The sequence below is a fragment of the Streptomyces avicenniae genome, assembly GCF_000719135.1.
Taxonomy (GTDB): domain Bacteria; phylum Actinomycetota; class Actinomycetes; order Streptomycetales; family Streptomycetaceae; genus Streptomyces; species Streptomyces avicenniae.
The window spans coordinates 170,614-263,317 of the sequence record NZ_JOEK01000014.1 but is presented as its reverse complement, the minus strand read 5'-3'; the positions used below and the strand labels follow the sequence as shown (position 1 = coordinate 263,317).

Annotated in this window: 91 protein-coding genes; 67 read left to right on the top strand and 24 right to left on the bottom strand. The window is 74.0% G+C overall.

Annotated features, from left to right (window positions below; translation table 11 throughout):
- The first annotated feature begins 61 nt into the window (after positions 1 to 61).
- Positions 62 to 1,399 carry a family 16 glycosylhydrolase gene (locus IF27_RS24155; RefSeq protein WP_052851846.1) on the top strand — a complete coding sequence of 446 codons (1,338 nt, stop codon included), beginning with the start codon at positions 62 to 64 and terminating at the stop codon, positions 1,397 to 1,399.
- Positions 1,400 to 1,501: 102 nt separating this feature from the next.
- Here the strand turns inward: IF27_RS24155 and IF27_RS24150 are convergent, their stop codons facing one another.
- Positions 1,502 to 2,578 carry a LacI family DNA-binding transcriptional regulator gene (locus IF27_RS24150; protein WP_223291192.1) on the bottom strand — a complete coding sequence of 359 codons (1,077 nt, stop codon included), beginning with the start codon at positions 2,576 to 2,578 and terminating at the stop codon, positions 1,502 to 1,504.
- 50 nt (positions 2,579 to 2,628) lie between these two features.
- On the opposite strand from IF27_RS24150, the gene IF27_RS24145 reads away from it, so the two are divergent.
- The 5 genes from IF27_RS24145 (at position 2,629) to IF27_RS24125 (ending at position 7,075) form a co-directional block, all read left to right on the top strand.
- Positions 2,629 to 3,849: an NAD(P)/FAD-dependent oxidoreductase gene (locus tag IF27_RS24145; RefSeq protein ID WP_052851845.1), complete on the top strand. Its 1,221-nt coding sequence runs from the start codon at positions 2,629 to 2,631 to the stop codon at positions 3,847 to 3,849.
- Positions 3,850 to 3,922: 73 nt separating this feature from the next.
- Positions 3,923 to 4,288, top strand: coding sequence for an Rv2175c family DNA-binding protein (locus IF27_RS24140; RefSeq protein WP_052851844.1), 366 nt, complete (start codon positions 3,923 to 3,925; stop codon positions 4,286 to 4,288).
- Positions 4,289 to 4,415: 127 nt separating this feature from the next.
- Entirely contained in the window at positions 4,416 to 5,048 is a 633-nt protein-coding gene (gene thiE, locus IF27_RS24135) for a thiamine phosphate synthase (RefSeq protein WP_052851843.1), read from the top strand.
- A gap of 99 nt (positions 5,049 to 5,147) precedes the next feature.
- The gene (gene metF / locus IF27_RS24130; RefSeq protein ID WP_052851842.1) at positions 5,148 to 6,074 is read left to right on the top strand and encodes a methylenetetrahydrofolate reductase [NAD(P)H]; all 927 of its coding nucleotides are present in this window, start codon (positions 5,148 to 5,150) and stop codon (positions 6,072 to 6,074) included.
- 23 nt (positions 6,075 to 6,097) lie between these two features.
- On the top strand, positions 6,098 to 7,075 hold the full coding sequence (locus tag IF27_RS24125; protein WP_052851841.1) for a hypothetical protein: 978 nt from the start codon (positions 6,098 to 6,100) through the stop codon (positions 7,073 to 7,075).
- A 39-nt stretch (positions 7,076 to 7,114) separates the two neighbouring features.
- Here the strand turns inward: IF27_RS24125 and IF27_RS24120 are convergent, their stop codons facing one another.
- Both IF27_RS24120 and IF27_RS24115 read right to left on the bottom strand, forming a co-directional pair.
- Entirely contained in the window at positions 7,115 to 8,569 is a 1,455-nt protein-coding gene (locus tag IF27_RS24120; RefSeq protein WP_052851840.1) for a phytoene desaturase family protein, read from the bottom strand.
- A gap of 195 nt (positions 8,570 to 8,764) precedes the next feature.
- Entirely contained in the window at positions 8,765 to 9,379 is a 615-nt protein-coding gene (locus IF27_RS24115; protein WP_052851839.1) for a TetR/AcrR family transcriptional regulator, read from the bottom strand.
- A gap of 128 nt (positions 9,380 to 9,507) precedes the next feature.
- Between IF27_RS24115 and IF27_RS24110 the strand changes: the two genes are divergently transcribed.
- From IF27_RS24110 to IF27_RS24100, 3 genes are all read left to right on the top strand, one after another.
- A complete protein-coding gene (locus IF27_RS24110) occupies positions 9,508 to 10,044 on the top strand; it encodes an SAV_6107 family HEPN domain-containing protein (RefSeq protein ID WP_052851838.1) in 537 nt (178 codons plus the stop codon).
- Positions 10,045 to 10,111: 67 nt separating this feature from the next.
- The gene (locus tag IF27_RS24105; RefSeq protein WP_052851837.1) at positions 10,112 to 10,963 is read left to right on the top strand and encodes a methyltransferase; all 852 of its coding nucleotides are present in this window, start codon (positions 10,112 to 10,114) and stop codon (positions 10,961 to 10,963) included.
- 167 nt (positions 10,964 to 11,130) lie between these two features.
- Positions 11,131 to 11,529 (top strand): DUF3040 domain-containing protein, encoded by a 399-nt coding sequence (locus IF27_RS24100; RefSeq protein WP_052851836.1) that lies wholly within the window; start codon positions 11,131 to 11,133, stop codon positions 11,527 to 11,529.
- 134 nt (positions 11,530 to 11,663) lie between these two features.
- Here IF27_RS24100 and IF27_RS24095 read toward each other — a convergent pair whose 3' ends face one another.
- The 4 genes from IF27_RS24095 to IF27_RS24080 form a co-directional block, all read right to left on the bottom strand.
- A complete protein-coding gene (locus IF27_RS24095) occupies positions 11,664 to 14,048 on the bottom strand; it encodes a transglutaminase TgpA family protein (protein WP_110946205.1) in 2,385 nt (794 codons plus the stop codon).
- A gap of 40 nt (positions 14,049 to 14,088) precedes the next feature.
- Positions 14,089 to 15,390 (bottom strand): DUF58 domain-containing protein, encoded by a 1,302-nt coding sequence (locus IF27_RS24090; protein WP_052851834.1) that lies wholly within the window; start codon positions 15,388 to 15,390, stop codon positions 14,089 to 14,091.
- Positions 15,390 to 16,385, bottom strand: coding sequence for an AAA family ATPase (locus IF27_RS24085; RefSeq protein ID WP_052851833.1), 996 nt, complete (start codon positions 16,383 to 16,385; stop codon positions 15,390 to 15,392). Before IF27_RS24085 ends, IF27_RS24090 begins: the two co-directional genes overlap by 1 nt.
- 136 nt (positions 16,386 to 16,521) lie before the next feature.
- Positions 16,522 to 17,037, bottom strand: coding sequence for a beta-class carbonic anhydrase (locus IF27_RS24080; protein ID WP_052851832.1), 516 nt, complete (start codon positions 17,035 to 17,037; stop codon positions 16,522 to 16,524).
- Between the two features lie 276 nt (positions 17,038 to 17,313).
- On the opposite strand from IF27_RS24080, the gene rsmH reads away from it, so the two are divergent.
- The 16 genes from rsmH (at position 17,314) to IF27_RS24000 (ending at position 35,427) form a co-directional block, all read left to right on the top strand.
- A complete protein-coding gene (gene rsmH / locus IF27_RS24075) occupies positions 17,314 to 18,288 on the top strand; it encodes a 16S rRNA (cytosine(1402)-N(4))-methyltransferase RsmH (protein WP_052851831.1) in 975 nt (324 codons plus the stop codon).
- A 1-nt stretch (position 18,289) separates the two neighbouring features.
- Positions 18,290 to 18,907 (top strand): cell division protein FtsL, encoded by a 618-nt coding sequence (gene ftsL / locus IF27_RS24070; RefSeq protein ID WP_052851830.1) that lies wholly within the window; start codon positions 18,290 to 18,292, stop codon positions 18,905 to 18,907.
- Positions 18,904 to 20,775, top strand: a complete 1,872-nt coding sequence (locus tag IF27_RS24065; RefSeq protein WP_052851829.1) for a peptidoglycan D,D-transpeptidase FtsI family protein — start codon at positions 18,904 to 18,906, stop codon at positions 20,773 to 20,775. The genes ftsL and IF27_RS24065 overlap by 4 nt, the downstream gene beginning before the upstream one ends.
- A gap of 74 nt (positions 20,776 to 20,849) precedes the next feature.
- Positions 20,850 to 22,559: a UDP-N-acetylmuramoyl-L-alanyl-D-glutamate--2,6-diaminopimelate ligase gene (locus tag IF27_RS24060; protein WP_052851828.1), complete on the top strand. Its 1,710-nt coding sequence runs from the start codon at positions 20,850 to 20,852 to the stop codon at positions 22,557 to 22,559.
- Positions 22,556 to 24,016 (top strand): UDP-N-acetylmuramoyl-tripeptide--D-alanyl-D-alanine ligase, encoded by a 1,461-nt coding sequence (locus tag IF27_RS24055; protein ID WP_052851827.1) that lies wholly within the window; start codon positions 22,556 to 22,558, stop codon positions 24,014 to 24,016. The genes IF27_RS24060 and IF27_RS24055 overlap by 4 nt, the downstream gene beginning before the upstream one ends.
- Positions 24,013 to 25,077: a phospho-N-acetylmuramoyl-pentapeptide-transferase gene (gene mraY, locus IF27_RS24050; RefSeq protein WP_052851826.1), complete on the top strand. Its 1,065-nt coding sequence runs from the start codon at positions 24,013 to 24,015 to the stop codon at positions 25,075 to 25,077. Before IF27_RS24055 ends, mraY begins: the two co-directional genes overlap by 4 nt.
- Positions 25,074 to 26,513, top strand: coding sequence for a UDP-N-acetylmuramoyl-L-alanine--D-glutamate ligase (gene murD, locus IF27_RS24045; protein WP_223291189.1), 1,440 nt, complete (start codon positions 25,074 to 25,076; stop codon positions 26,511 to 26,513). Before mraY ends, murD begins: the two co-directional genes overlap by 4 nt.
- A gap of 48 nt (positions 26,514 to 26,561) precedes the next feature.
- Positions 26,562 to 27,905, top strand: coding sequence for a putative lipid II flippase FtsW (ftsW, locus tag IF27_RS24040; protein ID WP_052851824.1), 1,344 nt, complete (start codon positions 26,562 to 26,564; stop codon positions 27,903 to 27,905).
- A 7-nt stretch (positions 27,906 to 27,912) separates the two neighbouring features.
- Positions 27,913 to 29,004 carry an undecaprenyldiphospho-muramoylpentapeptide beta-N-acetylglucosaminyltransferase gene (gene murG, locus IF27_RS24035; protein ID WP_052851823.1) on the top strand — a complete coding sequence of 364 codons (1,092 nt, stop codon included), beginning with the start codon at positions 27,913 to 27,915 and terminating at the stop codon, positions 29,002 to 29,004.
- Positions 29,005 to 29,085: 81 nt separating this feature from the next.
- A complete protein-coding gene (locus IF27_RS24030; protein WP_052851822.1) occupies positions 29,086 to 29,886 on the top strand; it encodes a cell division protein FtsQ/DivIB in 801 nt (266 codons plus the stop codon).
- Positions 29,887 to 30,166: 280 nt separating this feature from the next.
- Positions 30,167 to 31,396 carry a cell division protein FtsZ gene (gene ftsZ, locus IF27_RS24025; RefSeq protein ID WP_052851821.1) on the top strand — a complete coding sequence of 410 codons (1,230 nt, stop codon included), beginning with the start codon at positions 30,167 to 30,169 and terminating at the stop codon, positions 31,394 to 31,396.
- A gap of 73 nt (positions 31,397 to 31,469) precedes the next feature.
- Positions 31,470 to 32,204, top strand: coding sequence for a peptidoglycan editing factor PgeF (gene pgeF / locus IF27_RS24020; RefSeq protein WP_052851820.1), 735 nt, complete (start codon positions 31,470 to 31,472; stop codon positions 32,202 to 32,204).
- Positions 32,201 to 32,959, top strand: coding sequence for a YggS family pyridoxal phosphate-dependent enzyme (locus IF27_RS24015; RefSeq protein WP_052851819.1), 759 nt, complete (start codon positions 32,201 to 32,203; stop codon positions 32,957 to 32,959). Before pgeF ends, IF27_RS24015 begins: the two co-directional genes overlap by 4 nt.
- Before the next feature lie 123 nt (positions 32,960 to 33,082).
- Complete coding sequence (locus tag IF27_RS24010) at positions 33,083 to 33,706, top strand: cell division protein SepF (RefSeq protein WP_052851818.1); 624 nt, start codon at positions 33,083 to 33,085, stop codon at positions 33,704 to 33,706.
- A 71-nt stretch (positions 33,707 to 33,777) separates the two neighbouring features.
- The gene (locus IF27_RS24005) at positions 33,778 to 34,062 is read left to right on the top strand and encodes a YggT family protein (protein WP_052851817.1); all 285 of its coding nucleotides are present in this window, start codon (positions 33,778 to 33,780) and stop codon (positions 34,060 to 34,062) included.
- A gap of 48 nt (positions 34,063 to 34,110) precedes the next feature.
- Complete coding sequence (locus tag IF27_RS24000; protein ID WP_052851816.1) at positions 34,111 to 35,427, top strand: DivIVA domain-containing protein; 1,317 nt, start codon at positions 34,111 to 34,113, stop codon at positions 35,425 to 35,427.
- An 81-nt stretch (positions 35,428 to 35,508) separates the two neighbouring features.
- Here IF27_RS24000 and ileS read toward each other — a convergent pair whose 3' ends face one another.
- Positions 35,509 to 38,649 (bottom strand): isoleucine--tRNA ligase, encoded by a 3,141-nt coding sequence (gene ileS, locus IF27_RS23995; protein WP_052851815.1) that lies wholly within the window; start codon positions 38,647 to 38,649, stop codon positions 35,509 to 35,511.
- 498 nt (positions 38,650 to 39,147) lie between these two features.
- Between ileS and IF27_RS23990 the strand changes: the two genes are divergently transcribed.
- From IF27_RS23990 to IF27_RS23970, 5 genes are all read left to right on the top strand, one after another.
- The gene (locus IF27_RS23990) at positions 39,148 to 39,603 is read left to right on the top strand and encodes a TraR/DksA family transcriptional regulator (RefSeq protein ID WP_052851814.1); all 456 of its coding nucleotides are present in this window, start codon (positions 39,148 to 39,150) and stop codon (positions 39,601 to 39,603) included.
- Positions 39,604 to 39,645: 42 nt separating this feature from the next.
- The gene (gene lspA / locus IF27_RS23985; protein WP_052851813.1) at positions 39,646 to 40,287 is read left to right on the top strand and encodes a signal peptidase II; all 642 of its coding nucleotides are present in this window, start codon (positions 39,646 to 39,648) and stop codon (positions 40,285 to 40,287) included.
- A gap of 25 nt (positions 40,288 to 40,312) precedes the next feature.
- The gene (locus IF27_RS23980; protein WP_052851812.1) at positions 40,313 to 41,263 is read left to right on the top strand and encodes an RluA family pseudouridine synthase; all 951 of its coding nucleotides are present in this window, start codon (positions 40,313 to 40,315) and stop codon (positions 41,261 to 41,263) included.
- A 2-nt stretch (positions 41,264 to 41,265) separates the two neighbouring features.
- Positions 41,266 to 42,858 carry a Na+/H+ antiporter gene (locus IF27_RS23975; protein WP_052851811.1) on the top strand — a complete coding sequence of 531 codons (1,593 nt, stop codon included), beginning with the start codon at positions 41,266 to 41,268 and terminating at the stop codon, positions 42,856 to 42,858.
- 83 nt (positions 42,859 to 42,941) lie between these two features.
- A complete protein-coding gene (locus tag IF27_RS23970) occupies positions 42,942 to 43,526 on the top strand; it encodes a GNAT family N-acetyltransferase (protein ID WP_052851810.1) in 585 nt (194 codons plus the stop codon).
- Positions 43,527 to 43,544: 18 nt separating this feature from the next.
- On the opposite strand, the gene IF27_RS23965 is transcribed toward IF27_RS23970, so the two are convergent.
- Positions 43,545 to 44,675 (bottom strand): mechanosensitive ion channel family protein, encoded by a 1,131-nt coding sequence (locus IF27_RS23965; protein ID WP_110946196.1) that lies wholly within the window; start codon positions 44,673 to 44,675, stop codon positions 43,545 to 43,547.
- 111 nt (positions 44,676 to 44,786) lie between these two features.
- Here IF27_RS23965 and IF27_RS23960 point away from each other — a divergent pair, with 111 nt between their 5' ends.
- Positions 44,787 to 45,362: a dienelactone hydrolase family protein gene (locus tag IF27_RS23960; protein WP_052851809.1), complete on the top strand. Its 576-nt coding sequence runs from the start codon at positions 44,787 to 44,789 to the stop codon at positions 45,360 to 45,362.
- A 22-nt stretch (positions 45,363 to 45,384) separates the two neighbouring features.
- Here IF27_RS23960 and IF27_RS23955 read toward each other — a convergent pair whose 3' ends face one another.
- Together IF27_RS23955 and IF27_RS23950 are read right to left on the bottom strand one after the other, a co-directional pair.
- The gene (locus tag IF27_RS23955; protein WP_052851808.1) at positions 45,385 to 46,038 is read right to left on the bottom strand and encodes a response regulator; all 654 of its coding nucleotides are present in this window, start codon (positions 46,036 to 46,038) and stop codon (positions 45,385 to 45,387) included.
- Complete coding sequence (locus IF27_RS23950) at positions 46,035 to 47,168, bottom strand: sensor histidine kinase (protein ID WP_052851807.1); 1,134 nt, start codon at positions 47,166 to 47,168, stop codon at positions 46,035 to 46,037. Before IF27_RS23950 ends, IF27_RS23955 begins: the two co-directional genes overlap by 4 nt.
- A gap of 130 nt (positions 47,169 to 47,298) precedes the next feature.
- Here IF27_RS23950 and IF27_RS23945 point away from each other — a divergent pair, with 130 nt between their 5' ends.
- Positions 47,299 to 48,207 (top strand): ABC transporter ATP-binding protein, encoded by a 909-nt coding sequence (locus IF27_RS23945; protein ID WP_052851877.1) that lies wholly within the window; start codon positions 47,299 to 47,301, stop codon positions 48,205 to 48,207.
- Positions 48,204 to 49,049 carry an ABC transporter permease gene (locus tag IF27_RS23940; RefSeq protein ID WP_110946195.1) on the top strand — a complete coding sequence of 282 codons (846 nt, stop codon included), beginning with the start codon at positions 48,204 to 48,206 and terminating at the stop codon, positions 49,047 to 49,049. The genes IF27_RS23945 and IF27_RS23940 overlap by 4 nt, the downstream gene beginning before the upstream one ends.
- A 45-nt stretch (positions 49,050 to 49,094) precedes the next feature.
- On the opposite strand, the gene IF27_RS23935 is transcribed toward IF27_RS23940, so the two are convergent.
- Positions 49,095 to 49,937, bottom strand: a complete 843-nt coding sequence (locus IF27_RS23935) for a thioredoxin domain-containing protein (RefSeq protein WP_052851806.1) — start codon at positions 49,935 to 49,937, stop codon at positions 49,095 to 49,097.
- Positions 49,938 to 50,002: 65 nt separating this feature from the next.
- Positions 50,003 to 50,686 carry a hypothetical protein gene (locus tag IF27_RS23930; RefSeq protein WP_052851805.1) on the bottom strand — a complete coding sequence of 228 codons (684 nt, stop codon included), beginning with the start codon at positions 50,684 to 50,686 and terminating at the stop codon, positions 50,003 to 50,005.
- Between the two features lie 221 nt (positions 50,687 to 50,907).
- Here IF27_RS23930 and dnaE point away from each other — a divergent pair, with 221 nt between their 5' ends.
- Positions 50,908 to 54,447 (top strand): DNA polymerase III subunit alpha, encoded by a 3,540-nt coding sequence (gene dnaE, locus IF27_RS23925; protein WP_052851804.1) that lies wholly within the window; start codon positions 50,908 to 50,910, stop codon positions 54,445 to 54,447.
- Positions 54,448 to 54,929: 482 nt separating this feature from the next.
- On the opposite strand, the gene IF27_RS31865 is transcribed toward dnaE, so the two are convergent.
- Entirely contained in the window at positions 54,930 to 55,055 is a 126-nt protein-coding gene (locus IF27_RS31865; RefSeq protein WP_263053853.1) for a hypothetical protein, read from the bottom strand.
- A gap of 208 nt (positions 55,056 to 55,263) precedes the next feature.
- Between IF27_RS31865 and IF27_RS23915 the strand changes: the two genes are divergently transcribed.
- The 5 genes from IF27_RS23915 (at position 55,264) to IF27_RS23895 (ending at position 60,191) form a co-directional block, all read left to right on the top strand.
- On the top strand, positions 55,264 to 56,499 hold the full coding sequence (locus tag IF27_RS23915) for an NYN domain-containing protein (RefSeq protein WP_052851802.1): 1,236 nt from the start codon (positions 55,264 to 55,266) through the stop codon (positions 56,497 to 56,499).
- Positions 56,500 to 56,674: 175 nt separating this feature from the next.
- On the top strand, positions 56,675 to 57,634 hold the full coding sequence (locus IF27_RS23910) for an ABC transporter ATP-binding protein (protein WP_110946194.1): 960 nt from the start codon (positions 56,675 to 56,677) through the stop codon (positions 57,632 to 57,634).
- Positions 57,631 to 58,476, top strand: coding sequence for an ABC transporter permease (locus IF27_RS23905; protein WP_052851800.1), 846 nt, complete (start codon positions 57,631 to 57,633; stop codon positions 58,474 to 58,476). Before IF27_RS23910 ends, IF27_RS23905 begins: the two co-directional genes overlap by 4 nt.
- Before the next feature lie 88 nt (positions 58,477 to 58,564).
- Positions 58,565 to 59,284, top strand: coding sequence for an ABC transporter permease (locus IF27_RS23900; protein WP_223291188.1), 720 nt, complete (start codon positions 58,565 to 58,567; stop codon positions 59,282 to 59,284).
- Between the two features lie 55 nt (positions 59,285 to 59,339).
- Positions 59,340 to 60,191 (top strand): Cof-type HAD-IIB family hydrolase, encoded by an 852-nt coding sequence (locus IF27_RS23895; RefSeq protein ID WP_052851874.1) that lies wholly within the window; start codon positions 59,340 to 59,342, stop codon positions 60,189 to 60,191.
- A gap of 15 nt (positions 60,192 to 60,206) precedes the next feature.
- Here IF27_RS23895 and ybaK read toward each other — a convergent pair whose 3' ends face one another.
- Positions 60,207 to 60,704, bottom strand: coding sequence for a Cys-tRNA(Pro) deacylase (gene ybaK, locus IF27_RS23890; RefSeq protein ID WP_052851799.1), 498 nt, complete (start codon positions 60,702 to 60,704; stop codon positions 60,207 to 60,209).
- Entirely contained in the window at positions 60,704 to 61,450 is a 747-nt protein-coding gene (locus tag IF27_RS23885; protein WP_052851798.1) for an LON peptidase substrate-binding domain-containing protein, read from the bottom strand. The genes ybaK and IF27_RS23885 overlap by 1 nt, the downstream gene beginning before the upstream one ends.
- A 136-nt stretch (positions 61,451 to 61,586) precedes the next feature.
- Here IF27_RS23885 and hisD point away from each other — a divergent pair, with 136 nt between their 5' ends.
- The 8 genes from hisD to hisF are packed head-to-tail and all read left to right on the top strand — an operon-like array spanning position 61,587 to position 67,360.
- Positions 61,587 to 62,954 carry a histidinol dehydrogenase gene (hisD, locus tag IF27_RS23880; protein ID WP_052851797.1) on the top strand — a complete coding sequence of 456 codons (1,368 nt, stop codon included), beginning with the start codon at positions 61,587 to 61,589 and terminating at the stop codon, positions 62,952 to 62,954.
- 11 nt (positions 62,955 to 62,965) lie between these two features.
- Entirely contained in the window at positions 62,966 to 64,084 is a 1,119-nt protein-coding gene (locus tag IF27_RS23875) for a histidinol-phosphate transaminase (protein WP_052851873.1), read from the top strand.
- Positions 64,081 to 64,671 carry an imidazoleglycerol-phosphate dehydratase HisB gene (gene hisB, locus IF27_RS23870; protein WP_052851796.1) on the top strand — a complete coding sequence of 197 codons (591 nt, stop codon included), beginning with the start codon at positions 64,081 to 64,083 and terminating at the stop codon, positions 64,669 to 64,671. Before IF27_RS23875 ends, hisB begins: the two co-directional genes overlap by 4 nt.
- A complete protein-coding gene (locus IF27_RS31235; protein ID WP_052851795.1) occupies positions 64,668 to 64,826 on the top strand; it encodes a hypothetical protein in 159 nt (52 codons plus the stop codon). The genes hisB and IF27_RS31235 overlap by 4 nt, the downstream gene beginning before the upstream one ends.
- A gap of 5 nt (positions 64,827 to 64,831) precedes the next feature.
- Entirely contained in the window at positions 64,832 to 65,479 is a 648-nt protein-coding gene (gene hisH / locus IF27_RS23860) for an imidazole glycerol phosphate synthase subunit HisH (protein ID WP_052851794.1), read from the top strand.
- Positions 65,479 to 66,204, top strand: a complete 726-nt coding sequence (priA, locus tag IF27_RS23855) for a bifunctional 1-(5-phosphoribosyl)-5-((5-phosphoribosylamino)methylideneamino)imidazole-4-carboxamide isomerase/phosphoribosylanthranilate isomerase PriA (RefSeq protein WP_052851793.1) — start codon at positions 65,479 to 65,481, stop codon at positions 66,202 to 66,204. Before hisH ends, priA begins: the two co-directional genes overlap by 1 nt.
- Positions 66,204 to 66,593 carry a Rid family hydrolase gene (locus IF27_RS23850; RefSeq protein WP_052851792.1) on the top strand — a complete coding sequence of 130 codons (390 nt, stop codon included), beginning with the start codon at positions 66,204 to 66,206 and terminating at the stop codon, positions 66,591 to 66,593. The genes priA and IF27_RS23850 overlap by 1 nt, the downstream gene beginning before the upstream one ends.
- Complete coding sequence (gene hisF / locus IF27_RS23845; RefSeq protein WP_052851791.1) at positions 66,590 to 67,360, top strand: imidazole glycerol phosphate synthase subunit HisF; 771 nt, start codon at positions 66,590 to 66,592, stop codon at positions 67,358 to 67,360. Before IF27_RS23850 ends, hisF begins: the two co-directional genes overlap by 4 nt.
- 55 nt (positions 67,361 to 67,415) lie before the next feature.
- Here the strand turns inward: hisF and IF27_RS23840 are convergent, their stop codons facing one another.
- The 3 genes from IF27_RS23840 to IF27_RS23830 are packed head-to-tail and all read right to left on the bottom strand — an operon-like array spanning position 67,416 to position 70,922.
- Positions 67,416 to 68,168, bottom strand: coding sequence for a succinate dehydrogenase/fumarate reductase iron-sulfur subunit (locus IF27_RS23840; protein ID WP_052851790.1), 753 nt, complete (start codon positions 68,166 to 68,168; stop codon positions 67,416 to 67,418).
- A complete protein-coding gene (locus tag IF27_RS23835; protein ID WP_052851789.1) occupies positions 68,165 to 70,114 on the bottom strand; it encodes a fumarate reductase/succinate dehydrogenase flavoprotein subunit in 1,950 nt (649 codons plus the stop codon). Before IF27_RS23835 ends, IF27_RS23840 begins: the two co-directional genes overlap by 4 nt.
- 58 nt (positions 70,115 to 70,172) lie before the next feature.
- A complete protein-coding gene (locus IF27_RS23830) occupies positions 70,173 to 70,922 on the bottom strand; it encodes a succinate dehydrogenase (RefSeq protein WP_110946193.1) in 750 nt (249 codons plus the stop codon).
- A gap of 94 nt (positions 70,923 to 71,016) precedes the next feature.
- On the opposite strand from IF27_RS23830, the gene IF27_RS23825 reads away from it, so the two are divergent.
- Positions 71,017 to 71,916 carry a LysR family transcriptional regulator gene (locus IF27_RS23825; RefSeq protein WP_052851787.1) on the top strand — a complete coding sequence of 300 codons (900 nt, stop codon included), beginning with the start codon at positions 71,017 to 71,019 and terminating at the stop codon, positions 71,914 to 71,916.
- Between the two features lie 37 nt (positions 71,917 to 71,953).
- Here IF27_RS23825 and IF27_RS23820 read toward each other — a convergent pair whose 3' ends face one another.
- On the bottom strand, positions 71,954 to 72,508 hold the full coding sequence (locus tag IF27_RS23820) for a TetR/AcrR family transcriptional regulator (protein WP_052851786.1): 555 nt from the start codon (positions 72,506 to 72,508) through the stop codon (positions 71,954 to 71,956).
- 101 nt (positions 72,509 to 72,609) lie between these two features.
- Between IF27_RS23820 and IF27_RS23815 the strand changes: the two genes are divergently transcribed.
- Positions 72,610 to 74,043: an aldehyde dehydrogenase gene (locus IF27_RS23815; protein WP_052851785.1), complete on the top strand. Its 1,434-nt coding sequence runs from the start codon at positions 72,610 to 72,612 to the stop codon at positions 74,041 to 74,043.
- A 62-nt stretch (positions 74,044 to 74,105) separates the two neighbouring features.
- On the opposite strand, the gene IF27_RS23810 is transcribed toward IF27_RS23815, so the two are convergent.
- Positions 74,106 to 74,714 carry an NADPH-dependent FMN reductase gene (locus IF27_RS23810; RefSeq protein ID WP_052851784.1) on the bottom strand — a complete coding sequence of 203 codons (609 nt, stop codon included), beginning with the start codon at positions 74,712 to 74,714 and terminating at the stop codon, positions 74,106 to 74,108.
- A 153-nt stretch (positions 74,715 to 74,867) separates the two neighbouring features.
- Between IF27_RS23810 and IF27_RS23805 the strand changes: the two genes are divergently transcribed.
- The gene (locus IF27_RS23805; protein ID WP_052851872.1) at positions 74,868 to 75,725 is read left to right on the top strand and encodes a helix-turn-helix domain-containing protein; all 858 of its coding nucleotides are present in this window, start codon (positions 74,868 to 74,870) and stop codon (positions 75,723 to 75,725) included.
- Here the strand turns inward: IF27_RS23805 and IF27_RS23800 are convergent.
- Positions 75,715 to 77,106, bottom strand: coding sequence for a hypothetical protein (locus tag IF27_RS23800; protein WP_190233084.1), 1,392 nt, complete (start codon positions 77,104 to 77,106; stop codon positions 75,715 to 75,717). The genes IF27_RS23805 and IF27_RS23800 overlap by 11 nt on opposite strands.
- A gap of 229 nt (positions 77,107 to 77,335) precedes the next feature.
- Here IF27_RS23800 and IF27_RS23795 point away from each other — a divergent pair, with 229 nt between their 5' ends.
- Positions 77,336 to 78,298, top strand: coding sequence for a DUF389 domain-containing protein (locus IF27_RS23795; protein WP_052851782.1), 963 nt, complete (start codon positions 77,336 to 77,338; stop codon positions 78,296 to 78,298).
- A gap of 25 nt (positions 78,299 to 78,323) precedes the next feature.
- Here the strand turns inward: IF27_RS23795 and IF27_RS23790 are convergent, their stop codons facing one another.
- On the bottom strand, positions 78,324 to 78,929 hold the full coding sequence (locus IF27_RS23790; RefSeq protein WP_052851871.1) for an NADAR family protein: 606 nt from the start codon (positions 78,927 to 78,929) through the stop codon (positions 78,324 to 78,326).
- Positions 78,930 to 79,167: 238 nt separating this feature from the next.
- Between IF27_RS23790 and IF27_RS31230 the strand changes: the two genes are divergently transcribed.
- Both IF27_RS31230 and IF27_RS23785 read left to right on the top strand, forming a co-directional pair.
- On the top strand, positions 79,168 to 79,311 hold the full coding sequence (locus IF27_RS31230; RefSeq protein WP_190233083.1) for a hypothetical protein: 144 nt from the start codon (positions 79,168 to 79,170) through the stop codon (positions 79,309 to 79,311).
- 107 nt (positions 79,312 to 79,418) lie between these two features.
- Complete coding sequence (locus IF27_RS23785; RefSeq protein ID WP_052851781.1) at positions 79,419 to 80,030, top strand: TetR/AcrR family transcriptional regulator; 612 nt, start codon at positions 79,419 to 79,421, stop codon at positions 80,028 to 80,030.
- A 95-nt stretch (positions 80,031 to 80,125) separates the two neighbouring features.
- On the opposite strand, the gene IF27_RS23780 is transcribed toward IF27_RS23785, so the two are convergent.
- On the bottom strand, positions 80,126 to 80,761 hold the full coding sequence (locus tag IF27_RS23780; RefSeq protein WP_052851780.1) for a TIGR03085 family metal-binding protein: 636 nt from the start codon (positions 80,759 to 80,761) through the stop codon (positions 80,126 to 80,128).
- Between the two features lie 176 nt (positions 80,762 to 80,937).
- Between IF27_RS23780 and IF27_RS23775 the strand changes: the two genes are divergently transcribed.
- The 14 genes from IF27_RS23775 (at position 80,938) to IF27_RS23710 (ending at position 92,442) form a co-directional block, all read left to right on the top strand.
- The gene (locus IF27_RS23775) at positions 80,938 to 81,108 is read left to right on the top strand and encodes a hydrophobic protein (protein ID WP_052851779.1); all 171 of its coding nucleotides are present in this window, start codon (positions 80,938 to 80,940) and stop codon (positions 81,106 to 81,108) included.
- 25 nt (positions 81,109 to 81,133) lie between these two features.
- A complete protein-coding gene (hisI, locus tag IF27_RS23770; RefSeq protein ID WP_052851778.1) occupies positions 81,134 to 81,523 on the top strand; it encodes a phosphoribosyl-AMP cyclohydrolase in 390 nt (129 codons plus the stop codon).
- Between the two features lie 6 nt (positions 81,524 to 81,529).
- Entirely contained in the window at positions 81,530 to 83,041 is a 1,512-nt protein-coding gene (locus tag IF27_RS23765) for an anthranilate synthase component I (RefSeq protein ID WP_052851777.1), read from the top strand.
- Positions 83,038 to 83,673, top strand: coding sequence for a TIGR02234 family membrane protein (locus IF27_RS23760; RefSeq protein WP_052851776.1), 636 nt, complete (start codon positions 83,038 to 83,040; stop codon positions 83,671 to 83,673). The genes IF27_RS23765 and IF27_RS23760 overlap by 4 nt, the downstream gene beginning before the upstream one ends.
- Positions 83,674 to 83,771: 98 nt before the next feature.
- Entirely contained in the window at positions 83,772 to 84,053 is a 282-nt protein-coding gene (locus IF27_RS23755) for an HGxxPAAW family protein (protein ID WP_052851775.1), read from the top strand.
- 120 nt (positions 84,054 to 84,173) lie between these two features.
- Positions 84,174 to 84,608: a DUF2752 domain-containing protein gene (locus IF27_RS23750; RefSeq protein ID WP_052851870.1), complete on the top strand. Its 435-nt coding sequence runs from the start codon at positions 84,174 to 84,176 to the stop codon at positions 84,606 to 84,608.
- Between the two features lie 130 nt (positions 84,609 to 84,738).
- Positions 84,739 to 85,545, top strand: a complete 807-nt coding sequence (trpC, locus tag IF27_RS23745) for an indole-3-glycerol phosphate synthase TrpC (protein WP_110946191.1) — start codon at positions 84,739 to 84,741, stop codon at positions 85,543 to 85,545.
- A gap of 8 nt (positions 85,546 to 85,553) precedes the next feature.
- Positions 85,554 to 85,733, top strand: coding sequence for a tryptophan biosynthesis modulator TrpM (gene trpM / locus IF27_RS23740; RefSeq protein ID WP_052851773.1), 180 nt, complete (start codon positions 85,554 to 85,556; stop codon positions 85,731 to 85,733).
- A gap of 115 nt (positions 85,734 to 85,848) precedes the next feature.
- Positions 85,849 to 87,087 (top strand): tryptophan synthase subunit beta, encoded by a 1,239-nt coding sequence (gene trpB, locus IF27_RS23735; RefSeq protein ID WP_052851772.1) that lies wholly within the window; start codon positions 85,849 to 85,851, stop codon positions 87,085 to 87,087.
- Positions 87,084 to 87,905, top strand: coding sequence for a tryptophan synthase subunit alpha (trpA, locus tag IF27_RS23730; protein WP_052851771.1), 822 nt, complete (start codon positions 87,084 to 87,086; stop codon positions 87,903 to 87,905). The genes trpB and trpA overlap by 4 nt, the downstream gene beginning before the upstream one ends.
- A 69-nt stretch (positions 87,906 to 87,974) precedes the next feature.
- Entirely contained in the window at positions 87,975 to 89,201 is a 1,227-nt protein-coding gene (locus IF27_RS23725) for a DUF1266 domain-containing protein (RefSeq protein WP_052851770.1), read from the top strand.
- 58 nt (positions 89,202 to 89,259) lie between these two features.
- Positions 89,260 to 90,006, top strand: coding sequence for a DsbA family protein (locus IF27_RS23720; protein WP_052851769.1), 747 nt, complete (start codon positions 89,260 to 89,262; stop codon positions 90,004 to 90,006).
- Between the two features lie 689 nt (positions 90,007 to 90,695).
- Positions 90,696 to 91,706, top strand: a complete 1,011-nt coding sequence (gene lgt / locus IF27_RS23715; protein WP_052851768.1) for a prolipoprotein diacylglyceryl transferase — start codon at positions 90,696 to 90,698, stop codon at positions 91,704 to 91,706.
- A 31-nt stretch (positions 91,707 to 91,737) separates the two neighbouring features.
- Positions 91,738 to 92,442 (top strand): VIT1/CCC1 transporter family protein, encoded by a 705-nt coding sequence (locus IF27_RS23710; protein ID WP_052851767.1) that lies wholly within the window; start codon positions 91,738 to 91,740, stop codon positions 92,440 to 92,442.
- Positions 92,443 to 92,704: the final 262 nt, after the last annotated feature.

Here is a 92,704-nt window from a genome sequence, read left to right as displayed (position 1 = left end):
CCCCACAGCCGCCCTACCCCCACCACCCCCACATCCCCCACGGGAAAGGAACAGCACCACCATGCACCTCACCGAGTCGCGCCCCAGACGGCGCAGAGGCCGGGTCACCGGCGCGCTCACGGCCGCCTTCGCGTCGGTCGTCAGCCTCGTCGCCCTCGCAGGGCCCTCCTCGGCAGCCGCCGACGAGGTCCTGCTGTCGTACAACAAGCCGGGACAGGCCTCCACGTCGCAGAGCGACGGGAACTGTTGGGAGTGCACCCCGGCCCGCGCGTTCGACAACGACCCCGCCAGCCGCTGGGCCACCTCGTCCGAGACCGGCTGGGTCGATCCCGGCTGGATCTCCGTGGACCTCGGCGCGACCGCCGAGATCAGCCGCGTCGTCCTCCAGTGGGACCCGGCGAACGCCCGCTCGTACCAGATCCAGGTCTCCGACGACAACGTCAACTGGACCTCGATCTACGAGACCACCACCGGCGCCGGCTTCAAGGAGACGCTGGACGTCAGCGGCACCGGCCGCTACGTGCGCATGTACGGCACGGAGCGCTCGGGCCCCTACGGCTACTCGCTGTGGGAGTTCCAGGTGTGGGGCACCGGCGGCGCGCCGGAGACCCCGCCGCCGTCGCCGCCCGACCCGGCCGACCCGCCGACCCTCGTGTGGAGCGACGAGTTCGAGGGCCCGGCGGGCAGCATCCCCGACCAGACCAAGTGGACCTCCGACCCGGGCAACGGGCGCAACAACGAGCTCCAGATGTACACGGACAACGAGAACACGCTCCTGGACGGCAACGGGAACCTCGTCATCGAGTCCCGCCGCCAGGAGACGCCCGGCTCGTCCTGCCCGGCCGACCCGCTGAGCGGCAGCACCACCTGCCAGTACACCTCGGGCCGGATGAACACCTACGGCAAGTTCGACTTCACCTACGGCCGTGTCGAGGCCCGTATCCAGACCGCCACCACACGCGGCATGTGGCCCGCGTTCTGGATGCTCGGCTCGGACTTCTACAGCGAGGGCCGCCCGTGGCCCTACACCGGTGAGATCGACATCATGGAGCACATAGGCTCCGAGCCCAACACCGTCCACTCCACCCTGCACGCCCCGGCGTACAACGGTGGCGGCGGCTACGGCTCGTCGTTCGAACTGTCCACCCCGGCGGGCGCGGCGTTCCACACCTACGCCGTCGAGTGGGACAGCCAGGGCATGGTCTTCACCGTGGACGACCAGGTGATCCACACCGTGGACCGTGAGGAACTGGAGCGGACGGTCGGCCCCTGGGTCTTCGACCACGACTTCTTCATCATCCTCAACACCGCGGTCGGCGGCGACTGGCCCGGTCCGCCGGACGGCTCCACCGTCTTCCCGCAGCGCATGGTGGTGGACTACGTCCGCGTGTACCAGTGATCCGCCCCGTTCCCGTCCGGCTCGGCTCCCCCTGAGCCGACGGGAACGGTGAACCACCGGCCGACCCCGGCCCGGCGGCGCGTGACCCGGCCCCACGCCGCGTCACGCGCTGCCGCGCACCACCAGGGTCGGCCTGAAGAGGACCGGGGACAACGGGTGTCCGGCCGCCCCGCCGTCCCCGCCCCGCGCGATCTGCCGCAGCAGGAGCCGGGCCATCTCGGCGGCCATCTCCTCCACGGGCTGCCGCACCGTCGTCAGCGGCGGGTCCGACGCCAGCGCCGAACTGCTGTCGTCGAAGCCCACCACCGCGACGTCCTCCGGCACCCGCCTACCCAGCCGGTGCAGCATCGTCACCGCGCCGAGCGCCATCAGGTCGGACGCGACGAACACCCCGTCGAGATCCGGCCGCCGCTCCAGCAGCGCCCTGACGCCCTCGGCGCCGCTCGCCTGCGTGAAGTCCCCCTCCGCCACGGCCACCTCGCGCACCCCGTGCGCGTCCAGCGCCGCGCGGAAACCCGCCAGCCGCTCCTGCGCCACCGGCATGTCCTGCGGCCCCGCGACCGTCCCGAGCCGCCGCCTGCCGATCGCCACCAGCCGGTCGGCCGCCAGCCGCGCCCCGGCCACCTGGTCGGAGTCCACCGAGGTCAGCCCCGCCGCCGTCGGCGCCGGGGGACGCCCGGCCAGCACGGCGGGCAGCGTCGTCCCCGACAGCATCCCCGGCAGCGGGTCGGCCGCGTGCGACGAGATCAGCACGACGCCGTCCACGTGCCCCTGCTGGAGATAGCCGAGCAACTGCGCGCGCGACGGCTCGTCGTCCGTCAGCATCAGCACGACCTGCACGCCGCGCGGGCGCAGCACGTCGAGCAGCCCGCCCGCGACGCGGCCGAAGTAGGGGTCGGTGAAGATCCGCCCGACGAACGGGCCCGACACGTCCCGCTTCTCCTGCTCGGACACGACGAGCGCCACCGAGTCCGTGCGCCGCGTCACCAGCGAACGCGCCGCCCGGTTGGGGACGTACCGCGTCCGCGTGATCGCCTCCTCGACGAGCTTGCGCAGCCGGGGATCGACGGTCGCCTCGCCGTTGATCACCCGCGACACGGTCGCCCGCGACACCCCCGCCTCGCGCGCCACGTGCTCCAGCGTGACGGGCCTGGACTGGGCGCGCTGATCCGTGGTCACACCGCCCTTTATACCCTTGCCGTTGGAACGCCGGTCGCGGCCCTCGTAGGCTGGCGCGCGTGACGAAGCGAACCGCCGTGATCGCCGGCGCGGGACTGGCCGGGGTGCAGACCGCCGTCGAACTGCGCGGACAGGGCTGGGACGGCCGCGTCGTCCTCGTCGGCGCGGAACCCCACGCCCCCTACGACCGCCCGCCGCTGTCCAAGTCCGTCCTCCTCGGCACGGCGGAGGGGTCCACGCTCGACGTGGACCTCGCCGCCCTCGGCGTCGAGACGCACCTCGGCCGCACCGCCACGGGCCTGTCCCCCGACGAGCACCGGCTCGACACCGACGCGGGGACGCTGGAGTACGACGAACTGGTCCTCGCCACCGGTGCCGACGCCGTCACGCTCCCCGGCGCCGCGGGCGTCCCCGGCGTCCACGTGCTGCGCACCCTCGACGACGCCCGCAGGCTGCGGCCCGTGCTGGAGGCCAAGGGCAGCGTCGTCGCGGTCGGCGCGGGCTGGATCGGCGCCGAGGCCGCCACGGCGGCGGCCAGGGCGGGCAGCCCGGTCACCGTCGTCGAGGCGGCCCACCACGTGCTCGCGGGCGCCCTGCCGCCCGAGGTCACCGAGCCCATGCGCGCCTGGTACGCCGAGGCGGGCGTCACGCTCCTCACCGGCCGCGCGGTCACCGGCGTCAGGGACGGCGAGGTGGAGCTGGCGGACGGCACCGTCCTCGGCGCCGACGCCGTGCTCGTCGGCGTCGGCTCACGCCCGGCCACCGGCTGGCTGCGCGGCTCGGGCATCCCGCTCGCCGACGACGGCTCGGTCGCCGCCGACGCCTCGCTGCGCGCCGGTGTGCCCGGCGTCCACGCGGTCGGCGACTGCGCCTCCTTCCCCTCGGCCCGCTACGGGCGGCGCCTGCTCATCCACCACTGGGACAACGCCCTGACCGGCGCCCGCACCGCCGTCGCCGACATCCTCGGCACGGCGCCGGCCGTCCACGACCCGGTGCCGTACTTCTGGTCGGAGCAGTTCGACCGCTACGTGCAGTACGCCGGACGGCACGCCGCGTCCGACACGCCGGTGCGGCGCGGCGACCAGGCGGCGGGCGACCGTGCCTGGTCCGTCCTGTGGCTGCGCCCCGACGGCACGCCGACGGCCGTCCTGGCCGTGGACCGGCCCCGCGACCTCGCCCAGGGCCGCCGCCTGATCACCCGCGGCACCCGCCTGGACCCGGCCCTCGCCGCCGACCCCGGCCGGGCGCTGAACGCCTGCGCCGCGGCGTGACGCGCGGCACCTCCGTCCCCCGCCGGGGGGCTCCCCGCTGACGTCTGTCGGTGGGAGATGGCACGCTGGGGGTGTGACCGAGATTGATGCCAAGACCGATGCTCTCGTCCCCGAGTGGCTCACCCTCCCCGACATCGCCGAACAGCTCGGCGTGGAGGTGACCCGCGTGCGCCAGCTGGTCAAGGAGGGCCAGCTGATCGCCGTGCGCCGGGGCGAGAACCGTGTCCTCCAGGTGCCCGCCACCTTCCTCGACGGCGACCGGATCGCCAGGGGACTGTCCGGCACCCTCACGCTGCTCCGTGACGACGGCTTCTCGGACGAGGAGATGCTGGAGTGGCTGTTCACGCCGGACGACACCCTGCCGGGCACGCCCGCGCAGGCGCTGCGGGAGAACCGCGGGACGGAGGTGAAGCGCCGGGCCCAGGCGCTCGCCGTGTGACCCGCCCGTAGGCGGGGCCCGACACCTGCACCCGCCCGACAACCCGCCCGCCGACGGGGCGGCGACCACCGCCCCGTCGGCGGCTCCCCGACGCCCAGCGCACCCGCACCCCAGAGGGAATCCCCGCATGCTCGCCGACGCCCGGCTCTACCTGTGCACCGACGCCAGAAAGCGGCAGGGCGACCTGCCGGAGTTCCTTGACGCCGTGCTCGGCGGCGGCGTGGACGTCGTGCAGCTGCGCGACAAGGGCATGGAGGCGGCCGAGGAACTGGAGCACCTCGCGGTCCTCGCCGACGCGTGCCGCCGCCACGGGAAGCTGCTCGCGGTCAACGACCGTGCCGACGTCGCGCACGCGGCGGGCGCCGACGTCCTCCACCTCGGCCAGGGCGACCTGCCCGTGCCCGCCGCCCGCGCCCTCCTCGGCGACCGCGTCCTCATAGGCCGCTCCACGCACACCCCCGCCCAGGTGGACGCCGCGCTGGCCGCCCCCGGCACCGACTACTTCTGCGTAGGCCCCTGCTGGCCCACCCCGACGAAGCCCGGCCGCCCCGCCGCCGGGCTGTCCCTCGTCCGCCACGCGGCGTCGCGGGCGCCCGCGCTGCCCTGGTTCGCCATCGGCGGCATCGACGCCGACACCCTGGACGAGGTCCTGGACGCCGGTGCGCGCCGCGTCGTCGTCGTCCGCGCGCTCACCGAGGCCGACGACCCCGGCGCCGCCGCCTCCGACCTGGCCGCACGGCTGCGCGCGCACCCGCTGTGACCCGGTCCGTCCCGGTGTGCGCCACGCCCCCGGCCGTCCCCTGTCCGGTCGCCGGACAGCGGCGGACGCGGCGCGGGCGCCCTGGGTAGCCTGGCAGGCATGGCCCTAGGAATGCCCAGCACGTCCGCGGACCGTGCGAGGACCGTGCGCGACCTGCTCGCCGCGGGGACCCGCTCGTACTCCTTCGAGTTCACCCCGCCGCGTACCGAGCAGGGCGAACGGACGCTCTGGAACGCGATCCGCCGCGTCGAGGCGGTCGCCCCCACGTTCGTCTCCGTGACCTACGGCGCCGGGGGCTCCTCCCGCGAGCGCACGGTCCGCGCCACCGAGCGCATCGCCACCGAGACCACCCTGACGCCGGTCGCCCACCTCACCGCCGTCAACCACTCGATCGGCGAACTGCGCAACATCGTGGGCCAGTACGCGGCGGGCGGCATCCGCAACATGCTGGCGCTGCGCGGCGATCCGCCGGGCGACCCGATGGGGGAGTGGACCGCGCACCCCGAGGGCGTCCGGTACGCGGCCGAACTCGTGCGGCTCATCAAGGAGTCGGGCGACTTCTGCGTGGGCGTCGCCGCCTTCCCCGAGATGCACCCCCGCTCCACGGACTGGGACACGGACGTCCGGCACTTCGTGGACAAGTGCCGCGCGGGCGCCGACTTCGCGCTCACCCAGATGTTCTTCGACCCGGAGGACTACCTCAGACTGCGCGACCGGGTGGCCGCGGCGGGCTGCGCGACCCCGATCATCCCGGAGATCATGCCGATCGCCAACGTGCGGCAGATCGAGCGGTTCAAGCAGCTCAGCAACGCGACGTTCCCCCCTGAGTTGGAAAGACGCATCCTCGCCGTCAAAGACGATCCGTTGGCTGTACGCTCGGTCGGGATCGAATTCGCCACGGAGTTGTGCGCGCGGCTGATGGACGAGGACATCCCAGGACTGCACTTCGTCACGCTCAACACGACGCTCCACTCCACGGCGACGCTGGACGTCTACAAGAACCTCGGGCTGCACCGGCGGACCTGAGGCCCTGCTGAGAAAGGGCGTACATGGGCTGGCCGGTCCTCTACATCGCGTTCGGAGTGGTGGCGCTCTGGCTGCTCGGCGAGGTCCTTCTCCAGTACAAGGCGCGGCTGCGGTGGCGGCTGCTCGCCTTCTGCGGCTTCCTGCTCGTCGTCCTCGGCGGTGTGTTCCGCTCCGTCCCCGTGATCGCCCTGGGCACCATCGCCTTCGCCGTGGGGCAGACGTTCGTCACCCTCTCCTTCCGGCGGGGCTTCTCGACCGGCTGGGCGCTCGGCGGCAGGCCGGGCACCAGCAGGCGGCGGCGCGCCGTGCGTCCCATGGAACCGGTCCCCGACGCGGACGGCGGTGACACGCCCCCGCCGGACGCCACCCCCGTGGACGGCGTCCCGCAGGTGGCGCACGCCTATGCCGACGCGCCGGACGACGGCTACGGCGACGCGGACAGCACCCAGCTCCAGGCCCGTGTCCCCGCCGACGACGAGGAGGGGCACGCCGCCCCCGGCCCGTCGGGCGAGGAGATATACGCGGGCGCCGCCGACACGCCGTACGGCGACCCGTACCTGGGCGGCTACGCCCCCGCCACCCCCGACTACGACGCGCCCAGCACCGTCTACGACGTCCACGACACCGGCGAGAACTACGCCGCGTACCAGGACCCGTACCTCGACCCCGCCACCGCCTACCAGGACCAGTCCGGCGCCCACCAGCAGGCCCCCGACCCCTACGCCGCGCAGTACGGCGGGGACTACGCGGCCCAGGGCGGCTGGACGGAGGACGGTGGGCCGTCCTCGGGGCAGTGGCAGACCGCCGGGCAGTACTACCAGGAGACCCCGCCGGGCGGCGTGTGGGTGCCGCAGCAGCGCGACAGCGCGCAGCAGGGCGCCGACGAGACGGAGTACGGCTACCCGGCCGCGCAGCAGGACGCGTCGTACCCCACGGGGAACGGGTACGACTCCTCGGGGCAGGGCTACTACTACTCGGACAACGACCAGCACCGTTCCTGACCGCAGGGTGCGGCGCTCAGGCGGCGTTCAGGCCGCACCTCACGCCGAGCCCTGCCAGTCCGGGCCCTCCACGATGAGCCCCGCCGCCATCGCGCCGGACATCCCCGCGTGTGCCAGCCCGCCCCCCGGGTGGGCCAGGCCGCCCACCCGGTACGCGCCGGGCAGCCGCCCGGTGTTCGGCGCGGCGAGGAACGCGCCGTCCGCGCCCGCCAGCGCGGGGACGGGGACGAGACCGCCGGGCACGCCGGTGTCCCGCTCGACGTCGGCGGGGGTGTGGGCGTGCTGCCACAGCAGCCGCGCGCGCAGCCCGAGACCTGCCGTGTCGGCGGCGTCGAGGAGCGCCCGCGCGTAGGCGTCGGCCGTCCCCGGCGCCGTCCAGTCCACCCGGCCCGGGCCCGTCCCCTGCAACGGCGCGGGCGCGGAGAGCGTGACCGCCTCGTGCGCGTCGTCCGGCCGTGACGCGGGGTCGTCGGGACGCAGCACGCGTACGGTCGTCGCGCCCAGGGCCGTACGGTCGCCGCCGCCCGTGGGGGCGGTGTGCAGCAGCGTCCGGTGGGGCGTCCCCGGGGGGCGGGCGCCGCGCAGCGCGGCGAAGAGCGTGAACCGGCCCGTGCCCTCCCCGGGGAGCGCGCCGAGGCCCGGGGCGCCCCACACCACCGTGTCGGCCTCCACCACGCCGCCGTCCGCCAGCTCGACGCCGCCCGCCCGTCCGTCCCTGGTCAGGACGCGCGTGGCCGCGACACCGAAGCGGAACTCCACCCGCCGCTCCTCGCAGCGCGCGCGCACCGCGTCGGCCAGCGCCCGCATGCCGCCCGCCGCGTACCACAGGCCGAACGTCTGCTCCAGGTAGGCGAGCACGGCGGCGCTCGCGGGCGCCCGCGCCGGGTCGCAGCCGTACTCCCGCACCGTGCCCGTCAGGACGGCGGCGAGCCGCGGGTCGCGCAGCTCGGCGTCCGCCAGGTCGGCCAGCGTCGCGGAGGCCCTGCGGCGCAGCAGGCCGCGCGGCTTGGCGGGGTACGGGTCCTGGCCGAGGACGGCGGTCGGCTCCCCGGCGATGCGGGGCTCCTCCACGAGCGGGCGGCGCGTCGTCTCCCAGGTGCTCCGCGCGCGGCCGAGGAGGTCGGCCCAGCGTTCGCCCGCCCCCGCGCCGAGCGCGTCGTCCAGCGCCTGCACGGCGCCGCCGCGCGGCGCCGGGAGCCGCGCCACCGTGCCGTCGGCGAACCGGTGCTCGGTCAGCGGGTCGATCCGCGTCAGCGCGACGGACTCGGCCAGCTCCTTCCTCCCGGTCTTCACGAACAGGTCCCGCCAGACGGCGGGCAGGTGCAGGAGTCCAGGACCGGTGTCGAACGCGAATCCGTCGCGCTCCCACCGCCCCACCGCGCCGCCGTGCGTCCTGCCGCGCTCCACCACCGTCACCCGGTGGCCTGCGACGGCCAGCCTGGCGGCGGAGGCCATGGCGCCCATACCTGCGCCGACCACCACGATCCGTGCCATGGCCAGGACATTACCCGTCGCCCCGCGGACTGTTGAGCCCGCCAGGCGCGGGTAGGGAGAGGGGGGCGGCACGGGGGACGGGGAAGCACACGTCCGCAAAGCCGCGCCGCGCGGCCGGGGGAGGCCCGTGGCCGTACCGCCGACACGGGGCGGCGGTACGCGCCGCGGCGCTGCCCGGCCCGCGGGCCCGGCCCGTCAGGCGGGGGCCACGACGAGCCGTCCGCGCAGGGGCGCCGCCAGCGCCTCGTGCACCTCGTCCAGCGAGCGGCCCGGGTGGAACGTCCGCCAGTCCAGCCCGCCCGTCACCACGAGCCCCAGCAGGGAGCCCGCCGTCAGCTCCACGTCCAGCGACTCCCGCAGCTCGCCCGCCTTGACGCCCTCCTGGAGCACGTCCGCCACGACGTCCACCACCTCGCGTCTGGCCGCGGCCAGCGTCGGGTACCACGGCCGGTTCGTCCGCCACAGCTCGGCGACGAGGAGGCGGGTGAAGTCGGTGCGGCCCGCGATCGACGCGAGACCGGCGCGCGCCATGGCGGCCAGCGCGTCCATCGCGCCGCCGCCCCGCGACCTGGCGGCGTCCGCCGCCTCGCGCAGCGCGGCCGTGAGCGGCCCGAGGCCGCTGCGCAGCAGCTGGTCGAACAGCTCGCTCTTCCCGCCGAAGTTGTAGTAGACGGTGCCCTTGGCGACTCCGGCCCGCTCGGCGATCTGCTCCACCGTCGTCGCGGTGAAGCCCTGCTCGGCGATGAGCGCGACCGCCGCGTCGTAGAGCCGCTGCCTGGTGGCCCCGCGCGGGTTGCTGGTGCGTGTCATGGGCCGATTCTCCTCCTCCCCGATCCCCCGTTTGCACCTGCTCAGAGCTTCCTCGGACGGATTGTCAGACCCATAGGTCACCATGTCGGCAGATGGACCGTTGAGTGACGACTGACTGGAGGCTCGTCATGACCGGACTGCCGATCGACGTCCACGCCCTGCCGCGGAAGGCACCCGTGCCCGCCGCGGCACACGACCTGCTCACCCAGGCCGAGCGACGCCTCGACGAGGCGGCCGTCCTGACCGACCCGGGCGAGGCGTACGTCGCCGCCCATCTCGCCGCGCTGCGCGCCGCCGCGGCCCTCATCGCCGTCCGGGGCCGCCCGGGGTCCACCGAGCGCGCCCGCCGCCGCATCCGCAGCGTGTGGGAGGTGCTGCCGGAGATAGCGCCCGAGCTGGCGGAGTGGAGCGTCCTGTTCGCCGGGAGCGCCGACCGCAGGGCCCGCATAGACGCCGGTGTGCGGGGCGTCGCCGGACGCCAGGACGCGGACGAGCTGCGCCGCGCGGCGGGCTTCTTCGTCCGTCTCGTGGACGAGGCGCTCTTCCCCGGCGCGCGGGCGCGCACCGTGCGGCTGCCGCTCGCGCGGGAGGCAGGGGACGGGGGAGATCGGGAGGCCAGGGGTGGGGGAGAAGGGGACGGCGGCGCCCGTCCGGGGGCCCAGTAGGCTGGGGCAGCCCACCGCATGGCGCGGCCGACGCAGCGCCGCGCCGCAAGCCAAGGAGCCGTCCGCAATGCCGCCAGAGCCGCCTGTCCGTGACACCCGGGGGCCGGCGGCGTCCGGCTCCCGCACCGCGCTGCGCACCGACGTGGTCAGGGACGCGCTGCGGCAGGTGCTCGCGGACCTGTCGGAGCGTACCGGCCGCCCGGTGCTCGACGTGCTGGACACCGGTGGCGGCAGCGGCAGTTTCGCCGTTCCGCTGGCCGCACTCGGCCACCGCGTGACGGTCGTCGATCCCAGCCCGGACGCGCTGTTCGCGCTCGGCAGACGGGCCGCGGAGAAGGGCGTCGCCGACCGCGTGCGCGGCGTCCAGGGCGACACCCAGGACCTCCACGACGTCCTGGGCGATGTGACGTTCGACATGGTCCTGTGCCACGGCGTGCTGGAGTACCTGGACGATCCCGCCGCCGGGCTGCGCGCGGTGGCGCGCGCCCTGCGCCCCGACGGCGGCGTCCTCAGCCTCCTCGCGGCCGGTCTCGGCGGCGCCGTCCTCTCCCGCGCGCTGGCGGGCCGGTTCACCGAGGCGCGCCGCGCCCTGGAGGACCCGGCCGGACGCTGGGGCGACGCCGACCCCGTGCCGCACCGCTTCACCCCCGACCGGCTGACCGCCCTCGCGGACGGCGCCGGGCTCGCCGTCCTGGGCACGCAGGGCGTGCGGGTGTTCGCCGATCTCGTGCCCGGCGCCCTGGTGGACACCGGGCCTGACGCGCTGGCGCAGCTCGCGCGCCTGGAGGCCGAGGCGGCGGCGCTCCCCGCGTTCCAGGCGATCGCCGGTCAGCTCCACCTCCTCGCCGTCCGCGGCGGCCCACAAGGAGAACTCAGGGCCCCACTCCTCGTATCATCGAAGACGAGCCACCCGGCATGACCAGGCGACGGCGGGGGAAGGAGATGTCCACCGCCCCGCAGGGTCCGGGAGGCAAGCTGTTGTGGGCGAAACTGGCGTACAGGGGTGGGTTTCACAGGGAGACATCCCTGCCTATCCTTGAAGGGTCGGATCGGGTCGCCACCGCGACCGACGAGTAGGAGGACTCCGTGCCGCTCTCGGACCACGAGCAGCGCATGCTCGAACAGATGGAGCGCGCGCTGTACGCCGAAGATCCCAAATTCGCGACAACGCTTGAGGGCAACGAGCTGCGCACGTTCACCCGCCGGCGCGTCTACCAGGCGATCGCCGGGTTCGTCGTGGGGATCGGCCTCCTCATGGGAGGCATGGTCGCGCAGCAGGTGTGGCTCAGCGTGGTCGGCTTCCTGATCATGCTCGGCTGTGCCGTCGTCGCCGTCACCGGCTGGCGCAGGACGCCCCAGGCCGCCACCGCCTCGCAGGGCGGCGGCGCGGGACGCGGCCAGTCGGCCAGGCAGAAGCAGCGCCGGTCGATGATGAACCGGATCGAGGACCGCTGGCAGCGCCGTCGCGACGAGCGCGAGGGCTGAGTTCCGCCCGCCTGTCCGACCGCAGGGCCGCCCCCGCCCAGGGGCGGCCCTGCGGCGTTCCCCGACGATGCCCGCCGCCCTCTCCCCGCACCGTCCGGCGTGGGGGAGAGGGCGGCGGTACGCGCCCGCGCCGCTCAGGCGCCGTGGCCGCGAGGCCGCCGGGGCAGCAGCCGCCGCAGCGCCGTACGCAGCCGGTGAGCGAGCGCGACACGCCGTGCGGACCACCGGTGAATCACCCGAATGGAGGAATGTGGGGCGAGCGTCGCCCGGAGTCGCCGCCACCGCCCCGCGTCGGCCCGTAGTCCGCGCCGCGCCGTCCGCACGTCCTCCGCGAGCCGCCCCGCCCGCCCACGGTCCGCCGCGGGTGCGTACAGCTCGCGCTCCACGGCGTCGGCCACGCGGTGGACGGCCGCGGCCGGTTCCCCGGTCAGCGACGCCACCCGCACGATCCGCGCCGCCGCCGCCCGCGGCGTCTCCGAGGGCGCGGGCGTGATCCCGAAGTCCCATGCGCTGTCCGTGAGTTCCTGCCAGGCGCCCAGCGGGCCCGCGTCGGGGCCGAGACGCCGCCCGCGCACCCGGCGCCGCCACAGCAGCGGACTCACCAGCGCGGCGGCCAGCAGCAGCCCGCCGCCCGTCCACAGCAGCGGCCAGCCGGAGAAGCCCGCCGCGTCCCGCGCGCTCTCCGGCGTCCTCGGCTGCTCGGTCGGGCAGTCGGGCAGCGACGAGCCCGGCGCGCACCCCTGCGGCACGTCGGCCGAGGCGGACGGCACGGCCTCGGGGCTCTCCCGCTCCTCGGGCTCCCGCTCCTCGCGCCCGGCCGGATCACGCTCCGCCTCGGGACGCGTGTACGCGGGGCTGTTGCCCTGGCCGGGCGTCGGCTCGAAGCGGACCCAGCCGACACCGTCGAAGTACAGCTCGGGCCAGGCGTGCGCGTTGTGCACGCTCACCTCGTACGTGTCGTCGGCCAGCCGCGTGCCCGGCGTGAAGCCCACCGCCACCTGCGCCGGGATGCCGAGGGTGCGCGCCATCGTCGCCATGGTGAAGGCGAAGTGGACGCAGAAGCCCTCCCGCTCGCGCAGGAACGCGACGATCGCCTCCGTGCCGCTGCCCGACGTCACCGAGGTGTCGTACCGGAAGCCGCCGTCCTGCGTGAACCAGTCCTGGAGGGCGACGGCGCGCTCCAGGTCGTCGCCCGCACCCGCGGTCACCTCGGCGGCCTGCGCCGCGACCTCCTCCGGCAGACCGTCCGGCAGGCGCGTGTAGTACTCGCGCAGGTCCTCGGGCGCGGGCGGGGCCTGCGCCAGCTGCGCCGCGGTCGGCTCCACCAGCAGGTGCTCCACCGAGTACCCGAGCCCCCGCGTGGACAGGTCGGCGCCGCCCGCCGTGAGCGTCTGCGACCCCCGGTCGAAGCTCCAGTCGCCCTCCGCCTCGATCGACTGCGCCGGATACGGGACGGGCAGCGACGTCTGGAAGTACGACTCGGCCGCCTGTATCTCGGTGGCCACCCGGGTCACCGGGACCTCGGGCCCGAGCCCGGGCACGTCCCACGGCGGGTCGGGCGCGGACGGCTCCGTCCACTCGGACGACGTCCACCGCTCCCCGTCGAACTCGTCCAGCGCCACCATCCGCAGGTACATCTCGGACGCCTCGGGGCTCGTCGTCCGGTAGTACAGCACCGGGCTGTCCTGCGGCTGGTTCAGCTGCTGCTCCAGGGCCACCACCGGGTCGAGCGAGGTGGACGCCCGGTTCCCGCTCCGCTCCGAGCCCCGGCCCGACTCACCCGTCAGGTCCAGCAGCCCCGAGCCGAGCGACGGCAGCAGCGCGGGCACCGCGACCGCCACCCCCAGCGTCAGCACGCCGATCCGCCGCCCGGCCCGCAGTCGCGGCGCCCGGCCGGGCCGCGCCGCGGACGGGTCCTGCCCCGGGGCGCCGAAGACCCGCCCCCACCGCTCCGCGCGGTCCCTGCCGTCCGCCAGCAGCAGCACGAGGTAACCCGCCGCCGCCGCGAGGAAGTAAGGCCAGCCCGCGTCGTCGCCGCCCACCCCGGCCGCCACCGAGTACAGCGCGAGCAGCGGCAGTCCCGCCGCCGCCGCGCCGCGCACGGTCACCGCGAGAACGTCCACCATCAGCCCGATGAGCAGGACGCCCGCGAAGACCATCAGCCTGATGCCGTCGGTCTCGGGCGCCGGGGCCGTGTAGCGCCCGATGTCCTCGGCCCCCGCCGTCAGCAGACGCCCCAGCTCGCCGAGCGCCCCCGGGCTCGGCACGAAGCCGCCCGGCGCGAAGTCGGGCGCCGACACCAGGGTGAGCACGATCAGGGAGACGGCCAGCTGCGCCGCGAACGTCACCGGCCCCGGCGCGCCCACGGCGCGGCTGATCATCCCGGTGGCCGTCTGCGCCGCCAGCAGCAGCGCCGCCTGCGCGAACCAGTCCGAGCCGTCGATCAGCGGCAGCAGCGCGACAGCCGCCGCCATCGTCGCCACCCAGGCGGCGCACGCCGTCCGCACCCTGCTGTCCATCAGTGCCATCCCCCCGCGTGTCCCCGCGCGTCCGCCCCGGTCATCCGTACCGTCCCGCCGCGTCGCCCGACTGCTCCGACGCCGCCTGCTGCCAGGCGTGCCCCAGCGGCACACCGGCCCCGAGCAGCTGCGCCGCCCAGCCCGCCGCCCGCACGGCGGCCAGCTGCCGCGCCTCTGCCGCCGCGTCCCGCTGACCGCCCACCACGAAGGCGAGCGCCGCCCCCTGCCGGGGCCGCAGACGCCCGAGCGCGGCGCTGCGCGCGTCGTCCAGCGCCCCCGTGAAGGCGACGACGAGCCCGCTGTCCGACGGCCGCAGCACCTGCTCCGCCGCCTCCAGGGACTCGCCCGCCGACGGCTCCACCCCGGCGAGCACGTCCATCATCACGCCCACCCGCTCCAGCACGTCGCCCGGCTCCGCGCCGGGACGGGGCACGACCAGCCCCGTGTCGGTGAGTAGCCGCACCTCGTACCCCTGGTCCGCCAGGTGCCGCACCATCGACGCCGCACCCGACACCGCCCGCTCGAACGCCGATTCGGGCCCTGCGCCCAGGTACGCCGACCGGCGCGTGTCCAGCAGCACGGTGCACTGCGTCCGCCGCGGCTGTTCCTCGCGCCGCACCATGAGCGCGCCGCGGTGCGCGGTCGAACGCCAGTGGACCCGCCGCAGGTCGTCCCCGTGCCGGTAGTCGCGCGGGATGATGTCGTCCTCGCCGACCGCGGCGAGACCGCGCCGCGCGCCGTCCCCCGCGCCGTTCGCGTTCCCGCCGAGACGGGCGGGCGGCAGCGGCTCGACGTACGGCAGCACCGTCATCGTGTCCGACGTGCTGAAGGAGCGGCTCAGCTCCGCCATGCCGAACGGGTCGGTGAGCCGCAGCTCCAGCGGGCCGAGCGGATAGCGGCCCCGCATGTCGGACCGCACCCGGTACGTCACCTCGCGGCGCCCGCCCGGCTCGATCCTGTCCAGCACGAACCGCGGCCGGGGCCCCAGCATGTACGGCACGCGGTCCTGGAGCAGCAGCAGGCCGCTCGGGAGCCGCCCCACGTTCTCCACGCGCAGGTGCACCCGCGCGTCGCCACCCGCCGGGACGCGCTCCGGCGTCAGACGCCGCGTCGCCGTGACGCGGCTGCGCGTGCCGTGCAGCACCAGGACGCACAGCAGCGGCAGCACGGCCAGCAGTACGCCCACGCGCAGCAGGTCGGGCTGCCCCAGCGCGTACGAGCACAGCGTCGCGGCGCCACCGGCGGCCACGAACGACCGGCCACGTGTCGTCAGCCCGCCGAACGCGGCGCGCAGCGACTCCCGTTCGTCCACGCCCGTACCGGCTGCCACGGGCGCGGCCATCAGTAGCCCCGCGCCTGCGGCTGGGCCGCGTAGGCGTCAGGCACGGGCGTGCGGCGCAGGATGTCGTACACGAGGTCGCCCGTGCTCTGCCGGTTCAGCTGCGCCTGGGCGGTCGGCAGCAGCCGGTGCGCCAGGACGGGGACGGCGAGCTGCTGCACGTCGTCCGGCAGCACGAAGCCCCGCCCCGCCAGCGCCGCCGCGGCCCGCGCCGCCCGCAGCAGGTGCAGCGTCGCGCGCGGCGACGCGCCGAGCCGCAGCTCGGGGTGGGTGCGGGTCGCCGCGGCGAGGTCCACCACGTAGCGGCGCACGGCCTCGGAGACGTGCACGTCCCGCACCAGGGAGATCAGCCGCGTCACGTCCTGCGCGTGGGCGGCGGGCTTCAGGGCGTCGAGCGGCGACGTCCCGCCGTGCGAGGCCAGCATCCGCATCTCGGCGTCGGGCCCCGGGTAGCCGACGGACACGCGCGCCATGAAGCGGTCGCGCTGCGCCTCCGGCAGCGGGTAGGTGCCCTCCATCTCCACGGGGTTCTGCGTGGCGATGACCATGAACGGCTCCGGCAGCTCGTACGTGTGCCCGTCCGCCGTGACCTGCCGCTCCTCCATGGCCTCCAGGAGCGCCGACTGCGTCTTCGGCGAGGCGCGGTTGATCTCGTCGCCGATGACGATCTGCGCGAAGACCGCCCCCGGCTTGAACTCGAACTCCTTGCGGTTCTGGTCGTAGATGCTGACGCCGGTGATGTCCGACGGCAGCAGGTCGGGCGTGAACTGGATGCGCTGCATCGAGCAGTCGATCGACCGCGCCAGCGCCTTCGCCAGCATCGTCTTGCCGACGCCGGGCACGTCCTCCAGCAGGAGGTGTCCGCCCGCGAGCAGAACCGTCAGCGAGAGCCGGACGACCTCCGGCTTGCCCTCGATCACACTCTCCACCGCGCGGCGTACCCGCTCCGCGGTGGCGCTCAGATCGCTGAGCCTGTCCTGCTCCTCATAGGTCGTCAAGCGGCCCTCCTCGGCCCATGAACCATGCCCCGAGCCCGGCTCGGCGCATCCGTACGGGCCACCCCGGCCGCCCCGCGCCGCATCGGCACCGGCCGGTCGCCGCCCCCCAGCATTGTTCACACAACGGCGACCGACGTCACCGCGCGGTGTCCTCCGCGCCGTCGATCTCGCGGAGCAGACCCGTCGTCACGTCGAACACGAAGCCGCGTACGTCCTCAGTGTGGAGGAGGAAGGGGGAGGTGCGCACCCGGGCCAGGGACTGGCGTACGTCCTGGTCCACGTCGCTGAACGAGTCCACCGGCCACGCCGGACGCTGCCCGACCTCGTGCTCCAGTTCGTACCTGAAGTCCTCCGTGAGCGTTTCCAGGCCGCACTGCGTGTGGTGGATCAGCACGACCGAACGGGTGCCGAGGCGACGCTGGCTGATCGTCAGGGAGCGGATCACGTCGTCCGTGATGACGCCGCCCGCGTTGCGGATCGTGTGGCAGTCGCCCAGGTCGAGACCCAGGGCCGCGTGCAGGTCGAGCCGGGCGTCCATGCACGCGACGATCGCCGTTCTGCGGGCGGGGCGAGGGCTGGGGAGCGGCGCGGTGAAGCGTTCCGCGTAGCCGCGGTTGGCCTCGACCAGCTCGTCTGTGACCGTATGAGACATATCCGTGAAGGTAGTACGCGAGCCCGCACCCCGTCTCCTCCAGAGAGGTGATGAGGGTCACAGGCGCGTCCCGAAACGCCCCACACGATCAACCGCAGTGATTGACCGCGGAAACAGGTGGGCTAGTGTGACGCGCACCGGGGAGACGTGCGTCCGTCGCCTGTCCCACCCCCTCCCGAGGGGCCCCGCGGAGTCCGCCGTACGGCGCCGCGGAACCGCGCCGGGCCGTGGGCGTCCCCGCCGTCACCCGATCTCCCCTCCCCGTTCGGAAGGCGCATGACGACCAGCAACGACCGGCCCCCGGAAGCCAGGCACCGCCCCGTCATGCTCCACCGCTGCCTGGACCTGCTGGCCCCCGCGCTGCGCCGCCCCGACGCCGTCGTCGTGGACTGCACCCTCGGGCTCGGCGGCCACAGCGAGGCGTTGCTCGACACCTTCCCCGACGTCCGCCTCGTCGCCCTCGACCGCGACACCGAGGCGCTGCGGCTCGCCGGGCAGCGGCTCGCGCCGTACGGCGACCGGGCGACACTCGTGCACGCCGTGTACGACCAGCTGCCCTCCGCTCTCGCCCGACTGGGCGTCACCCGGGTGGCGGGCGTGCTGTTCGACCTCGGCGTCTCCTCCATGCAGCTGGACGAGGCCGACCGCGGCTTCGCCTACTCCCAGGACGCGCCGCTCGACATGCGCATGGACCAGACGACGGGGCCGAGCGCCGCCGACGTCCTCAACACCTACCCGCCGGGCGAGCTGGTCCGCATCCTGCGCGCCTACGGCGAGGAGAAGTTCGCCCGCAAGATCGTCGAAGCCGTCGTCAGGGAACGGGCCCGCGAACCCCTCACGGGCAGCGCGCGGCTCGTCACCCTCATCCGCGACGCCCTGCCGCAGGCCGCCAAACGCACCGGCGGCAACCCCGCCAAACGCACGTTCCAGGCCCTGCGCATCGAGGTCAACGGCGAGCTGTCCGTGCTGGAGCGGGCGCTGCCCGCCGCGATCGGCGCCCTCGCCGTCGGCGGCCGGATCGCCGTCCTGTCCTATCACTCCCTGGAGGACCGGCTCGTGAAGCGCACCCTGGCCGAGGGCGCGACCGGCACCGCGCCGCCCGGCCTGCCCGTCGTCCCCGAGCAGTACCAGCCGCGCCTGCGGCTGCTGACCCGCGGCGCCGAGCAGCCGTCCGCCGAGGAGCTGGCGGACAACAGCCGCGCCGCCCCGGCCCGCCTGCGGGCGGCGGAGCGCGTCCGGGAGGCGGTCTGACATGCCGCGCCAGCGCGCCGAAGGCCAGGGCCAGACCCGGCTGCTCCGGCTGGCCGGTCTCGTCCCACGCGGCTCCTCGTCGGCCGCCCGCACGCCCTTCGTCCTCCTCGTCGTCCTGCTCCTCGGCTCCGGCATGCTCGGCCTGCTGCTGCTCAACGCGTCGCTGAACGAAGGCTCGTTCGCGCTGAGCGAGCTGCGCCGCGAGACGCGTGACCTGACGGACGAACAGCAGGAGCTCCAAGCAGAGGTGGACGGCTATTCCGCGCCCGACGCCCTCGCAGAACGCGCACGCGAGCTGGGCATGGTGCCCGCCGGCCCGCCCGCCTTCCTGGCGGAGGACGGCACGCTCCTCGGCGAGACCGACCCGGAACCGGCGCCGAGCCCCACCCCGACGGCCCCCGCCGAGGACGACGAGGCGGCGGCGGACGAGGACGCGCCGGACGCCGCCGACGCGCCGACGGGCGACCCCGCCGCCGACCCGCCCCCGCCGGGCGCCGACACCGTCACCGGCCGGTCGGCCCCCGGCGCGGCGCCCCCGCCCGCACCCGACGCCGCGGCCTCACCCTCCGCGTCCACCGCCCCCGCGCCATCCGACGACGGAGAAGGGCCGACCCCATGACCGCGCCCCGCCCCCCGCGCCCCCGCGCGCCGCGCAAGAACGACCCGGGGCTGCGGCTCGGCAACCACCGGCCACGCCTGCGGCTCGTCGGCCTCGGACTGACGCTGATCATGGTCGCCTTCTCCGTGCGCCTCTTCCAGGTGCAGGCCATCGGCGCCTCGTCGTACGCGCAGCAGGCCGCCGTCAACCGCTACGTCGAGGAGACCATCACCGCGCGCCGCGGCGACATCACCGACCGGAACGGCACCGCGCTCGCCACCACCGTGGACGCGTACGACATCACCGCCGACCCGCTGCTGTTCTCCGAGGAGGAGACCGGCGTCCCCGACGCGCCCGAGCAGGCCGCCGCGCTCCTCGCGCCCATCCTGGAGCGCGACCAGCAGGAGCTGACCGACCTGCTGAGCCAGGACGACACCCGCTACGCCCTCCTGGCCCGCCAGCGGACCCCGCAGGTCTGGAACCAGATCAGGGACCTGCGCGCCAACCTCGCCGAGCAGGCCGACAAGGGCACCGGCGTCCAGGTCCTCTCCGGCGTCTTCGCCGTCGAGCACGCCAAGCGCGTCTACCCCAACGACCTGCTCGCCGCCCCCGTCCTCGGCTTCGTCAACAGCGAGGGGGTCGGCAGCGGCGGCCTGGAGGCGCAGCTGGACGGTCAGCTGGCCGGCGAGGACGGCAGCGAGTTCTACGCGCGCTCCGGCGGACGCCGCGTGCCCACCGCGGGCGAGCGCGAGGAACCGGCGGTCCCCGGCATCGACGTCGAGCTCACCCTCGACCGCGACATCCAGTGGGCCGCCCAGCAGGCCATCACGGAACAGGTCGAGGCCAGCGAGGCGGACGGCGGCTACGTCGTCGTCCAGGACACCGTCACCGGCGAACTGCTCGCCCTGGCAGGGGCCCCTGGCTTCGACCCGAACGACATCGCGAACGCCGACCCGGCCAACCTCGGCAACGCCGCGCTGGAGGACGCCTTCGAACTCGGCTCCACCAGCAAGGTCATCACCATGGCGGCGGTCCTTGAGGAGGAGGCCGCCACGCCCGACACCCATGTGACGGTCCCCAACCGGCTGCCACGCGCCGACCGCCAGTTCGGCGACCACGTGGAGCACGAGACGCTGTACCTCACCCTCGCCGGTGTCCTCGCCCACTCCAGCAACATCGGCACCATCCTCGCCGCCGAACAGCTGGGCGACACCCAGCCGGAGGCCAATCGGGTGCTCCACGACTACCTGAGCGCCTTCGGCTTCGGCCGTCCCACCGGCCTCGGCTTCCCCGGCGAGACCTCCGGCATCCTGGCCCCGCCCGAGGACTGGAACGCCTCGCAGCAGTACACGATCCCCTTCGGCCAGGGCCTGTCGGTGAACGCCGTCCAGGCCGCCTCGGTCTACTCCACGGTCGCCAACGGCGGCGAACGCGTCGCCCCCACGCTCGTCCGCGCCACGACCGGCCCCGACGGACGCCGCGAGCCCGCCCCGTCACCCGAACGGACCCGCGTCATCGGCGAAGACACGGCGCATCAGCTCACGGAGATGCTGGAGACCGTCGTGGCCAGCCCCGACGGCACGGGACACGCCGCCCAGATCCCCGGCTACCGCGTCGCGGGGAAGACCGGCACCGCGAACCGCGTGGACCCGGAAACGGGCGTCTACCGGGGCTACACGTCGTCCTTCGCGGGCTTCGCCCCGGCCGACGATCCGCGCGTCACCGTCTACTGCGTCGTCCAGAATCCGACCGAGGGCGCCTACACGGGCAGCGAGGTCTGCGGGCCGATCTTCAACGAGGTCATGCAGTTCTCGCTGGCCGCGCTGCGGGTGCCCCCGACCGGCGACCCGTTCGCGGGCCTGCCCACCACGTTCGATCCTGACGAATGACCGAGCGGACGACCCGGCGAGGCCGCCAGGGGACGCGACCCGACGCAGCGACAGACGAGCGGAGCACCAGGCACGTGAGAACCATCACCGACGGGTCGGCCCCGTTCAGCTCGTTTCGCCCCACGCCCACCACGGCGGGTACGCTCACCGCCGTGCCCCACGCTGATCGAACTCCGCCGGCGCTCCGCCCGCGGCACGTGCGGCCCGTGCCCCTCGCGGAACTGGCCGCCCTCCTGGGCACGGACGCCCCCCAGGACGCCGACGCCGACCGCACGGTCACCGGCATCACGCACGACTCCCGCGCCGTCGTCCCCGGCGACCTGTACGCCGCGCTCCCCGGCGCCCGCTTCCACGGCGCCGACTTCGCCCACCAGGCCGCGAGCCTCGGTGCGGCGGCCGTCCTCGCGGACCCGAGCGGGGCGGAGCGCGCCGCCGCGTCCGGCCTGCCCGTCCTCACCGTCGCCGAGCCGCGCGCCCACCTCGGCGCCCTCGCCGCCGAGATCTACGGCCACCCCGGGCGCGACCTGCTCCAGATCGGCATCACCGGCACCTCGGGCAAGACCACCACCAGCTACCTCGTCGAGGGCGCGCTCCAGCGCGCCGCCGCCGAGGCCGCCCGCGCCGACGAGACGCCGGAGGCCGCCCCCACCGGCCTCATCGGCACCGTCGAGACCCGCATCGGCGACGAGCGCGTCAAGTCGGTCCGCACCACCCCCGAGGCCACCGACCTCCAGGCCCTGTTCGCCGTCATGCGCGAACGCGGCGCCCGCGCCGTCGCCATGGAGGTCTCCAGCCACGCCCTGGTCATGGGCCGCGTGGACGGCTGCGTCTTCGACGTCGGCGTCTTCCTCAACCTCTCGCCCGAACACCTGGACTACCACCGCGACATGGAGGACTACTTCCTCGCGAAGGCCCAGCTGTTCACGCCCGCACGCTCCCGCCGCGGCGTCGTCAACCTGGACGACCCCTACGGCCGCCGCCTCGCCGCCGAGGCGGCGTCCCCGGAGTTCCCCGTCACCACCTTCTCGGCCGAGGGCCACCCGGACGCCGACTGGCGCGCCGAGGACGTCACCGCGGGCCCGCTCGGCTCGACCTTCACCGTGGTCGCCCCCGACGGCGCCAGGATCAAGGCCGCCGCGCCGCTGCCCGGCGCCTTCAACGTCGCCAACGCCCTCGCCGCCGTCGCCGCCTGCGCCGCCGCCGGGATCGACCCGGCGGTCGCCGCCGAGGGCATCGCCGCCGTCCCCGGCGTCCCCGGCCGCCTCGAACGCGTGGACGCGGGCCAGCCGTACCTCGCCGTCGTGGACTACGCGCACAAGCCCGACGCCGTGGAGTCCGTCCTCCAGGCCCTGCGCAAGGTCACCGAGGGCAGCCTCCACGCCGTCCTCGGCTGCGGTGGCGACCGCGACCCGCACAAACGCCCCGGCATGGGCGCGGCACTCGCCCGCCTGGCCGACACCGCCGTCCTGACCTCGGACAACCCCCGCTCCGAGGACCCCCTCGCGATCCTGGCCGCCATGCTGGCGGGCGCCGCCGAGGTCCCCGCGCACGAACGCGGGACCGTCCTCGTCGAGGAGGACCGCGCGGCGGCCATCGCCGCCGCCGTGGCACGCGCCGAGCCGGGCGACACCGTCCTGGTCGCGGGCAAGGGCCACGAGCAGGGTCAGGACATCGCCGGAGTCATCCGGCCCTTCGACGACCGAGTGGAGCTGCGCGCCGCCATCGGGCGCCGCAGCTCGCATGCACCCCAAGATCCCGACGCCAGGCGAGGCCCGCTGAAGTGATCCCCCTTCCCGTAGCTGAGCTCATCAAGGTCGTGCGGGGAGAGCCGCACGACATACCGGAGCCGCCACCCCGCATCACCGGGCCCGTCGTCATCGACTCCCGGCTCGTCGAGCCAGGCTCCCTCTTCGCCGCCCTCCCGGGCGAGCGCGTGGACGGCCACGACTACGCGGAGCGCGCGATCGCCGCGGGCGCCGCCGTCGTCCTGGCCACGCGCCCGGTCGGCGTGCCCGCCGTCGTCGTGGACGACGTCGTCGCGGCGCTCAGCGCGCTGGCGCGGCACGTCGTGGCGACCCTCGCGCCCACCGTCGTCGCCCTCACCGGCTCCGCGGGCAAGACCAGCACCAAGGACCTCATCGCCCAACTGCTGCGCACCGAGGGCCCCACGGTCTGGACGCCCGGCTCGTTCAACAACGAGATCGGGCTGCCGCTCACCGCGCTGCGCACCGAGGAGTCCACCCGCCATCTCGTGCTGGAGATGGGCGCGCGCGGCGTCGGCCACATCCGTGACCTCACGCGGCTCACCCCGCCGCGCATCGGCGCCGTGCTGAACGTCGGGACCGCCCACATCGGCGAGTTCGGCGACAAGGAGACCATCGCGCGCGCCAAGGGCGAACTGGTCGAGGCCCTGCCGCCGGCCGCCGAGGGCGGCGTCGCCGTGCTCAACGCCGACGACCCGCTCGTGCGCGCCATGGCCGCGCGCACCGCGGCGCGCGTCGTCCTGTTCGGCCAGGCCGACGACGCGGCGGTCCGCGCCGAGGACGTACGGCTGACGGACGCGGGCACACCGGCGTTCCGCCTGCGCACCCCCACCGGGTACGCCGACGTCACGATGCGGCTGTACGGTGAGCACCACGTGTCGAACGCGCTTGCCGCGGCGGCTGTTGCGCATGAGGTAGGCATGTCCGCGGAGGCGATCGCCGAAACACTCTCCGCCGCGGGCCCGCTCTCCCGCTGGCGCATGGAGGTCACCGAGCGTCCCGACGGCGTGACGATCGTCAACGACGCGTACAACGCCAACCCCGACTCGATGCGGGCCGCGCTGCGCACGCTCGCGGCGATGGGCGGGGCCGTGAAGGACAGGGGGGGCCGTACCTGGGCGGTGCTCGGCCCGATGGCCGAGCTGGGCGACGACGCGTTCGCCGAACACGACGCGGTCGGACGGCTCGCCGTCCGGCTCAACGTCAGCAAGCTCGTGTCCGTGGGCGGCCGGGAGGCCGCCTGGCTGGACATGGGCGCCAAGAACGAGGGTTCGTGGGGTGAGGAGTCGGTGCACGTGTCCGACGCTCGGGCAGCGGTGGAGCTGCTGCGCGGTGAGCTGAGGCCGGGAGATGTCGTGCTGGTGAAGGCGTCCAGGGCCGCCGCGCTCGAACGCGTCGCCCAGGGCCTGCTGGACGACGCGGGGACGAACGGCGGTGCCGCAGGCACCGGTTCCGAGGGCGAGGTCGCCGCCCGATGAGGCAGATCCTCTTCTCCGGCGCGATCGGCCTCTTCCTGACCCTGGCCGGCACGCCGCTGCTGATCAAGCTGCTCGCCCGTAAGGGGTACGGCCAGTACATCCGGGACGACGGCCCGCGCGACCACCACAGCAAGCGCGGCACCCCGACGATGGGCGGCATCGCCTTCATCCTGGCCACGCTCATCGCCTACGCCGTCACCAAGCTGGCCACCGGCGAACCGCCGTCGATCTCCGGCCTCCTGGTGCTCTTCCTGATGGCGGGCATGGGCCTCGTCGGCTTCCTCGACGACTACATCAAGATCGTCCGCCGCCGCAGCCTCGGCCTGCGCGCCGGGGCGAAGATGCTCGGCCAGTTCACCGTCGGCGTCGCCTTCGCGATCCTCTCGCTGAACTTCGCGGACTCCCGCGGCCTCACCCCGGCCTCGACCCACCTGTCGTTCACCCAGGACTTCTCCTGGTCGATCGGCCCGGTGCTGTTCGTCGTCTGGGCGCTGTTCATGGTCCTGGCGATGTCGAACGGCGTGAACCTGACGGACGGTCTGGACGGCCTCGCCACCGGCGCGTCCGTCATGGTCTTCGGCGCCTACGTCTTCATCGGCGTCTGGCAGTACGGCCAGACCTGCTCCGAGTTCCTCACCGCGGGCGCCGCCTGTTACGAGGTACGCGACCCGCTCGACGCCGCCGTGGTCGCCGCCGCCCTGATGGGCGCCCTCTTCGGCTTCCTGTGGTGGAACACGTCACCGGCCAAGATCTTCATGGGCGACACCGGCTCCCTCGCCCTCGGCGGCGCGCTGGCCGGTCTCGCGATCGTCTCCCGCACGCAGCTGCTGGTGGCCATCCTGGGCGGCCTGTTCGTCCTCATCACCATGTCGGTCGTCATCCAGGTCAGCTCCTTCCGCACGACCGGCCGCCGCGTCTTCAAGATGGCGCCGCTCCAGCACCACTTCGAGCTGAAGGGCTGGAGCGAGGTCCTGGTCGTCGTCCGCTTCTGGATCATCCAGGGCATGTGCGTCATCGTGGGCATCGGCATCTTCTACGGCACATGGGTGGCGGACTGGTGAGCGAGTTCTCCGGACAGCGGATCACCGTGGCCGGGCTCGGCGTGAGCGGCGTCAGCGCCGCCCGCGCCCTGGCCGGGCTCGGCGCCCTCGTCACCGTCGTGGACGGCGGCACGGGCCCCCGGCAGCGCGCACGCGCCGCCGAACTGGCCGCCGAGGGCATCGAGACGCGGCCCGGGGACGGCGACACCCTGCCGAAGGCGACCGACCTGGTCGTCACCTCGCCCGGCTGGCGGCCGGACAGCGCGCTGTTCGCCGCCGCCGCGGCGGCCGGGGTCGAGGTCGTCGGCGACGTCGAGATCGCCTGGCGGCTGCGCGGCCCGGGCGCCGCGCCCTGGCTGGCCGTCACCGGCACCAACGGCAAGACCACGACCGTGCGCATGCTCGCCGCCATCCTCGGCGCCGCTGGCCTGCGCACGGCCGCCGTCGGCAACATCGGCACGCCCCTCCTGGACGTCGTCCGCGCCGACCCGCCGTACGACGTGCTGGCCGTCGAGCTGTCCAGCTACCAGCTGCACTGGGCCCCCTCCGTACGCGCCCACTCCGCGGCCGTCCTCAACCTCGCGCCCGACCACCTCGACTGGCACGGCTCCATGGCCGCGTACGCCGCCGACAAGGGCCGCGTCTACGAGGGCAACGCGGTCGCCTGCGTCTACAACGCGGCCGACCCCGCCACCGAGGCCCTGGTGCGCGAGGCCGACGTCGCCGAGGGCGCCCGCGCCATCGGCTTCACCCTCGGCACGCCCGACGTCTCGCAGTTCGGCGTCGTGGACGGCATCCTCGTGGACCGCGCCTTCCTCGACGACCGGCGCGAGCGCGCCCAGGAACTCGCCACGGTCGCCGACATCGACCCGGGATCACCCCTGCCCGCCGCGCCCCACAACGTCGCGAACGCCCTGGCCGCCGCCGCGCTGGCACGCGCGTACGGCGTCCCGCCCCGCGCCGTCCGCGACGGCCTGCGCGCCTTCCGTCCCGACCCCCACCGCATCGAGCACGTCGCGGACATCGACGGCGTCTCCTGGGTGGACGACTCCAAGGCGACCAACACGCACGCCGCCGAGGCGTCCCTGGCCGCCTACCCGTCGGCCGTGTGGATCGCGGGCGGGCTCGCCAAGGGCGCCACCTTCGACGACCTCGCCCGCGGCGCCGCCGCGCGCCTGCGGGGCGTCGTCCTCATCGGGGCCGACCGGCGGCTCCTCGCCGACGCGCTGGCGCGACACGCCCCGGATGTGCCGGTCGTGGACCTCGACCGGACCGACACTGGGGCGATGACGGCGGCGGTCCACGAGGCGGCACGACTCGCCCGGCCGGGGGACACCGTCCTGCTGGCCCCGGCGTGCGCCTCGATGGACATGTTCGCCAACTACAACGAGCGCGGCGACGCCTTCGCCGCAGCCGTCAGGGCCCTGGCCACCGGCCGGGGCGGGCACGAGGAGTAGCCCCCGGTGGCCGCGGACCGCCGGGGACGGGGCCGAGGAGGGGTCGAGATGACGCGAGCGCCACGACCGGAGACCGAACCGGTACGGCGCGGACGCGCCACCCCACGTCCCCTCCCGCCCCCGCGCCCCGCCTCACGCACCCTCCGCCGCCCGGGGCCGCCCCGCACCCCCAAGGCCCTCGACCGCCTGCGGCGGGCCTGGGACCGGCCCCTGACGGCGTACTACGTCGTCCTGGGCACCGGCCTGCTGATCACGTTCCTCGGCCTCGTCATGGTCTTCTCCGCCTCCCAGATCCAGGCGCTGCGCTACGACCTGCCCGCCACCCACTACTTCCAGAAGCAGCTCTTCGCCGCCGCGCTCGGCACCGTGCTGCTGCTGATCGCCTCCCGCGTCCCCGTACGCCTGCTGCGCGCGCTCACCTACCCGTTCCTCGCCTGCACGGTCGTCCTCCTGGTGCTCGTGCAGGTGCCGGGAATCGGGGTGCGGGTCAACGGCAGCACCAACTGGATCGCCGTCGGCGGCTCGTTCCAGATCCAGCCCAGCGAGTTCGCCAAGCTGGCGCTGCTCCTGTGGGGCGGCGACCTGCTGGCGCGCAAGGGCGACCGGCACCTCCTCACCCAGTGGCGGCACCTGCTGGTGCCGCTCATCCCCGGCGCGCTGCTGGTGTGCGGCCTGGTGATGGTCGGCGGCGACATGGGCACCGTGATGATCATCGTCGCCGTCGTCTTCGCGCTCCTGTGGCTCGCGGGCGCCCCCACCCGCCTGTTCACGGGCGTCCTCGGCACGGTCGCCGTCCTCGGCGCCCTGTTCATCGTCACCAGCGCCCACCGCATGGAGCGGCTGGCCTGCCTCGGCGCCACCGACCCGGGCCCGAACGACGACTGCTGGCAGGCCGTGCACGGCATCTACGCCCTCGCGTCCGGCGGCTGGTTCGGCTCAGGACTCGGCGCGAGCGTGGAGAAATGGGGCGAACTGCCCGAGCCGCACACCGACTTCATCTTCGCCATCACCGGCGAGGAACTCGGTCTCATGGGGACGCTGTCGGTCCTCGGTCTCTTCGCGGCTCTAGGCTATGCGGGTATCCGCGTGGCAGGACGCACGGACGATCCGTTCGTCAGGTATGCCGCGGGAGGGGTCACGGCCTGGCTCATGACCCAGACCGTGATCAACATCGGCGCGGTGCTGGGCCTGTTGCCCATCGCCGGGGTGCCGCTCCCGCTGTTCTCCTACGGAGGTTCCGCCCTGCTGCCCACCATGTTCGCCATCGGGCTGCTGATCGCCTTCGCGCGCAGCGACCCGGCGGCCAGGGCGGCGATGGCCGCGCGGGGACCCCGGCTCAGACGGAAGACGACGGGACGGCGCCGCAACCGGGCGCCGTCCGGAGAGCGGTGAAATACCGGTGCATGTTGTTCTCGCCGGCGGAGGGACCGCCGGCCACATCGAGCCTGCGCTCGCCCTCGCGGACGCCCTGCGCAGGCACGACCCGACCGTGGGCATCACCGCCCTCGGCACGGAACGCGGCCTTGAGACCCGGCTCGTGCCGGAGCGCGGTTACGAGCTGGGGCTCATCCCCGCCGTCCCGCTGCCCCGCAAGCCGACCCCCGAGCTGTTCACCGTGCCAGGACGCCTGCGCGGCACGGTGAAGGCCGCCGAGGAGATCATCGAGCGCACCAAGGCCGACTGCGTGGTCGGCTTCGGCGGCTACGTCGCGCTGCCCGGCTACTTCGCCGCACGCCGCCAGCGGGTGCCCATCGTCGTGCACGAGGCGAACGCGCGCCCTGGCCTGGCCAACAAGATCGGCGCCCGCTACACCCGCTTCGTCGCCGTCTCCACCCCCGACAGCAAGCTGCGGCACGCCCGCTACCTCGGCATCCCGCTGCGCCGGTCCATCGCGACGCTCGACCGCGCCGCGATGCGCGACCAGGCCCGCGCGTACTTCGGCCTCGACCACAACCTGCCCACGCTGCTGGTCTCCGGCGGCTCCCAGGGCGCCAGGCGGCTGAACGAGGTCATCGCCTCCGCCGTGCCGTTCCTCCAGCGCTCCGGCGTGCAGGTGCTCCACGCGGTCGGGCCGAAGAACGAACTGCCGCAGGTGGACACGATGCCGGGGATGCCCCCGTACATCCCGCTATCGTATGTGGACCGCATGGACCTCGCGTACGCCGCGTCCGACATGATGCTCTGCCGCGCGGGCGCGATGACCGTCGCCGAACTGTCCGCCGTCGGGCTGCCCGCCGCCTACGTCCCGCTGCCGATCGGCAACGGGGAACAGCGGCTCAACGCCCAGCCGCTCGTCCGGGCGGGCGGCGGTCTCCTCATCGACGACGCCGAGCTGACACCGGACTGGGTGCGCGGCAACGTGCTCCCCGTCCTCACCGACCCGGCGCGGCTGTACGCGATGTCCAGGGCGGCGTCCGAGTTCGGCCGCCCGGACGCCGACGACCTCCTCGTCGGCATGGTGCACGAGGCGATCGCCGCACGCCGCGCCTGACCCCGGCGCGGACGCGGCCCGCCGGCCGCACCGACACAGACAGACAGCACGGACCAGGGCACGGACGGGAGCTGAGGGAGCGTGGCCGGTACGACGACCGCCCGGCGCGGCGGAAGACCGCGCCCCGGCCCGCCCCCGCCCGCCGGGCGGCTGGCGCGTCTCCTGCGGCCCAGGGGCCGCCGCGTCCTCGTCCTGGCCCTCGTCCTGGCCGCCGCGCTCGGCGGCTTCGGCACCTGGGCGCTGTACGGCTCGGACTGGCTGCGCGTCGAGGACGTCGCCATCGAGCGCGGCGAGGGCCCCGAGGAGCTGACGGAACGCCAGATCCTGGAGGCGGCGGCCGTCCCGCTCGGCTCCCCGCTGGCCTCGCTCGACACCGGCACGATCCGCGACCGGCTGCTCTCCCGGCTCCCGCGCCTGAAGTCGGCCGACGTCGAGCGCTCCTGGCCCGACGGCGTCTCGCTGAGCGTCACCGAGCGCGAGGCGGAGCTGCTCCAGGTCACCGGGGACGGCTTCACCGAGGTGGACGGGGAGGGGGTCGCGTTCGCCGAGATCCCCGAGGCGCTGCCCGGCGTGCCGCTCCTCGAACTCGACCTCTCCGACAGCCCGTCGATCCGCCGCTTCGACGAGGAGCGGGTCCGCGGGGCCGCCGTCTCGGTGGTCAGGAACCTGCCGGGGGAGGTGCGCGAGGAGCTGCGCCTGGTCCGCGCCACCTCCTACGACGCGATCACCCTCGAACTGTCCGGCGAACGGACCGTCCGCTGGGGGAGCGCGGAGCAGCCCGCGGAGAAGGCGTCGGCGCTCGCGGCGGTGCTGGAAGCGGCCCCGGACGCCGCGCACTTCGACGTCAGCGCGCCCAGTGTCCCGGCGTCGGCGGAGGGTTGACGGCGTGCCACACGGTCCCGCGGGACGGCCCCTGGTTGGTGCGCCCGCGCGTGATCACATAGGGTGAAAAGAAAAACAGGAGGTTCGGCGTGTTCGTTGAACGCCCACCAGTTATCGACTTAGTGTCCGTTCCGAGGAATACAAGGAACGACAAGCACAGGTAACCCTAAACTGAAGCGTTAGGGTTCGGGGTGGCCCTTCCTCCGCCCCATCGGCATCCGTCGGCGCACTGCGGCTCACGCGGGCGGCGACACGTAACTCGAGGCGAGAGGCCTTCGACGTGGCAGCACCGCAGAACTACCTCGCAGTCATCAAGGTCGTCGGTATCGGCGGCGGTGGTGTCAACGCCATCAACCGGATGATCGAGGTCGGTCTCAAGGGCGTCGAGTTCATCGCGATCAACACCGATGCGCAGGCACTGCTGATGAGCGATGCCGACGTCAAGCTCGACGTCGGCCGTGAACTCACCCGGGGACTCGGCGCGGGCGCCAACCCGGACGTCGGCCGCAAGGCGGCCGAGGACCACCGCGAGGAGATCGAGGAGGTCCTCAAGGGGGCCGACATGGTCTTCGTCACCGCGGGCGAGGGCGGCGGCACCGGCACCGGCGGCGCTCCCGTCGTGGCGAACATCGCCCGCTCGCTCGGCGCGCTGACCATCGGTGTGGTCACCCGTCCCTTCACCTTCGAGGGCCGTCGCCGCGCGAACCAGGCCGAGGACGGCATCGCGAGCCTGCGCGACGAGGTGGACACCCTCATCGTCATCCCGAACGACCGGCTGCTGTCCATCTCGGACCGCCAGGTCAGCGTGCTCGACGCCTTCAAGTCGGCCGACCAGGTGCTCCTCTCCGGTGTGCAGGGCATCACCGACCTGATCACCACGCCAGGACTCATCAACCTCGACTTCGCCGACGTCAAGTCCGTCATGTCGGAGGCCGGTTCCGCCCTGATGGGCATCGGCTCGGCCCGGGGCGACGACCGCGCGGTCGCCGCCGCCGAGATGGCGATCTCCTCCCCGCTGCTCGAAGCCTCCATCGACGGCGCCAGGGGCGTGCTGCTCTCCATCTCGGGCGGCTCCGACCTCGGCCTGTTCGAGATCAACGAGGCGGCCCAACTCGTCAGCGAGGCCGCCCACCCGGAGGCCAACATCATCTTCGGCGCCGTCATCGACGACGCGCTCGGGGACGAGGTGCGGGTGACGGTCATCGCCGCCGGGTTCGACGGCGGCCAGCCCCCGTCGCGCAGCCGGGAGAAGACGCTCGGCGGCTACGGCGGCAAGGACGACTCCAGCACCTCGCTCGCCCAGGAGCGGCCCGCGCCCGAGCCGGAGCCGGAGCGCCCCGCGTTCGGCGGCCTCGGCTCGCTGTCCGGCCGCAACCCCGGGCTCGGCGAGCGCGACGGCGCGGCGGACCGGCCCGAGCCGGTGCGTGAGCCGATCAGCCCGCAGGTCCCCCCGGCCAGGCCCTACGACGGGCAGGTCGAGGAACTGGACGTCCCCGACTTCCTCAAGTGACACCCGCGGACGCCGCACGGCACTCCGCACCGGGAAGCCATACCGAACAGATGTACTGGGTTGACGCACTGACGTGATAGGGAACCGCGAGTCGTCCGGCGGCGCCCACTTCGCCTTCACCGACCGGTGGGGCGGGGTGAGCGCCGCTCCGTACGCCATGCTCAATCTCGGCGGCGCCGTGGGGGACGACCCCGCGGCCGTCCGTACCAACCGGGGCCTCGCCGCCGCGGCTCTCGGGCTCGACCCGGCCGCGGTCCGCTGGATGCGGCAGGTCCACGGGCGCGATGTCGTCGTCGCCGACGGCCCGCCGCCGGACGGGGAACCGCCCACCGCCGACGCGCTGGTCACCGCGCGCGGGGGTCTCCCCCTCGCCGTCCTCACCGCGGACTGCACTCCCCTTCTGCTGGCCGACCCGGTCGCCGGGGTGGTCGCCGCGGCGCACGCCGGACGTCCCGGACTCCTCGCCGGAGTCGTGCCCGCCACCGTCGAGGCCATGCGCGCGCTCGGCGCCGACCCGGCGCGGATCGTCGCCAGGACCGGCCCGACCGTCTGCGCCCGGTGCTACGAAGTGCCCGCCGCCCTGCGGGACGAGGCCGAACGGACCGTCCCCGGCAGCGGCGCGGTCAGCGCCGACGGCACTCCCGCGATCGACATCCCCGCCGGGGTCCGCGCGCAGCTCGCGGCGAGCGGCGTGCGGGACATCGCGCTCTCCCCGGTCTGCACCCGTGAGTCGGCCGACCACTTCTCCTACCGCCGTGACCGCACCACCGGCCGCCAGGCCGGATACGTCTGGCTGGACCCCTCGTGACCGGGGCCGAGCACACCCCGGCCGGAGCGTCCGGCGCCGCACGGCGGATCGAACTGACGACCGGGCTGGCCCGGGTCGAGGAGCGCATCGCCCGTGCCTGCGCCGCCGCCGACCGCGCGCGGGAGGACGTCACCCTCGTCGTCGTGAGCAAGACGTACCCCGCGGAGGACGTCCGTATCCTCGCGGACCTCGGCGTACGTCAGTTCGCGGAGAACCGCGACCAGGAGGCCGCGGCCAAGGCGGCGGCCTGCGCGGATCTCCCCCTGACCTGGCACTTCGTGGGGCAGTTGCAGAGGAACAAGGTGCGTTCCGTCCTCGGTTACGCCGATTATGTGCACTCGGTGGACCGGGTGCGGCTGGTCTCCGCGCTGTCGGCGGAGGCCGTCAGGCGGGGGCGCGCGCCGCTGGAGTGCCTGATCCAGGTCGCGCTGGAGAAGGAGTCGGGGCTCGGCGCCGCCAGGGGCGGGGTCGCGCCGGACGCCGTGGACGAGTTGGCGGACGCGCTGGCCGAGGCGCCGGGGCTCCGCGTGGCCGGGGTGATGACGGTCGCCCCCCTCGAAGGGGCGTACGCCGGATCGCCCGGCGCGGCGTTCGAACGGCTGGGGGAAATCTCAAGGGGCCTGCGCGCGAGGATTCCTGCTGCGACCATGGTCTCGGCGGGCATGAGCGCGGATCTTGAGGAGGCGATCCTCGCCGGAGCGACACACGTGCGCGTAGGGAGCGCGGTACTCGGTGTCCGCCCCGCCCTCGGGTAACGTCGCCAGGCGAGGGGCCACAGCCGAAAATATGGTCATTCCCGGAGAATTCGGGCAAGTTACGTGGATCTCCCTGGCCCCGGCGGACGGAGCCGATCCACCACAGAGCGGAGGACGCAGTCGATGGCTGGCGCGATGCGCAAGATGGCGGTCTACCTCGGCCTCGTGGAGGACGACGGCTACGACCGCCCGGGGTACGGCCCCGACGACGATTTCGAACCTGAGCCCGAGCCCGACCGGGGTCAGCGTCGGCAGACGCTCGAACCTCCCCCGAGGGAACGGTCGGAGGAGCCGGTGCGGGTCGTGCACCCCCCGGCCCAGCGGGAGACGGAGCCCACCCCGGCTCCGGTCCTGGCGGAAAGCAGGCGGCCCGGGAGGATCGCTCCCGTGTCTTCCATCACATCAGAACGGCACAACGTGGAGAAGAACGCGCCGGTGATCATGCCCAAGGTCGTTTCCGAGCGGGAGCCCTACCGCATCACGACGCTCCACCCCAGGACCTACAACGAGGCCCGTACCATCGGGGAACACTTCCGTGAGGGCACCCCGGTGATCATGAACCTCACGGAGATGGACGACACGGATGCAAAGCGACTTGTCGATTTTGCCGCTGGTCTGGTCTTCGGTCTGCATGGGAGCATCGAGCGAGTGACGCAGAAGGTGTTCCTGCTCTCGCCTGCTAACGTCGATGTCACCGCGGAGGACAAAGCCCGGATCGCCGAGGGTGGGTTCTTCAACCAGAGCTGAGGGAAGACAGCGGAGCGAAGGGAGTCCCGGCCGCCCGGCCGGGGCAGGAACAGGGGAGAGGGCCAACCGGGATGGGGATCGTTCAGCAGGTGATCCTGATTGTCTTGTACTGCTTTCTCGGCCTGCTGCTCGTCCGGCTCGTGATGGACTGGGTCTTCATGTTCGCGCGCTCCTGGAGCCCCGGCAAGGCGATGGTCGTCGTGCTGGAGGCCACCTACACTGTGACCGATCCGCCGCTCAAGGCCCTTCGGAGGGTCATCCCCTCCCTGCGGTTCGGGGGTGTGGCGCTTGATCTGTCCTTCATCGCACTGATGATCATCGTCTACATCCTGATCAACGTCGTGGCCGGGCTGTGAACGAGTACGGTCTTGCCGATATCCGACGAAACACGCTGAGGTGAAGAGATGCCGTTGACCCCCGAGGACGTTCGGAACAAGCAGTTCACGACCGTCCGTCTGCGAGAAGGCTATGACGAGGACGAGGTCGATGCCTTCCTCGACGAGGTCGAGGCAGAGCTGACCCGACTTCTCAGGGAGAACGAGGATCTGCGCGCCAAGTTGGCCGCCGCCACACGTGCCGCCGCGCAGAACCAGCAGAACATGCGCAAACCCGAGCCGCAGGACCGGCAGGGGGGCCCGCCGGCCATATCGGGACCGCAGGGGATGCAGCAACAGCAGCAGCAGATGGGCGGCCCGCCCCAACTGCCCGCCGGTCCCGGCGGTCCTCAAGGGCATCCGGGCGGCCCCGGCCCGATGGGTCAGGGCGGTCCGATGGGTCCGGGTGGTCCCGGACAGCAGATGGTCCCCGGTGGACAGATGGGCCAGGGCGGTCCGATGGGTCAGGGTGGCCCCATGGGCCCCGGCCCGATGGGCCAGGGCGGTCCGATGGGCCCCGGCCCGATGGGTCAGGGTGGCCCGATGGGCCCCGGCGGTCCGCAGGGACACCCCGGTGCCCCGGTGCCGATGAACCAGGGCATGCAGCAGCACGGCGGCCCCGGCCTCGGCATGGGCGGCCACGGCGGTCCCGGCATGCAGCAGCACGGTGGCCCCATGGGCGCGCCGATGCAGCAGCAGGGCGGTAACGAGAGCGCCGCCCGCGTCCTGTCGCTCGCCCAGCAGACCGCCGACCAGGCGATCGCCGAGGCGCGTTCCGAGGCCAACAAGATCGTCGGCGAGGCCCGCAGCCGCGCCGAGGGTCTGGAGCGTGACGCGCGCGCCAAGGCCGACGCGCTGGAGCGGGACGCGCAGGAGAAGCACCGCGTGGCGATGGGCTCGCTGGAGTCCGCGCGCGCCACGCTGGAGCGCAAGGTCGAGGACCTGCGCGGCTTCGAGCGCGAGTACCGCACCCGCCTCAAGTCGTATCTGGAGAGCCAGCTGCGGCAGTTGGAGAGCCAGTCCGACGACTCGCTCGCCCCGCCGCGGACGACCTCCTCGGCCCCGTCGCTGCCGCCCTCGCCGCCGTCCCTCGCCTCCGCGGGCGCGCCGAGCGGCCCCGGCTCCTCCCTCGGTCACCAGACCATGGGCGGGAACCAGCAGATGGGCGGCCACGGTGGGCACGGCGGCCACGCGCCGAGCCAGGCACCGTCCTACGGCGGCGGCCAGCAGCAGATGTCGCCCGCCATGACGCAGCCGATGGCCCCGGTGCGGCCCCAGGGTCCGCAGCCGGTGCAGCAGGCGCCGTCCCCGATGCGCGGCTTCCTCATCGACGAGGACGACAACTGACGCGACGCGCGACACCGAAGGGGTGGGCCCCCGGACCGTGAGGTCCGGGGGCCCACCCCTTTCCGCCGTCAGCGGCGCGGGTCAGTTCCTGCGCAGCCGGAAGGAGACGCCGAGCGCGCCGTCGCCGAACGTCTCGCCGTAGGTGTCGTCCCCGGCGCCCTCGGCGAAGTCCGTCGCCAGGACCTCGGAGCACAGCAGCGCCTGATGGTCGTCCAGCGCCCGGCCGACCTCCGGGTCGTCCGAGGCCCAGCGCACGGCGATGCGGTCCGCGACGTCGAGACCGCTCGTCTTGCGCGCCTCCTGGATCAGCCGGATGACGTCCCGGGCGAGGCCCGCGCGCCGCAGCTCCGGCGTGATCTCCAGGTCCAGCGCCACCGTCGCGCCCGGGTCGGAGGCCACCGACCAGCCCTCGCGCGGCGTCTCGGTGATGATGACCTCCTCGGGACTCAGCATGATCTCCTCGCCGTTCACCACGACCGAGGCCGTCCCGGCGCGCAGCGCGGCCGACAGCGCCGCCGCGTCCGCCGCCGCGATGGCCTGGGCCACCGGCTGCGTCCCCTTGCCGAACCGGCGGCCGAGCGCCCGGAAGTTGGCCTTCGCCGAGGTGTCCACCAGCGAGCCGCCGATCTCGGAGAGCGCCGCGAGCGCCGAGACGTTCAGCTCCTCGGCGATCTGCTCGCGCAGGTCGTCGCCGAGCAGTTCGAAGCCCTGCGCCGCGACCAGCGCGCGCGACAGCGGCTGGCGCGTCTTCACACCGGACTCGGCGCGGGTGGCGCGGCCCAGCTCCACCAGCCGCCGTACCAGCAGCATGTCCTGCGACAGGTCGGCGTCGATGCGCGACAGGTCCGCCTCGGGCCAGCTCGCCAGGTGCACCGAGTCGGGCGCGCCCGGGTCCACCGGCACGACGAGGTCCTGCCACACGCGTTCGGTGATGAAGGGGACCAGCGGCGCCATCAGCCGCGTCACCGTCTCCAGCGCCTCGTGCAGCGTGCGCAGCGCGGCGCGGTCGCCCTGCCAGAACCGGCGGCGGGAGCGGCGGACGTACCAGTTGGACAGGTCGTCCACGAAGGTGGAGATCAGCTTGCCCGTGCGCTGGGTGTCGAAGTTCTCCATGGCCGTCGTGACGGCGGCGACCAGCGCGTTCAGCTCGCTGAGCAGCCAGCGGTCCAGCAGCGGGCGGTCGGCCTGCGCCGGGTCCTCCGCGCCGGGGGACCACTCGGCGGTGCGGGCGTACAGCGCCTGGAAGGCCACGGTGTTCCAGTACGTGAGGAGCGTCTTGCGGACGACCTCCTGGATCGTGCCGTGCCCGACCCGGCGGGCCGCCCACGGGGAACCGCCCGCCGCCATGAACCAGCGCACCGCGTCCGCGCCGTGCTGCTCCATGAGCGGGATGGGCTCCAGGATGTTGCCCAGGTGCTTGGACATCTTGCGGCCGTCCTCGGCCAGGATGTGGCCGAGGCAGACGACGTTCTCGTAGCTGGAGCGGTCGAAGACCAGGGTGCCGACGGCCATCAGCGTGTAGAACCAGCCGCGCGTCTGGTCGATCGCCTCGGCGATGTACTGCGCCGGGTAGTGCTTCTCGAACACCTCGCGGTTGCGGTGCGGGTAGCCCCACTGCGCGAACGGCATGGCGCCCGAGTCGTACCAGCCGTCGATGACCTCCTCGACGCGTGTCGCCGTCAGCGCGCAGCCCTCGGCGGGGCAGGCGAACGTCACCTCGTCGATGAACGGGCGGTGCGGGTCGAGGCCCGACTGGTCGGTGCCGGTCAACTCGCTCAGCTCGGCGAGGGAGCCGACGCAGGTGAGGTGGTCCTCGGCGCAGCGCCAGATCGGCAGCGGCGTGCCCCAGTACCGCTTGCGGGACAGCGCCCAGTCCACGTTGTTGGTGAGCCAGTCGCCGTAGCGGCCGTGCTTGACGGACTCGGGGAACCAGGTCGTCTTCTCGTTCTCCCGGAGCAGGGCGTCCTTGATGCGCGTGGTGCGGATGTACCAGGAGGGCTGTGCGTAGTAGAGGAGCGGGTTGTGGCAGCGCCAGCAGTGCGGGTAGCTGTGCTCGTACGGCAGGTGGCGGAAGAGGAGGCCGCGCGCCTGGAGGTCGGCGACGAGCGCCTCGTCCGCCTTCTTGAAGAACTGGCCGCCGACCAGTGGGAGTCCGGCCTCGAACGTGCCGTCGGAGCGGACCGGGTTGACGACGGGCAGGCCGTAGCGGCGGCAGGTGAGGAGGTCGTCCTCGCCGAAGGCGGGGGACTGGTGGACGAGGCCGGTGCCGTCCTCGGTGGTGACGTACTCGGCCGTGACGACGTAGTGCGCGTCGGCGCCGCCGAAGTCCACCAGCTCGAACGGGCGGCCGTAGCGCCAGCGTTCCATCTCGGCGCCGGTGAACGTCTCGCCGGTGGCCGTCCACTCCTCGCCCAGCGCCTTGCCGAGCAGCGGCTCGGCGACGACCAGCCGCTCGTCGCCGCGTTCCGCGACGACGTAGGTGACCTCGGGGTGCACGGCGACGGCCGTGTTGGACACCAGGGTCCAGGGCGTCGTGGTCCAGATCAGCAGCGCGGCGCGCCCGGCCAGCGGCCCCGACAGGAGCGGCAGCCGCACGTAGACGGACGGATCGACCACCGTCTCGTAGCCCTGCGCCAGCTCGTGGTCCGACAGGCCGGTCTCGCAGCGCGGGCACCACGGCGCGACGCGGTGGTCCTGGCCGAGGAGGCCCTTGGCGAAGATCTCCTTCAGCGACCACCAGACGGACTCGACGTACTGCGGGTCCATGGTGCGGTAGGCGTCGTCCAGATCGACCCAGTAGCCCATGCGCGTCGTCAGCTCGGCGAACGCGTCGGTGTGGCGCGTCACGGAGGCGCGGCAGCGCGCGTTGAACTCGGCGATGCCGTAGCGCTCGATGTCCTGCTTGCCGCTGAAGCCCAGCTCCTTCTCGACGGCCAGCTCGACGGGCAGGCCGTGGCAGTCCCAGCCCGCCTTGCGCGTGACGTGGTAGCCGCGCATCGTGCGGAAGCGCGGGAACACGTCCTTGAAGACACGGGCCTCGATGTGGTGGGCGCCCGGCATGCCGTTGGCGGTCGGCGGGCCCTCGAAGAACACCCACTCGGGGCGCCCCTCCGACGCCTGGAGGGTGCGGGCGAAGGTCTTGTTCTGCTGCCACAGGTCGAGCACGCCGTGCTCCAGCTCTGGCAGATCGACCTGGGCGGGTACGGGTCGGTACAGCGACATCGGATCGTCCTCCGGCGGACACACAGTGCGTTCTCCGTCGGAGGGACGAGAGCGTTGCGGCTCCCGCGGTACCACCCTCCTTGGCCCCCGGCGGTCGCCGACTGCCCCCTCATTGGGTCGCGAACGCCGGCTCTACTCGCGTCGCCGGTCCGTGCGGGGCACGGTCCTGCGGGCTTTCCTCCGGCGGCTCCGGGGTGATCTTCACGCCGCGCACGCCCCCGGGCTCGCACCGTCCCCGGGTCGCTCCTGGCTGCCGGACGACGCTACTCGTCCCCATCCACGCCTTTCGCTGGGGCCCAGTGTACGCCGCCGACGGGCGGCCACGACCGGTTACGCCGGGGCCGCCCGGGGCACAACGGAGGCAGACCGGCGCGCCCTCGTTGCCGCACCTCGGCGGGCCGACCTATCGTTCCGGTCACGATGCGCGAGCACGATCACACCATGTGACCGGCCGCTGTCCCGAGTGGCCGCCGCAGAGCCGGAAGACAGGAGCCCTTAGTGGCAGCGAAGAAGAGCACGGCCGACGAGTCGGCCACCGCGGTGTCGCCGGTCCGCGCCGGTGACCTGGCGGTGCGGACGGGCGAGGACCCGTGGACCGAGGAGGAGGTCGCCGCGGCACGCGCCGGGCTGACCGCCGAGGCCGACCGGCTCGGCGCGGAGATCGCCGCCTCCGAGGCGGCGATCGCGGGCCTCATGCGCGACTCGGGCGACGGGGCGGGCGACGACCAGGCCGACACGGGTTCCAAGAACGTCACCCGCGAGCACGAGATGGCCCTCGCCTCCAACGCCAGGGAGATGCTGTACCAGACCGAGCGCGCGCTGCGGCGCCTGGGGGCCGGGACGTACGGCCTGTGCGAGAACTGCGGCAACCCCATCGGCAAGGCGCGGACCCAGGCGTTCCCCCGCGCCACGCTGTGCGTGGACTGCAAGCAGAAACAGGAACGGCGGCCGTGACGGGCTTCCGCTGATCGCACAGGAGTGCCGTACCCTCGTCCCGTGAGCGAAGCGGAGCGGACCATCGAGACCCCCGACGATCCTCCGCCCGCGGGCGACGCAGGCGACACGGACGGCGTGGACGGTGCGCGCGACGACCGGTCCGAGGTCACGGACGACGGTACTCCCGAGGGCGTGTCCGGGGCCACCCCGGTGCGCGGTCCGCGGCGGGTGGCCGTGCTCGTCGCGGTCGCGGCCTTCGCCTATCTCGTGGACCTCGCGACCAAGATCTGGGTCGTCACCAGCCTGGAGAACCAGCGCAGCATCGACGTCATCGGCGACTGGATGCGGTTCAGGGCCGTGCGCAACGCGGGCGCCGCCTTCGGGATCGGCTCGGCGCTCACCGTCGTGTTCACCTGCATCGCGGCGGCCGTCATCGTCGTCATCTTCCGGCTCGCGCGCCGCCTGTACAGCGTCCCCTGGGCCATCGCGCTCGGGCTGCTGCTCGGCGGCGCGCTGGGCAACCTCACCGACCGCCTCTTCCGTTCGCCCGGCGCGTTCCAGGGGCACGTCGTGGACTTCGTCGCCGTCCAGCACTTCGCGGTGTTCAACCTGGCGGACTCGGCGATCGTCTGCGGCGGCATCCTGATCGTCCTGCTGTCCTTCCGGGGCCTCGACCCGGACGGCACCGTGCACCGCGACTGACAGGCCGTCCGGCATACTCGGTCAGGTGACCACGCTTCCCGGGACGCCCGAGACCCGCACCCTGCCCGTACCCGAGGGACTGGAGGGGGAGCGCGTCGATGCCGCGCTCTCCCGCATGCTCGGCTTCTCCCGCACCAAGGCCGCCGAGCTCGCCGCGGCGGGGAAGGTACGGCTGGACGGTGCCGAGGTCGGCAAGTCGGAGCGGGTCACCGGCGGTTCGTGGATCGAGGTCGAGATGCCCCCGCCCGCCGCCCCGGTACGGGTGGTGGCCGAGCCGGTCGAGGGCCTGGGGATCATCCACGACGACGCGGACCTCGTCGTGGTGGACAAGCCGGTCGGCGTCGCCGCCCACCCGAGCCCCGGCTGGACGGGCCCCACCGTCGTCGGCGGGCTCGCGGCGGCCGGTTTCCGCGTCGCCACCTCGGGCGCGGCGGAACGGCAGGGCATCGTCCACCGGCTCGACGTCGGCACCTCGGGCCTCATGGTCGTCGCCAAGTCGGAGCGCGCCTACTCCCGGCTGAAGCAGCAGTTCCGCGACCGGACCGTGGACAAGCGCTACCACGCCCTCGTCCAGGGCCACCCCGACCCGCTCAGCGGCACGATCGACGCCCCCGTCGGGCGGCACCCGCAGCACGACTACAAGTGGGCCGTCACCGCCGAAGGCAAGCACGCCGTCACGCACTACGACCTCATCGAGGCCCTGCGCGCCGTCAGCCTGCTCGCCATCAAGCTGGAGACCGGCCGCACGCACCAGATCCGCGTGCACATGTCCGCCCACCGCCATCCGTGCGTCGGCGACCTCACCTACGGCGCCGACCCCACGCTCGCGGCGCGCCTGCGGCTGACCCGGCAGTGGCTGCACGCCAAGGAACTGGGCTTCTCCCATCCCGAGGACGGCCGCTGGGTCTCCTTCGCCAGTGACTATCCGGAGGATCTGCGGACGGCGCTCGACGTGCTGCACGCCGAGAGCGCCTAGGCGTGGACCAGCTCTCGCTGCTCTTCGCGCTGCTGCTCGGCTCGCTGCTGACCGTGCCGCTCGGCGACCGGCTCGGGCTGCCCTCGCCGGTGCTGATGACGCTGTTCGGCGGGCTGCTGGCGTTCGTGCCCCTCGTCCCGCAGGTGGACATCGATCCCGAGCTGATCCTGCCGCTGGTGCTGCCGCCCGTGCTGTACGCGGCGGTGCGCCGCACGTCGTGGCGGCAGTTCGTGGCGAACGTGCGGCCGATCCTGCTGCTGGCGGTGGCGCTCGTCTTCGTGACGACGGCCGCCGTCGCCGCCGTCGCGCAGGCGGCCGTGCCGGGGCTGCCGCTGGCCGCCGCCGTGGCGCTCGGCGCGCTCGTCGCCCCGCCCGACCCGATCGCCGCGACCGCCGTCGCGGGGCAGCTCGGGCTGCCGCGCCGCATGGTGTCGATCCTGGAGGGCGAGGGGCTGTTCAACGACGTCACGGCCATCACGCTCTACCACGTCGCGATCGGCGCGGTCGTCGCCGGTTCGTACTCCTTCCCCGCCGCGGCGACCGACCTCGTGCTCTCCGCCGTCGTCGCCATCGCGGTGGGGCTCGCCCTCGGCTGGCTGATCTCGCGGCTGCGGCCCGTGCTCTCCGACGTGACGCTGCGGGTCGGCTTCACGCTGCTGCTGCCGTTCGCCGCCTACACGCTGGCCGAGGAACTGCACGGCTCCGGCGTGCTGTCCGTGCTGGTCATGGGGCTGTACCTGAGCGAGCAGGCCGACCCGGACGACGTCGCGGGGCGGCTGACCGGCGGGAGCTTCTGGGCCGTCGTGGACACGATGGTGACCGGCGTCGCGTTCGGCCTCATCGGGCTCGAACTGCACCGCGTCCTCGACAGCACGCTCTCCCGCTGGGACGACCTGCTGCCCGCCGCCCTCGCCGTCCTCGGCGCGGTCATCGGCGTCCGGCTGATGTGGCTGCTGCCCGCCGCCTGGATCACCCGGCGCCTGCACCGCGAGAGCGACGCGGGCGAGGACGTGCCGCTCAGCTGGCGGGAGACCGTCGTCATGTGGTGGTCGGGCATGCGCGGTGTCGCCACCGTCGCGCTCGCCCTGGCCGTGCCGCTGACCGTGGACGACGGCGGGGGCTTCCCGGAGCGCGACGCCCTGATCTTCATCGCGTTCGTCGTCGTGCTGGTGACGCTCGTGCTCCAGGGCCTCACGCTGCCCTGGCTGGTGCGGCTGCTCGGCGTGCAGGCCGACGCCGACATCGCCGACCGGCAGGAGCACGACCTCGCGGTCCGCGCCGCCAAGGCCGCCAAGCGGCGGCTGCGGGAGCTGGGCGAGAGCGAGGACCTGCCGGACGACGTCTCCGAGACGCTGCTGCGGCGCGCGTACGACATCGGGGTGCGGATCTCGCCCTCCCTCGCCGAGCGTGACCTGCGCGAACACGTCGCGGAACGGGCCAGGCACGTCCGGGAGATCGACGAGATGTACGCCGAACTCCTCGCCGCCGCACGCCGTGAGGTGCTCGACGCGCGCAGCGAGGCGGGCGCGGACCCGAACGTCGTGGACCGCGCCCTGCGCGAGCTGGACCGCACGAGCCTGCCGCACGGCGACTGAGGGCCCGGCCCGTGAAGGGCGTGAGGGGCGTGAGAGGCGTAAAGGGGAGGACAGCGGGCGCCCGCGCCGTACACACTGCCCGGATGGCTGATCAGGAGCGCGACGCACCCGACCGGGGATTCCGCCACAAGCCCACGCTGTACGGAGAGTTGGTCCTGCTCCGGCCGGTCGTGGCCGACGACGTGACCGCGCTGACGCCCATGTTCCTCGACGCGCGGACCAAGCGCCTGACCGGCAGCCACGCCGCGGACGCGCACGACGAGGCGCGGGCACGTGCGTGGTACGGCACGCGCGCGGGCCAGGACGGGCGCCTCGACCTCGCCGTCGTGGAGCGGGCGACGGGGCAGGTCGTCGGGGAGGCCGTCCTCAACGCGTGGGACGCCGACAACCAGAGCTGCAACTTCCGTATCGCGCTGGTGCCCACCGCCCACGGGCGCGGTCTCGGGACCGAGGCGACGCGGCTGCTCGTCGGCCACGGCTTCGGGCGCCTGGGGCTGCACCGCATCGCGCTGGAGGTGTACGCGTTCAATCCGCGGGCCCGCCGGGTCTACGAGAAGGCGGGCTTCGTCGCCGAGGGCGTGCTGCGGGACGCGCTGCTGTGGGAGGGCGAGCGGGTGGACGCCGTCGTGATGTCGATCCTCGCGCCGGAGTGGCGGGCCCGGGCCTGACCGGCGCCCGGCCGCCCCTCAGTGCACCCGGCCGTTCTCCCGCTCGTGGTGCCGCTGGCCGTCCACGTCGTGGCGCCGGGCGTGCTGCTGCTGGTGCGGCAGGCGGTGGTCGGGCGTGACGGCGGCGGGGGAGGTCGCGACGCGGGGGAGCGCGTACGGGTGGTGGTCCCGCAGCCAGGCGACCAGCTCCTCGCGGACGGCGCACCGCAGGATCCACGCGTCGTCCGGGTTCTTCGTGGACATGGCGGCCCGCAGCTGGATGGCGGACGGCGTGGTGTCCGTGACGACCAGGCCCCAGAGACGGCCGTCCCACTCCTTGCGGCCGAGCAGGAACTCCTGGAGGTGCTTGCGCAGTTCCGGCACCGGCGTCGCGTGGTCCACGTAGAGGAAGACCGTGCCCGTCAGCTCGGTGCCGCCGCGCGACCAGTTCTCGTACGGCTTGCTGTTGAAGTACGACACGGGCATCGTCAGGCGCCGGTCGTCCCAGATGCGGATGGTCAGGAACGCGAGGGAGATCTCCTCGACCACGCCCCACTCGCCGTCCACCACGACCGAGTCGCCGATCTTCACCGAGTCGCCGAACGCGACCTGGAGGCCGGAGAAGAGGTTGCCCAGCATCGACTGGGCCGCCACACCGGCGATGATGCCGATCACACCGGCCGAGGCGAGCATCGAGGCGCCGAGGGCGCGCAGGCTCGGGAAGAGCAGCAGTATCGTCACGGCCGCCGCGACGATCGCGAGGACGGTGGTCACCACGCGGCGGAGCATCTGGAGCTGCGTGCGGAACTGGCGCACGCGCGCCTGGTCCTGCGTGCGCGCCTCGTAGCGGACGAGGTAGTTCTCCGCGACGGCGCCCGCCATCCGTATCGTCAGCCATGCCGCCGACGCGATGGCGACCGTGGCGAGCAGGCTGTCCAGCACGTCGCCCCGGCCCACGTGCAGGTCGAACGCCTCGTACGCGACGCTCACCGCCGAGGACGCCAGCAGGATCTGCAACGGCACCCGGCAGCGGCGCATCAGCCCCCACAGGCGCGTGTCGGGGTGGCGGCGGTCGGCCGCGCGCAGCGCGCGGTCGATGCCCCAGCCGACCACGAGGGTCAGTGCTATGGTGCCGCCGATCACGAGAAGTGACCGCAACACATCGTCCATGGGGGTCCTCCAGCTCCTACGCCCACCGGTCCTCCCGCCAGGCTAACGGGGCCGTTCACCGGGTTGGGGGCCTCGCTCTGTCGCGTACCACGGAAAGGGCGTCGTCAGACCGTGACCGAAATCATCCTCTTCCCTTCCGCATGCGGGCTGCGCCCGGCCGTGCGGGAGGCCGCCGACCGGCTGCGCGCCGCCGGGCACCGCGTGCACCTGCCCGACCTGTACGACGGGCGGACGGCGGACACGCTGGAGGACGGGCTGGCCCTCCGCGACGAGATCGGCCGCGACGAGCTGCTGCGGCGCGCGATCGCCGCCGCCGCGCCGCACTCGGACGCGGGGCTGGTCTACGCGGGCCTGTCCACGGGCGGCGCGCTCGCGCAGACCGTCGCCCTGGGGGACGAGCGGGCGCGCGGCCTCGTGCTGCTGCACGGGACGGCGGACATCGCCGAGGATGCGTCGGTGGACGACCTGCCGGTGCAGCTGCACGTCGCGGACCCCGACCCGTTCGAGACCCACGACTGGCTGAACGCCTGGTACCTGCGGATGCGGCGCGCGGGCGCGGACGTCGAGGTCTTCCGCCACCCGGGGGCCGGGCACCTCTACACCGACCAGGGGCTGCCCGACTGGGACGCGCAGGCGGCGGAGGAGACGTGGCGGACGGTGCTCGCGTTCCTGGCGCAGGAGGGCTGACCTTCAGCCAGGGCCGGCCCCGTCAGCCCCGCGGCGTGACGAGCCCCGCGTCGTACGCCCTGATGACGAGCTGCACGCGGTCGCGGGCGTCGAGCTTGGCGAGCAGCCGTGCGACGTGCGCCTTGGCCGTGGCGGCGCTGATGTGCAGGCGGGCGGCGATCTCGCCGTTGGACAGGCCCTGGCCGACGAGGACCAGCACCTCGTGCTCGCGGCCCGTGATCCCGGTCAGGGCGCGGGGCGGCCCGGCGGGCTCGGGGCGGGCGGCGAACTCCTCGATGAGGCGGCGCGTGACGCCCGGCGCGAGCAGCGCGTCCCCGGCGGCGACCACGCGGACGGCCGCGAGGATCTCGTCGAGGCCGGTGTCCTTCACCAGGAAGCCGCTGGCCCCGGCGCGCAGGGCGCCCACGACGTTGCGGTCGTCGTCGAAGGTCGTCAGGACGAGGACGCGCGCGGTGCCCTCGGCGGTGATCCGCCGCGTGGCCTCGATGCCGTCCATGCCGGGCATGCGGAGGTCCATCACCACCACGTCGGGGCGGTGCGCGGCGGCGAGCCTGACCGCCTCGGCGCCCCCGGCGGCCTCGGCGACGGCGTCGAAGCCCGGGGTCTCGTCCAGCAGGACGCGCAGCCCGGCGCGGATGAGCGGCTGGTCGTCGGCGAGGACGACGCGGACGGTCACGCGACGGCCGCCGGTACGGGCAGCCGGGCCGTCACCCGGAAGCCGCCGCCGGGGCGGGGCGTGGCCGTGAACTCGCCCCGCAGGAGGGCGACGCGCTCGCGCATCCCGGCGATGCCGTAGCCGGGGGCGGCCCGCGCGCCGGGCGCGGGCCCGGGGCCGTCGTCCTCGACGGCCAGGGTCAGGGCGGCGTCGCCGTGGTCCAGGACGACCCGGCAGGAGGCGACGCCCGCGTGCCGCACCACGTTGGTCAGCGCCTCCTGGACGATGCGGTAGGCCGCGAGGTCGATGTCGTGCGGCAGCGGACGGGGCGTGCCCCGCACGGTCACCTCGACGCGGACGCCCGCGCCCGACGTGGCGGCGACGAGCCCGGCGAGGTCGGCGAGGCCGGGGGCGGGGCCGTCGGACGCGGGGCCCGGCGCGTCGTCCCGCCGCAGGGCGCCGAGCGTGCGCCGCAGTTCGGCGAGCGTCCGGCGGCCGGTGTCCTCGATGGCGGCGAGCGCGTCGCGCGCGGCGTCGGGGCGGGTCCCGATGACCCGGCGGCCCACGCCCGCCTGGATCGCCATGACCCCGACGCTGTGGGCGATCATGTCGTGCAGCTCCCGCGCGATGCGCAGCCGTTCGGCCGTGACCGCCTCCGCAGCGGTCCGCTCCCGCAGCGCGTCGGCGTGCGCGCGGCGCTCGCGCGCGGACAGACCCGTGAGGAGCGCCACGACCTGCGCGAGGGCGAGCAGCGCCACGGTGCTCACGAAGACGTCCCGTCCCGAGCCGACCAGGGTGCCCGCGCCCGCCTGCGCCGCCAGCGCCACGGCGGCGGCGGCCAGCCCTTCGCGGCGCGGGCGCGTGGCCGCGACGACGCCGACCGCGGCGGTGTTCGCGACCACGGGCAGGAGGACCAGGTCCCATGGCGCCCCGCCCACCACCACGCACACCGTGCCCGTCAGCAGCAGGAACAGCGCGGGCCAGGGATCGCGGCGCAGCAGCGGGACGACGAGCGCCGTGGCGCATCCCGTGAGGAACATGCGCAGGCCCGTCGAGTTGTCGGGCCCGGCGGTCATGGCGTGGGCGAGGGCGGCCGGGTGGACGAGCGCCGCGACCCACGCGAGGGCGGTTCGCGCGCGCGGTGAGTGCATGGACCGATCGTAATGACGGCGCCGCGCCGCCACAGTGGCCCGTGGGCGTACGCCCGGGGGCCACCGGCCCGCCACGCGTGTGCCCCGTGGCCCGATGTGGCGCGCCCGGCGGGCCGGAAGCCTGGTGGGCATGATCGAACTGGAAGGGCTCACCAAGCGGTTCGGTGGGCGGACGGTGGTGGACGGGCTGACCTTCGGGGTGCGGCCCGGCCGGGTCACGGGCTTCCTCGGCCCGAACGGCGCGGGGAAGAGCACGACGCTGCGGATGGTGCTGGGGCTGTGCGCGCCCACGTCGGGGGCCGCGCGGGTGGCGGGGGTGCCGTTCCGGGACCGCGCCCGGGGGCTGCGGCACGTCGGCGCCCTGCTGGACGCGGGGGACGCGCACGGCGGCCGGTCGGGGGTCGCGCACCTGTGGGCGCTGGCGCGGGCGAACGGGCTGCCGCGGTCGCGGGTGGACGAGGTGCTGGCGGAGGTCGGGCTCGCGGACGCGGCGCGCCGCCGGGTCGGCGGCTGGTCGCTCGGCATGCGGCAGCGCCTGGGGATCGCGGTGGCGTTGCTCGGCGACCCGCCGGTGCTGGTCTTCGACGAGCCGCTGAACGGCCTCGACCCTGAGGGCGTGCGCTGGGTCCGCGGGCTGTTCCGCGGCCTCGCGGCCGAGGGGCGCACGGTGTTCGTGTCCAGCCACCTGATGAGCGAGATGGAACACACGGCGGACGACCTCGTCGTCATCGGGCGGGGGCGGCTGATCGCCGTGGAGAGCCTCGCCGCCTTCTCCGCGCGGGCCGGAGGCGGCGGCGTGTGGGTACGGGCGGACGACCAGGGCGCGCTCGCGCGGCTGCTCGCCGCCGAGGGGGCCGGGGTGACGCGGCGGGACGGCGGCCTGCTGGTGACGGGGGTCGGCGCCCGGCGGGTGGGTGAGCTGGCGGCGGAGCGTCGCGTGGTGCTGAGCGAACTGACGCCCCGGAGGGCGTCGTTGGAGGAGGCGTTCATGGAACTGACGGCGGAAAGCGTCGAGTACGCGGCGGGTGAGGGCCGGTGAGCGCGCGTACCGCTCCCGTCGCCGACGTGGGGGAGGGGCGCCGACCCCGGTTCCCGGACCTCGTCGTCGCCGAGTGGATCAGGTTCCGCTCGCTGCGCTCCACCTGGTGGGCGCTCGGCGTCTGCGCGCCGGTCGTGGTCGGGATCGCGGTGAACGCCGCGTGGAGCGATCAGGCCAACTGGCCGGGCTACGGACCGGGCGTCAAGGAGATCTTCGTGCCCGTCTGGGCGATCAGGGACGCGTTCAACGACAGCGCCGCCATGATCATGGCGCTGGTCCTCGGCGCGCTGGGCGCCACCGCCGTCGCGGGGGAGCACGCGACCGGGCTCGTGCGCACGGCGTTCACCGCCGTCCCGGCGCGGCGTTCCGTCATGGCGGCCAAGGTCCTGGTCCTCGCGGCGGTGACCGCCCTGTTCGGGACGCTGGTGGCGGGCGTCTCGTTCTGGGCGAGCCAGGCGGTCCTCGCCCGGCAGGGCATCGGCATGTCGATCGGTGACCCGGGCGCGCTGCGTGCGGTGGCCGCCTCGGCGCTGCTGGCGCCGGTCGCCGCGCTGGCGGGGGCTGCCGTCGGCGCGCTGCTGCGGCATGCGGCGGGGGCGGTCGCCATGACGGCGGCCGTGCTGCTCCTCGTGCCCTCGCTCGTCAGCGAGAAGTACGCGTGGAGCGCGGCGCTCGACCACGCGCTGCCACTGAGCGCCTGGGACCACCTCACGTCCCTCGGCCCGGAGATGATCACGCCGGAGCATCCGGCGACGACCGCCGGTTCATGGGCCGTGTACGTGCTGTGGCCGCTGGTGTGCGCGGCGGTCGTGCCGGTGGCGGCGCACCACCGGGACGTGTGAGCGGACGCGGTGGGGCGGGCCCGGGGGACCGCCCCACCGCGGGGCTCACTGCGCCGCGCTGTTGTCGGCGATCATCTGCTCGAACGCCTCGGGGGTCTGCGGTGTGTCCACGACCTCGCCGTTGTAGCGGAGGGTCGGGGTGCCGGTGACGTCGTCCGTGCTGTCGAACGTGTCGGACATCCGCAGGGCCCAGGCCGCGTACGTGCTGTCGTTCACCGCCGCCTGGAAGTCCGCGTTGTCCTTCAGCTCGGGCACGGTCTGGGCGATGTCGATGAGGTTCTGGTCGTCGCCGAAGTCGTCGGAGCGCTCGTCCGGGTGGTGCTCTGCCGAGTAGAGGGCCTCGTGGTAGGCGACGAACGCCTCGGGGCTCACGTCGAGCGCGGCGCCGAGTGCCTCCAGGGCGTTCTTGGAGCCGCTGCCGCCGAAGCTGTCGTCGAGGAAGGTGCCGAAGACGTAGTCGATGCTGTAGGTGCCGTCCTCGACGCCCTGCTGGATGGAGTCGCCGACGTTCTGCTCCAGCGCGGCGCAGACCGGGCAGCGGGGGTCCTCGTACAGCGTGAGGGTGTTGGGGGCGTCGGCGTCGCCGATGCGGACGGTCAGACCGTCGTCACCCGTGGTGTTGGCGGGGGCGGCGTCGGGGAAGCCGCCGTCCGTGCCGTCGTCCACCTGGGAGCGGACGGCCGACCAGTCGGTGGCGTCGTTCGAGCCGCCGCCGCTCTGCCCGGCGACGGCGACGCCCACGCCCGCGGCTATGCCGAGGACGACGACGGCGCTGCCGGTGACGGTGAGGCGCCTGCGGACCTTCGCCTTGCGGGCCTCGCGCTCGCGTTCCGCGTGGAGGCGGGCGCGCGCGGCGCGCTTGGCATCGAGGGAGTTGCGCTTGCTCATGGCTGTGGTGCTCCGTCTGCTGTGGGTCACGTGCTGCTGCGGTCGGTTCGGGCGGTGCGCTCGACTCAGACGGCGAGCGCGGTGCCCGCGGGCGGACCGCGGCGCAGGACGGAGCGGTACAGCGACAGCGTGGCCGGGAGGTGGCCGTCACGGCTGTCCGGGCGCGGCGTGGCGCCCGGGGCGGCCGGGACCGACGCGCGGACGAAGGCGAACGCGACCAGCAGCGGGCGGAACCCGGCGGCCACGGCCGCGCGCAGCGTGCGGGCGACGGCGGCCTCGCCGCCGCGCAGCCAGCACGCGGCGACGAACCCGGCTATGAGGTGCGCGGCGAGCAGCCCCAGCGGGCCGCCTGGCAGGTCCACGGGCCCGGCGAGCTGCGTCAAGGGGGCGCCGAAGTCGGCCCCCCCGCAGATCAGATCGACCCCGAGCATCCGCAGCGGGCCGGTCACCGGGCCGCCGCCCGGCCCGTAACAGGTGGCCTGTCCCGCGGTGAAGACGGTGTCGGCGGCGAGCTGGAGGGGGAGCAGGAGCCCGGCGATCGCCCACAGACCGCGCTCGCGCTCCCCGGCCAGGAGGAGGGCGAGGAGGAAGACCACCGCGAAGACGGCGGCCACCGCGGGCGCGGGGAGCGGTGCGTCGGACAGCAGCACGTGCGCACCGGCGGAGAGCGTGACGAGCAGCGCCGCGAACACCGCGGCGCGCGTCACGCGCAGACCGGAGCCGTGGGAGGACCCACGGAAAGCTGACATCCCCACGCTGGCGAGTGTGCCACGCCGGGCCGTAGGGACGTCGTAAAGGCCGCTCCCCACCCCCTCCGCCCACACCGCGTTGACCTTGGGAAACGCGCCGCGCACCCCCGCTGACCTGCGAGGACACGCTCGGCGCCGACGCCGGAGCCCGGCGTCGGGACGGGAGGTGAGCGGGGTAGGGTCGGGGAACCAAACCACCCCTGCTGCGGAAGGCCCGTGGAGTGACCAAGCCGTTCACACACCTGCATGTTCACACCCAGTACTCGCTGCTGGACGGTGCGGCGCGGCTCAAGGACATGTTCAAGGCGTGCCAGGACATGGGCATGTCCCACATCGCGATCACGGACCACGGGAACCTGCACGGCGCCTACGACTTCTTCCAGCAGGCGACGGGCGCGGGCATCACGCCGATCATCGGCATCGAGGCGTACGTCGCGCCCGAGTCGCGCCGCCACAAGCGCCGCGTCCACTGGGGCCAGCCGCACCAGAAGCGCGACGACATCTCCGGCTCCGGCGGCTACACGCACAAGACGATCTGGGCGTACAACAGGAACGGCCTGCACAACCTGTTCCGCCTCTCGTCCGACGCCTACACCGAGGGCTACTTCGTGAAGTGGCCCCGGATGGACAAGGAGACCATCGCCCAGCACGCCGACGGCCTGATCGCGTCCACCGGCTGCCCCTCAGGCGAGGTCCAGACGCGGCTGCGCCTCGGCCAGCCCGACGAGGCGCTGAAGGCCGCCGCCGAGTACCAGGAGATCTTCGGCAAGAGCCGCTACTTCCTGGAGCTGATGGACCACGGTCTTGAGATCGAGAAGCGGGTGCGGGACGGGCTGCTGGACATCGGCAGGAAGCTGGGCATCCCGCCGATCGTCACCAACGACAGCCACTACACGTACGCGGAGGAGGCCGGGGCCCACGACGCGCTGCTGTGCGTCCAGACCGGCAAGAACCTCTCCGACCCCGACCGCTTCCGCTTCGACGGCGCCGGGTACTACCTGAAGTCGCCCGAGGAGATGTACGCCGTCGATCTGTCCGACGCCTGGCAGGAGGGCTGCGCCAACACGCGGCTGGTCGCCGAGCAGGTGGACACCGAGGGTTGGTTCAAGCCGCGCGACCTGATGCCGCGCTTCGACGTGCCCGACGGCTACACGGAGGTCACCTGGTTCCGCGAGGAGGTCGCGCGTGGCATGGGCCGCCGCTACCCCGGCGGCGTGCCGGACGAGCAGCAGCGGCAGGTCGAGTACGAGATGGGCGTCATCATCCAGATGGGGTTCCCCGGCTACTTCCTCGTGGTCGCGGACTTCATCATGTGGGCCAAGTCGCAGGGCATCGCGGTCGGCCCAGGCCGCGGCTCGGCGGCCGGGTCGCTCGTCTCGTACGCCCTCGGCATCACCGACCTCGACCCGCTCGACCACGGGCTGATCTTCGAGCGGTTCCTGAACCCCGAGCGCATCTCGATGCCGGACGTGGACATCGACTTCGACGAGCGCAGGCGCGGCGAGGTCATCCGGTACGTCACCGAGAAGTACGGCGCGGACAAGGTGTCGATGATCGGCACCTACGGCACCATCAAGGCCAAGGCCGCGATCAAGGACGCCTCCCGCGTGCTCGGCTACCCGTACGCGATGGGCGACCGCATCACCAAGGCGATGCCCGCCGACGTGCTCGGCAAGGGCATCCCGCTGTCCGGCATCACCGACAAGGACCACCCGCGCTACAGCGAGGCGGCCGAGGTCCGGGGGATGTACGAGAACGAGGCGGACGTCCGCAAGGTCATCGACACGGCGCGGGGCCTTGAGGGCCTGGTGCGGCAGATGGGCATGCACGCCGCGGGCGTCATCATGTCGAGCGAGCGGCTGGTGGACCACGTCCCGCTGTTCGCCCCGAAGAACGACGGGGTGGTCGTCACCCAGTGGGACTACCCCACCTGTGAGTCGCTCGGCCTGCTGAAGATGGACTTCCTCGGGCTGCGCAACCTGACGATCATGGACGACGCCGTCAAGCTCATCAAGCAGAACAAGGGCATCGACGTCGAGCTGCTGAAGCTGCCGCTGGACGACCCGAAGACCTTCGAACTGCTCGGCCGCGGCGACACCCTGAGCGTCTTCCAGTTCGACGGCGGCCCGATGCGGTCGCTGCTGCGCATGATGAAGCCGACGCACTTCGAGGACATCTCCGCCGTCGGCGCCCTGTACCGTCCCGGGCCGATGGGCATGAACAGCCACATCAACTACGCCCTGCGCAAGAACGGCCAGCAGGAGATCACGCCGATCCACCCGGAGCTTGAGGAGCCGCTGAAGGACGTCCTCGACGTCACCTACGGTCTCGTCGTCTACCAGGAGCAGGTGCAGAAGGCCGCCCAGGTGCTCGCCGGGTACTCGCTCGGACAGGCCGATCTGCTGCGCCGCGCGATGGGCAAGAAGAAGAAGGAGATCCTGGAGAAGGAGTTCGTCCCCTTCCAGCAGGGCATGCGGGAGCGGGGCTACTCCGACGAGGCGGTCCAGGCGGTGTGGGACGTCCTGGTCCCCTTCTCCGGCTACGCGTTCAACAAGGCGCACTCCTCCGCGTACGGTCTGATCACCTACTGGACCGCCTATCTGAAGGCGAACTACCCGGCCGAGTACATGGCGGGCGTGCTCACCTCGGTCAGGGACGACAAGGACAAGTCGGCGATCTACCTCAACGAGTGCCGTCGTATGGGGATCAAGGTGCTGCCGCCCGACGTCAACGAGTCCGAGGCGTTCTTCACCCCCCGGGGTGACGAGACGATCGTCTTCGGCCTCACCGCCGTGCGCAACGTCGGGCAGAACGTGGTGGATTCCATCGTCGCCACCCGTAAGGCCAAGGGAAAGTACACCTCTTTCCCCGATTTCCTCGACAAGGTCGAGGCCGTGGTCTGCAACAAGCGGACCGTCGAATCCCTCATCAAGGCCGGTGGATTCGACACGCTCGGCCACACCCGCAAGGGCCTCACCGCGCATTTCGACTCGATGATCGACAATGTCGTGCAGGTGAAGCGCAAGGAGGCGGAAGGGCAATTCGACCTCTTCGGCGCCATGGGTGACGACGGAAAGGACGACGGCCCCGGATTCGGGCTCGACGTCGTCTTCTCCGAGGAGGAGTGGGAGAAGACCTACCTGCTCGCCCAGGAACGCGAAATGCTGGGCCTGTACGTGTCGGACCACCCGCTGTTCGGCATCGAGCACGTGTTGAACGACAAGGCCGACGCCACCATCTCCGCGCTCACCGGCGGCGAGTACCCGGACGGCGCGACGGTCACCATCGGCGGCATCATCTCCGGCCTCCAGCGGAAGATGACCAAGCAGGGCAACCCGTGGGCCATCGCCACCGTCGAGGACCTCGCCGGCTCGATCGACTGCATGTTCTTCCCCGCGACCTACCAGCTGATCTCCACGCAACTCGTCGAGGACACGGTCGTCTTCGTCAAGGGCAGGCTGGACAAGCGCGAGGACGTGCCGCGGCTGGTCGCCATGGAGCTGATGGTGCCCGACCTGAGCGACGCCTCCCGGGACGCCCCGGTCACCATCACCATCCCCAGCGTCAAGGTCACCCCGCCGCTCGTGGAACGCCTCGGCGAACTCCTCGGCCAGCACCGGGGGCCGACCGAGGTGCGCGTCAGGCTCCAGGGCAGGCGCACGACGACGCTGCTGCGCCTCGACCGGCACCGCGTCCAGGCGGACCCCGCGCTCTTCGGCGACCTCAAGGCCCTGCTCGGTCCCGCCTGCTTGGCCGGATAATGGAATCGGCTTTACCTGACCGGGGCATCCGCGGAGCTACCTTCGATATCGAGAACATCGCCATTGAGGGGATCGAAGGGGTGGGTTGCCGTGGATGCCCGAATGATAGCCAAGTCCGTCTTTCTGCTGCGTGAGGTGCACGCCTCGCGTGACGAAGCGGTACACGCGTTGCTGGAGTATTTCCCGGGGGCCGCATTCGAGGACCGTCTCCGGTGTGTGCACGAGGCATATGACATCGTGCACCACGGGGAGATGACCGTGTACTCGCTGCCGTCCCAGGTGTCGGACGCCCGCTATTTCGCCGCGGCGCACGAGCGGCACGCGTTCACGGACTGACGCGCGCGGCACGGGCCGCGGCCGTGGGCCCGGATCACGGTCGGCGCGCACGGCGCACGAAGGGCGCACTCCCTCGGGGGGTGCGCCCTTCGTGTCTCACTCCGCGCGGGGGCTCGTCGTCCCTCCCGGGCGGGGGCCGCGTGCGGTCAGTTGTGCCCGAAACGCCGTTCGCGCTTGCGGTTCTTGGGCTGCTCGACCGGCGCCTCGGGACGGGTCTCCCCGGTGGGCGTCTCGGGCGGCCTGCGGCGACCGCTGTCCTTGTCCTTGGCCATGTTCCCTCCTGGCGCTGCGGCGACTCTCGGGGTGCCCTCCCGCGTCACGCGGAACGGCGGCTCAGCACCAGCGTCGCACGGCGCGCCATAGTTCGCACTCCGGGCATTACGGGTATCCGATTCGCCACGCCGAAGATCGAGTTGGCGCAGATAACGGCGCCCGTGTCGGGCAGACTCAAGAAAACGTTCCGGGGAAAGAAGGTGCTACGTGGACCGCTGCGTCGTCCTGGTGGACGCCGGGTACTTGCTGGGCGCCGCGGCCAGTCTTCTCGCCGGAGAACCCGCCAGGCCCAGGATCTCGGTCGATCACGCCGCCCTCATCCACGGGCTGCGCGAACGCGCCGAGGCCGACACCGGCCGGAACCTGTTGCGCATCTACTGGTTCGACGGCGCGCCCGACCGCGTGCCGCAGCCGGAGCACCGCAGGCTCCGCGTCATGCCGCGCGTCACCGTACGCCTCGGCGCCCTCACCCGCAGCGACGGCCGCTGGGCGCAGAAGGGCGTGGACGCCGCGATGCACGCGGAACTGACCGAACTCGCCCGCAACCGCGCCTGCGCCGACATCGTCCTCGTGACCGGCGACGGCGACCTGCTCCCCGGCCTCATGTCCGCGAAGGAGCACGGCGTCGCCGTCCACCTGTGGGCCGTGCAGGCCGCCGACGGCGACTACAACCAGTCGGAGGACCTCGTCGCCGAGGCCGACGAGCGCCGCGTCCTCGACCGCGCGTGGATCACCCGTGCCGTCCGCGTCAACGAGTCGCAGATCGCGGGCACGCCGCACTCGGCGCCCCGCCCTGAGATCGCCGCCATCCTCGCCGCACCCTTCCCCGAGGCCGCGGGGACCGCCGCCGACACCGGCACCCGGCGGCCCGCGCACGCCAAGAACGGTGCGGGCCCCGACGACGACACCGCGCCGTGCCCCCCGGAACAGCGCGTCAACGGGACGCCGGTGGCCAAGGGCGTCCCGACGCCCAAGGACCTCGCGGGTCTCGGCCGCCCCCTCCCCACCGGCCCGCAGCCCGGCGCCCCCGCCACGGCGACCCTGCGCTGGTCGTCCGACCGCGGCTGGGTCGATCGCGGCGCCCCCGACGAGGCCCCCGAGATCGCGGCCATCCCGATGCTGTCGCAGGTCACCACGGCCGAACAGCGCTGGGCCGACCGCGAGGAGGACATCACCGCGGTCAGCGGCGACCCGTTCGAGGTCGGCCAGGTCTTCGCGCGCCGCTGGGCCGAACGCCTCGCCGCCCCGCTCCACCTCCAGCGGCTGTCCACCGAGTACCCCCGCATCCCGCACCGCATCGACGGCGAACTCCTGCGCTACGCCGCCCGCTTCGGCCTGCTCGCCCACAAGGACGACCAGATCGACGAGCAGGACAGGTACGCGATCCGCGCCGGGTTCTGGCGCGAGGTGGACGCCAGGACCGGCGCGGAACGCACCGCGTGACCCGCCGCCCCGGCCCGCCGGGACCGCCTCGCGGGCGCGCGGCCGTGCGCCCGGCGGCGCGCCCCGGCGTCCGGCACGGCAGCCGCGCCGCGTAGGCTGCCTCCTCGTGGCCTCTTCGAGCGCACGGCCCGGCCCCCCGACAGCGCGCCCCGTCAGCACCGACGCGGCGCTCGCCGTGCGCGACCTGGTCAAGACCTACCCGGCGGGCCGCGGCAGGCGCGGCGCCGCCCCCGCGCCGGTACGGGCGAGCGACGGCGTCAGCCTCGACATCGCGCACGGCGAGATCTTCGGGCTCCTCGGCCCGAACGGCGCGGGCAAGACCACGCTCGTCAAGCAGCTCACCGGCCTCCTGCGCCCCGACTCGGGCGCCATCACCCTCCTCGGCCACGACCTGGTACGCCACCCGCGTCGCGCCGCCAGGCTGCTGGCCTACCTCGGCCAGGAGTCCACCGCCCTGGACGAGCTGACGGTCGCCCTCGCCGCCGAGACCACCGCGAGGCTGCGCGGCCTCGACCTCGCCGCCGCCCGCCGTGAGCGCGACGACGTCCTGGAGGAACTCGGCCTCACCGCCCTCGCAGGGCGGCCTCTCAAGCGCCTCTCCGGCGGTCAGCGGCGCCTCGCCTGCCTGGCCGCCGCGCTCACCGGCCGCCGTCCCGTCCTCGTCCTCGACGAGCCGACCACCGGCATGGACCCCGTCGCCCGGCGCGCCGTCTGGGCCGCCGTGGAGCGGCGCCGGGCCGCCGACGGCGCGACGGTGCTGCTGGTCACGCACAACGTCCTGGAGGCCGAGACGGTCCTCGACCGGGTCGCCGTCCTCGACGCGGGCCGGGTGATCGCCTGCGACACGCCTGGCGGCCTCAAGGCGCTCGTCGGCTCCGACGTGCGCCTCGACCTCGTCTGGCGCGGCGACCCGCCGCTGCACGTCCCGGCCATCGCGGACGCCCGCCGCGCCGCGACCGTCGCCGGGCGCCGCTGGACCCTGCGTCTGCCCCCCGACCGTGCCCGCGCGCTGGTCACCACCGTGACCCAGGGGCCCGCGTTCGCCGCCCTGGACGACTTCACCCTGGCGACGCCGAGCCTGGAAGACGTCTACCTCGCCCTCGGCGGCAGGGGAGAAGGGCTGGTCCGTTCGTGACCGACACCGAGATCCACACCGCCCGTACGCCCCGCGCCGCCCCGGCACCCGTCCACGCCACCGCCCCGGCCGCCGCCGGTCCCGCGCCCCTGGCGCCCGCCGCCCGGCTGTGGCCCGCGCTCGGCGCCGTCTACCGGGCGCAGCTGTCCCGGGCACGCGTCGCCCGCATCCCGCTGCTGTTCGTCGCGACCTTCCAGTCGATCGGGATCATGGTCCTGATGCGCGGCGTGGTGGACGGCGGCGGGGGCGAGGAGGCGCGCGCCGTCGTCGCCGGGTCGGCCGTGCTGGTCGTCGCGTTCGTCGCGCTCAACCTCCTCGCCCAGTACTTCGGGCAGCTCCGCGCCACCGGCGGGCTCGACCACTACGCCACGTTGCCGGTGCCCGCCACGGCCGTCGCGCTCGGGACGGCGGCGGCGTACGCCTCGTTCACCGTGCCGGGCGTGCTCGTCACGGCCGTCAGCGGCGGTCTGCTGTACCAGCTGCCGATGGGCGGCCTGTGGGTCGCCCTCGCCGTCGTCCCGCTGGCGGGCGCCGCGCTCGCCGGGCTGGGCGCCGCCCTCGGGCTGCTCGCGCCGCGCCCCGAACTGGCCACGCTGTGCGGGCAGCTCGGCATGTCGGCCGCGCTGCTGCTCGGCGTCCTGCCCACGGCGCGGCTGCCCGAGCCGACGCTGTGGCTGCGCGACCTGCTGCCGTCGAGCTACGGCGTCGATGCCCTCGCCGACGCGCTCGGCCCCGCCCCGGACTGGGCGTCGGTCGCGGGGAATCTCACGGTCTGCGCCGTGACCGGCGTCCTGGCGCTGGCGCTGGCCACCTGGGCGTACCGGCGCGCGGCCGTCAGGTAGGGCCCGTCTTCCAAGGGGTCGCGCCGCCGTGCGCCCGAACGGCCGTCCCGGGGCCCGAACACACGGGCGTACCTGGCAGGATGATCAGGTGACCGAACCCGAGCCCGGACGCGACCAGGGCCCCGCATCCCCGCCAGGCCACGACCCGTGGGCGGCGCAGGCCGTCGCCGGGAGCCAGGACGGCGGGGGCGGCCCGGCGCAGTGGCCGGGGGAGATACGCGACGGCCTGCTCGTCGCCGTGCCGACCGCGCTGGTGACCGGTGTGCTGCTCGCCCTGGCGTGGCTGTGGTGGGCGCCGCGCGTCCCGCTGGTCAAGAGGGGCGACGCGGTCCTGCTCGCCGACTCCGAGGGGCAGCAGGCCGTCGGGTCCGACGGAACCTTCCTGCTCGCCGGGCTCGCGCTGGGCGCCCTGGCGGGCGTCGCCGTCCACCTGCTGCGGCGCCGCGCGGGCGTCGGCACCGTGGTCGGCCTGGCGGTCGGCGGCTTCCTCGGCGCCCTGCTCGCCTGGCGGCTCGGGATCTGGCTCGGCCCCACGCAGGACGTGCTGGCGCGGGCCGCCGAGGTCGGCGACGACGTGCGCTTCGAGGCGCCGCTCGAACTGGGCGCCAAGGGCGTGCTCCTGGGCCTCCCGTTCGCCGCCGTCGGGCTGCACATGTTCTGCACCGCCGTGTGGATGCCCCGCGAGACGCCCCCGCCCCCCGCGGAGCTGCCGCACTGGCAGAGCCCCCGCTGGCACGAGGCGAGCGGCCGTCAGGGCGGGGACGAGGCGGGTGGCAACGGCGCGGGCGGCGCGGACGGCAGGGCGTGACGACGCCGGGGCCCCGCCCCGGCCGCCCCGCGCGGGCCCCGTACGGTGGGACACCATGACCTCCCCGCACCAGGCGCCGCGCCCGTCCGCCACCCCCGACATCCGGCTCGTCGTCACCGACCTCGACGGCACGCTGCTCGACGCCGCGGGCCGCCTGCCCGACGCCTTCGGCGCGACGCTCGCCGAGCTGAACCGGCGCGGCATCGTCTTCAGCCCGGCCAGCGGACGCCAGTACGCCACCATCGCCGGGCTGTTCGCGGGCGCGGACGACGGCATGGTCCACATCGCCGAGAACGGCGCCTACGTCGTCCGCGACGGCCTTGAGGTCAGCTCGGCGCCGCTTGAGCCCGCCGTCGCGGCCCGGATCGTCAGGTCGGTGCGCCAGCTCACGGACGAGGGCGCGGACGTCGGCGTCGTCGTCTGCGGCAAGCGCGCCGCCTCGATCGAGCGGACGGACGCCGCGTTCGTCGCCGAGGTCGCGAAGTACTACGCCGCGCGCCGGACCGTCACCGACCTCACCGCCGTGGACGACGACGTCGTGAAGGTCGCCGTCTTCGCGTTCGGCGACGCGGCCGGCACCGTCGCGCCCGTCCTCAAGCCGCTGGAGGCCACGCACCAGGTCGTCGTCTCGGGCGCCCACTGGATCGACGTGATGCAGCCGGGCGTCAACAAGGGCACGGCCGTCCGCCGTCTCCAGCGGGAACTGGGCGTGACGCCCGCGCAGACCATGGCGTTCGGCGACTACCTGAACGACCTGGAGATGCTGGACGCGGCCGAGTGGTCGTTCGCCATGGCAGGGGCCCACCCCGACGTGATCCGCCGCGCCCGCCAGGTGTGCCCCGCGCACACCGAGAACGGCGTCCTGCGCACGCTCGCCCGCGTCCTGGACCTGCCGCCCGTCGCGTGACGGCCGCGTGCCCGCCTACCTGGCGAGCGGCGCGGTCCGCGCCCCGGTGAGCGCGACGAGGTCGGACGGGGCCAGCTCGATCTCCAGGCCGCGCCGCCCGGCGGAGACGAACACCGTCCCGTGCCCGAGCGCCGACACGTCGATCACGGTCGGCAGCCGCCTGCGCTGCCCCAGCGGCGAGATCCCGCCCCGCACGTACCCGCTGCTGCGCTCGGCCGCCGCCGGATCGGCCATCGCTGCCCGCTTCCCGCCGACCGCGGCCGCCAGCGCCTTCAGCGACAGCTGCGCGGGGACGGGCACCAGCGCGACCGTCAGCGCGCCGTCCACGTCCGCCACCAGCGTCTTGAACACCCGCGGCGGGTCCACGCCCAGGGCCTCGGCCGCCTCGTTGCCGTACGACGCCGCCGCCGGGTCGTGCGTGTACGCGTGCAGCGTGTACGCGACGCCCGCGCGCGCCGCCGCCACCGTTGCCTGCGTGCCCCCCTCGGCGGCCCGCCGCCCGCGCCCCGCCATCAGTTGAGGCTGGTCGGCCGGACGGTGAACTCCGCGCCCGGCACGGACGGCAGCTTGCCGATCACCGCGGTCTCCTGCCGCAGGATGCGCAGTTCCTCCGCCAGCCGCGTCGCCGTGTCCGCGGCCTGGAGCAGCCGCTGCTTGTCCGGCGTGTAGAGCATCGTCGCCGCCGCCACCAGGTAGGACACCACCGACGGGTCGTCCGGCAGGTCCTGGCCCGGCGCGAGCGACCGCTCGTTCGCCCCCGCCAGCACCTTCTGGTACGACCTGAACGCCCGCAGCACCCCCGCCGCCAGCGCCCCCGCGCCCTCGCCCGCCACCTCGTCGAGCGGCTCCACCTCGGCCGTCAGGTACGGTCCGTCCGCGCTCACCGAGACGAGGCGGAACCGCGTCGTGCCGGTCGCCAGCACCTCGTACCCCTCGTCGCCAGGACGCTCGCGGATCGTCGAGGCGTCCGCGACGCAGCCCACCTCGTGGAACGAGCGGCGCGGGTCGCCCGGCGCGAAGCCCGAGCCCGCCGTGGCCTCCGGCGGCTTGCCCGACTCCGGCAGGCCCACCTCGCTCGGCGACGTCTCGTGCCCGTCCCTGATCGCGACCACGCCGAACGGCCGCGGGCCGTCCTCGGGCAGCTCCATCAGGTCCGCCATCAGCGCCCGGTACCGCGGCTCGAACACGTTCAGCGGGAGTACCAGACCCGGGAACAACACGGTGTTCAGCGGGAAGAGCGGCAGGCGCGTGGTCGTCACGACCGGCCAGCCTATCGGCTGCGCGATGGCCTGTCCGGAGGGACGGGGCGATGCGTCCCCGCCGTGGCCGCCCGGGGCCCGCCCGCATGCCGAAACGCCGTGCGGGCCGCCCCCGGCCTTCTGCGAAACTGGACGCGTGCTGACTCGAATCGATCTGCGGGACACCGCCTCCTCCGGGGGCGGGATCGACCGCGACCTGCTGCCGCGCGCCGAACTCGACGTCGAGGCCGCCCTGGAGACGGTGCGGCCCCTCTGCGAGGACGTGCGCCATCGCGGCACCGCGGCGCTGATCGAGTACGCGCGGCGGTTCGACGGCGTCACCATCGACCGCGTCCGGGTGCCCGTCGAGGCACTGGGCCGCGCCCTGGCCGAACTCGACCCCGCCGTCCGCGCCGGTCTCGAGGAGTCGATCCGCCGCGCCCGCCTCGTCCACCGCGAGCAGCGCCGCACGGACACCACCGTCCGCGTCGCGCCCGGGGGGACCGTCACGGAGCGCTGGGTGCCCGTCGAGCGCGTCGGCCTGTACGTGCCGGGCGGCCGGGCGGTCTACCCGTCGTCGGTCGTGATGAACGTCGTCCCGGCGCAGGAGGCGGGCGTCGCCTCGCTGGCCGTCGCCTCCCCGCCGCAGCGCGAGCCGGGCAACGACTGGGGCGTCGGGCTCCCGCACCCCACCATCCTGGCCGCCTGCGCCCTGCTCGGCGTGGACGAGGTGTACGCGGCGGGCGGCGCCCAGGCCGTCGCCATGTTCGCCCACGGCACCGAGGAGTGCGCGCCCGTCCGGCTCGTCACCGGTCCTGGCAACGTGTATGTCGCCGCGGCCAAGCGGCTGCTCAAGGGTCTCATCGGCATCGACGCCGAGGCCGGGCCGACCGAGATTGCCGTCCTCGCCGACGACTCGGCCGACCCCGCGCTCGTCGCCGCCGACCTCGTCAGCCAGGCCGAGCACGACGTGCTGGCCGCCGCCGTCCTGGTCACGCCGTCCGTCGCGCTCGCCGACGCCGTGGACGCCGAACTCGCCGTCCAGGTCCCGGCCGCCAAGCACCACGGCCGGATCGCGGAGGCCCTGGCGGGCCGCCAGTCGGGGACCGTCCTGGTCACCGACCTCGACCAAGGCCTCGCCGTCGTGGACGCCTACGCGGCCGAGCACCTGGAGATCCTGACCGAGGACCCGCACGCGATCGCCGCCCGGGTACGGAACGCGGGCGCCGTCTTCATCGGCCCCTACGCCCCCGTCTCCCTCGGCGACTACGCCGCGGGCTCCAACCACGTCCTGCCCACCGGCGGGTGCGCCTGCCACTCGTCCGGCCTGTCCGTGCAGTCGTTCCTGCGCGGCATCCACGTCGTGGACTACGACCGCGACGCCCTCGCCGAGGTCGCCCACCACGTCGTGACGCTCGCCGAGGCCGAGGACCTGCCCGCGCACGGCGCCGCCGTCACGGCGCGCTTCGCCCGGCAGGTGCCCGCGGGCGGCGCGACCACCGACGACCGGAGCGACAGCAAGTGACGAGCCAGCACGTGACCCGCATCGACGACCTGCCCATCCGGGACGAGCTGCGGGGCAGGACCCCGTACGGCGCGCCGCAGCTCGACGTCCCGGTGCGGCTCAACACCAACGAGAACCCGTACCCGCTGCCCGACGGCCTGGTCCGGCGCATCGCCGAGCGCGTCTCCGACGCCGCCCGCACCCTCAACCGCTACCCCGACCGCGACGCCGTCGTGCTGCGCACGCAGCTCGCCGCCTACCTCACGCGCACGGGGGGCCACGAGGTCGGGCCGCGCCAGGTCTGGGCCGCGAACGGCTCGAACGAGGTCATCCAGCAGCTCCTCCAGGCGTTCGGCGGCCCGGGGCGCACCGCGATCGGCTTCGACCCCTCGTACTCCATGTACGCCCTGATCGCGCGCGGCACCGGCACCGGCTGGATCTCCGGGCCCCGCCGCCCCGACTACGGGATCGACGAGGGCGCCGCCGTCGCCGCCGTCCGCGCGCACGCGCCCGACGTCGTCTTCATCTGCTCGCCCAACAACCCGACCGGCACCGCCGTCGCGCCCGAGACCGTCACCGCGCTGTACGACGCGGCGCAGGCCGCCGCCGCTCACCCGAACGGCGCGCTCGTCATCGTGGACGAGGCGTACGCCGAGTTCAGCCACCAGCCGTCGCTGCTGCGGCTCCTGCCGGGGCGGCCGAACCTGGTCGTCACCCGCACGATGTCCAAGGCGTTCGGCGCCGCCGGGCTGCGCGTCGGCTACCTGGCCGCCGACCCGGCCGTCGTGGACGCCGTCCAGCTCGTCCGGCTGCCGTACCACCTCTCGGCCGTCACACAGGCCACCGCGCACGCGGCCCTCGAATTCGCCGATACGCTGCTGGGGTACGTCGAGGAGCTGAAGGCCGAACGGGACCGGCTGGTGCACGAGCTGCGCGCACTCGGCTGCGAGGTCACCGCGTCGGACGCCAACTTCGTGCAGTTCGGCCGCTTCGAGGACACGCACGCCGTGTGGCAGTCGCTGCTCGACCACGGCGTGCTCGTCCGGGACAACGGCGTGCCGGGTCGGCTGCGGGTCACCACCGGCACGCGGCAGGAGAACGACGCCTTCCTGGACGCGGTCCGGGCGGTGCGGAAGGAGATCAGCCAATGACGCGCGTGGGCCGCGTGGAGCGCACCACCAAGGAGACCTCGGTCACCGTCGGGATCGACCTCGACGGGACGGGGACCGTCGAGGTCGCGACGGGGGTCGGCTTCTTCGACCACATGCTCGACCAGCTCGGGCGGCACGGACTGTTCGACCTCACGGTGAAGACCGAGGGCGACCTCCACATCGACAGCCACCACACCATCGAGGACACCGCGCTCGCGCTCGGCGCCGCGTTCCGGCAGGCGCTGGGCGACAAGCGGGGCATCGTCCGCTTCGCCGACGCGTCGGTGCCGCTGGACGAGGCGCTCGCGCAGGTGACCGTGGACCTGTCGGGGCGGCCGTACCTCGTGCACCGTGAGCCCGAGGGCATGGCCCCGATGATCGGCTCGTACGACACGACGATGACCCGGCACATCCTGGAGTCGTTCGTCGCCCAGGCCCAGATCGCGCTGCACGTCCACGTGCCCTACGGGCGCAACGCGCACCACATCGTCGAGTGCCAGTTCAAGGCCCTCGCCCGCGCGCTGCGCTACGCCAGCGAGATAGACCCGCGCCAGACCGGCATCCCGTCCACGAAGGGCGCGCTGTGAACGGTACGTCCACGCTCCTGCTGGTCGTCGGCCTCTTCCTGCTCGGCGGCGTCATCTCCTTCGTGAAGCAGGGACTGCCCCGCGGCGTCATCGCCCTGCTCGGCGCGGGCAGCGCGCTGTGCCTGCTGGCGGGCGCGCTGCGGCTGGGGGCGTGACGCCCATGGCGGAAGGCACCCGCAAGAAGGTCGTCGTCTTCGACTACGGCTTCGGCAACATCCGCTCCGCCCAGCGCGCCGTGGCACGCGCCGGAGCCGACGTCGAGGTGACGCGCGACCGTGACGCGGCGATGGCCGCCGACGGCCTCCTCGTCCCCGGCGTCGGCGCGTTCGCCGCGTGCATGAACGGGCTGCGCCAGGCGCGCGGCGACTGGATCGTCGGCCGCAGGCTGGCGGGCGGACGTCCCGTGCTCGGCATCTGCGTCGGCATGCAGATCCTCTTCGCGCGCGGCATCGAGCACGGCGAGGAGAGCGAGGGCCTGGACGAGTGGCCGGGCACGGTCGGCCCGCTGCGCGCCGACGTCGTGCCGCACATGGGGTGGAACACGGTGCGCCCCCCGGCGGACTCGAAGCTCTTCTCCGGCATAGGCCCCGAGGAGCGGTTCTACTTCGTGCACTCCTACGCGGTCCACGACTGGGAGCTGCCGCAGCAGCACCTGGCCCAGGCCCCCGCCCGGGTCACCTGGGCCACGCACGGCGAGCCGTTCGTGGCCGCCGTGGAGAACGGCCCGCTGTGGGCCACCCAATTCCACCCGGAGAAGTCCGGCGACGCCGGCGCCCGCCTCATCACCAACTGGATCGAGACCCTGTGATGCTGGAACTCCTGCCCGCCGTCGATGTCCGTGACGGCCAGGCGGTCCGCCTGGTGCACGGCGAGTCCGGCACCGAGACGTCCTACGGCGACCCGTACGCCGCCGCCGTCGCCTGGCAGCGTGCCGGGGCGCAGTGGCTGCACCTGGTCGATCTCGACGCCGCCTTCGGCACCGGCGACAACCGCGAGCAGATCGCCGACGTCGTGCGGGCCATGGACATCCGCGTCGAGCTGTCGGGCGGCATCAGGGACGACGACACCCTCGCCGCCGCCCTCGCCACCGGCTGCACCCGCGTCAACCTCGGCACGGCCGCGCTGGAGTCCCCGGCGTGGGTCGCCAAGGTGATCGCGGAGCACGGCGACCGGATCGCCGTCGGCCTCGACGTGCGCGGCACGACGCTGCGCGGCCGTGGCTGGACGCGGGACGGCGGGGACCTCTTCGAGACCCTGGCCCGGCTCGACGCCGAGGGCTGCGCCCGCTACGTCGTCACCGACATCAACAAGGACGGCACGCTCCAGGGCCCGAACCTCGACCTGCTGCGCTCGGTCTGCGCCGCCACCGATCGGCCCGTCGTGGCGTCGGGCGGCGTCTCGTCCCTGGACGACCTGCGGGCGATCGCGGCCCTCACATCCGTGGGCGTCGAGGGCGCGATCGTCGGGAAGGCGCTCTACGCGGGCGCCTTCACCCTGGAGGAGGCGCTGGGGACAGTGGAGGCGGTGGCCTGATGACGCTCGAACGTGTGCGGACCGGCAGCGTGTGGGAGGAGACGCTCGGCGCGGCGCGCGCGGTCGCCGCGGGTGACCTCGTGCTGGTCGGCGGGACGATGCCGCCGACCGCGGGCGCGGCGGCCGTCGGCGACCCGTACGAGCAGGCGCGGGTGGCGCTGGCGGACGCGGTGGCGGCGCTGACGCCGTTCGCCCTCGGCATCGAGTCGGTCGTCCGCACGCGGATCTACCTCAGCCACACGCGGGACGTCGAGGAGGTCACGCGGGCGCACCACGAGCTGTTCGACGCGGTGCGGCCGGTGACGACGCTGGTGGTCGTCTCCGGGTTCGCCGACTCGCGCATCCTCGTGCAGGTCGAGCTGGAGGCGTACCGGGGAGCGCGCGCATGACGCTGGCGGTGCGGGTCATCCCCTGCCTCGACGTGGACGCGGGCCGGGTCGTCAAGGGCGTCAACTTCCAGAACCTGCGGGACGCGGGTGACCCCGTCGAGATGGCGAAGGTCTACGACGCGGAGGGCGCCGACGAGCTGACGTTCCTCGACATCACCGCCTCGTCCGGCAACCGGGAGACGACCTACGACGTGGTGCGCCGCACCGCCGAGCAGGTGTTCATCCCGCTGACGGTCGGCGGCGGCGTGCGCACGCCCGAGGACGTGGACCGGCTGCTGCGGGCCGGGGCGGACAAGGTCGGCGTCAACACGGCGGCGATCGCGCGGCCCGAGCTGATCCGGGAGATCGCGGAGCGCTTCGGCAGCCAGGTGCTGGTGCTGTCGGTGGACGCGCGGCGCTGCCCCGAGGGGACGGCGACCGCGTCGGGCTTCGAGGTGACGACCCACGGCGGGCGGCGCGGCACCGGCATCGACGCCGTCGAGTGGGCGCACCGCGCGGCCGAGCTGGGCGCGGGGGAGATCCTGCTCAACTCGATGGACGCGGACGGCACCAAGGACGGCTACGACACGGCGATGATCGCCGCGGTGCGGGGGCACGTGACGGTGCCGGTCGTCGCGTCGGGCGGCGCCGGGCGGCTGGACGACTTCGCCCCGGCGATCGGGGCGGGCGCGGACGCGGTGCTCGCGGCGTCCGTCTTCCACTTCGGTGACCTGCGGATCGGCCAGGTCAAGGGCGCGCTGCGGGATGCGGGGCTGCCCGTACGCTGACGCGCGGCGCGCGGGCGTCCCCCGGCTCCGGCCCGGAGCCGGGGGACGCCCGCGTTCAGCGGGAGCCGCCGCCCTTGCGGGTCGCCCGCAGGAACTCGCGGTTCATCGTGGTGATCGACGACATCGGGATGCCCTTGGGGCAGACGGTCGTGCACATCCCGGTGTTGGTGCAGCCGCCGAACCCCTCGTCGTCCATCGTCCCCACCATGTCGAGGACGCGCGTCTCGCGCTCGGGCGCGCCCTGCGGCAGCGAGGCGAGGTGGACGACCTTGGCCGAGGTGAACAGCATCGCCGACCCGTTCGGGCAGGCCGCCACGCACGCGCCGCAGCCGATGCACTCGGCGTGCTCGAACGCGGTGTCGGCCGCGGGCTTCGCCACCGGCGTGGCGTGCGCCTCGGGCGCGCTGCCGGTGGCGACCGTGACGTAGCCGCCCGCGCCGATGATGCGGTCGAACGCCGACCGGTCCACCACCAGGTCCTTGACCACGGGGAACGCGGCGGCCCGCCACGGCTCGACGTCGATGGTCTCGCCGTCGGTGAAGTGCCGCATGTGGAGCTGGCAGGTGGTGGTGCGCTCCGGCCCGTGCGCGTCGCCGTTGATGACCATGCCGCAGGCGCCGCAGATGCCCTCACGGCAGTCGTGGTCGAACGCGACGGGCTCGTCGCCGCGTTCGATCAGGTCCTCGTTCAGGGTGTCGAGCATTTCGAGGAACGACATGTCGGGCGATATGCCGGAGACCTCGTAGGTGGTCATGGCGCCCTCGCTGTCGGGGCCGGGCTGGCGCCAGATGCGCAGGGTGAGGTTCACGTGTAGCTCCGCTGGGTGGGATGGACGTACTCGAAGAGGAGCTGCTCCCGGTGCAGCACGGGCGCCGTGCCGGTGCCGGTGAACTCCCAGGCGGCGGCGTAGGAGAACTCCTCGTCGCGCCGCTCGGCCTCGCCGCCGTCCGTGCGGCTCTCCTCGCGGAAGTGGCCGCCGCAGGACTCCGTGCGGTGGAGGGCGTCCAGGCACATCAGCTCGGCCAGCTCCAGGTGGTCGGCGACGCGGTTGGCCTTCTCCAGCGACTGGTTGAGGTCGGAGCCGCTGCCGGGGACGCGGACGCGCCGCCAGAACTCCTCACGCAGCGCGGGGATGCGCTCCAGCGCCTCCCGCAGCCCCGCGTCCGTGCGCGCCATGCCGCACTTGTCCCACAGGATCTCGCCGAGTTCGCGGTGGAACGAGTCGGGGGTGCGGTCGCCGTTGTTGGACAGCAGCCGGTAGAGCCGGTCGGTCACCTCGCTCACGGCGTCGGTCACGGCCGGGTGGTCGGGCGGGATCTCGTCGTGGGGGTGGCGGGCGAGGAAGTCGGCGAGGGTGGCGGGCAGGATGAAGTAGCCGTCCGCCAGGCCCTGCATCAGCGCGGAGGCGCCCAGCCGGTTGGCGCCGTGGTCGGAGAAGTTGGCCTCGCCGATGGCGAACAGGCCGGGGACCGTCGTCTGGAGGTCGTAGTCCACCCACAGGCCGCCCATCGTGTAGTGGATGGCGGGGTAGATCCGCATCGGCGTCGCGTACGGGTCCTCGGCGGTGATCCGCGCGTACATCTCGAAGAGGTTGCCGTACTTCGCGGCGACCGCGTCGCGGCCCAGCCGGGCGATGGCGTCGGCGAAGTCGAGGTAGACGCCCTGGCCGCCTGGCCCGACGCCCCGGCCCTCGTCGCAGACGTTCTTGGCGGCGCGGGAGGCGATGTCGCGCGGCACGAGGTTGCCGAACGAGGGGTAGATCCGCTCCAGGTAGTAGTCCCGCTCGTCCTCGGGGATGTCCGCCGGGGCGCGGGTGTCCCCGGCGCGCACCGGCACCCAGATGCGGCCGTCGTTGCGCAGCGACTCGCTCATCAGCGTCAGTTTCGACTGGTGGTCGCCCGAGCGCGGGATGCAGGTGGGGTGGATCTGCGTGAAGCAGGGGTTGGCGAAGTGGGCGCCGCGCCGGTGGGCGCGCCAGATGGCGGTGGCGTTGGAGTTCTTCGCGTTGGTGGACAGGTAGAAGACGTTGCCGTAGCCGCCCGAGGCGAGGACGACGGCGTCGGCGAAGTAGGTGTCGATGCGGCCGGTGACCAGGTCGCGCGCCACGATGCCGCGGGCCCGGCCGTCGGCGACGATCAGGTCCAGCATCTCGGTGCGGGCGTGCATCTCGACGTTCCCGGCCGCGATCTGGCGGGACAGCGCCTGGTAGGCGCCGAGCAGCAGTTGCTGCCCCGTCTGGCCGCGGGCGTAGAACGTGCGGGACACCTGCACGCCGCCGAACGAGCGCGTGTCGAGCAGGCCGCCGTACTCGCGGGCGAACGGGACGCCCTGCGCGACGCACTGGTCGATGATCTCCACCGACACCTCGGCGAGGCGGTGGACGTTCGACTCGCGGGCGCGGAAGTCGCCGCCCTTGACCGTGTCGTAGAAGAGGCGCTGCACGGAGTCGCCGTCGCCGCGGTAGTTCTTCGCCGCGTTGATGCCGCCCTGGGCGGCGATGGAGTGGGCGCGGCGCGGGGAGTCCTGGTAGCAGAACTGGACGACGTGGTAGCCCTGTTCCGCCAGGGTCGCCCCTGCGGCGCCGCCCGCCAGGCCCGTGCCGACGACGATGACGGTGTGCTTGCGGCGGTTGGCCGGGTTGACGAGCTTCGCCTCGAAGCGGCGCCGGTTCCAGCGCTCGGCGACGGGGCCCGCGGGCGCCTTGGTGTCGGCGATCGGGTCGCCGGTGGTGTAGTCGAGGTAGGGCGAGGTCATGCGGCTCACTCCGTCTGTTCCGCTCACGCTGGTCACGTTGCTCGGGCCCCTGGGCCCGTCACTCCACGAGGCCGGTCATCACCCCGACGGGCACGGACAGGAAGCCCAGCGTCAGGACGAGGGCGACGACGTCCGCGGTCACCTTCAGCGCGCGGTCACGCGTACGGCTGCCCGCGCCGAGGGTCTGCGCGGCGCCCCACAGGCCGTGCCTGACGTGCAGACCGACGGCCACCATCGCGACGATGTAGATCGTGTTGCCGTACCAGGTGCTGAAGGAGGCGACGATGTTCTCGTACGGGTGGCCCGCCTCGCCGCGCGGATTCACCGTGCCGGTCGTGAGGTCGAGGATGTGCCAGACGAGGAACAGCGCCAGGATCACGCCGCCCCAGCGCATCGTGTGCGTCGCGTAGCTGGCGCGGGGCTTGCGGTGCGCGTACTTGACCGGCCGGGCCGCCAGGTCGCGGCGGCTCAGCTGCGCGGCGGCCACGCCGTGGGCCACGACGGCGAGCAGCAGCAGCGGGCGCATGATCCACAGGAACCACTCGTGGTGCAGCACCGGGTCGCCGATGGTGCGCAGCCAGTGCGCGTACCCGTTCATCTCCTCGGGGCCGAAGAAGACCTTCAGGTTGCCCACCATGTGGGCCACCAGGTAGAGCAGCATCGCGAGGCCGCTGACCGCCATCACGGTCTTCTTGCCGATCGTGGACCGCCAGAAGCGGCCGACGGCCGTCCTGGGCCCGCGGGGCGGGGCGGGGGGTGCCGTGCGGGCGGGACCTGACCGTCCCGGCGTGCGTGTCGCCAGAGCCATGACACCGACGGTAGGGCGCGGTCCCGGAATGCGTCCAAGACATAGAGATGCTGATTTCGATAGTCCATGACTATCGTCGGCGTACGATGGCGGCATGCAGCTCCAGCAGCTCCGCTACTTCACGGCCGTCGCGGAGACCCGCCATTTCACCCGGGCCGCGCGCCGCGAGCACGTCGCCCAGCCGTCGCTGTCGCAGCAGATCCGCTCGCTGGAACGGGAGCTGGGCGCCGAGCTGTTCCACCGGGCGCGCGGCCACATCTCGCTGACCGACGCGGGGGAGGCGCTGCTGCCGCTGGCCCGCCGCATCCTCGCCGACACGGAGACGGCACGCCGCGAGGTGCTTGAGGTGGCGCAGCTGCGCCGGGGGCGGGTGCGTCTCGGGGCGCCGCCGAGCCTGTGCGCCAGCCTCGTGCCCGACGTGCTGCGGACGTTCAAGGACAGCTACCCGGGCGTGGACCTCGTCGTGCACGAGGACGGGTCGCAGGGCCTCGTGCGCGCCCTGGCGGCCGGGGAGCTGGACCTCGCGCTGATCATCACCCCGCTCTCCGGGCAGGCGCCCGCGCTGACCACCGAGGAACTGCTGCGCGAGGACCTGGTCGTCCTCTCCTCGCCCGACGACCCGCCGCCCGTGCCCGGCGGGCGGATCAGGGTCCGCGACCTGCGGGGCCGTCCGATGGTGATGTTCCGCCACGGCTACGACCTGCGGGAACTGACGGTCGCGGCCTGCCGTGACGCGGGGTTCGAGCCGGTCTTCAGCGTCGAGGGCGGGGAGATGGACGCGGTGCTCGGCTTCGTGCGCGCCGGGCTCGGCGTCGCCGTGGTGCCCAGCATGGTCGCGGAGCGCTCCGGGCTGCGGGCCACGCCGTTCGTCGCGCCGGGGCCGCACCGTACGATCTCCGTCGCGCACCGGGGGGACGTCTCCCCGCCGCGCGCGGCGCGGGAGTTGCAGCGCATCCTGCTCGGCCGGGCGGGGCGGCCCGGCGGCGCGTCCTGACGGGCGGCACGGACGGGCCCGGCGCGGGGGAGGCGGGTCAGGGGCGGGTCAGCGCCTCGGTCGCCGCGACGACGGACGCGCGCCGCCGGTCGCGGTCGGCGGCCGTGCCGGGCGGCGCGATGTGGGGGGCGCCGCTCAGCGAGAGCAGGGACAGCAGGTCGCGCACCTCCTCGGGCGGGAGCCGGTCGGCGACGGTGCCTGCGCGCTGGGCCTCGGCGATCGCGGCGGCCTTGTGCCGCTGGGCCTCGTGGACGACGTCCGGCAGGTCCTGGTCCGGCCGCTCCAGCTGGCGCCAGATGGCCAGCCTGACGACCTCGGGGCGCCGCTCGTAGTAGTCGAAGAGGCGCGCGGCGTAGCCGGGGAGGTCGGTGGCGTCCAGGGGTACGGCGGTGACGATCTCGGTCACCAGGCGGCCGTAGACCGTGTCGAAGAGCTGCGCCTTGTTGCCGAAGTAGCGGTAGAGCAGCGCGTTGTTGACGCCCGCGGCCGTGGTGATGCGATCGACCCGCGCCCCGGCGATGCCGTGGGCGGCGAACTCCTCCGTGGCGGCGGCGAGGATCTTGCGCCGCGTCTCGTCTGCGCTGTGGGCCATACCCGCAGGATAGGAAAGTAGGTGTTTACTTGCAAAGGTGGGGGTCGCCTCGTACGCTCCGAATGTAGGTAACTTCCTACCTGCGTCACAAGGAGACCCCCGTGCCCACGTACGACAAGCTCTACATCGGCGGCACCTGGACCGCCCCCGCCTCCGGCACCCCGCTGGAGGTCCGCTCCCCGCACGACGGCACGCTCGTCGGCCACGCCGCCCAGGCCACCCCGGCCGACGTGGACGCCGCCGTCGCCGCCGCCCGCCACGCCTTCGACCACGGCCCCTGGCCCACCCTCCCGCCCGAGGAGCGCCGGGCCGTCATCCGCCGCTTCGACACCCTGCACGCCCGCCGCGCCGCCGAGATCGCGGACCTCGTCACGGCCGAGAACGGCAGCCCGGCCTGGTTCACCACCTCGCTCCAGCGCTCGCTCACCGACCAGACCGGCGCCTTCCTGCGCGCGTCCGAGACCCTGGCGTGGGAGGAGACGGTGACCAGCCCGAACGGCGCGCGCACCGTCGTCCGCCGCGAACCCGTCGGCGTCGTGGCCGCCGTGATCCCGTGGAACGCGCCGCACCAGTCCGCGCTCGTCAAGCTCGTCCCCGCCCTCCTCGCGGGCTGCACCGTCGTCCTCAAGGCGTCGCCGGAGACGGCGCTCGACGCCCTGCTGCTGGCCGGGATACTCGACGAGGCCGGCTTCCCCGAGGGCGTCGTCAGCGTCCTGCCCGCCGACCGCCCCACCAGCGAGTACCTGGTGACGCACCCCGGCGTGGACAAGGTCGCCTTCACCGGCTCGACCGCCGCCGGACGCCGCATCGCCTCCCTCGCCGGGCAGCAGCTCAAGCGCGTCAGCCTCGAACTCGGCGGCAAGTCCGCCGCCGTGCTCCTCGACGACGCCGACCTCACGGCGTTCGCCCCCGCCGTCCCCTACCTCGCCTTCGTCAACAACGGCGAGTCCTGCGTCGCGCACACCCGGCTGCTCGTCCCGCGCAGCCGCTACGACGAGGTCGTCGCGCTCGTCGCGGAGGCCGCGCGGAAGGTGACCGTCGGCGACCCGGCGGACCCCGACACGTTCGTCGGCCCGCTCGTCACCCGCGCGCAGTGGGAGCGCGTGCAGGAGTACATCCGCTCGGGCGTCGAGGAGGGCGCCCGGCTCGTCGCGGGCGGGCCCGGCCACCCCGAGGGCCTTGAGGGCGGCACCTACGCGCGGCCCACCGTCTTCGCCGACGTGCGCAACTCCATGCGCATCGCGCAGGAGGAGATCTTCGGCCCGGTCCTCGCCGTCATCCCCTACGAGGACGAGGACGACGCCGTCCGCATCGCCAACGACTCCGCGTACGGCCTCGGCGGCGGCGTGTGGACCACCGACCCGGAGCGCGCCCTCACGTTCGCCCGGCGCGTCCGCACCGGCACATTCATGGTCAACGGCGCGCCCACCGGCTTCGACACGCCGTTCGGCGGCTACAAGGCCAGCGGCATCGGCAGGGAGTTCGCCGGGCCCGGCCTGGCCCAGTACCTGGAGTACAAGTCGATCTCCGTCTGACCCGCCGGACCGCCGCGCGGTGTCCGGACGGACCGTCGTCCGGACACCGCGCCGCCCCCGCGTCACCCGGCGGCGAACGGCCGCGCCTCGCGCGCCTCGCTCAGCGCCGTCGCCCACCAGACCAGCTCGTCCAGCATCCGCTTGGCCGACCCCGCGGGCTCCTCGGGGTCACGCAGCTGCCCGTCCTCGTCGAAGAGCAGGTAGTAGCGCGGGAACGAGACGTAGTTGCGGACCGTGTGGGCGAACAGCTCGCCGAACACCTGCCGCAGCTGCTCGATCGCCAGCAGGCCGCCCGAGAGGCCGCTGTAGCCCACGAAACCGATCGGCTTGGCCTGCCACTGCGTGAAGTGCCAGTCGATCGCCGCCTTCAGCGACGCAGGGAAGCTGCGGTTGTAGTCGGGCGTCAGGACGACGAACGCGTCGGCCTCGTCCAGCGCCCGCGTCAGACCGGCCATCGTCGCGGGGCGGTCCATGTCCGGCTGGATCGCCGGGGACACGGCAGGCAGTGCGAGCGGCAGGGGGACGTCCGCGAGGTCGATCACCTCGGTCTCGAACGCGCCGTGCTCCGCGACCCGTTCGGAGAACCAGCGGGAGACGACGGGCGCGAAGCGGCCCTCCCTGACACTGCCGACGATCACGGCGAGCTTCAGGGGGCGTGCGGGGGTGGGCATGGCGGTCTCCGGTGTGCGTCGGGAACGTGACCGGGGCGGTGCGCCCGGCCGTGCCTCCCACGCTGCCCGCCCGCCGCCCCGCCGGGGAGACCGGCCCGAGACTGGTAGTGCCAGGGCCATCCTCCGCGCGGGCGGCCCTGTTACGTTCGAGTGGTGAGCGAGCAGGACAACGAACTCGGGCTCTTCCTCAGATCCCGGCGCGAGGCGGTGCGGCCCGCCGACGTCGGCCTGCCCACCGGCGCCCGCCGCCGTACGCCGGGACTGCGCCGCTCGGAACTGGCCACGCTCGCGGGCGTCAGCGTCGAGTACCTGACGCGGCTCGAACAGGGCCGCGACCGCCGCCCGTCCGCCGCCGTCCTGTCCACGCTCGCCGAGGCCCTGCGCCTCGGCATGGGGGAGCGCGTCCACCTCTACCGGCTCACCAAGGCGGCCGACGGGTTCCGGTGCAGCAGCGGCCCCATCGAGCCCGTCCGCACGGTCCGGCCCACGGTCGCGGCGCTCCTCGCCCGCCTGGAGCCCACCCCCGCCGTGCTGCTGAACCAGCTCAGCGAGATCCTCGCGTACACCGGCGGGTACGAGCGGCTGGCCAGGCCGCTCGGCCTGCTCGACGGCGACCCGCCCAGCCTGGCGCGTTTCCTCTTCACCGACGCACGCGCCCGGTCCGTCTACCCGGACTGGGAGCACGTCGCGGACGAGCAGGTCGCCGCGCTGAAGGAGGGGCCGTTCCGCCACGACGCGCACATGGCGGCCCTCGCGGACGAGCTGACGGTCGCGGCGGGCGACGAGTTCGCGCGGCGGGCGGACAGCGTGCCGGGGCTGCCCAGGCGCAGCGGCGTCACGCGGCTCGCGCACCCCGGGGCCGGTGAGCTGCGCCTCGCCTACGAGACGCTCGAACTCACCACCGAGGACCAGCGGATCCTCGTGCATCTCCCCGCCGACGAGGCGACCGCCGCCGCCCTGGCACGGCTCGACGCCCCCGGGCCGCGGACCCTGCGCGCCGTCACGGGCTGACGCCGGGCGGCGCGGCGACCGTCCGCCGCCGTCTGCTGCGGCGTCCCCACCACAGCGGCCAGGCGGCCGAGGCGAGGATCAGCAGTCCGGCGGCCGAGCACAGCGCCGACGACAGCAGGGGCGGCGGGCTGGCCAGCAGATCGGGCAGCACCAGCGCGAACGCGGCGCAGAGCATGCCGAACTGGGGGAGCTGGAGCCCCGGCCTGAAGGCCGTGAGCCGTGGCGCGGGCGCGCACCAGCGGTCCTCACCGGTGGCGTGCGCGCCGTTCCCGCCGGCGAGCGCCCGTCCTTCCGCCGGGTCCACGCGGCCCCAGACGGCGCGGCCGGTGTCGGCGACGACGGCGACGGGCGTCCCGCCCGCGTCCACCGAGGGCCGCAGCGGCATGCACAGCCAGGCGCGGGTGCCGGGCAGGGCGTGGCCCATGTAGAGCAGGCTCTCGTCCGGGCGTCCGGGCCCCGACGGGTCGCGGAGCAGCCGGGGGAGGACGCTCACCTCGCGCCCGTCCCCGATCCTCAGGCGCAGCACGGTGCCTGTCGGGTGCGCCGCGTCCCCGGTGGCGCCCTCGATCGTCGCGCGCACCGCGCGGATCCGTCCGGCGCGCGCGTCCTGCTGGAGCACGCGGCTCGCCGGGTCGAGGCGGCGCACCAGCAGCCGGTGGGAGACGACCAGGCCGAACGGCAGGACCCCGAGCAGCACGAGCAGCCGCGCCGGTTCGGTCGGCAGGCCCCAGCCACGCGTGTAGAACCCGAGGTCGGAGTCCGTCTCGTCCAGGTACGCGCCCAGCGCCGGGGCCGAGGGCGCGTAGAGGATCTGGTGCGCCTCGCCGAGCCGGGGGAGGGCCACGGTCCTGGCGTCGTACGCCTTCAGGCGCCGCGGCCCGTGCGGTGTGTCCAGTTCGAGCACGAGGTCGGCGCGGTAGACGCGCCGCCGGTCGTGGGTGAACCGCTGGTCCTGGACGTCGGTCGGCGGCCTCACCACGGCGGCGGTCGTGACGGCCGCGCCCGCGCGCTGGATCGCGTTCACCCTGCCGCCCTGGCCTCCGCTGGGCTGGACGCCGATCACGGCGACGGCCAGGATGCCGCCCGCCGTCAGGATCGCCCCGGCCGCCCGTCCCCAGGCGGGGCGCGGGGCGGGCAGCCGCATGGGCGGGACGGGGGTGCCGCCCGGCGCGTGGTAGGGCGCGGAGGGCCGGACCTGCGGCGCCGTGCGGATCGCGAACATCCAGCCGACACCGGCCGCGACGGCGGCTGCGCCCAGCGCCATGATGTTCACGTGGGGGCGGGGGGCTCCGTGCCGGAAGAGGACAAGGGCGATCGCATAGGCGGCACACGCGTAGACCGAAGCGCCCAGCAGACGTGTCAGGGTGGTGGGGACTCTCATGACGGTCTCTCTGACTCACGAGCCGGTCCGCTGGTTGTGGCGCCTCCGTCCCGGTTCGGCCCCCACCGGTGTCGCCCCGCCTGATCGCCTGCCATCTTCCCCCGCACAGGCGGAAGTTGAGCGGAGACACACTCCGGCGCGCGGGCGGATGTGAGCGACGCCACACCCGGCGGGCCCCCGGGGGGCGGGCCGTGCCGTACGCCGCGGGCCGTCTCGTTACTCTGCGGGCATGCTCCACCTCCGGCTCATCTCGCCCACGGATCGCACCGACGAGGTCGTCGCGCTGCTGCGCGGCACGGTCGGCACGACGCATCTCGCCGTGCTCCCGGGCGCCGCGCTCGAACCGGCGGGCGACGTGGTGCTGTGCGACGTCGCCCGCGAGGCGGCCGACGGCCTGCTGGGCGCGCTGCGGGACCTCGGCCTGGCGTCCGACGGCGCGATCGCCGCGGAACACGTCGATCTCTCGCTGTCGGATCGGGCCGACCGCGCCGAGCGGGAGGCGCCGGGCGCCGGGATCGACGCCGTCGTCTGGGAATCCCTCATCGACCAGACGCAGGAGGAGTCCCGCCTCTCCGTCACCTATCTCTCCTTCCTCACGCTGGCCACGATGCTGGCCGCCTGCGGTGTGCTGCTCGACAGCGAGATCCTCATCGTCGGCGCCATGGTCGTCGGCCCCGAGATCGGCCCCCTGGCCGGGGTGTGCGCCGCGCTGGTCACGCGGCGGCCGGGCCCCGGGCTGCGCTCCCTCGCCGCGCTGGTCGTCGGCTTCCCCCTCGCGATGCTGCTGACCGCCGCCTTCGCCCTGCTCATGACGGCGCTCGGCCTCTTCACCGAGGAGCGGTTCGCCGCGCCGCACCCGATGGTCGAGTTCGTCTGGCAGCCTGACGCGCTGTCGTTCGTCGTCGCGCTGCTGGCGGGCGCCGCCGGGGTGATCTCCCTGACCTCGGCCAAGTCCGCCGCCCTGGTGGGCGTGGCCATCTCGGTGACCACCGTCCCGGCCGCCGGGCACGCGGCCCTGGCGCTCAGCTACGGCCATGTCCTCGACGCGGTCGGCTCGATGACCCAGCTCGGCGTCAACCTGGCCGGGATCCTGATCGCGGGGACCGCGACGCTGCTGGCGCAGCGCGCCTTCTGGTCCAGGGTCCGCGGCCGGGGCCCGTCCACGGCCGGGACGGGCACGCCCTCCGTCTGACGGGCGCGGGCCCGGCGGGCGGACGTCAGGCCGGCCCCGGCGCGGACGACGCGCCGGATATGAGGGTGTCCCGCACGTCCATCAGTGCGAAGCCCAGGAGATTGAGCCCCCGCCACCGCGAGGGGTGCATCGCGTCCGCGTTCCCGGCTCCCAGGCCGATGCCCCAGATGCGGTCCAGCGGGCTCGCCTCGACCAGCACCCGGTCCCGTGTGCCCACGAGGTAGTCCCGCAGGGCGGGGGAGCCCCCGAACTTGAGGAGGTTCCCGCGCGTCACGATCGCGCTCCGCCGCTCGGTCCACACGGCCTCGTCGAATCCCCGCACCTGACGGCCCAGCCGCTTCACGTCGCGCGGATGCCCCGCCTCCAGCACGCGTTCCGCGATCTCCTCGTCCCCGAACAGCCATGCCTTGTGGGCCATCATGTAGTGCTCCGCCGTGCGGAACACGTGCCCGTCCTCGGAGAACTCGCCTTCCCACCACTGCCCCAGGCACTCGGGCCCCACGCCGCCCGGCGTGACCGGCTCCGGCTTCCAGAAGAAGAGGAAACGCGTCCTGGCCCCGGCCTCCTCGGCCACGACCGCCTCCGCCACGCTCCGGGGCAGCGCCTCGGGCGCCGCCGTCTCCCCACCCATGTCCGTCACCCCCGCATCATCGGCCCCGGCACACCGCCGGGTCGAACCACTTCCGCAGCCTCGCACACGGGTCTGACAACGGAGGGTGAGACCTCGGCCACGCCCCCGCCGTCGCACGCATGTGCCAACGGCGCAGTCTTCACGTTTTCAACGTTCCGGCGCGCCCAGGCCGTTGTGATCCGGGCAACTCCCTCGTTAAGGTTCCGGAGGCCCTGGACAACCGGAAGGCAGCTGAGACGTGACCGGCACCGCATCCCCCCGACCCGCCGTGGACGCGGAACGCGAGCAGCCGAGCCTGGCCGAGAAGCTGCGCGAGGCCGTCCGGCAGGCCAACACCCAGAGCAGGATCAACCGGATCAGCAAGAGCGAGACCGCCGGCTGACACCGGGCACCGACGCCCGCCCGCACCGCCCGCCCACCAAGGCCGAGCCGTGCGGGCTCTTCTCTGCTCCCTTGACGGAGTGAGCACTCACTCCGTACTTTGGTGTCATGCCGGAGACCCCACCGCGCCGCCGTGCGCCCGCCATGGACCCCGACCGCCGCCGCGCCATGATCGTCGCCGCCGCGCTCCCCCTCGTCGTCGAGTACGGCTCCGCCGTCACCACCGCCAAGATCGCCCGCGCCGCGGGCATCGGCGAAGGCACGATCTTCCGCGTCTTCCCCGACAAGGAAGCCCTCCTCGCCGCCTGCCTGGCCGAGGCGCTGAACCCGGACGACACCGTCGCCCACCTCGCCTCCATCCCCCTCGACCAACCCCTCGCCGCCCGCCTCACCGAGGCCGCCGAGCTGCTGCGCGGACGCATGGAACGCATGGGCGCCGTCATCGTCGCCCTCGCGGGCCCCGGCGGCCCCGCGGGCCGCCCACCCCGGCCGACGCCCCCCGCGGGGACCCCCCCGCCCGACCGCGAGGCGGCCATGGCCGAGTCCGTCACCGCGCTCGCCGCCCTGTTCGAGCCCGACGCCGCGCGCCTGCGGCTGCCCCCCGAACGCCTCGCCGCCACCTTCCACCTGCTCCTCATGACGGCCGGACGCACCGGCGCCACCACGACCCTGACCACCGACCAGATCGTGGACCTCTTCCTCCACGGCGCCCTCGCCTGACCCACCCCGGCGGCGCGGCCAGGACAGGGGCCGCGGAACGCCGGACGGCCCCCGGGGCATCGCCGCCGGGGGCCGTCACCTCCGCTCGAAGCCGCTCAGCCCAGGCCGAGCCGCGCCACGCTCACCCGCGCCACCGCGTCCGGATCGCCCTCCGTCGTCACCCGCGCCGCACGCTGACGGCCCGACGCGAAGAGCAGCAGCTCACCCGGCTCCCCGGTCACCGTCACCACCGGCGCACCCTTGTGCGCCACGACCGTCTGCCCGTTCGGCCGCCGCAGGACCAGCCCGACCGGGCTCTTGCGGCCCATGATCCGGCCCGCCGTCTCCAACCGCCGCCACAGGGCGTCCGAGAACACCGGGTCCAGCTCACGCGGCGCCCAGTCGCCGCCCGCGCGCCGCACGTCCTCGGCGTGCACGAAGAACTCCACCGTGTTCGCCGCCTCGTCGATCTGCTTCAGGGAGAAGGGCGACGCCTTCGGCGGCCCGCTCCGCACCAGCTGCACCAACTCCGGGTACGGCCGCGCCGCGAACTCGTTGCGCACCCGCTCGCCCCGCGCCGCCAGCGGCTTGATCACCAGCCCGCCCGCCGCGTCGGGACGCCGCTCCCGCACCACCAGGTGCGCGGCCAGGTCCCGCGTCGTCCATCCCTCGCACAGGGTGGGCGCGTCAGGACCGGCGTCCTCCAAGAGCTCGGCGAGCAGCAGCCGTTCACGCTTCGCATGGGTAGACATACGCCCCACCTTAGACCGCAAGGGCCGTCCGGGGGCCGAACCCGGCGCGGCCCGCCGCGCCCCCACGCGTCCGCCGCTACAGTCCCTGCGTACCCCGCCGGAAACCCCCTGTAGCCGGGCATGACCGTCCAGGCCCGTACCGATCCGGCACCGAGCGCTGTGGAAGGCCCCCACCCATGGTTCCCCTGCTCATCGTCGCCCTGGCGATCCTCGTCCTCTTCGGTATCGGCTTCATCGCCAAGGTCCTGTGGTGGATCGCCGTTCTCGTCCTGATCGTCTGGGTGCTCGGCTTCTTCGTCCGCCCCGGCGGGACCGGAGGCACCAGGGGACGCTGGTACAGGTGGTGACCGGCGGGCGCGGCAGAATGGACGCATGTCCCACGCCCCCGCCCTCGACCCGGCCGTCGCCGCCCGCCTGAAGCGGACCCCCGACGGCCTCGTCGCCGCCATCGCCCAGCAGTACGACACCGGGGAGGTGCTCATGCTCGGCTGGATGGACGACGAGGCGCTGCGCCGCACGCTCACCACGGGCCGCTGCACGTACTGGAGCCGTAGCCGCCGCGAGTACTGGGTCAAGGGCGACACCTCGGGCCACGTCCAGCACGTCAGGTCCGTCGCCCTCGACTGCGACGGCGACACCGTCCTCGTCAAGGTCGATCAGGTCGGCGCCGCCTGCCACACCGGCGACCGCACCTGCTTCGACGCCGGGTCCCTGCCCCTCACCGGCGGCGGGGACGTCCCCGCCGCCCGGCCAGTAGGCTGACCGGCCATGGACCTCGACCGCTTCCGCGTGCTCGCCAAGGACCGCCGGGTCGTCCCGGTGACCCGACGCCTCCTCGCCGACGGCGACACCCCCATAGCGCTGTACCGCAAGCTCGCCGCCGAGCGCCCCGGCACGTTCCTCCTCGAATCCGCCGAGAACGGCCGCACCTGGTCCCGCTACTCCTTCATCGGCGTCCGCAGCTCCGCCGCCCTGACCGTCCGCGACGGGCGTGCCCACTGGCTCGGCACGCCCCCGGTCTCCGTCCCGGCCGAGGGCGACCCCCTCGACGTCCTGCGCGAGACGCTGCGCGCCCTGCACACCCCGCGCGACCCGGAGCTGCCCCCGTTCACCGGCGGCATGGTCGGCTACCTCGGCTACGACGTCGTGCGCCGCCTGGAGTCCGTCGGCGACCTGACCGAGGACGACCTGCGCCTGCCCGAGCTGACGATGCTGCTCGCCTCCGACCTCGCCGTCCTCGACCACCGCGACGGCACCGTCTGGCTGATCGCCAACGCCATCAACCACAACGACCTCGACACCGGCGTGGACGAGGCGTGGGCCGACGCCGTCGCCCGCCTCGACGCGATGACGGCCGACCTCGCCCGCCCCGCCACCGGCGCGGCCCCCGTCGCGCTGCCGCCCTCGGAACTGCCCCCGTTCACCGGACGCTTCGGCAGCGACGCCTACCGGGCGGCCGTCGAGACCGTGAAGGAGCACATCCGGGCGGGCGACGCGTTCCAGGTCGTCCCCTCGCAGCGCTTCGAGACGCCCTGCTCCGCGAGCGCCCTCGACGTCTACCGGGTGCTGCGCGCCACCAACCCGAGCCCGTACATGTACCTGTTCCGCTTCGCCGGGCACGACGGCGAGAGCGGCTTCGACGTCGTCGGCTCCAGTCCGGAGGCGCTCGTCAAGGTCGAGGACGGGCGCGCCCTGCTGCACCCCATCGCCGGGACGAGGCCGCGCGGCGAGACCCCCCGGCACGACGCGGCCCTCGGCGAGGAACTGCTCGCCGACCCCAAGGAACGCGCCGAACACCTCATGCTCGTGGACCTCGGCCGCAACGACCTCGGCCGCGTCTGCGCGCCCGGCAGTGTCGAGGTCGTGGACTTCATGACCATCGAGCGCTACAGCCACGTCATGCACATCGTCTCCACCGTCACCGGGCGCCTGGCGGACGGCCGGACAGCGTTCGACGCCCTCACCGCCTGCTTCCCCGCCGGGACGCTCTCCGGCGCCCCGAAGCCGCGCGCCCTGCGGATCATCGAGGAACTGGAGCCCACCAGGCGCGGCGTCTACGGCGGCTGCGTCGGCTACCTCGACTTCGCGGGCGACGCCGACACCGCCATCGCCATCCGCACGGCGCTCCTGCGCGACGGCACGGCCTACGTCCAGGCGGGCGCGGGCGTCGTCGCCGACTCCGACCCGGCCACCGAGGACGAGGAGTGCGGCAACAAGGCGGCGGCCGTGCTCAGGGCGGTGGCGGCGGCCGGAAAGCTGCGAGGTAGCGTGGAGGCGTGAAGCGTGACCCCCACGGCGCAGACGGTCCAGGCAGCACCACGCCCCGTCGCGCCCTCGCAGCCGCGCTGCTGAGCGGCGCGGTCGGCGCGGCGGCCGTCCTGATCGCCGCAGGGCAGACCTGGGGCGAGGGCCTCGCCGCCAACAGCGGCGCAGAACTGCCCGTCGCGGCCAGCGGCAGCACCGTCTCAGGGCTGCCCAGCGCGCTCGCCCTCGTCGGACTCGCCGCGCTCGTCGCGGTCTTCGCCGTACGCAGCGCCGGACGCGCCGTCGTCTCGACGCTGCTGGCCCTCAGCGGCGCGGGGGCCCTCGGCTCCGCCGTCCTCGGCGCGGGCGACTCCGACGCCCTGGAGCGCAGCGCGGCCGAGGTGATGGGCCTCACACACGCCGCCGTTACCGACGTCGGCCACACCGCCTGGCCCTGGGTGTCGGCGCTCGGCGGCCTGCTGCTGCTCTTCGCGGGTCTGCTGGCGCTGCGTTACGGTCGGCAGTGGCCGGCGATGTCCGGCCGGTACGAGCGGGCCGTACGCCGCGAGCACGGCACGGCGGGCCCCGCCGGGCGCGGGCGCCGGGCCGACCCCGAGCGGCCGGAGAACATCTGGCGCGCCCTCGACCGCGGCGAGGACCCCACCTGACACCCCGCCCCGTCAGGGGTGTCGGAGCCGACTGCAACAATGGCCGTGGGTGGATGAGCAAGCACCCACGCCGACCGATACCAGGAGGAGTTACTCACATGGCGGACAAGTACCACCACGGCAACAGCCCTGCCGCTTGGACCGCTGTCCTGATCATTTTCGTCGGGTTCGGCATCGGCAGCGCCTACACCGTCATGGCGCAGCCGCTCGGTGTCCTCGCGGGCCTCGTCGTCGTCGCCCTCGGCGGCGTCGCGGGCTTGGTCATGCGGGCGATGGGCTACGGCCAGCAGCAGATCACCGACACCCACCACAAGGTCGTCGCCGCGCGCGCCGAGGCCGAGGTCGCCGGGACCTCGGAGAAGGCCGCCGTCAGCGGCTGACCGCCTCCCCACCAGGTCACGCCTGCCCGGGTGACGGACGTCACCCGGGCGACCCCGCGGCACCGTCCGGACGACGGTCCCCGCCGTGCGTCCCGCGCGCGCCCGCCGGACGCTGGGGACGTGGCCCCTCCTCCGCACGCCCCCCGCGCCTCGCCGCCCCCACCGCTGCACCGGGTGGGCGCCGCCCTCACCGTCCTGGCCCTCACGGGCGCCGCGTGCGCGTACGTCGCCCTCGTCGATCCGCACGTGCCGGGCCACTACCCGCCGTGCCCCGTGCGCGCCCTGACCGGCCTCCACTGTCCCGGCTGCGGCGGCCTGCGCAGCGTCCACGCGCTCACCCACGGCTCGCCGCTCGTCGCCCTGCGCGCCAACGCCCTCGTGGTCCTCGGCGGCGCCGCGCTCCTCGCCGCGTACCTGACCCACGCCGTACGCGGCGCCCCGTCCCGGTGGCCCCGCGCGCCGCGCCGGGCGACGCTCCTCCGGGCGACCGGCTTGATCATCACGGTCTTCACGGTGCTGCGCAACCTGCCCCTGGGCGCGGCCCTGGCGCCCTGACCAGGCACGCCGCCGCCGACACCCGCGGCGGACCCCTGCGGACGGGCGCGTGCGGAAGCTCCCCCCGCGGCCGGATACCATCGATGTGTCTGATGCTTTTCCCCCAGACCGACCGGAAGGGGCCCGTCGCGTGAGTGTGCTCGACGAGATCATCGACGGAGTCCGCGCGGACCTCGCCGAGCGGCAGACGCGAGTCAGCCTCGACGACCTGAAGGCCAAGGCCGCCGCCGCACCGTCCGCCCGTGACGGCGTCGCCGCGCTGAAGGGCGACAGCGTCACCGTCATCTGCGAGGTCAAGCGCTCCAGCCCGTCCAAGGGAGCCCTGGCCGCCATCGCGGACCCGGCCGCCCTCGCCGCCGACTACGCGGCCGGTGGCGCCGCCGCCATCTCCGTCCTCACCGAGGGCCGCCGCTTCGGCGGCTCCCTGGACGACCTGACGGCCGTCCGCGCCCGCGTGGACACGCCGCTGCTGCGCAAGGACTTCATCGTCACCGCCTACCAGCTGTGGGAGGCCCGCGCGTACGGCGCGGACATCGCGCTGCTGATCGTCGCCGCGCTGGACCAGGAGGCCCTGGTCTCCCTGATCGAGCGCGCCGAGTCCATCGGGCTCACCCCGCTGGTCGAGGTCCACGACGAGGACGAGGCCGACCGCGCGGTGGACGCCGGGGCCCGCGTCATCGGCGTCAACGCCAGGAACCTGAAGACGCTGGAGGTGGACCGCTCCACCTTCGCCCGCGTCGCGCCGGAGATCCCCGACCACATCGTCAAGGTCGCCGAGTCCGGTGTGCGCGGCCCGCACGACCTGATCGCCTACGCCAACGACGGCGCGGACGCCGTGCTGGTCGGCGAGTCCCTGGTCACCGGCCGCGACCCCAGGTCGGCCGTCGCCGACCTCGTGGCGGCCGGTGCCCACCCTGCCCTGCGGCAGGGGCGCTGATCCGGCGCATGCGGCCCACGGACCCGACGGCGAAGGACCGCCCCCAGCCGGGCGGCGCCTTCGCGCGCCTGGCGCGCGGCGCCAGGCCGCGCGGCTGCCGTGCCCCGGCGCGGCGCGTCCTCGGCCGCCGGGTCCGCTACCACATCGGCGCGGAGCCCGGGCAGATCAGCGGGCGGCGATGGCGCTGAGCGCCGCACGTCCGCGCGGCGCGGCGGCGGGACCCCCGGTCCCGTGACCCCGCCGGGCGCGGACCGTCCGACGCCAGCACCGTTCTCCACTCCGCCCGGAAGGCATCGCCCACCCATGTCCGCACACTTCTTCCATCCCGACCCCGAAGGGGCGGTCTTCGGCACCGGAGGCTACTTCGGGGCCTTCGGCGGGACGTTCGTCCCCGAGGCCCTGCGCTCCGCCGTGGACGAGGTCGCCGCCGCGTACGACAAGGCCAGGCAGGACCCGTCCTTCGCCGCCGAACTCGACGACCTCTTCGTCCACTACGTCGGCCGCCCCAGCCCGCTGACCGAGGTGCCCCGCTTCGCCGAGCACGCAGGGGGCGCCCGGATCTTCCTCAAGCGCGAGGACCTGAACCACACCGGCTCGCACAAGATCAACAACGTGCTCGGCCAGGCGCTCCTCACCCGCCGCATGGGCAAGCGCCGCGTCATCGCCGAGACCGGCGCCGGGCAGCACGGCGTGGCCACCGCCACCGCCTGCGCCCTGCTCGGCCTCGACTGCACCATCTACATGGGCGAGATCGACACCGAGCGCCAGGCGCTGAACGTCGCGCGCATGCGCATGCTCGGCGCCGAGGTCGTCGCCGTCACCTCGGGCAGCCGCACCCTGAAGGACGCGGTGAACGAGGCGTTCCGCGCCTGGGTCGCCACCGTGGACGACACCCACTACCTGTTCGGCACCGTCGCAGGACCCCACCCGTTCCCCGCCATGGTGCGCGACTTCCAGCGCGTCATCGGCGTCGAGGCGCGCCGCCAGATCCAGGAGCGGACCGGGCGCCTGCCCGACGCCGTCGTGGCGTGCGTCGGCGGCGGGTCGAACGCGATGGGCATCTTCCACCCCTTCCTCGCCGACACCGAGGTCCGCCTGATCGGCTGCGAGGCCGCCGGGCACGGCGTGGACTCGGGCGAGCACGCCGCGACCCTCACCCTGGGCGAGCCCGGCATCCTGCACGGCTCCCGCAGCTACGTCCTCCAGGACGACGAGGGCCAGATCACCGAGCCGTACTCGATCTCCGCCGGCCTCGACTACCCCGGCATCGGCCCGGAGCACGCCCACCTGAAGGACAGCGCCCGCGCCGAGTACGTGGCCGTCACCGACGACGAGGCGATGCAGGCCCTGCGGCTGCTCTCCCGCACCGAGGGCATCATCCCCGCCATCGAGTCCGCCCACGCCCTCGCCGGGGCGCTGCCCCTGGGCCGCGAGCTGGGCGAGGACGGCGTGCTCGTCGTCAGCCTCTCCGGGCGCGGCGACAAGGACATGGACACGGCCGCCCGCTACTTCGGGCTCTACGAGGAGGGCACGGACCGATGAGCGGCACCGGCGAACAGCACCTCAGCTCCGTCCTGGCGTCGGTACGCGACGAGGGCAGGGCCGCCCTGATCGGCTACTTCCCGGCCGGGTACCCCACCGTCGAGCGCGGCGTCGCCGCCGCCGTCGCCATGGCGGAGGGCGGCTGCGACGTGATCGAGATCGGCCTGCCCTACAGCGACCCGGTCCTCGACGGGCCCGTCATCCAGAACGCCGACGTCGTCGCCCTCCGGGGCGGCGTGCGGATCGCCGACGTGATCCGCACCGTCCGCGACGTCCACGCCGCGACCGGCGTGCCCGTGCTGTGCATGACGTACTGGAACCCCGTGGACCGCTACGGCCCCGAGCGCTTCGCGGCCGAACTCGCCGCGGCGGGCGGCGCCGGGTGCATCCTCCCCGACCTGCCGGTCGAGGAGTCGGCCGAGTGGCGCAAGGCCGCGGAGGGCCACGGCCTCGCGACCGTCTTCGTCGTCGCCCCGAGCAGCCGCGACGACCGGCTCGCCACCGTCACGGCGGCGGCCAGCGGCTTCGTCTACGCGGCCTCCGTCATGGGCGTCACCGGCGCCCGGACGGCCGTCGGCTCGGGCGCAGCCGACCTGGTGCGGCGCACCCAGGCCGTCACCGACCTGCCGGTCTGCGTCGGGCTCGGCGTCTCCACGGCGGAACAGGCCGCCGAGGTCGCGGCGTTCGCCGACGGCGTGATCGTCGGCACCGCGTTCGTGAAGCGGCTGGACGAGAGCGGCGAGGACACCACGGCGGGCCCGGCGGGGCTGCGCGCCCTGGCCGCCGACCTCGCGCGGGGCGTGCGCGCCGGGCGCTGAACTCCGCCCGCCCAGGGCCCCGGCACCGGAACGCGGTCACCCGGCCGCGTTCCGGTAGGGTCGGGATCCATGGGCACCGACGGGGCCGCGGAGGACATACCGTGGCAGCCGCCATCGGCGGTGGAGCAGCGGTTGTACGACGCCGGCAGCGCGGGGGAGTGGGACACCTACCTCGCCGTCCTCGCCGGGACCGACATCTTCCTCCCCACCTCCCGTGAACTCTCCGACGCCGCGGGCGCCTTCACCCCGCCGTTCCCCTACACGCCCTTCCACGACCCGAGGTTCAAGGGCCTGAGCCTCCCCGCGTTCACCCGCGGCGCGCTCCCGCCCCCGACCGCCGACCGCGTCTTCGAACGCGTCGATCTGCGCCACCTCTCCCGCGCCCTGCCCCGATCCATCCGCTGGCTGGCGCTGAACCCAGGCACGCCCGCCGAGACCTTCCTGCCCGCCGACGCCCGCCGCTGGCGCAGGGCGGCCAAGGCCCCGGTCGCCGAGGAACGCCTCAAGACCCTGTGGAACGGGCACCGTTCCGGACCGCTCGCGCACGGCATGGCCTGCGGCGCGCTCCTCATGGTGAACAACGGCGCCCCCTGGAACCAGCTCGGCTGGCAGAGCGGCGGCTACTCGGAGGAACGCGCGCTCCTGCGCCGCTGGTGGGGCGTCGGCAGCCGCGCCGAGTGGCAGACCATGCAGCGACGGTTGCTGCGCCGTGAAGTCATCTCCCCGGCCTGGGAGTTCGTCCTGCGCATCCGGCAGGCGATGATCCTGGAGGTCGGCGCCGTCCCCGAGGCCGCGCAGTGGCGGGAGACCGCCGAGCGCATCATCCTCTCGCGCACCGCCGAGGTCGTGGACCAGACCGGCAGGCCTCCCGGCTTCGACCTCGACGCGGACATCGCGCTCGTCCAGGACCTCATCGGACGGGTCCTGCGCTACGAGGCCAGGTTCCGCGCCGACGGGCTCCTGGACCAGGGCGCGTGCGTGCGGTCCGTCATCTCCTGGGACATCGGACGCGCCTCCTGCATGGCCCGCTGGGGGCTCGGCGCCCGCTACAGCAGCGTCGCCGAGACGGAGGCGGCCGTCCTGCGCGCCGGGGCCGTCGCCCGGCAGGCGTACCGCTCGTGGGCCGACTTCGCGACGGGCTACATCCTCGGCCGCTGCCTGCACTTCGACAGCGAGGAGTTCGGCGACTGGTACACGGAGATGCGCGAGGCGCACCGCATCCTCTCCACGCACCAGGAGAGCCCGTGGCTCAGCGTCCCGTGGGAGCAGCCCGCCGCGGAGCGCACCGAGCGCTGATCCGTCGGTCTTCGCCGTCCGGGCGTGTCCTGCGCGGACCCGGTTCGTTGGCCCAGGCGTGAGCGAGAAGAACCGAGAAGGCAAGCGCAGCGCCCGCGAACGGCTCAAGGAGCAGCGGGAGCGTGAGAAGAACTCCGAGCGGCGTGTCCGCTCGGTGAAGGTGGGCGGCGTCGCCGTGGCCGTCCTCGCCGTGGCGGCGGGTCTCGGCGTCGTGGCGGCCGGGGGCGGCGACGACTCGGCGAGCGGCGCGAGCGCCGAGCCGATCGTGGTGGGCCGGGCGGACGCCCCGGCGACGCTCACCGTCTACGAGGACTTCCGCTGCCCGGCCTGCGGCCAGTTCGAGCAGACCTTCCGCGACACGGTGCACGAGCTGACGGACGACGGGTCGCTGCGGGTGGAGTACCACCTCGTCTCCATCATCGACGGCAACCTCGGGGGCAACGGCTCCAAGTACGCGGCCAACGCCGCCGCCTGCGCGCGCGACGCCGACCGCTTCACCGAGTACCACGACGTGCTCTTCGGCAACCAGCCCGCCGAGACGGACGACGCGTTCGGCGACAGGACGCGCCTGCTCGACCTCGCGGCCGACGTCGATGGCCTGGACACCCCGACGTTCCGCGGCTGCGTGGAGGACGGGGAGCACGACGCGTGGGTCAACCGCTCCAACGCCGCCTTCACCAGCAGCGACTTCAACGCGACGCCGACGATCCTGCTGAACGGCGAGGACATCTACGGCTCCTCCGAGCCCCTGACCCCCGACTCCCTGCGCTCCCGCGTCGAGGACCTGGCCACCGCCGCGCCCTGACACCGTCCCTCTCCCCGTCCGACACCTTCACCGGCACCCGTGATCACACTGCGATCACGGGTGATTCACTTTGCCCGTGATCCGTCCGTTCGATCCCACGGTCCATCCCGCGTGGCTCGCGTCGTCGATGTGAAGGACGCGAAGATCCTTCTCCGCGCACGGCCGACAGAGCCCTGCGCCGGTGGCGGGGCGCAGAGGGGACGCGCTCGCGCTCCTCGACCCCCTGGCCACGGAGGTCGGCGACCACATGGCCCGCTCCCTGCGCGAACCGAGCGTCGAGCACGCCGCCGCCGTCCTCTTCTCCCGCTTCCACGGCGACCACGCCTTCGTCCACCCCCTGCCGGCCACGGACGGCTCGGACGAGGCCACCCGCACGTCACCCCCGGCACGGTCCGGCGCCTCACCTGGAACGCCGACCGGGGCAACGACGACGGCGCCGTCACGGACGGCCACCTCGACCCGCTGTTCGACTCCCGGCTGCGGGAGCGCGGCGCCCTGGCGGCCCGGAGACCGATCCGTACGACCGCAGCGGCGAGCCGGAGAGCGAGGAGTGCGGCGTCGTCCCGCGCATCCGACCCGGGACGGGCGACCACCCGGCGTGACGCCCCCGGCGCCCACCGTGAGAGTCGATCTCATCCGGGTCCATGGATTACCGCGCGGGCCGAAGGCACGGTAGCGTCGGGGACACCATGGAGATCCTGGCCTCGATTCCCAGCCCCGGTGAGAGCGAGATCCACCTCGGACCGCTCCCGCTGCGCGGGTACGCGCTGTGCATCATCATCGGCGTCTTCCTCGCCATCTGGCTCGGCGGCAAGCGCTGGGTCGAGCGGGGCGGCAGGCCGGGTACGGTCGCCGACATCGCCGTCTGGGCGGTCCCGTTCGGCCTCGTCGGCGCGCGGCTCTACCACGTGATCACGGACCACCAGCTGTACTTCGGCGAGGGCCGCGACTGGGTGGACTCGTTCCGCATCTGGGACGGCGGCATCGGCATCTGGGGCGCCATCGCGGGTGGCGCCCTGGGCACCTGGGTCGCCTGCCGCAGGCGCGGCATCGCGCTGCCCCCCATGGCGGACGCCCTCGCCCCCGGCATCGTGCTCGCGCAGGCCGTCGGCCGCTGGGGCAACTGGTTCAACCAGGAGCTCTACGGCCGCGCCACCGACGTGCCCTGGGCCGTCGAGATCGACAACGGGCTGGACAACGGCACGTTCCACCCCACCTTCCTGTACGAGTCGCTGTGGTGCCTCGGCGTCGCGGCGCTGGTCCTGTGGGCCGACCGCCGCTTCAAGCTGGGCCACGGCCGCGTGTTCGCGCTGTACGTCGCCGCCTACACGGTGGGCCGCTTCTGGATCGAGTACCTCAGGATCGACGAGGCGCACGAGTTCCTCGGCCTGCGGCTCAACGGCTGGACGTCGATCCTCGTCTTCACCGCCGCCGTCGTGTACTTCGTCCTCTCCGCCAAGCGGCGGCCGGGACGTGAGGAGAGCGTCGAGCCCGGCGCGGACGACGCCACGGACGGCGCGGACGCCCTGGATGCCCCGGACGCCTCGGACGACGACGCCCCGGCGAAGGTGAGCACCGAGAAGGCCGACCCGGCGGACGACGCCGGTGAGCCCGTCGCCGCGGAGGTCGGCGCCGGGAGCGCGGCCGACGCCGACAAGGACGCAGGGGACGACGCGGACGCCGCTCCGGCCAAGCCCTGACCCTGCCGCCGCCGCACCGCCCGAGCACCCCGTGAGCGAGAACGCCGAAGCGCACCACAGCCACCGTGACGTGAACGGTGGCTGGCTCCGGCCTTCCGTCTTCGGCGCCATGGACGGCCTGGTCTCCAACCTCGGGCTGATCGCCGGTGTGGCGGGCAGCTCGGCCTCCTCGCAGACCGTCGTCGTCGCCGGGATGGCGGGGCTGGCCGCCGGGGCGTTCTCCATGGCGGCGGGCGAGTACACCTCGGTGGCCTCCCAGCGCGAGTTGGTGCAGGCCGAGATCGAGGTCGAACGCGTCGAGCTGCGCCGCCACCCCTCCGCCGAGCTGGACGAGCTGACCGAGGTCTACGTACGGCGCGGCGTCGAGCCGGGGCTCGCCCGTGAGGTCGCGCGGCAGCTGTCCGCCGATCCCGACCAGGCCTTGGAGATCCACGCCCGCGAGGAGCTGGGCGTCGCGCCGGACGACCTGCCCTCGCCGACCGTGGCGGCCGTCTCGTCGTTCGGGGCCTTCGCGGTGGGCGCCGTCCTGCCGGTGCTCCCCTATCTGCTCGGCGCCGCGTCGCTGTGGCCGGCCGTCGCGCTGGCGCTGCTCGGCCTCTTCCTGTGCGGCGCCGTCGTGGCCCGGCTGACGGCGCGCCCCTGGTGGTTCAGCGGGCTACGGCAGCTGGCGCTCGGCGCCGCCGCGGCCGGGATCACGTACGCCCTCGGCGCCCTCTTCGGCACGGCGCTCGGCTAGAGCGCCTTCGGCGAAGGACCCTCGGGCACTGTCACCCGGCGTGACCCCGACCTTTCGCGCCATTTTTCCCATGATCGGGAATAGCGGACACCCCTGAACGCGCTGTGCCATCGGACGTGCCGCCCGGGTGAGTTTGTTTCTGGCGGGTTTCGGCTCCTTGACACCGGGCATAGGTCGGGTGGTCTCCGAGCGGTGGCCCGCGGCCACGAGGCCGGGCGCCGGGTGGCCATATCCGCCATAACCGGCACGGTTCCACGGCGCC

Coding starts and splice junctions, on each gene's coding strand:
- IF27_RS24155 (WP_052851846.1), top strand. CDS start 62: ATGCACCTCACCGAGTCGCGCCCCAGACGGCGCAGAGGCCGGGTCACC.
- thiE (WP_052851843.1), top strand. CDS start 4,416: ATGCTCGCCGACGCCCGGCTCTACCTGTGCACCGACGCCAGAAAGCGG.
- metF (WP_052851842.1), top strand. CDS start 5,148: ATGGCCCTAGGAATGCCCAGCACGTCCGCGGACCGTGCGAGGACCGTG.
- IF27_RS24125 (WP_052851841.1), top strand. CDS start 6,098: ATGGGCTGGCCGGTCCTCTACATCGCGTTCGGAGTGGTGGCGCTCTGG.
- IF27_RS24120 (WP_052851840.1), bottom strand. CDS start 8,569: ATGGCACGGATCGTGGTGGTCGGCGCAGGTATGGGCGCCATGGCCTCC.
- IF27_RS24115 (WP_052851839.1), bottom strand. CDS start 9,379: ATGACACGCACCAGCAACCCGCGCGGGGCCACCAGGCAGCGGCTCTAC.
- IF27_RS24110 (WP_052851838.1), top strand. CDS start 9,508: ATGACCGGACTGCCGATCGACGTCCACGCCCTGCCGCGGAAGGCACCC.
- IF27_RS24105 (WP_052851837.1), top strand. CDS start 10,112: ATGCCGCCAGAGCCGCCTGTCCGTGACACCCGGGGGCCGGCGGCGTCC.
- IF27_RS24095 (WP_110946205.1), bottom strand. CDS start 14,048: ATGGACAGCAGGGTGCGGACGGCGTGCGCCGCCTGGGTGGCGACGATG.
- IF27_RS24090 (WP_052851834.1), bottom strand. CDS start 15,390: ATGGCCGCGCCCGTGGCAGCCGGTACGGGCGTGGACGAACGGGAGTCG.
- IF27_RS24080 (WP_052851832.1), bottom strand. CDS start 17,037: ATGTCTCATACGGTCACAGACGAGCTGGTCGAGGCCAACCGCGGCTAC.
- rsmH (WP_052851831.1), top strand. CDS start 17,314: ATGACGACCAGCAACGACCGGCCCCCGGAAGCCAGGCACCGCCCCGTC.
- ftsL (WP_052851830.1), top strand. CDS start 18,290: ATGCCGCGCCAGCGCGCCGAAGGCCAGGGCCAGACCCGGCTGCTCCGG.
- IF27_RS24065 (WP_052851829.1), top strand. CDS start 18,904: ATGACCGCGCCCCGCCCCCCGCGCCCCCGCGCGCCGCGCAAGAACGAC.
- mraY (WP_052851826.1), top strand. CDS start 24,013: ATGAGGCAGATCCTCTTCTCCGGCGCGATCGGCCTCTTCCTGACCCTG.
- ftsW (WP_052851824.1), top strand. CDS start 26,562: ATGACGCGAGCGCCACGACCGGAGACCGAACCGGTACGGCGCGGACGC.
- IF27_RS24010 (WP_052851818.1), top strand. CDS start 33,083: ATGGCTGGCGCGATGCGCAAGATGGCGGTCTACCTCGGCCTCGTGGAG.
- IF27_RS24005 (WP_052851817.1), top strand. CDS start 33,778: ATGGGGATCGTTCAGCAGGTGATCCTGATTGTCTTGTACTGCTTTCTC.
- IF27_RS24000 (WP_052851816.1), top strand. CDS start 34,111: ATGCCGTTGACCCCCGAGGACGTTCGGAACAAGCAGTTCACGACCGTC.
- ileS (WP_052851815.1), bottom strand. CDS start 38,649: ATGTCGCTGTACCGACCCGTACCCGCCCAGGTCGATCTGCCAGAGCTG.
- IF27_RS23970 (WP_052851810.1), top strand. CDS start 42,942: ATGGCTGATCAGGAGCGCGACGCACCCGACCGGGGATTCCGCCACAAG.
- IF27_RS23965 (WP_110946196.1), bottom strand. CDS start 44,675: ATGGACGATGTGTTGCGGTCACTTCTCGTGATCGGCGGCACCATAGCA.
- IF27_RS23950 (WP_052851807.1), bottom strand. CDS start 47,168: ATGCACTCACCGCGCGCGCGAACCGCCCTCGCGTGGGTCGCGGCGCTC.
- IF27_RS23945 (WP_052851877.1), top strand. CDS start 47,299: ATGATCGAACTGGAAGGGCTCACCAAGCGGTTCGGTGGGCGGACGGTG.
- IF27_RS23935 (WP_052851806.1), bottom strand. CDS start 49,937: ATGAGCAAGCGCAACTCCCTCGATGCCAAGCGCGCCGCGCGCGCCCGC.
- IF27_RS23930 (WP_052851805.1), bottom strand. CDS start 50,686: ATGTCAGCTTTCCGTGGGTCCTCCCACGGCTCCGGTCTGCGCGTGACG.
- IF27_RS31865 (WP_263053853.1), bottom strand. CDS start 55,055: ATGGCCAAGGACAAGGACAGCGGTCGCCGCAGGCCGCCCGAGACGCCC.
- IF27_RS23895 (WP_052851874.1), top strand. CDS start 59,340: ATGACCTCCCCGCACCAGGCGCCGCGCCCGTCCGCCACCCCCGACATC.
- ybaK (WP_052851799.1), bottom strand. CDS start 60,704: ATGGCGGGGCGCGGGCGGCGGGCCGCCGAGGGGGGCACGCAGGCAACG.
- hisB (WP_052851796.1), top strand. CDS start 64,081: ATGACGCGCGTGGGCCGCGTGGAGCGCACCACCAAGGAGACCTCGGTC.
- hisH (WP_052851794.1), top strand. CDS start 64,832: ATGGCGGAAGGCACCCGCAAGAAGGTCGTCGTCTTCGACTACGGCTTC.
- priA (WP_052851793.1), top strand. CDS start 65,479: ATGCTGGAACTCCTGCCCGCCGTCGATGTCCGTGACGGCCAGGCGGTC.
- IF27_RS23850 (WP_052851792.1), top strand. CDS start 66,204: ATGACGCTCGAACGTGTGCGGACCGGCAGCGTGTGGGAGGAGACGCTC.
- hisF (WP_052851791.1), top strand. CDS start 66,590: ATGACGCTGGCGGTGCGGGTCATCCCCTGCCTCGACGTGGACGCGGGC.
- IF27_RS23835 (WP_052851789.1), bottom strand. CDS start 70,114: ATGACCTCGCCCTACCTCGACTACACCACCGGCGACCCGATCGCCGAC.
- IF27_RS23830 (WP_110946193.1), bottom strand. CDS start 70,922: ATGGCTCTGGCGACACGCACGCCGGGACGGTCAGGTCCCGCCCGCACG.
- IF27_RS23825 (WP_052851787.1), top strand. CDS start 71,017: ATGCAGCTCCAGCAGCTCCGCTACTTCACGGCCGTCGCGGAGACCCGC.
- IF27_RS23820 (WP_052851786.1), bottom strand. CDS start 72,508: ATGGCCCACAGCGCAGACGAGACGCGGCGCAAGATCCTCGCCGCCGCC.
- IF27_RS23810 (WP_052851784.1), bottom strand. CDS start 74,714: ATGCCCACCCCCGCACGCCCCCTGAAGCTCGCCGTGATCGTCGGCAGT.
- IF27_RS23800 (WP_190233084.1), bottom strand. CDS start 77,106: ATGAGAGTCCCCACCACCCTGACACGTCTGCTGGGCGCTTCGGTCTAC.
- IF27_RS23795 (WP_052851782.1), top strand. CDS start 77,336: ATGCTCCACCTCCGGCTCATCTCGCCCACGGATCGCACCGACGAGGTC.
- IF27_RS23790 (WP_052851871.1), bottom strand. CDS start 78,929: ATGGGTGGGGAGACGGCGGCGCCCGAGGCGCTGCCCCGGAGCGTGGCG.
- IF27_RS23785 (WP_052851781.1), top strand. CDS start 79,419: ATGCCGGAGACCCCACCGCGCCGCCGTGCGCCCGCCATGGACCCCGAC.
- IF27_RS23780 (WP_052851780.1), bottom strand. CDS start 80,761: ATGTCTACCCATGCGAAGCGTGAACGGCTGCTGCTCGCCGAGCTCTTG.
- IF27_RS23775 (WP_052851779.1), top strand. CDS start 80,938: ATGGTTCCCCTGCTCATCGTCGCCCTGGCGATCCTCGTCCTCTTCGGT.
- hisI (WP_052851778.1), top strand. CDS start 81,134: ATGTCCCACGCCCCCGCCCTCGACCCGGCCGTCGCCGCCCGCCTGAAG.
- IF27_RS23765 (WP_052851777.1), top strand. CDS start 81,530: ATGGACCTCGACCGCTTCCGCGTGCTCGCCAAGGACCGCCGGGTCGTC.
- IF27_RS23755 (WP_052851775.1), top strand. CDS start 83,772: ATGGCGGACAAGTACCACCACGGCAACAGCCCTGCCGCTTGGACCGCT.
- trpM (WP_052851773.1), top strand. CDS start 85,554: ATGCGGCCCACGGACCCGACGGCGAAGGACCGCCCCCAGCCGGGCGGC.
- trpB (WP_052851772.1), top strand. CDS start 85,849: ATGTCCGCACACTTCTTCCATCCCGACCCCGAAGGGGCGGTCTTCGGC.
- trpA (WP_052851771.1), top strand. CDS start 87,084: ATGAGCGGCACCGGCGAACAGCACCTCAGCTCCGTCCTGGCGTCGGTA.
- IF27_RS23725 (WP_052851770.1), top strand. CDS start 87,975: ATGGGCACCGACGGGGCCGCGGAGGACATACCGTGGCAGCCGCCATCG.
- lgt (WP_052851768.1), top strand. CDS start 90,696: ATGGAGATCCTGGCCTCGATTCCCAGCCCCGGTGAGAGCGAGATCCAC.